A 114,856-nucleotide genomic window follows, 5' to 3' on the forward strand; every position below is an offset into this window, starting at 1 on the left:
CCAGGAAACCATCTCGAAGCCGCTGACGCCCGCTTCGGCCATGGTCGGCACCTTGGGCAGCAGCGCGGAGCGCTTGGGCGAAGTCACCGCCAGCGGACGCAGCTTGCCGGCCTTGATCATCGCCTCGCCCGCGGTCAGCTGGTCGAACAGGAAAGGCACGAGCCCGGCAGCCACGTCCTGCACGGCTTGCGGGCTACCCTTGTATGGCACGTGCGTCATCGGGACTTGGATCAAGTCCGCAAACAGTTCGCCGGCCAGGTGGGTCGACGTGCCCGCACCGGATGAGGCGAAACTGAGGCCGTTCTTCTTCTTCGCGTAGGCGATCAGTTCCTGCACGTTGTTGACCGGCAGCTCCGCATTCACCATCAGCACGTTCGGCACATAGCCGACCAGGCTGACCGGCTCGAAATCCTTGACCGGGTCGTATGACAGGTTCTTGTACAGGCTGGCGTTGATGGCGTGGGTGCTGATGGTGCCGCCGAAGAGCGTATAGCCATCGGGCTTGGCGCGCGCCACATAGCCCGCGCCCACGGCGCCGGCCGCGCCGGGCCGGTTCTCCACCACCACCGGCTGCCCAAGGGCGCGCGAGACTTCCTGGCCGATGGTGCGCGCGACGATGTCGGTCGAGCCCCCGGCCGCGAACGGCACCACCCAGGTGATCGGGCGCGACGGCCATTTGTCCTCGGCATGTGCCGGTGCGCACACGGCGCCGATGCTGAGTGCCAGGCACGCGGCCACGGTGCGGGCGCCGCGCGTCGCGAGCGCAATACGTTGCTTCATTCCTTGTCTCCTGCCATGGCCGGTCATCGCCGGCCAGTCTGTGTAGTCGTTGGCGTGGACCGGCGTCAGTACCGGCTTAGCGGCCCGTGGCCTTGCGCCAGGCCGCGAAATCTTCGCGGGCCTGTTCGGTGGTGGGCGGATACAGCCCGATGATGGAGCGGCCCTTGTTCACTTCCTCGGTGACGAAATCCTCGAACGCGGTCATCTCCACCGCCTCGGCGGCGATCTCTTCGGCGAGGTGAGCCGGGATGATGATCACGCCCTCGCCGTCGCCAACCACCACGTCTCTGGGGAACACGGCCACGTCACCGCAGCCGATCGGCACATTGAATTCCAGCGCCTGGTGCAGCGTGAGGTTGGTCGGCGCCGACGGGCGGTTGTGATAGGCGGGCATGGCCAGCCGGGCGATCTCGGGCGAATCGCGGAAGCCGCCGTCGGTGACGATGCCCGCGCCACCACGCTGCATCAGGCGCGTGACCAGGATCGAGCCTGCCGAGGCCGCGCGTGCGTCCTTGCGGCTGTCGATCACCAGCACCGCGCCCGGCGGGCATTGCTCGATGGCCTGCCGCTGCGGATGCGCGGGATCCTGGAACACGGTAATGGGGTTGAGGTCCTCGCGCGCCGGGATGTAGCGCAACGTGAAGGCCTCGCCCACCATGTTGCCGCCCTCGGGATTGAGCGGGCGCACGTCCTGGATGAACTGGTTGCGCAGGCCGCGCTTGAACAACGCGGTGCACAGCGTGGCGGTGCTGACGGTCTTGAGCTGCTCACGTACGGAGGGGCTGAGTTGGGTCATGGTGGTCCTTGCCGGGCGGCCGCGCGGGCCGGGTCAGTAGATGCTCGGCTCGCCGGTGGGCGCGCCGAAGTCGGTTTGCAGGAAGTCGAAATCGCAGCCTTCGTTGGCCTGGCGGATATGCTGGGAGAACATCCAGCCATAGCCGCGCTCGAAACGCGGCGGCGGCGGCGTCCATTGCGCACGGCGGCGCGCCAGCTCTTCGTCGGACACTTCCAGGTGGATGCTGCGCTGCTCGATGTCGACCGAGATCAGGTCGCCGGTTTGCACCAGGGCGAACGGCCCGCCGACATACGATTCCGGCGAGACGTGCAGGATGCAGGCGCCGTAGCTGGTGCCGCTCATGCGCGCATCGGACATGCGCAGCATGTCGCGCACGCCCTGCTTCACCAACTTCTTCGGGATCGGCAGCATGCCCCACTCCGGCATGCCGGGGCCGCCTTGCGGGCCGGCGTTGCGCAGGATCAGCACATGGTCGGCGGTGACGTCGAGGTCGTCGCGCTCCACCGCTTCCTTCATCGACGGATAGTCATCGAACACCAGCGCCGGCCCGGTGTGCTTGAAAAACCGTTTCTCGCAGGCGCTGGGCTTGATCACGCAGCCGTCCGGCGCGATGTTGCCCTTGAGCACGGCCAGCGCGCCTTCCTGGTAGAGCGCGTTCTCCGGCGTGCGGATGACGTCGTCGTTGTAGACCTCGGCCCCGGCGATGGACTCGCCCAGCGTGCGGCCGGTGATGGTCAGCGCGTCGAGGTGCAGGCGGTCGCTGATGCGGTTCATCAGCGCCGGCAGGCCGCCCGCGTAGAAGAAGTCTTCCATCAGGTATTTGTCGCCGCTGGGCCGGATGTTGGCGATCACCGGCACGCGCCGGCTGGCGGCATCGAAGTCCTCCAGGCCGATGTCATGGCCGGCGCGCCGCGCCATGGCAATGACATGGATGATCGCGTTGGTGGAACAGCCCATCGCCATGGCCACGGCGATGGCGTTCTCGTACGACTGCCGCGACTGGATGCGCTGCGGCGTCAGGTCCTCCCACACCATGTCGACGATGCGGCGGCCGGCCTCGGAACACATGCGGATGTGATTGGCATCGGCGGCCGGGATCGAGGACGCGCCGGGCAGTGTCATGCCGATCGATTCGGCGATGGCCGTCATGGTGCTGGCCGTGCCCATCGTCATGCAGGTGCCGTGGCTGCGCGCGATGCCGCCTTCGATGCCGATCCACGCCGCCTCGCTGATATTGCCGGCGCGGCGCTCGTCCCAGTACTTCCAGGCGTCCGAGCCGGAGCCCAGCACCTTGCCCTTGTAGTTGCCGCGCAGCATCGGGCCGGCCGGCACGAAGATGGCCGGCACGCCCGCGCTGGTGGCGCCCATTAGCAGGCCCGGCGTGGTCTTGTCGCAGCCGCCCATCAGCACCGCACCGTCGATGGGATGGGAGCGGATCAGCTCTTCGGTCTCCATCGCCAGGAAGTTGCGATAGAGCATGGTGGTCGGCTTGACCGAGCTTTCCGACAGCGAGATGGCCGGCAGTTCGATGGGGAAGCCACCCGCCTGCAGGACGCCGCGCTTGACGTCGTCGACGCGCTGCTTGAAGTGGGCGTGGCAGGGATTGATATCCGACCACGTATTGATGATGGCGATGAGCGGCTTGCCCATCCACTCGCCCGGCGAGTAGCCCATCTGCATGATGCGGGACCGATGGCCCGATGAGCGGAGGTCATCGGGGGCGAACCAGCGCGCGCTGCGCAGCGCGTCCGGTGTCTTCTTGCGAGCCGTCATGTGTCTCTTCCACCTTTGTCATATGGCCTGCCGCACACGGCCGGGCCTTGATGAAAAACATTAAAGCACTAATATATTAGTACGTCAATGTGAGTGGATTCCCTTAGAATCCCACCATTCGGGACGTCCCAGGACCGTCAGTGTGACGGTTCAGGCGCCCCATCTCAGTTTCCTGCCATGCGAGCCGCACTCCCTTCATCGCCCGCCCAGTTCCAGTTCGACCGCACACGCCATGCTGCCCCGCAGGTGTTCGAGCACCTGCGCGACCAGATCCTCTCGATGGCCCTGCCACCCGGCACCATCCTGTCGCGCCCGGAACTGGCCGAGCAATACGGGACCAGCCAGACCCCGGTCCGCGACGCGCTGATCCGCCTCGGCGAAGAAGGCCTGGTCGACATCTTTCCGCAGCACGCCACGGTGGTCAGCCCGATCAACGTCGCCCTGGCCACGCAGGCGCATTTCCTTCGCCGCTCGGTCGAGCTCGAAATCGTGCGCACGCTGGCGCTGCAGGCCGATCCGGTGCTGGTCGAACGCCTGCGCGCCACGGTCGCGCGGCAGCGCATGATGCTGGAGCTGCAGGACCTCGACGAATTCAGCGTCACCGACCAGGCCTTCCATCGCGAACTCTATGACGCGGCGAAGGTGCCGGACCTGTGGGGCCTGGTGCGCCGCCAAAGCGGCCACCTGGACCGGCTGCGCCGCCTGCACCTGCCCATTCCCGGCAAGGCGCTGGCCGTGCTGCGCGACCACGACGCCATCGTCGACGCGATCGCATCCGCCGATCCGGCGCGCGCCGAGGCCGCGCTGCGCGCGCACCTGTCCGGCACGCTGGCCAACATCGACGACATCCGCGCGCGGTTTTCTGACTATTTCCGCTGAGGCAGCCTCGACGCCGGGCCGCGTCACTGATCCACCCACATCGCCGGCGTGATCTGGCGCGGATCAGTCACCAGTTCGATCAGCGCCGGCGTGCCGGCGGCGTTGGCACGCTCGAAGGCCCCGGCAAACGCATCGGCATGCTCGACACGCTCGGCCCAGGCGCCGCAGGCCCGCGCCATGGCCACGAAATCGGGATTGCGGATGCCGGTGCCGCTGACGCGCCCCGGATAGCGCTTCTCCTGGTGCATGCGGATGGTGCCGTACATGCCGTTGTTGACCAGCACGACGATGACGTTGGCCCCCGCCTCCGCCGCGGTCGCCAGTTCCTGCGGATACATCAGGAAGCAGCCGTCGCCGGCAAAGCAGACCACGGTCTGCTCCGGATTTCTCAGCTTGGCCGCGATGGCTGCCGGCAGGCCGTAGCCCATGGCGCCACAGGTGGAGGCCAGCTCGGTGCGCGGCTGCCGGTAGGCGAAGAAGCGGTGCAGCCAGACGGTGTAGTTGCCGGCGCCGTTGCTCAGGATGGCGTCGTCGGGCAGCGTTTGGTCGAGGTGCTGCATCACCTTGTTCAGGTTGACACCGCGCAGTTGCGCGTTCGGCGCCACCGGCGTCGCAAAGGCGACGTGGTCGGCGCGCGCGGCGCGGGTCCATTGCGCCCAGCGCGGCGATTCCGGCGCGCCCAGCGCGGCGAGCATGCGCGTGCCGGGCACGATGCCGGCCTGGATCGCCAGCTCGGCCTGGTACACGCGGCCCAGCTCGGCGCTGTCGGCATGGACATGCACCAGGCGCTGGCGCGGGCGCGGCGGCTCCAGCAACTGGTAGCCGTCGGTCGCGATGTCGCCCAGGCGGGTGCCGAACGCGAGGATCAGGTCGGCATCGCGCACGCGCTGGGCCAGGCGCGGGTTGACGCCCAGGCTCAGGTGGCCGGCATAGTGTTCATCGCGGTTGTCGAAGACGTCCTGACGGCGGAAGGCGCAGGCCACCGGCAAGTTCCATGCCTTGATGAAGGCGGCAAAGTCCTCGGCCGCTTGAGCGGTCCAGCCCGCGCCGCCGGCGATCACCAGCGGGCGTTCGGCGCCGGCCAGCGCGGCGCGCAGCGACTGGGCATCTTCCTGCGACGGCGAGGCCGTGACCGGCTGGTACGGTGCCGCATCGGCGCATTCGCACAGGCCGTCGAGCACGTCCTCGGGCAGCGCCAGCACCACCGGGCCAGGCCGGCCCGAGGTCGCGCACTGGAAGGCCCTGGCGACCAGTTCCGGGATGCGTGCGGGATCGTCGATCTGCGCCACCCACTTGGCCATGCCGCCGAACATCCCTACGTAATCCACTTCCTGGAACGCCTCGCGCCCCACGTGCTGGCGCGCGATCTGGCCGACGAACAGGATCATCGGCGTCGAATCCTGCGCGGCAATATGCACCCCGATGCTGGCGTGGGTGGCGCCCGGGCCTCGGGTCACGAAGCAGATGCCGGGGCGGCCGGTCAGCTTGCCGTCGGCCTCGGCCATGTTTGCCGCCGCACCCTCATGCTTGCAGACCACCAGGTCGATGGCGGGCTGGTCGTGCAGTGCATCCAGCACGTCGAGGAAGCTCTCGCCCGGCACGCAGTAGATGCGATCGGCGCCATGCAGGCGCAACGCGTCCACCAGCACGCGGCCGCCGGTGCGCTGGATTGGCGTCTGGGGTACGGATGAATGGGCGGGGGAAAAGGCGGATTGAGGCGTCATGGCGGGTCAGCAGATTCGGGTGGGGATGCACAGGGCAGATTGTTGCCTTGCCCCCGCCGCCACTGCCCGCGTCTTCCTGCATGCCTGCTATGCAGAAAACGCAAGGCTCGACCCGCTGCCAGCCAGTAGATTGCTGGCAGGCCGCAAGGCGGCCCCCACAAGAAAATCAGGAGACAACCCCATGCCAGACCTCACCTGCCGGCAGGACGCCTACCTTACGCGACGGATTGCCCCGCGCCTGGCCCCGCATCTGGCCTTAGCATCGCTCGCCGCGCTGGCCATCGCCGCCCTGCCCGCCAAGCCGGCGCGGGCGCAGGACGGCTGGCCGGCCAAGCCCATCACCTATATCGTGCCGTTCGCGGCCGGCGGCTCCACCGACGTGCTCGGCCGCCTGATCGGTCAGCGGCTGTCGCAAGCGCTCGGCCAGCCCGTGGTGATCGAGAACCGTGCCGGCGCCGGCGGCAATATCGGCACCGACTATGTCGCCAAGGCGGCGCCGGATGGATACACGCTGGTCGGCGGGACCATCAGTTCCCATGCGATCAACGTCAGCCTGTACTCGAAGATGCCGTATGACCCGGTGAAGAACTTCCAGCCGGTGGCGCTGATCGGCACCCTGCCCAACGTGCTGGTGGTCAATGCCAGCAGCCCGTGGAAATCGGTGCAGGACGTGATCGCCGCGGCCAAGGCGCGCCCGGCCGGGGTCAGCTTTGGCTCCTCCGGCAACGGCACCTCGCAGCACCTGTCCGGCGAGCTGTTTGCCTCGATGGCCGGCCTGAAGCTGCTGCATGTGCCGTTCAAGGGCAGCAGCCCCGCCGTCCAGGCCCTGCTCGGCAACCAGGTCGACATGGTGTTCGAGAACAGCATCGCGGCCATGCCGCTGATCCAGGCCGGCAAGCTGCGCGCGCTGGCCAGCACCGGGCCGCGCCGTGCCCCGGAGCTGCCCGATGTGCCGACCGTGGCCGAGAGCGGCCTGAAGGGCTATGAGATAGTGTCGTGGCAGGCGATCTTCGCGCCGGCCGGCACGCCGATGCCGATCGTCAACCGGCTCTCCGCCGAGATCGGCAAGATCATCCACGAGCCCGAGGTGCGCAACCGCCTGGTGAACATGGGCATCGAGCCGTCCGGCGCGGGCCCCGCCGAGCTGTCCGCGTTCCAGAAGGCCGAGGTGGCCAAATGGGGCAAGCTGGTCAAGAGCGCCGGCATCCGCGTGGAGTAGGCACCCGATCCCTTCATGCCAGACCATCACTGAACACATGAGCGAACACCATATCCCTACCGCAGCGCTGCACCGCTGGGTCAACGATCTCTGGCTCGCGGCCGGTTCGGACGCCCGGGAAGCGCGCCTCACGGCCGACCATCTGGTCGGCGCCAACCTGAGTGGCCACGATTCCCACGGCGTGGGCATGATCCCCAAGTACGTGCTGTCGTGGCAGGCCGACGAGCTGCAGCTGAACCGCAACGTCAGCGTGCTGCACGATGCCGGCAGCATGCTCAGCCTCGACGCTAACCGCGGCATGGGCCAGGCTGTCACCGAGGAAGCCATGGCGCTGGCCATCGAGCGCGCCAGGGCGCACGGGGTTTGCGTGATGGGGTTGCGGCAGTCGCACCATCTCGGGCGGGTCGGGCATTGGGCCGAACAGGCGTGCGCGGCCGGCATGATCTCGATCCACTTCGTCAACGTGCTGTCCAAGCCCATCGTCGCCCCGCACGGTGGTAGTGAGGCGCGCTTCGGCACCAACCCCTTCACGGTCGGCGTGCCGGTGGCCGGCGCGCCGCCGCTGGTGCTCGACTTCGCCACCAGTGCGATCGCGCTGGGCAAGGTGCGGGTGGCCAACAACAAGGGCGTCGACGTGCCGGCCGGCTGCCTGCTCGATGCGGATGGCGTGCCGACCACGAGGCCCGGGGTGATGTTTCCCGGCGAGGGCGAGGCGCAGGGCGCGCTGCAGGCGTTCGGCGGCGAGTCCGGCGGCCATAAGGGCTACGCGCTGGCGGTCATGTGCGAACTGCTCGGCGCCGCCGTCACGGGCGGCCACACCATCCGCCCCGAGACGCTGACCCATCGCCACGCGGTGTGGAACAACATGCTGGCGATCGTGTTCGACCCTGGGCGGCTGGGCACCAGCACCAGCTTCGGCGATGAGGTCCAGGCCTTCGCCGACTGGGTGCGGTCATCGCGTCGGCTGGCAGGCCATGACGGCATCGCCCTGCCCGGTGAGCCCGAACGGCAGCGCCGGCGCGAACGTGCCGAGACCATCCCGGTGGACAGCGGCACGCTCGCCCAGCTCGATGACGCCGCGGCACGCGTGCAATCCGCACGCGGCACCTCGCCCGGGCCGCTGTCGCGCCTGGCTGCCTAGTTCACCCGACTATCAATCCTCTCCTTGCCTGTCCCGACAAAAGGAAAAGACTCCATGCCCACGGCCTCCCAACCTCGCCCGCCGTACTCGCCGCTGCCCAATGCCTTCCGCGCCGCCGTGCTGTCACAGCAGCGCCAGATCGGCTTCTGGTGCTCGCTGGCCAGCCCGGTCACCGCCGAGATCATCGGCCTGGCCGGCTTCGACTGGCTGCTGCTCGATACCGAGCATGCCCCCAACGATCCGCTGACGCTGCTACCGCAGCTGATGGCGCTGAAGGACAGCGCCAGCGCTCCCGTGGTCAGGCCGCCCTGGAACGACCCCATACTGCTCAAGCGCCTGCTCGACCTGGGCTTCTATAACTTCCTGATTCCGTTCGTGGAGAGCGCCGAACAGGCGCGCCAGGCGGTGTCCGCAACGCGCTATCCGCCGCTGGGCACGCGCGGCGTCTCGATGACGCAGCGAAGCAACCGCTATGGCACCGTGCCCGGCTACTTCGACCAGATCAATGACAACCTCTGCGTGCTGGTCCAGATCGAGAGCCGCAAGGGCGTTGATGCCGCCGAGGAGATCTGCGCGGTCGAAGGCGTCGATGGCATCTTCATCGGGCCGAACGACCTGGCCGCGGCATGCGGCCACCTGGGTAATCCCAACCACCCCGAGGTGCAGGCCGAGATCGCACGCATCTTCGCGGCCGCGCGGCGGGCTGGCAAGGCGGTCGGCACGCTGACGCCCGTGGAAGCCGACGCACGGCGCTACCTGGACATGGGGGCCAGCTTCGTCGCCGTGGGGCTGGACCACGTGCTGCTGCGCCAGGCCACGCAGGCGCTGCGCGAGCGCTTCACTGACTGACGAGCGGAAAGCGCGCTCAGACCAGCCGCGCGCCCGGCCACGCCCCCGACATCACGGTATTGCGGACCGACTGGCGCACGGTCTGCATGATGTCCCACAGCTCCGGCAGCGGCGGCCGGTTGCGGGCGGTGGCCAGCGCCACCTGCCGCGTCACCACCGGCTCGACCAGCCTGGCGCAGCGCAGCCGCCCCTGGGCCACGCGGTCCGCCACCGCGGCAAAGGGCAGCAGCGTGGCGCCGCAGCCGTCTTCCACCAGCCGCATCGAGACGGTATTCGACGCATCGCACTCCATCGCCAGCTGCAACGACTTGCCCGCGCGCGCAACTAGGTTCTCGGCCAGCACGCGCAGGCCGTGGCCGGTGCTCGGCAGGATCAGCGGCACCTCGTCCAGGCTGGCGCAGCGGAAGCTCGGCCCGATATGGCCCCATGACGTCGGCGTGACCAGCGTCAGGTCTTCCTCCAGCAGCACGTCGACCTTGAGCGCGCCGTGCTGGTCCGGCAGGTAGATCAGCGCGACGTCGATTTCGCCGGCGGCCAGCCATCCCAGCAGCGGGCTGGCGAGCCCTTCGACAAAGCGCACGCGGGTCGCGGGAAAGCGCTGCTTGACGGCGGTGCCGATGCTGGCGAACGCGGTATTGGCGATGGTCGGCTGCGCCGCGATGATCAGCTGCGCCGGGCCTTGCGCGGTCGACGCCCGGATCGCCTCGCGCGCCTCGGCGAGGGTGGCCGAGACTTGCCGCGCATAGCCGAGCAGGGTCTGGCCCGACTCGGTCAGGATCATGCCGCGGCCGGTGCGATGGAACAGCCGGGTATCGAGATTGGCCTCCAGCCGGGCGATCTGCCGGCTGACGGTGGACTGGTCGGCGCCCTGCTCGAGCGCGGCGCGGGAGATGCTGCCCGTGCTGGCTACGCACACAAAGCAGGCCAGGTCTTCAGAATTCAATGGAGCAGGAGCATTCGCGCTCATGGGTTGCGCATTCCGGGCAGCGTGTTGGTGAGGGACCGGATTGTGTCAGGCGTCCGCACGCGCGGACGCACGCCCTCGTACCGGCTGTCGTGCCAGGCCGATTTTAACCGTGCGGCGCGGGTGAGTGCGCTGAGGCAGCAACCGTGCGCCGGCTTGAACACGACTTGGTTTGGCACTAACTTGGATTCACATCCGGGGGGATCCGCGTTGCCGAAGCAGGAGCAGACATGGTCACCGCACTTTCCGTCGTCAAGGCCGCCTACGACGCCTTCGGGCGCGGCGATGTCGCGGCTATTCTCGATCTTGTTGCCGACAAGGTCGACTGGAAGTTGTTGGGGCCGCCCGCCATTCCCTACGCCGGGCAGCGCAATAACAAGGATGAGGTGGCGCGTTTCTTCGCCGAGGTTCAGCAAGCGGACGACACGCAACTCTTCGAGCCGCGCGAGTTTATCGAGGCTGGCGAACACGTGACCGTCCTGGGCTTCGAACGGGCCATGGCACGCCAGGAAGGGAAGCTGGTGGAAACCGAGTGGATCCACGTCTTCACGGTGCGCGAGGGCAAGATTACCCGCTGGCGTGGCTGCTACGATACCGCTGCGCGCTTTCTGTGAGTTCGATCACCCGCTGCCCAGACCTGCCCACCTCGCCCGAATCAGCGGATCTCCTCCGCTCGCAGCCCTCGCGCCGGAGCGGACGATGCATCGTTGCGGACAGTGCTATTCGACGTCCTCAGCGTAAACCCCAATGACATAGCCGGCACTTTGACAGTTTGCTGACAGCCTTCCCCGCCTAGAATCGGGCCCCTGGTTAGCCGGCCCGGCGACGCATGTCGGAATCCGAAGCCGGCGGCCTCCCCAAGCACGAGAAACAGGGCCTTGCTGCCCCGGCCCATTGGCTGGCCAGCGAAACGCTCACTTCACGACAGGAAAGCAAATGGAAAACGGTGCACGCGAACAGATCCCCGCCACGCTGATCCCCGGCGACGGTATCGGTCCCGAAGTGGTGGACGCCACCGTCAGGGTGCTGGATGCACTTGGCGCCCCGTTTGCCTGGGATGTCCGGCAGGCGGGCATGGCAGGCGTCGAATACAGCGGCGATCCCATGCCGGAAGACACGCTGGACAGCATCCGCCGCACCGGCCTCGCCCTCAAGGGGCCCCTGACAACGCCGGTGGGCGGCGGCTTCCGCTCGGTCAATGTGCGCCTGCGCGAGGCGTTCAACCTCTATGCCAATGTGCGCCCCGCCCGCACGCTGGTGCCGGGCCGCTTCGAGAATATCGACCTGGTGCTGGTGCGCGAGAACGTCGGCGGCTTCTATGTCGCGCATGACTACTACATCCCGGTTGGCGACGACCCGCATGCGGTGGCAGTGTCCACGGGCACCAATACGCGCGACGCCTGCCGGCGCATTGCGCGCTTCGCCTTCGAGTACGCCGTCAGGAACGGCCGCAAGAAGATTACGGTGGTGCACAAGGCCAATATCCTGAAGGCGCTCACTGGCATCTTCCTGGAAGCGGCGCGTGAAGTCGCCGGGGACTACGCCGGCCGCGTGGACATGGACGACATCATTGTCGACGCCTGCGCCATGCAGCTGGTGCTCAACCCGTGGCGCTTCGACATGCTGCTCTGTACCAACCTGTTCGGCGACATCCTGTCGGACCAGATCGCCGGCCTGGTGGGCGGGCTTGGCATGGCACCGGGCGCCAACATCGGCGACGACGCTGCGATCTTCGAGGCGGTGCACGGCTCGGCGCCCGACATCGCCGGCAAGGGCATTGCGAACCCGATCTCGCTGATGCTGGCCGCCGGCCTGATGCTCGACCACGTGGGCCGCCAGGACCTGGCCGCGCGGCTGCGCTCGGCCATCGAGCTGACGCTCAGCCAGGACCAGGTCAAGACCGGCGACCTCCACGGCACGGCCTCCACGCTGCAGTTTGCCGACGCGGTAGCGAAACGCATCGTTTCCGGCAGCTGACCCCCGCCGGGCAGCAGGCGACGCCCGCTGCCCGGCGCCGCAGTCTTGTCGGCGCGGCCCGCACGGGCAGGCGCGCAAGACTGCCACACCTCCGCGGTCTTTCTGTACCGCTGGCACGCCCTGCCGTGCCGGCGGGACCGACCACGCCCCTGACCCCGTGCGCCAGACCGACGCACGCACCCGCCCGCAAGCGCCCCCACGTGGACTGAGCGGCAAGAGAGATACAGAAGAAGATGTTGACCCTGCTCGCCTACTCGATGGTGATCGTGTTCATGGCACTGATCATGACCAAGCGACTTTCCGCCATGGTGGCGCTGATACTCGTTCCCATTGCGTTCGGCGCGATCGGCGGCTTCGGGCCGGAACTGGGGCCGATGATGCTGGACGGCGTCAAGAAGCTGGCGCCGACCGGCGTGATGCTGATGTTCGCCATCCTGTATTTCGGCCTGATGATCGATGCCGGCCTGTTCGATCCGGTGGTGCGCGTGATCCTGAAGGTGGTGGGCGGCGATCCGGTCAAGATCATCGTCGGCACCTTCGTGCTAGCCGTGCTCGTGTCGCTCGACGGCGACGGCTCGACGACCTACATGATCACCTGCGCCGCCATGCTCCCGCTCTACAAGCGGCTGGGCATCAGCCGGCTGGTACTCGCCTGCGTGATCATGATGGCGGGCGGGCTGATGAACATCCTGCCCTGGGGCGGCCCGACCGCACGTGCGGCCAGCGCACTGGGCGTCGACGTGGGCTCGATCTTCGTGCCGATGATCCTGCCGATGGTCGTCACCGGCATGTGGGGCCTGTTCGTGGCATTCCTGCTGGGCCGCCGCGAACGCAACCGGCTCGGCACCGTCGCGCTGATGAGCGCCGGGTCTGGCCATGCCGGTCATTCGGACCATGCCGCGCCGGAGATCGCTGTCGGCGATCCCCAGATCGCCCGGCCCAGGCTGCTGTGGTTCAACTTCCTGCTGACCATCGGCCTGATGGCGCTGCTGATCCTCGGCACATTCCCGCTGCCTGCGCTGTTCATCGTGGCTTGCGCGATCGCGCTGATGGTCAACTACCCGAGCCTGCACGAGCAGAAGGAGCGGATCGGCGCGCATGCGGCCAACGTCGTGCCGGTCGTATCGCTGATCTTTGCCGCCGGCATCTTCGTCGGCATCCTGTCGGGCACCAAGATGGTCGACGCGATCGCAAACAGCGTCATCAGCGCCGTGCCCGACTGGATGGGTCCCTACATGGCCCTCGTGACCGGTGTGCTGAGCATTCCGTTCACGTTCTTTATCTCGAACGACGCGTTCTACTTCGGCATCCTGCCGATCCTTGCCAAGGCCGCCGCCGTCTATGGCATCGGGGCCGCCGAGATCGGACGTGCCTCGCTGATCGGCCAGCAGGTTCACCTGCTGAGCCCGTTGGTCGCGTCGACCTATTTGCTGGTCGGCCTCGCCGAAGTCGAGTTTGGCGACCACCAACGCTATACCCTGCTCTGGGCCCTGTCGGCGGCGTTTGTGATGATGCTGGCCACCGTTGCCTTCGGCGTGATCCCCGTCATCGGGCATGCGGCCTGAGCGACACCTTGCATGCACAACACCATCCGAACCTGCATTCGACCTGGACAACTGGGGGAGCTACGATGGTGGTCTGGGCAGCTATAGTCTGTCGGTGACCAGTGGCGTGCTGACTTCCACCCAACCGGGCGGCGCGATCTCTTGATCGCAACAGGGTTCGGCACGTCAAGCTGATCCAATCGTCCCCGACGCCGGCGAGCATGGCAGGCCCCCATGTGGGCCAAAGGAGAGTGCGATGTCAGACGACCTTGTCATTCGGAAAATGACGCGTGCCGAGTTGGACCAACTGGTCGGCTGGGCGGCAAGCGAAGGGTGGAATCCCGGTCTGCACGACGCGGAACTGTTCTGGGCCACGGACCCCGATGCTTTTATCGCGGCGGACCTTGATGGAGAACTGATTGGCGGCGGGGCCATCACGTCTTACGACGGGGAATTCGGCTTCATGGGTTTCTTTATCGTCCGCCCGGAGTTTCGCGGTCGGGGGCTAGGCAACGAGCTGTGGCATGCCCGCCGGGACCGACTCATTGCCCGCCTGCGGCCCGGCGCAAGCATCGGACTGGATGGCGTATTCGCGATGCAGGATTACTATGCCAAGGGAGGCTTCGTCTTCTCACATCGCAATCTGCGCTTTCGTGCCGAGATCCCGGATACCCTGGCCCGGCCACCCGAGCCGCCGTCAGAGCATGAAGGCATCGTCCCGCTGGGTGAGGTGGCGTTCGAGCAGTTGCTTGAATACGATCGGACCTGCTTTCCCGCTGCACGCGCCGCTTTCCTGCGAGGCTGGATCCGGCAGGCCGATGCGCTTGCGCTGGGGTTCATGCGCCATGGCAAGCTGAGCGGATATGGTGTGGTGCGTCGCTGTGGAGACGGCTGCAAGGTAGGACCGTTGTTTGCCGATGATGCCGAGGCAGCGGAAGTACTCTACGCGCGCCTGGCAGCTTTCGCGGCGGGTGGTCCCCTGTTTCTCGATGTACCGGAGAATCACCCGGCCGCCATGGCGCTTGCGCATCGGCACGGCATGACGGAAGTCTTCGGCTGCGCGCGCATGTATCTTGGGCCGGAGCCGGGCCTCGTGCTCGCGCGGATCTTCGGCATCACGACCTTCGAGCTCGGATGATGCCAGGACGCGACCTGACCGGCTATGGAAGCTCCCCGCCCCATCCGCACTGGCCTGATGCCGCGCGTGTGGCGCTACAGTTTGCGCTGAACATCGAGGAAGGGGCGGAATCCTGCATTCTCAACGGCGATGCCCGCTCCGAATCGTACCTGCACGAACTGCCCGGCCGGCCGTCGCGCGAGGCAGAGCGCGACTGGAGTGTCGAGAGCATGTATGAGTACGGTGCGCGCGCGGGCGTCTGGCGCCTGCTGGACCTGTTCGGCGAGCGTGGCCTGCCACTGACCGCTTTTGCTGTGGGTCGCGCGCTCGAGCTCAATCCGCAGATCGGGCAAGCGCTCAGCGCCGCGGGACACGAAGTGGCTGGGCATGGCTACCGCTGGTTTGACTATCGGGACGTGCCGGAAGACGAGGAGCGTCACCATATCCGCCTGACGATCGAGGCAATCGAGCGGATCTGCGGCAGGCGCCCGGTGGGGTGGTACACGGGCCGCGTCAGCCACAATACGCGGCGCCTGATCCATGAAGAAGGCGGTTTCCTATACAGCTCTGATGCCTACAATGATGACCTGCCCTACTGGCTGTGCGGATCGCCGCCGCAGCTCGTGATTCCGTATACGCTCGTCAACAACGACGCACGCTATCTGCTGCCTGATGGCTTTGCATCAGGGGAGGATTTCTACCGTACGCTTCGGGACGCGTTCGACCAGCTCTGGCACGAGGGTGCGCAAAGACCAAAGATGATGAGCGTCGGACTGCATGCCCGCATCAGCGGCCATCCCGCGCGTGCCACGGCGCTTGCGCGTTTTCTTGACTACGTGCGGGGTCATGATGCCGTGTGGATCTGCCGGCGGGAAGACATCGCCAGGCACTGGATTGCGGAGCACCCTGCCTAGAGTCCAGGGGGAAAGCGCGTTGGCCGATCGCCGCGGCACGTCGGCCGCTGCGCCGGGGCGCACCAGTCCTTACACAGTGTCACGTCGGAAGGTGCCCTGGAAATGGCCCAGGGAGCAATGTGGAAGGACCCTAACCTGCCCTACTATCATCGAGCGCGCCACGCGCGGCCGTTTGAAGGTGCTGTCGATTTCAACTATCCTGATCTGTTCCTGGTGCCAGCGTTCACCGCCGTCGCGGCTGCCCCGGCTTCGAGGCTGTGTGGCTCCAACCATTCCTTCAAGGAGGAAGACGATGCGTGTCATGGTGATGGTGAAGGCTACGAGCGATTCAGAAGCTGGCAAGATGCCAGGCACGGAGTTGCTCGCGGCCATGGGCAACTTCAATGAAGAGCTCGTCAAGGCCGGCGTGATGCTCGCTGGCGAGGGCTTGCACCCGAGCGTGAAGGGAAAACGCGTACGCTTCTCGGGCGAACAGCGGACCGTGATCGACGGGCCGTTCCCGCAGACCAACGAACTCGTCGCGGGGTTCTGGCTATGGCAAGTCAAGTCAATGGACGAGGCTGTCGAATGGGTCAGGCGCTGCCCCAACCCCATGGAAGGCGAATCCGAAATCGAAATCCGCCCGCTGTTCGAAACCGAGGACTTCGGCGCTGAACTCACGCCCGAACTGCGTGCGCAGGAAGAGCGACTGCGCGCTGAGGTCGAAGGCACGAACAAACCGCGCTGACGCGAGCTCCCTGCCGCAACAGCAGTGGATTCCCCTATCGCACGAAAGTACGCGAAGAGCGGTACCCGCTTCGGCAGCGGGTGCCCTCGATATGCGCTTGCCGGACCCATCGCCGCGTCGCCGGCCGTCATCAAATTCACATAAAACGGGCGGATAGTCGTCTCGATCACCGGGCAATGCCGACGGTCAACATGCGAGAGAGACTATGGTGGGCGATATCCATTCCGAAGTCGTACAACTGGGCGCGTACAAGGTCGAGAAAGGCAGGAGTTCCGTCTCCGGCCTGTCGTCCGGCGCCTTCATGACGGTGCAGCTGCATCTGGCGCATTCGTCGAGCTTTGCCGGGGCCGGCGTGATCGCCGGCGGCCCCTACCGCTGCGCCGAGTCGTTCCGCGCCGCCGCACCGGTGCCGGAGGACGCCTACGAACTGAACGCCCTGCATCTGTGCATGAATCCGCTGGTGCCGCAGACCACCCCGGATGCGCAGCACCTGGCGCGGCTGGCGCGCCAGACCGCCGAGGCCGGCGAGATCGATGCCATTTCCCATCTTGGCGGGCACCGCGTCTATATCTTCACCGGCAGCAAGGACAGCGTGGTGTATTCCTCCGTGGTCGCGCGCACCCGGGAATTCTACGAATTGCTCGGCGTCGGATCCGGCGACATCGCCTACGACGACAGCGTGCCGGCGGGCCATTCCATCATCACCGACAACGCCGAGGATTCTCCGCTCGGCACCAATCAGCCGCCCTATATCAATAACGGCGGGTTCATCCAGTCCCACAGCATCCTGCGCCATATCTACGGCGACCTGAACCCGCCCTCGGAGCGCCTGGGCGGGCGTCTGCTGCGCTTCGACCAGACCGAATTCTTCGGCAACGAGCCGCGGGCCAGCATGAGCCGCTTCGGCTATGCCTACGTGCCCAAGGCGGTGGAAGAAGGCGCCCAGGCGCGCGTCCATATCGCCTTGCACGGCTGCAAGCAGGGCTACAACTATATCGACTTCACCTTCGGCCAGTCCGACTTCGCCAGCCAGCCGCCTTATGGCAACCGGTATATCACCACGACCGGCTACAACGAGATCGCGGACAGCAACAACATCATCGTGCTCTATCCGCAGGCCGAGGGCACCGACAACAGCACGACGCAGAACCCGGACGGCTGCTGGGACTGGTGGGGCTATTCCAACCCGCATCCCACGCGGCCCGACTACTATTCGCGCAATGCCATCCAGATCAAGGCCATCCACGGCATGCTGAGCCGTCTCGGCGGCTGATCCCTTTCACGGAGGATGACCATGAACGACACCACGCAGATGCTCCCGGCCACGCTACAGCTGGACGTTTCGACGCTGGAGGGTGCGAAAGCCGTACAGCACGCCATGGCGGCAGCCCATCCGGCTGCCTTGCAGCAGGCGCTGACACTGCATGCCCTGCTGGGCGGATGGGCCACGCGCGCCGTCGGCAACGGCGTTGCTGCCGCTAGCCTAGGCCCGTTCGCCGTCAGCCCGCAGACCTGGACCGAACTCTTCCAGCTGCAGGCGGCGGTGGTCAGGCGCCTGCACGAGCAGCAACAGCAGAACCTGCTGGGCTGGGCCGGCTGGCTGCAGGAGCGTGCCCGGATCAGGCGGGCCAACACGATGTCCAAGCTGATGGAGCAGGAATTCGACCTGCTGGCCCGCTTCGTTCTGCTGCTGAGCGACCAGGCAGTGGATTTCGTGACGCTGCAGGAGAACGTCGAGGTCAACACCGGCTACTGGCTCGGCCAGAAGGCCGCCGCGGCCGCGGCGTAGGGCGGGGGCAAATGAGATCTGCACGATCTTTACTTCAGTACAAGGGATAGACGGAAAAGCAACAGCCGGCCGCACGAAGCCTGCCCGACGCACTATAACTAACTGGGGTTCGATCGCATGCCCCTGTCCGTCGCGCAAGCGCTATTCGTCCGAACAGGAGCACTGGCATGGCCAAGCAGCTCGCTATCCTGATCGATGCCTCCGGCTCGATGTTTCACTCCGCCGGCAACGGCTCGTCCAAGGACAAGATTGTCGAAGCCTCGGAATCGGTGCAGTACATCATCGATGAGATCAACAACAAGACATCAACCTCCGGCGAGACCTGGGCGGTTTCGTTCTGGTACTTCGCCACGCAGACCAACGGGCTGATCGGGCAAGGGAATTTCCCGGTGGGAGACACCACGATCTGGAAGGACCTGGTCAGCGCCATCGAAAACCAGCCATCGGTCCAGGGCGCAGTCGGCAGCATGACGGATATCTTCCATGCCGTGCGGACCGTCGCCGACTTCATGGTCGCCAATCCGCCGCCGCTGTTTCCCGCCGTGTACAAGAAGAAGATCGTGTTGTTCACCGACGGCAACCAGACGATCGAGCATGACGACCGGCTGACCAAGGGCGGCTATGAATTCGAACAGGGCATCGACTTTGCCGTGCTGCTGGCCGGCAACGGCATCGCCCTCAATGCGCAGGGTATCGGTTCGGATCTGCTCAACGCGACGCTGACCGACCTGGTCGCGGAGGCGGAGCCTTTCGGCAGTACCACCAAGACGATCAGCACCACGCCGGCGTATGCGGCAGACACTTCGGCGGCGCTGATGACCAACTCGATGAAGGTCGTCAACAACAACGGCATCCTGCCGTTGCGTCCGCTGACGCGGCCGGCATCGAAACTGCTGTGGGAACAGTTCAGCCTGCCGACACTGGCGCCCGAAGGCAGCGACGAACGGGCGCGCCGGCGCGTCAACGAGGAGCATTTCGAAGTCGATGTCGATGACATCTCGCAGGAGCTGCTGCTGGGCCTGACCTGGCATCATCCCGGACGGCCCTCGATCGAAACCACCTCACCCTCCGGCACATTGTTCCGCCATGGCCTGAACGGCGCCTTTGAAATCGGCGTGGGATGGATGACCGCGCTGCACGTCCCTACCCCCGAGCCCGGCACGTGGCGCGTGCGCGTTGCCGGAGATCCGCAGTTCCGGCCGTTGCGCATGAACCTGATGGCCCGCTCGGTCAGCCCGGAGTTCGATATCCTGCTGCGGGTCGATCCCTTCCAGCTCAATCCGCAGGACACCAGCGTGGTGACCGCGACACCGATGTTCAACGGCAAGACCGCGGCCGGCAAGTTCGAAGCCGTGCTGAGCGACTTCACGGGCCGCTCGTGGCCGATGGAGCCGCAACAGGATGGCACCCTTGCCGCCAAGGCGGACTTCCCGGTGCCCGGCGTGGCGCCGCTGCGCGTCGAGCTGAAGGGAATGCTCGAGGGCAAGCGCAAGGTTTCACGCCTGGAGTTCACTTCGGTCCAGGTGGGGCGCCCGCGCGACCCGCGCCTCACCGTCGAGCCCGACCGCTACCGGCCGGGCCGGCGCTACAAGATCATGGTCACGATCAGCGATGCGGCCTTCACCGCAGCGACCCAGATCGCCTTCGGCGCGGGCATCGAGGTCCGTCGCTTCACGGTGCTGAGCCCGATCGAAGCGGTCGCCGAGATCACCGTCGCCAGCGATGCCTTCCCCGGCGCGCGCGAGGTGCTGACCTACCAGCCCGACGCCGAGACCCTGGGCGGGATCGTGGTCGAGAAGCTGCCGGGGACTGGGCTGCCCTTGCTGACGGGCTTCGTCAAGGCCTTGCGCTTCGACGCCCGCGGGCGGCTGGTCGCCGCCGTGCTGGACGAGGATCGCGAGGTTCCGGTGCAGCGCCACGACGAACGCCTGCGGCGTCTGCTCGAGAAGGCGCGCGACCAAAACCTGGCGGTCTCGATCGCACTCGATGACCATGGCGGCCTTGGCAAAGTCACGGTAGGCGAATGAGCGCCCTGCTCGATCCGGTGCCTCCGGCGGACGGCGCGGAAGTCCTCGCGCGCTTCGATGCCATCCTCGCCTGGGCGCGGCAGCACCGCAGCCGGCTCGGCTATTTCGCCGCCCTCTACCGCGGCGTCACGCTGCGCGCCCGCAGCGCGCTGGCGGCCGGGGCCTTCGAGCAACCGCAGGCGGCCGAGCGGCTGGTGGTGCTGTTCGCCAACCGCTACTTCGAAGCGCTGGCGGGACACCTGGGCGGCGCGCCGGTCAGCCGCTCATGGCAGATTGCCTTCGACGCCGCCGGGCGCTGGCGGCCGACCGTATCGCAACACCTGTTGCTCGGCATCAATGCGCATATCAACCTGGATCTGGGCATTGCGGCGGCCCGCACGCTGGACGAGTACCCGCTGCCGCGGGCGGATTTCGACGGGGTCAATGACCTGCTGCTGCAGATGGTCGACGAGGTCCAGGACCGGCTCGCCGGCGTCTGGCCGCTGCTGCGACTGGTCGACAGGCTGGCCGGCAGCCTGGACGAACGACTGATCGGCGCGGCGCTGGTGCAGACGCGGTCCGCGGCCTGGGACTTTGCCCAGGCATTGCGCGCAAGCGGCAGCAGCGAAAGCGCGCTGATCGAACGGCAGGACCGCCAAGTGGCGGAGATCGGGCGCCACATCGCCGCGCCCGGACCGCAGCTAGGGCTGGCGCTGGCTGCCGTGCGGATGGGCGAATTGCGCGGCATTGTCACCATCATCGATTTGCTGGATACCGAGATTGCGCGCGCCCGCGCCGCCGTCGAAGCCAGGGTCGCCGGGCAGCCGACTACCTAGCCAGTAGCGATCAGCCGAGACCCAGCAGGATCATCGCGAGACGATATCCTTCCGCATTGGCCCCAGCATGTCGAGCAACTCCTTTTGCTCCTGTGCTGGCACCTTGAACTTGTTGAGCGACTTCACCAGGTCTTCCACCAGCGCATCAAACTCGCCATTGGTGATGCCCATGCCGGCATGGGCGGTCCGCATGTCACGCCCCTTGTAAGTGCATGGCCCCCCTGCGCCAGCGCAAATCTGCTCAACCAGCCTCGTCTTGAGACGCGGAATATTGGCATTGGCGAACTTCGGACTGATACGCGTGTCGGCGGCAACATTCCCAACGAAGTCGTCGACTACGGCCGTAATCGCTGGGCTACCGCCAAGCCGTTCGTATAACGAAGACATGGCCGGCTTCGACACATCCGATGGCGCGGCCCGCTTCGACGTGTCCGGCATCGCGCAACCGCCGAGTCCCATCAAGCCCACCACCAGGACACCGGACAGAAAAGGTGAAATGCGCATGGTCGACTCCTCTCGTGCGATTCGGGTAGCGGACGAATTGCCGTTACGGTCTGGAACCGCGGATCCCCCGCGCGGTGAATCCAACTTAGTGCCAAACCAGGGCGCGATCAAGCCAGCGCAGGGCATGCCTCCGTGGAAGTTCTAACCCAATGGGGTTACCGCGGTGCCGCAAGGATCAATGGCTGGCTGATCTGCTGCGAGCATCCCCGGCCCGCTTGCCGGTACCGTGTACCCTGAAGTGACTCCAACGAAGTGCCGAAAACAACGCTTGCGAAAGCACATTCTTGGCTTCACATCGCGCCCGATGGCCACACAAAACCACTCTTTAATCACCTGTAATTCCTCATTGCGGCTCGACGAAAGCGCGCATCGGCAGCAATGGCTGTAAAATACGCGCCCCGATTCAAATGGCTGCGGTGCCCGATTTCGGCCCCGCGCCACACCGATACCCCTCACGGACCTTGACAGCAGGTCGGATAGCGCACGCAATCGTGCGCACTGCTGTCGAAACGCGATTCAAGAAGGAAATAGCTGTAAATGACAAGCGGCGCACAACGAACGGCAGCCAAATCAGGCGATGCAGGAGCAGTCAAGGTCCCTGGCGACACTAGCGCAGGGGCCTCGGCGCAGCCTGATCCCTCGACCGAGGCCACCGAGCGCAGTCAGCAATTGCGCGCCCTGATCCAGCTGGGCAGGCAGCGCGGGTATCTGACTCACGCGGATATCAGCGACCATCTGCCGGAGAACTTCACGGACACGGCTGCGATGGAGAGCATCATCAGCACGTTCGCCGAGATGGGCGTGAAGATCTATGAGCAGACGCCGGATGCCGAGACGCTGCTCCTGAGCGATGGCGCGGTGGTGGCCTCCGACGAACAAGCCGATGAAGAGGCCGAGGTAGCGCTTTCTACCGTGGACTCCGAGTTCGGCCGGACTACCGACCCTGTCCGTATGTACATGCGCGAAATGAGCTCGGCAACGCTGCTCACGCGCAAGCAGGAAGTCGAGCTCGCCAAGCGGATCGAAGACGGCCTGAACAATATGGTCCATGCCATCTCGGCCTGCCCGTCCACCATCGAGACGATTCTCGAGCTGTCGGGCCGGGTCGCCAGCAATGAAATCGGCATCGACGAGCTGGTCGATGGCTTGAGCGACGAGAGTATTCCCGAACCAGCCGCGGCGGCGGGAGCTGACGATACGGACGACAGCGGCGATAGCTCCGACGAGGACGATGATGGCGCTGAAGACAGCACCGACGAAGCGTCGACCCAGCAGAGCGCCGAAGCCGACCTCGCCCAGCTTCGCGACGAATGCTTGAAGCGGTTTGCGCGCGTTACCGAGCAATTTGAGCTGATGCGCAAGGAAGCCGCAAATGGCACGAGTTCGGCAGCGTTCGTGTCGGCAAGGGATGCGGTGCGCGATGAATTGCGCACGATTCGCTTCACCGCGAAGACCATCGAGCGCCTGTGCGCCAGCGTCCAGGCGATGGTCGACGAGGTTCGCACGGTCGAGCGCCAGGTGGTTCAGCTGCTGGTCGAGCGGTGCGGAATGGAGCGTGAGGAGGTCGTTGCCCGCTTCCCGGGCAATGAAACCAACCTCGACTGGGGGAAGGATCTTGCCGCGCAATCCCGTCCGTACAGTGCGGCGGTCGCGCGGGCTCTGCCAGACCTCGAGGCGCATCAGCAAAAGCTGATCGACATTCAGGCCCGGGCTGCACTGCCGCTGCCCGAACTGAAGACGGTCAACCGCAAGATGCTGGCTGCCGAACGGCAGATGCGGCAAGCCAAGCATGAGATGACGCAGGCCAACCTGCGGCTGGTGATCTCGATTGCCAAGAAGTACACCAACCGCGGGATGCAGTTCCTGGATCTTATCCAGGAAGGCAACATCGGCCTGATGAAGGCGGTGGACAAGTTCGAATATCGCCGCGGCTGGAAATTCTCCACCTATGCGACGTGGTGGGTCCGCCAGGCTGTCACGCGGGCGATCGCCGATCAGGCCCGGACCATCCGCGTCCCGGTGCATATGATCGAGCAGATCAACAAGCTCAATCGCCTGTCGCGCGAGATCATGCAGCAGACCGGCAAGGAAGCCGATCCTGCCGTGCTTGCCGAGCGCATGGAAATCCCGGAAGAGAAGGTCCGCGCGATCATGAAGATTGCGAAAGAGCCGGTTTCGATGGAAACGCCGGTTGGCGAGGACGGCGATACCAGCCTGGGCGACATGATTGCCGACTCGGACACGGCCACCCCCGCCGACGCCGCATTGCAGGCGGGTCTGCGTGCCGTCGTGCGCGAGATGCTCGATGAGCTCACGCCCCGTGAAGCCAAGGTGCTGCGGATGCGCTTTGGCATCGATATGTCTACCGACTACACGCTGGAAGAAGTCGGCAAGCAGTTCGATGTCACACGGGAGCGGATTCGACAGATCGAAAGCAAGGCGATGAAAAAGCTGCGGCATCCCAGCCGCGCGGATCAGTTGATCACCTACCTGCGGGACGCTTGATTCTTGCTGGTCGCGCCCCCCGGGCGCGACCGCCCTCGGCATGCGCTCGTGCCAGCCAGTCGCAAGTTGTCGGGCTGACACATTTGTTAGTGCAAAATCCGAAGCTGACAGGCCCGACCGGCCAGGAACAAAGCGGCCGACGCCCGGTTTGCGCCCCGGATTCCGCATCGCATGGCCCTGCGGGCCCCATCTGTTATCCGGCATAGCAAGGGGACAGCTCGTCCTGCAACAATGCACACAGGAGCTCTTCCATGACTGACTCGAACCTATCTTTTTTCGGCAGGGTCTCGCTTGCCGTGGGCACCTTCTTCACCATCCTGGGCAACCGCGAAATCGCAGCCGGCGTAAAGCGCCTCCGTGACGGCGAGGGATTTGCCCCGGCGGCACCGGTATCGGCACCCGCACCGGCCCCAGCCCCCGTAGCGGAAGCTGTCGCACCCGCGCTGAAAGAAGCGAGCCCGGTGGCGGCCCTGCAGCTGCTGGGACTGCTCCAGCGCGACGCACGTTTCGTCGACTTCGTCGAGGAAGACATCGCGGGCTATTCCGACACGGAGATCGGTGCCGCCGCCCGCCTGGTGCACGATGGCTGCCGCGCAGTGCTGCGCGAGCATTTCACCATCCGGCCGGTGCGCGAGGAAAGCGAGGGCAGCCGGGTGACGCTGGCCGACGGCTTCGACCCGAGCGCCATCCGCCTGACCGGCAACGTGGTAGGCAGCGCGCCGTTCCATGGCAGCATCAGCCACCGCGGCTGGAAGGTCGAGGAAGTCCGCCTGCCCCGTCTGGCCGAACGCCATGACGCCACCGTGATTGCCCCCGCCGAGGTAGAGCTATGAGCGAAGCACGTTATTCCATCGGCATTGACCTGGGTACCACCCACAGCGCCGTTTCCTATGTGGACCTGACCGCCAGCGATGGCGAGAAGACCAGCCAGCGCGTCCTGCCCATCGCGCAGTTGACCGCGCCGGGGGCCATCGAAGATCTCGACCTGCTGCCCTCCTTCCTGTACCTGCCGCACGCCAGCGAACTCGCCCCGGGCGACCTTGGGCTGCCGTGGAACGCCGAGCGCGACTTCGCGGTGGGCGAGCTGGCGCGCAGCCGCGGCGCGGCCACGCCGATCCGCCTGGTGTCGAGCGCGAAGAGCTGGCTTTGCCATCCCGGCGTCGACCGCCGCTCGCCGATCCTGCCCAACGACGCGCCGCCTGAAGTCCCGCGCGTTTCGCCGCTCGAGGCTTCCGTGCGCTATCTCACGCATCTGCGTGAAGCCTGGGACCAGGCCCACCCCGAAGCGCCGTTTGGCGAGCAGGACGTCACCGTGACGATTCCCGCCTCCTTCGACCCGGCTGCACGGGAACTGACGGCCGAGGCGGCCGCCGCGGCCGGGTATGCCCGCATGACCCTGCTCGAGGAACCCCAGGCCGCGCTATACAGCTGGATCCAGAAAAGCGATGGCCACTGGCGCAAGCAGGTAAAGGTCGGCGACATCATTCTGGTCGTGGATGTCGGGGGCGGCACCACCGACCTTTCGCTGATCGCCGTCATCGAACGCGAAGGCAATCTTGAACTGCACCGTGTCGCCGTGGGCGACCATATCCTGCTCGGCGGCGACAACATGGACCTGGCGCTTGCCCACGTGGTGGCGCGCAAGCTGGCGGCCCAGGGCACGCAGGCGGATCCGTGGCAACTGCGCGCGCTGACCTATGCCTGCCGCGCGGCCAAGGAAACGCTGCTCACCGACCCGGAGACCGATACCGTGCCCCTGGTTGTGCCGAGCCGGGGCTCCAAGCTCATCGGCGGCTCGATCCGCACGGACCTGACCCGCACCGAACTGACCCAGACCATCCTGGAAGGGTTTTTCCCGCAAGTGGAGGCCTCGGCCCGTCCGGTGAGCCGGGCACGCGCCGGCCTGACGCAGCTCGGCCTGCCCTATGCGCAGGACGCGGCCATCACGCGGCATCTGGCCGCGTTCCTGGGCCGCCAGGTGGCGGCGCTGGCCGAACTTGAAGGCTTTCAAGGCACGCAGCCGGAAGCCGCGACCTTCCTCCACCCGACCGCAGTCCTCTTCAATGGCGGCGTGTTCAAGTCGGGCCTGCTGGTGGACCGCATCCTGCAGGCACTCAATGGCTGGCTCGCCGCGGAAGGCGCCGCACCGGCACGCCTGCTTGACGGCGCCGAGCTGGACCTGGCGGTGGCACGCGGCGCCGCCTATTACGGCTACGTTCGGCGCGGCCAGGGGGTGCGGATTCGTGGCGGCACAGCGCGGTCCTACTATATTGCCGTGGAGTCGTCGATGCCTGCCGTGCCTGGCTTCGAGCCACCGATACAAGCCTTGTGTGTGGCGCCGTTCGGCATGGAGGAAGGGACCGAGGCCGCGCTGCCGCCACAGGAATTCGGCCTGGTAGTGGGCGAGCCCGTGCACTTCCGCTTCTTCGGCTCGTCGGTGCGCCGCCAGGACCAGGTCGGCACCCTGCTCGATTTCTGGGGGCCGGAGGAATTGCAGGAGCTCGAGGAAATCCAGGCGACCCTGCCAGCCGAAGGGCGAACGGCAGGCGAAGTGGTACCGGTCAGGCTGCATGCGCGCGTGACCGAGGCCGGCACGCTGGAACTCGAGGCCGTGCCCCGCGGCAACGGCGAGCGCTGGAAGGTCGAGTTCGATGTGCGCGGCAACGCCGATGCCTGAACCAGCGACCCGGCCGACGATGAAGCAATATGTCGTCGGCATCGACCTCGGCACCAGCAATACGGTGGTCGCCTATGCAAAGGCCGGGTCCGACGATATCCGCGTCTTCGATATCGATCAGCTGGTCAGCCCGGGTGAGGTCGCAGCCCGTCCCCTGCTGCCCTCGGTGCGTTACCATGCGGCGCCGGGCGAGCTCAGCGGCGATGACCTGCAGTTGCCCTGGCAATCCGCCGCCAGCGCCGCCGCGCGCCGGACCGTGTTCGGCCGCCTTGCGGCCACGCTCGGCGCGCAGGTGCCCGGCAGGCTCGTGGCCAGCGCAAAAAGCTGGCTGTCGCACGCTTCGGTCGACCGGACCGCGGCCATCCTGCCCTGGGGCGGACACGACGAGGTCGACAAGATCTCGCCAGTCGTCGCCAGCGCCAGCTACCTGGGCTACGTGTGTGCGGCATGGAACCACCGGTTTCCCGATGCGCCGCTCGAAGCGCAAGACGTGGTGCTCACCGTGCCCGCCTCCTTTGACGAAGGCGCGCGCGCGCTGACGCTGGAGGCGGCGCGCCTGGCCGGGCTGCCCGCCCTGCGCCTGCTCGAAGAGCCGCAAGCCGCGCTCTACGACTGGCTGTTCCATCATCGCCGGACGCTGGACGCGGACCTGGCGCAAACACGCCTGGTGCTGATCTGCGACGTGGGCGGCGGCACCACTGACCTCACCCTGATCCGGGTGGAAATGCAGGACGGGCAGCCGCAGCTGACCCGCATCGGCGTGGGCAACCACCTGATGCTCGGCGGCGACAACATGGATCTGGCACTGGCGCATCTTGTCGAAGCGCGTCTCGGGCCAGGGGGCGCCGCACAGGCGCGGCTGTCGGCGGCCAGCCTGTCCCAACTCGTCGCGCGCTGCCGCGCCGCCAAGGAACAACTGCTCAGCGCGCAGGCACCGGACTCGGTCACGGTGACGCTGCTGGGCGCGGGCTCCAGGCTGATCGGCGGCGCACGCTCGGTGGAAGTGACGCGGCAGGAGGTTGAACAGCTCGTCGTCGACGGCTTCTTCCCCAAGGTGCCGTCCGGCGAGAGGCCGGGGCGCGCACGGGGCGCCATTGTCGAGTTTGGCCTGCCGTATGCGGCCGACCCGGGCGTTACCCGGCACGTTGCGGCCTTCCTGGGCCAGCACGCCGCGCAGTCGCGAGCGGCGCTGGATGCACAGCAGGCGCAGGCCGGTTCCCTGCCGATGCCCGACACGCTGCTCCTCAACGGCGGCGTGTTCCGGGCCGAAGCCCTGGCGGATCGCATCGCTGACACGCTAGGCACGTGGCGCGGAGCGCCGCTGCATGTCCTGCACAACGACGATCCCGACGTCGCCGTTGCGCGCGGCGCGGTGGCGTATGCGCGGGCGCGTACCGGCCAGGCCCCGCGCATCGGCGGCGGCTCGCCGCGCAGCTACTTTCTGGTTCTCGACGATGGCGCATCGGCGCAGCAAGGAATCTGCCTGCTGCCACGGGGCACTGAAGAAGGCCACGAGATCCACCTCAGCGATCGTACCTTCGCCTTGCGGCTCGGGCATCCGGTGCAATTCCACCTGGTTTCCTCCGTCGCCGACACGGCCTATCAACCGGGTCAACTGACCGATCTGTCGACGGGCGATTTCATTCGCCTGCCGCCGATCGCGACCGTGGTGCAGCCGCGCGGCGCCAGCGGCCCCCGGGAAACGCCGGTGCAGATCACCACCTCGCTGACCGAGGTCGGTACGCTCGAGGTCCACTGCATCAACATTGCGGATGCCTCGCAACGATGGCGCCTCGAATTCCAGCTGCGCGGCAACGACGCCCAGGCGGCGGCGCCCGCGACGGATACGGCACACCCTTCCCTGCGACAAGCTCTCGAGGCGATCGACCGCACCTTTGGCGCCCGCTCGCAGGACGTCGGTCCCAAGGAGGTCAAGCGGCTGCGTGCGCAACTTGAGCAGCTGCTGGGCGCGCGCGAGCAGTGGGACAGCGCCCTGCTGCGCGAGCTGTTCGGCGCATTCTGGGAGCGCTCGAAGCGGCGGCGCCGCACTGCCGACCATGAACGCCTGTGGCTGAACCTGGCCGGCTATTGCGTGCGCCCGGGATTCGGCTACCCGCTCGACGAATGGCGCGTCGAGCAACTCTGGTCGCTGTACGACCAGGGCATCCAGTATGTCAACGAAAGCCAGAACTGGTCGGAGTGGTGGACGCTGTGGCGGCGCGCGGCAGGCGGCCTGGACGAGAGCGCGCAACTGCGCCTGCTGGAAGAGATGGCCTTCTACCTGCAGCCACCCGGCAGCACCCGCTACAAGAAGCCCGCCGGGCCCGCCAGGTCTGGATATGCCGATATGGTGCGCCTTGCCGGCTCCCTGGAGCGCATCACCACCGAATCCAAGATCGAGCTCGCCGAATGGCTGCTGGCACGTCTGCGCAAGCCTTCGGAGAACAGTCAGGGCTGGTGGGCCGTGGGCCGCATCGGGGCGCGCCGGCCATTCTATGGCAGCGCGCACAGCGTTGTGCCAGCCGATATCGCCGCGCAATGGGTGGAGACGATTCTTGCGCTCGACTGGAAAAAGGTCGAGCCGGCCGCGTTCGCCGCCGTGCAGATCGCGCGCATGACCGGCGATCGCAGCAGGGACCTGCCTGACGAGATTCGGTCGGCTGTCGTGCGACGGCTCGAAGCCGCCAACGCGCCGCAGAGCTGGATCGCCATGGTGCGCGAGGCCGTGGAACTCGATGCAGCCGACGAAGGCCGGGTATTTGGGGAGGCGCTGCCCGCCGGCCTCAAACTGATCGCGGTGTAAAACCAGAACGGATTACTGACAGCGGCGTTCTGAGTCTTGGCGACTCAGGCCCGTCTGGATTGAACCGCCAAAGACAAAACCCCTCGCAGCATCAGCTGTCGAGGGGTTTTGCGGTATAAGAGCCTGGCGATGACCTACTTTCACACGGGTAATCCGCACTATCATCGGCGCGGAGTCGTTTCACGGACCTGTTCGGGATGGGAAGGGGTGGTTCCAACTCGCTATGGTCACCAGGCATAAGGGGTTGCAACGCTGGGGTTGAGGCCAACGCTGCGAATAGGGATGTAGTTGGGGTTGTGCGTCTTGTGTCAACTGTTTCGGCACAGTCGCGATCACACATACCAGGTAAAACACACTGGTTATAGGATCAAGCCTTACGGGCAATTAGTACTGGTTAGCTTAACGCATTACTGCGCTTCCACACCCAGCCTATCAACGTCCTGGTCTCGAACGACCCTTCAAGGAGGTCAAGCCTCCAGGGAATCCTCATCTTCAGGCGAGTTTCCCGCTTAGATGCTTTCAGCGGTTATCTCTTCCGTACATAGCTACCCTGCGATGCCTCTGGCGAGACAACAGGTACACCAGCGGTACGTCCACTCCGGTCCTCTCGTACTAGGAGCAGCCCCCGTCAAGATTCCAACGCCCACGGCAGATAGGGACCAAACTGTCTCACGACGTTTTAAACCCAGCTCACGTACCTCTTTAAATGGCGAACAGCCATACCCTTGGGACCGGCTACAGCCCCAGGATGAGATGAGCCGACATCGAGGTGCCAAACACCGCCGTCGATATGAACTCTTGGGCGGTATCAGCCTGTTATCCCCAGAGTACCTTTTATCCGTTGAGCGATGGCCCTTCCATTCAGAACCACCGGATCACTATGTCCTGCTTTCGCACCTGCTCGACTTGTCGGTCTCGCAGTTAAGCACGCTTTTGCCATTGCACTTTAGGTACGATGTCCGACCGTACCAAGCGTACCTTCGAACTCCTCCGTTACACTTTGGGAGGAGACCGCCCCAGTCAAACTGCCTACCATGCACTGTCCCCGACCCGGATTCACGGGCCAAGGTTAGAACCTCAAACAAACCAGGGTGGTATTTCAAGGACGGCTCCACGTGAACTAGCGTCCACGCTTCAAAGCCTCCCACCTATCCTACACAGATCGGTTCAAAGTCCAATGCAAAGCTACAGTAAAGGTTCATGGGGTCTTTCCGTCTAGCCGCGGGGAGATTGCATCATCACAAACACTTCAACTTCGCTGAGTCTCGGGAGGAGACAGTGTGGCCATCGTTACGCCATTCGTGCAGGTCGGAACTTACCCGACAAGGAATTTCGCTACCTTAGGACCGTTATAGTTACGGCCGCCGTTTACCGGGACTTCAATCAAGAGCTTGCACCCCATCATTTAATCTTCCGGCACCGGGCAGGCGTCACACCCTATACGTCCACTTTCGTGTTTGCAGAGTGCTGTGTTTTTATTAAACAGTCGCAGCCACCATTTTATTGCAACCCCGTCACCCTTCTGGCGCAGGCCAGTCAAGCTACCAGGGCGTACCTTATCCCGAAGTTACGGTACCAATTTGCCGAGTTCCTTCTCCCGAGTTCTCTCAAGCGCCTTAGAATACTCATCTCGCCCACCTGTGTCGGTTTGCGGTACGGTCTCGTATGACTGAAGCTTAGAGGCTTTTCTTGGAACCACTTCCAATTGCTTCGCAGCACTAGGCCGCTCGCCCCACATCCTTGAATTCCGCGCCCGGATTTGCCTGAGCGCCTTCTCCAATGCAGGGACCGGGACTTCCAACACCCGGACAACCTTCCGCGATCCGTCCCCCCATCGCATCATACGACGGTGCAGGAATATTAACCTGCTTCCCATCAGCTACGCATCTCTGCCTCGCCTTAGGGGCCGACTCACCCTACGCCGATGAACGTTGCGTAGGAAACCTTGGGCTTACGGCGAGGGGGCCTTTCACCCCCTTTATCGCTACTCATGTCAGCATTCGCACTTCTGATACCTCCAGCATCCTTTACAAGACACCTTCACAGGCTTACAGAACGCTCTCCTACCACGCACTTGCGTGCGTCCGCAGCTTCGGTGACTGGCTTAGCCCCGTTACATCTTCCGCGCAGGACGACTCGATCAGTGAGCTATTACGCTTTCTTTAAAGGGTGGCTGCTTCTAAGCCAACCTCCTGACTGTTTTAGCCTTCCCACTTCGTTTCCCACTTAGCCAATCTTGGGGACCTTAGCTGGCGGTCTGGGTTGTTTCCCTCTTGACACCGGACGTTAGCACCCGATGTCTGTCTCCCGTGATTGCACTCTTCGGTATTCGGAGTTTGCTATGGCGGGGTAATCAGCAATAGACCCCCCAACCATGACAGTGCTCTACCCCCGAAGGTGAGACACGAGGCACTACCTAAATAGTTTTCGGAGAGAACCAGCTATTTCCAGATTTGTTTAGCCTTTCACCCCTATCCACAGCTCATCCCCTAACTTTTCAACGTTAGTGGGTTCGGTCCTCCAGTACGTGTTACCGCACCTTCAACCTGGCCATGGATAGATCATCTGGTTTCGGGTCTACACCCAGCGACTCAACGCCCTGTTCGGACTCGCTTTCGCTACGCCTTCCCTAATCGGTTAAGCTTGCCACTGAATGTAAGTCGCTGACCCATTATACAAAAGGTACGCCGTCACCCGTTGCCAGGCTCCGACTGTTTGTATGCATGCGGTTTCAGGATCTATTTCACTCCCCTCCCGGGGTTCTTTTCGCCTTTCCCTCACGGTACTGGTTCACTATCGGTCGATCACGAGTATTTAGCCTTGGAGGATGGTCCCCCCATCTTCAGACAGGATTTCACGTGTCCCGCCCTACTTGTCGTACACCTAGTTCCACAACGCTGTTTTCGCATACAGGGCTATCACCTGCTAGGGCCGGGCTTTCCATCCCGTTCTGCTAACAATGCTGCTAAAGAGTACAAGGCTGTTCCCATTTCGTTCGCCACTACTCTGGGAATCTCGGTTGATTTCTGTTCCTGCAGCTACTTAGATGTTTCAGTTCGCCGCGTTCGCTTCCCACACCTATGAATTCAGTGTGGGATGACCCATACGGGCCGGGTTTCCCCATTCGGACATCTCCGGATCAAAGCTTGTTTGCCAGCTCCCCGAAGCTTTTCGCAGGCTACCGCGTCCTTCATCGCCTGTGATCGCCAAGGCATCCACCACATGCACTTGTTCGCTTGACCCTATAACGAGTGTGTCTCGATCGCTCGAAGACCTCGCTACAGGATGAGTTCTCGCATTTGTGCCGTATTCCAAGTCATCTTTCGATCACTTAAATACATTTTGGTTGATACAATCACAACCCGGTATCGCGTTGGTACTGCAGCGTCTCATCAACGCTCGCGCGACACCTTTACTACATCCCATATTGTTAAAGAACAGCCGATCGTTAGATCGCTTGGCAATGCCAAATGGAAGCACTCGTTCGCCGAGTGCTTCCATTTGGCCAACCAGCCTGGCCTTAACCACAAACTACCGATAAGTGTGAACGCTCAACTTCGGATGCACGCTCTGAAAGGAGGTGATCCAGCCGCACCTTCCGATACGGCTACCTTGTTACGACTTCACCCCAGTCATGAACCCTGCCGTGGTAATCGCCCTCCTTGCGGTTAGGCTAACTACTTCTGGCAAAACCCACTCCCATGGTGTGACGGGCGGTGTGTACAAGACCCGGGAACGTATTCACCGCGGCATGCTGATCCGCGATTACTAGCGATTCCAGCTTCACGTAGTCGAGTTGCAGACTACGATCCGGACTACGATGCGTTTTCTGGGATTGGCTCCCCCTCGCGGGTTGGCAACCCTCTGTACGCACCATTGTATGACGTGTGAAGCCCTACCCATAAGGGCCATGAGGACTTGACGTCATCCCCACCTTCCTCCGGTTTGTCACCGGCAGTCTCTCTAGAGTGCTCTTGCGTAGCAACTAAAGACAAGGGTTGCGCTCGTTGCGGGACTTAACCCAACATCTCACGACACGAGCTGACGACAGCCATGCAGCACCTGTGTCCACTTTCCCTTTCGGGCACCTAATGCATCTCTGCTTCGTTAGTGGCATGTCAAGGGTAGGTAAGGTTTTTCGCGTTGCATCGAATTAATCCACATCATCCACCGCTTGTGCGGGTCCCCGTCAATTCCTTTGAGTTTTAATCTTGCGACCGTACTCCCCAGGCGGTCAACTTCACGCGTTAGCTACGTTACTGAAGAAATGAATCCCCAACAACTAGTTGACATCGTTTAGGGCGTGGACTACCAGGGTATCTAATCCTGTTTGCTCCCCACGCTTTCGTGCATGAGCGTCAGTGACGTCCCAGGGGGCTGCCTTCGCCATCGGTATTCCTCCACATCTCTACGCATTTCACTGCTACACGTGGAATTCTACCCCCCTCTGACATACTCTAGCCTTGCAGTCACAAGCGCCATTCCCAAGTTAAGCTCGGGGATTTCACGCCTGTCTTACAAAACCGCCTGCGCACGCTTTACGCCCAGTAATTCCGATTAACGCTCGCACCCTACGTATTACCGCGGCTGCTGGCACGTAGTTAGCCGGTGCTTATTCTTCCGGTACCGTCATCGACCCGGGGTATTATCCCAGGCCATTTCTTTCCGGACAAAAGTGCTTTACAACCCGAAGGCCTTCTTCACACACGCGGCATTGCTGGATCAGGGTTGCCCCCATTGTCCAAAATTCCCCACTGCTGCCTCCCGTAGGAGTCTGGGCCGTGTCTCAGTCCCAGTGTGGCTGATCGTCCTCTCAGACCAGCTACTGATCGTCGCCTTGGTAGGCTCTTACCCCACCAACTAGCTAATCAGACATCGGCCGCTCCTGTAGCGCGAGGCCTTGCGGTCCCCCGCTTTCACCCTCAGGTCGTATGCGGTATTAGCTAATCTTTCGACTAGTTATCCCCCACTACAGGGCACGTTCCGATGTATTACTCACCCGTTCGCCACTCGCCACCAGGCCGAAGCCCGTGCTGCCGTTCGACTTGCATGTGTAAGGCATGCCGCCAGCGTTCAATCTGAGCCAGGATCAAACTCTTCAGTTCAATCTCTGTGTGGACCCTCGCGGGCCCTCGCTCTTTCGAGCGGTCGCTCACTCTCAGAAAACTGACTGACCAGATCCGAAGATCCAGTCACGTTTTGCTGTGCGAGCACTTTATAACTTGCAAGCTAAAAGACCGAAGTCTTCCGCATCCGTTATCAAGCGCCCACACTTATCGGTGTTTGTTTGTTAAAGAGCCTGTCGCGATTCGCTTTGCTTGTCGCGTCGCTGCTTTGTCAGCAGCGAAGAAGAGAGATCTTAAAGAGTTTTCTGCGATAAAGCAACTGTTTTCGAGAAACTTCTTTTTCTTCGGTAAGGGCTGCTTACCCAAGTAAATCCCTGCAACCATTTTCCCCCACCTGACTTGCAGCTCTGCTTGTGCGGCGGGAGGGGGCGAATACTAATGCCTTGATGCCGGACTTGCAAGTTTTTTTCTGAACGGGCTTGCAAGAGCCTCTTTTGTCACTTAGGTGCGCAAGGCCTTGCCGCGGGAATCGAATGGGCGGAGTCGGCGTGTTACGTGGGGTGCTTTCGTGACCTACGATGACGGTAAGCACTTGGCCTGCCCCACCCGTGACGCAGTCAGCACCCCTTCTCCTTATCCCGATCGCCAGCCTGGCCCTTGCCTGGCTCTGCTCGACCGCTGCCGCCGCCGACGCCCTGGCCCCACAGCGCGCCGAGATGGTCAAGGAGATCGCCGTGGTCGCTGCAGCCGCCGGGGCCCAGAGCGGCAGGCATGCGCTCGACCCGCGCGTGATGGCGGTGATGGGGCAAGTGCCTCGCCACGAGTTTGTGCCGGACCAGCAGAAGTTGTACGCCTATGAGAACCGGCCGCTGCCCATCGGCCATGGCCAGACGATTTCGCAGCCCTATATCGTTGCCCTGATGACAGACCTGATGATGGTCAAGCCTGGCGACGCCGTGCTCGAGATCGGCACCGGCTCGGGCTATCAGGCGGCGGTGCTGGCGGGGCTGGCGCGCGCGGTGTACACGATCGAGATCATCGAACCGCTGGGGCGGCAGGCCTGCGACCGCCTGAAGCGGCTGGCCTACCGGCAGGTAGCCTGCAAGGTGGGCGACGGCTACTACGGCTGGGACGAGCACGCGCCCTATGACGCCATCATCGTCACCGCGGCGGCCAGCCATGTGCCGCCACCGCTGATCCGGCAACTGAAGCCGGGCGGCCGGATGGTGATCCCGGTGGGCGCGCAGTTCCTGACGCAGTATTTGCTGCTGGTCGAGAAGTCCGGGGACGGCAGCGTTTCCACCAGGCAGATCCTGCCGGTCAGGTTCGTGCCGCTGGTTGGCAAGCATTAAGGCATCGCGGCACATCGGCCGTGCCAGCCTGCGCCATGCCACGACCGCCACTACTCGCCCTGGCCTTGCTCTCTGCCGCCGCGCTTGGCTATGAAATCCTGCTGATGCGGCTGCTCTCCATCATCCAGTGGCATCACTTCGCTTACATGATGATCAGCGTGGCGCTGCTGGGCTACGGGGCGGCGGGTGCGCTGGTGGCACTGGCGCAGCGAACGCTGATCCGCCATTTCATGCCGGCTTTCGCTGGCGGCGCCCTGCTGTTCGGCGTTGGCGCGATGGCCTGCTTCGCGCTCGCCCAGCACGTAGCGTTCAATCCTTTGGAAATCCTGTGGGAGTCGTCACAGCCGCTGCGCTTGCTGCTGCTCTACCTGCTGCTGTTCGTGCCGTTCTTTTGCGCCGCCACGAGTGTCTGCCTGTGTTTTTCCCGCTTCAACGAGCAGGTTCACCGCATCTACAGCTTTGACATCCTTGGCGCCGGGCTGGGCTGCCTGGGCATCATCGTGGCGCTGTTCGTGCTGAGCCCGGTCGATGCACTGCGGCTGGTCAGCACGGCGGGCATGGCGGCGGCCGCACTGGCAAGCGTTGAATGCCGCTGGCATCGGCCCTGGCTGCCGGCGCTGCTGCTGTCGGTGGCAATCGTGCCGGCCGGCGTGCCAGGCGACTGGATTGCGCTGCGGCCGTCCGAGTACAAGGAGCTGAGCCAGACCCTGCGCATCGGCAACGCGCGCGTGGTGGCGGAACGGTCGAGTCCCCTCGGCTTGGTCACGGTGGTGGAGAGCCCCTCGATCCCGTTGCGGCACGCGCCCGGGCTGAGCCTCAATGCAAGCCTGGAGCCGCCGCCGCAACTGGCCGTGTTTACCGATGGCGACGGGCTCAGCGCGCTCAGCCGCTATGACGGCCGGCGTGAACCGCTTGCCTACCTGGGCGACCTCACCTCTGCCCTGCCCTATCACCTCCTGCGAGGCCCCAAGGTGCTGGTCCTGGGCAGCGGTGCGGGGGCGGACGTCTTGCAGGCAATCTATCACCGGGCCAGCGCGGTCGATGCCGTGGAGCTGAATCCGCAGGTGATCGAACTGGTGCAGGGCCGCTTCGCTGCGTTCTCCGGCAAGCCGTACAGTGCGCCCGGCGTGCGTGTCTTTGCCGGCGAGGCGCGCGGATTCCTGGCGGCCAGCACGGAACGCTACGACCTCATCCAGGTGGCCCTGCTGGATTCCTTCAGCACTTCGTCGGCGGGACTGTATGCGCTCTCCGAGAGCTATCTCTACACCGTGGAAGCCTTCCAGGGCTACCTGCGCCATCTTCGGCCCGGCGGCCTGCTGGCGATCACGCGCTGGGTCACGCTGCCACCCCGTGACATGCCCAAACTGCTCGCTACCGCCGTGGCGGCCATGGAAGGCGCGGGCGTGCCGGAGCCGTCGCGGCGGCTGGCGCTGGTCCGTGGCTGGAAGACGGCCACGCTGGTCGTCAAGAACGGGGAGTTCGATGCGGCGGACCTTGCCGCCCTGCGCGACTTCTGCCGCACGCGCTCGTTCGACGTCGAATACTATCCCGGCATCCAGCCCGATCAGGCGAATCGCTACAACGTGCTCGACAAGCCCTACTTCTACGACGCCACACAGGCCTTGCTCGGCCCCAATCGCGACCAGTTCCTGTCCCGCTATAAATTCGACGTGCGGCCAGCTACCGATGACAGGCCGTACTTCTTCCATTTCTTCAAATGGCGCACGCTGCCTGAACTGCTGTCGCTGAAGGCGCAGGGCGGCCTGCCCTTGCTGGAATGGGGCTATCCGGTGCTGGTGGCAACGCTGCTGCAAGCCACCGCCGCGGCATTGCTGCTGATCGTGGTCCCGCTCCGGATCCTGCGGCGCCGCCCTGGCCCGCAGCCCGCCAGGGGGCCTGGCGGCAATGGCGCAGCGGTGCACCAGCCGCCCGAATGGCGATTCGGCTTCTACTTCCTGGCGGTCGGCCTTGGCTTCATGTTCGTGGAGATCGCCTTCGTCCAGAAATTCATCCTGTTCCTGAGCCACCCGCTCTATGCGGTCGCGGTTGTGCTGTGCGCCTTTCTCTGCTTTGCGGGATTGGGGAGCCGGTATTCCCAGCGCATGCCTGCCCGCGGCGGCGATCACCGCGGCAGGCGGCAGGCGGCGCTGGCCGTCAGCGGCATCTGCGTGGCCTCGCTGGTCTACCTTGTGGCGCTGCCGACGGTCTTCCGGCTGCTGATCGCGTTACCGGATCCGGCCAGGATTGCCATCTCGGTGCTGCTGATCGCCCCGCTGGCGTTCCTGATGGGAATGCCGTTCCCGCTCGGTCTGGCGCGTGTGGCAGCCCACGACGAAACGCTGGTGCCCTGGGCATGGGGCATCAACGCCTGCGCCTCGGTGGTGGCGGCGGTGCTTGCCACGCTGGTCGCGATCCATGTCGGATTCACCGCGGTGGTACTGGTGGCCCTGCTCCTGTACGCTGCCGCCGCGCTTGCCTGCCCATGAATCGCGGGCCGAGGTGAGGCGCCATCCCAATGACGCTACAGGCGAATGATCACGGATTTCAGCTGCGTGTAGTGCGCGAGCGCCTCCACGCCCTGCTCGCGCCCGTAGCCGCTTTGCTTGAAGCCGCCGCATGGCGTTTGCACAAAACCGCCGCTGTACTCGTTCACGACAATGCGACCGGCCTCCAGCGCGCCGGCGACGCGATGGACACGACCGATATCGCGGCTCCAGATGCCGGCCGCCAGCCCATAGTCGGAGTCGTTGGCGATGCGGATGGCGTCCGCCTCGTCCTCGAACTTGATGACACAAAGCACCGGCCCGAAGATCTCCTCGCGCGCGATCTCCATGTCATGGCTCACGCCCAGGTAGACGGTCGGTTCGATGAACCAGCCCTTCCCCATCTCCGGGCCCTGTGCCACACGCCCCCCAATGGCCGGTACGAGCCCGACACGGCGGGCCGAGTCGAAGCTTTCCTGGACCTTCTCAAACTGGGCCCGGGTCGTCATCGGGCAATAGTTGATGACTTCGCCGCGTCATGGCCGAGCAGTTCCCCTCGGAGGTGCGCGCGACCGGCGTGGCGCTGCCCTATGCTATCTCGGTGACATTGTTCGGTGGCACGTTGCCGTACATCATGACCTCGATGTCGAAGGCGGGATTGTCGGAGTACAGCTGGGTCTATGTCGCCGCGGTCTGCGCGGTGGGGTTCCTGGTGTATGCCTTCATGCCGGAAACGAAGGGGAAAGCCCTGGACTAGACCAGACAATGCCGCGGCGCCGGACCGGACCGCGGCTAGCGTGCCCCGTCGCGGACCCCGGGAAGCGCATCGCAAGTCTATGGTCGGGCCCTCGCTACTACGGCTAATCCCTGGTCAGGTTTTCCAGCCACAGGCTCATTAGCCCGGCACGGCCCCTGACGCCGAACTTCCGGAAGATGCCGGTCACATAAGAATGGGTCGTGGAAACGGCCAGGCCGAGGCGCTGGGCAATCTGCTTTTCCGAGGCGTCGGTCAACAGCAGCCGCAAGACTTTCTGCTCGTGGGGCGCCAACGGAACGGAAGACAGCGCCAGCCCGAGGTCAAGCACGCTTTTTTTCCTCAGCGCCGTGATATCGCGCGCCACCCCGACGCGCAGCCGCTCCGACTGGAGCCATCCGGCCGACCACATGATATGGACGGCGCTGCCGTCCTTGTGGCGATAGCGGTTTTCAAAACCGACCCGCTTCTTCCCGGACATGACCTGCTTGGCCTCGATGATGGTCCTGTCCCGGTCCGCCGCCATGACCAGATCGATGATGAATTCGCCCGTCATATCCCTCGGCACATAGCCAAATATGCCTTCGCAGGCGGCGCTGACATACTGGATGCGGCCGCTCGTATCGACCAGGAACACGGCGTCCAGCAAATGGTCCGCGACTTCAGTGATGTCTTTTCCGATCTCGATACTCATGGCAGGCCGAGAAAATCCCGATGCTGGTGAATTGAATGGACACGTCGACCGGATGCAACCGAACGCGACCGGGGCAAAGTGAAGACTAGACCACTCTCCAGCGCATGTACAGCAATGGCATCGGTAGCACTGTTTCCGGCTTGCAACGCCGCAAAACCATCCCCAGTCGCCGCCAATGCCCGCGCGCCTTCAAGAGCACCCTGCTGATTAGCAGGGTATTACCTTTTGCGCCATTTCGATAGGATCTTGGCCATCATTTGCCCGCTGCTTCGATCACACAACAAAGGCCCCGCCCGGGGCTTCCAAATCCGTAGCCAACGCGAGTTGGGGCAAATGATCGAAATGCCTCCACATTGCCTGCCTCTCGCAAGGGAGGGGTCGTCGAGGTCAGGAAGGGGAGCGGCCCGGCCCGCTGACAGAGGTGGCAGTGCGGCCTCTGTCAGCGGGGACCGCGCAACGCCGCCGCGAGACCCAGTGGCCAGCACCTTCGACGCACGCCTGGTCCTCCCACTTTTTCCGTAACGGCTCTTCGCCGCTGCTCAAGACGCGCAAATCAGTGCGAGAATTTCCGGAGGCCGCAATACCCGGCAATCCAGGCCCCTCAGATCCAACACACTGCCAATGCCAGCCTTGCAGCTGAAGGAAGCATGAGCGCCGCTGAGAATGCTTCGCGAAGCGCCGACTGTCCCGCTATCCTGTTCGGCGCCTTTGACCGCCATAACTTTGGCGACCTGCTGCTGCCTCATGTCATCGCACGCCTGATCGCCCGGCCCGGCCTCCGTTACGGCGGCCTGGCCGAACGCAATCTGACAGCCCTGGGGGGCCATCGCGTGCATGCAATGGAGCGACTGGCGGCCAGCCTCGGCAACACCGCCGTCGATATCATTCATGTCGGAGGCGAGACCCTGACCTGCAATGCGTGGGAAGCGGCCGTGATGCTGCTGTCACCCGAGCGGGCTCGCGACGTCGTGGCGCAGCTCGATGCACGGCCGCTGGAGCGGGCCGCCTGGGCGCGCGAGGTGCTGGGGATGCCGGACCTCGCCCCCTATCTGCTGCAGGCCGGCATCTTTGCCAAGGCGGGGCGAGTGATTTACCACGGCGTAGGCGGCATCGCGCTTGAACAGGTTGAGCCAGCCATGCGCGACGAGGTGGTGGCCAAGCTCAAATCGGGCACTTGCGTTGGCGTCAGGGAGCAGCAGACCCGGGCCATGCTGGCGGCCAATGGCATTGACTGCCGCCTGGAACCCGACCCGGCCGTGATGGTGGCCGAGCTGTTCGGCGATCGCATCCGGCAACGCGCCCGCCATGGCGAGCTCGCGGGGGTGGTCTCGCGCTTTCCGCGTGGATATCTCGCGGTGCAGTTCAGTGCCGACTTTGGCGATGATGAAACGCTTGCGCAGCTTGCCTCCCAGCTTGAACGTGTGTCCCGGGCCAGAGACCTCGGCGTGGTGCTGTTCCGCGCCGGCGCGGCGCCCTGGCACGATGACCTTGGCTGCTACCGGCGCCTCGCGGCACGACTGCGAGACACCCCCATCGCAGTGTTTGGCTCGCTCAACCTGTGGGATATCTGCGCGCTGATCGCGCACAGCCGCGGTTTCGCCGGCAGCAGCCTGCATGGCAGCATCGTTGCGGGCGCGTTCGCCCTGCCCCGGTTGGGCGTGCTGCGGCCCGGGCAGGCGCTTGCGCAGAGCAAGCAGGCTGCCTTTGCCGCGACCTGGGGCTCGGCCGGAGCGCCGGCGGCGGTGCCCGTGCAGGAGCTTGCCGCCGGCATGGACATCGCCTTGGCAACCGGGACTGCGCAGCGCGAAGACCTGGCCCGGGGATTGGCCAAGGCCTTTCGGGACAGCTTCAGCGCGGTCCGCGACAGCTAAGCCACCAGGAAACGCTCGCATAAAAGGGCCCAATATGCCGCGCCCACAGGAATGTTTCCGTCATTGAAGTCGTAAGCAGGATTGTGCACGCTGCAGCCTCCTGCCTTGCCTGCTTCGCCATTGCCAATCCACAGATAGCAGCCAGGCACCGACTCCAGCATGAACGCAAAATCCTCACTGGCGGCAATGGGCGACGCTTGGCCATTGACATGTTCTGGACCCAGCAGTTCTAGCGCGACCTGATGCGCAAATTCCGTCTCAGCCCTTGTGTTCACAAGTACCGGGTAGCCACGCTGATAATCGACCTGCGCTTTCACGCCATAGCTTTGCGCCTGTGCGGATACCAGGTCTTTGATGCGCTGTTCGAGCAGTTCACGCACGCTGCGGTCCAATGCGCGCACACTCAGCCTCAGCACGGCGTGCGCGGGAATGATATTGGCGACGGTACCGGCCTGGAACGCCCCTACGGTAATGACAGCCGTTTTCAACGGATCGACATTGCGCGCCACAATCGTCTGCAAGCCCATCACGATCGCTGCGCCTGCCACGACAGGGTCGACGGCGTCGTGGGGAATCGCCCCATGTCCGCCGACGCCTTCCAGCGTGATGGTCACGTTGTCAGCGGAAGCCTGGGCGGGTCCGTCGCGCAGCAGCAATCGGCCCGCGCGCGTGCCGGGTACGTTGTGCATGGCAAAGACGGCATCGCAAGGATACTTTTCGAACAGCCCGCCCTCCATCATCTTCTTTGCGCCGCCCAGCCCTTCCTCGGCCGGCTGGAAGATGAGGTTCAAGGTGCCGCTGAAACTACCGTGCCGGGCCAGGTACCTTGCCGCGCAAAGGAGCATGGCCGTATGGCCATCATGCCCGCAGGCGTGCATCACACCCGGATGGCAGCTTGCATAGGGCAGCCCCGTGACCTCGCTCATCGGCAGGGCATCCATGTCGGCCCGGATGCCGAGGCGCCGCTTGCCTGTGCCGCGCCGCAGGCGGCCGACGACACCCGTCGTGCCCAGTCCACGCTCGACCTCATAGCCCCATTCGCCAAGCAGGCTAGCCACGATTTCGCTGGTGCGATGCTCTTCGAAGCCGAGTTCAGGATGCCGGTGCAGGTCGTGCCGGACTGCGACGAATTCGTCTGCGCTGTGCTTCAGCGCGGCCAGGATGGGATGCATGCGCGTCCTTACTGCGGTTGCAGGCCAATGGCACGGGCAATGCCGCGGTACTGTTCGATGCTTTGCTGATACGCCTTCTGGCTCTCCGCCAGCGACACTGGCCTGGATGCCGGCAGGTTCGCCGCGTCAAGGCTGGCGCGCACGGCGGGATCCGCCAGCGTCTGCACAATGGCTTTGTGCAGCGCTTGCACGACCGGCTCTGCGGTGTCCTTTTTCACGAATACGCCGGCCCAGGTCGCGTAATTGAAGCCCCGCAGTGCCTTGCTCTCATTCACGCTGGGCACCGATTTCACGGCATCCAGGCGCGTCGGAGATAGCACGGCCAGCATCCTGACCTGACCGCTACGCATGCGTTCAATGTCGGGCTTGCCAAACGGCGAGATAAAAATGTCGATGATCCCGCCCACGAGGTCCTGGATGACCGGCGCACCGCCCTTGTAGGGGACGTGTGTCATCGGTACGCCGATGGTCTGGGACATATGTGCCCCGAGCAGGTGATACAGCGAGCCGACACCCACGCTCGCATACGTCAGCGGCTTGCCAGCCTTGGCTGCCTGCGCGGCATAGGCGGCCAGTTCGTCGACATCCTTTACCGGCAGATCCCTGCGCACCAGGATCGCAAGATCGACAGCGCCGACCATATGCACCAGCCGGAAATCCTCGCTCCTGAATTTGATTGCCGCATTGGCCAGCGGGGTAGTAATGAGCTCGCCAGGCCCTGCCTGCAATAGCAAATGGCCGTCGGCCGGTGCGTGCAGGACCTTCTGGGCGGCAATTGCTCCACCAGCTCCCCCAAGGTTCTCGACAATGACCGGCTGCCCGAACTGCCGGGAGAGCGGCGCGTTCAGGTTCCGCGCAACCACGTCGGAGAGGCCGCCCGCCGGGAAAGGCACCATCAGCGTTACCGGCCTGTCAGGAAAGCCGTGGGCCGGCGCCAGGCCGGTAAAAAGCAGTCCTGCAACCATGCCGCCCAGCCAGCGGCGGCCAACGTTCTTGAATCGGGTCATGGCTGTCTCCTCAGTGCGTGTTTTTGTGGAATCGGATCGTAAAACGCCATCGACGATGTGTCCAATGCATTATTAGTCTAAAATTTATTCAAAAATCTCATACCAAAGTGCGTAATGCATCTCAAACATCTTAAGCATCTGCTGATGGTGGCGGATATGGCGTCCTTCAGCCAGGCGGCGCAACGCCTGCACCTGACCCAGTCCGCGCTGAGCCGGAGCATCCAGACGCTGGAGGACGAACTGGGAGGCCGTCTGATCGACCGGCACGGCAAGCGCAATGTGCTGACGCCATTGGGGGAGCTGATTGCAAACCGGGCCCGGCGTATCGTGTTCGAGGAAGCCGAGCTGCACCGCAGCGTCGAACTATTCCACCATCACAACCTGGGAGCCATCCGCGTCGGCCTGGGCGCGGGGCCGGGCGCCGTGCTGGCGACGCCGTTTCTCCGATACATGGCCAGGCACCATCCCGGCATACAGGTCAGCGTGTCGCTTGGCACTTCCGATGCGCTGATGATCCAGCTGCGTCAGCGTTCGCTTGATGCCGTCATCGTGGAGGTGAGCAGCGTGGCGCCAGCCACGGACCTTCGCCACGAACTGCTTAACGCGTTGCAAGGTCGTTTTATCTGCCGCACAGGACATCCGCTTCTGCAACAGGCCGCCGGCGGCAACGCCATAACGTTCGACGATGTCATGCGATATCCGCTGGCTTCCGCCCCACTCAGCACGGAAGTCGCACGCAGCCTGGTGAAGCGCTTCGGGCCGCGAGCCGATCCGGAGCATTGCCTGAGCCTCAGGTGCGAGAATGTCCGGAGCCTGGTCGAAGCTGTGCTGGATTCCGACGCGATCCTGTTCAGCATCGTCGCGGCGGTGCGTGCGGAATTTGCCGAAGGGAAACTATGCGAGCTGGTCACCACGCCGGCGGTCGACGACGGGCCACGCTATGCCTTTTTCACGCTTGCAGGGCGCACTGAGGCGCCAAGCATGGAGTTGTTCCGCAGATTCGTGGATGAGCATTTGCGGGACTAGTGCCACCTTTCGCCGGCTCCGGAATAGAGGTTGGAAACTGGTGGCACAAGTCCCTCGAAAGGAAGGGCTATCGCCCTTCCTCTCACCGCCCGGTCTTCTCCTGCGACACATCCATGATCATCCGCGTCAACAGGTACAGCCTCGGCGTGACCGAGTTCAGGTCGACATACTCGGCATCGTTGGAGTGGGCGCCGAACCCGCGCAGCCCGAAGCGTTCGATCACCGGCGCTTTGGTGGCCGCAGCGGCAAAGGCCGCGTCAGTGCCACCGCCCTCCGCGGTGTCATGGACCTGGAGCGTTTCGCCGATCTCGGCATAGACGCCCTGCGCATGCGCGGCGAGCTTGCGTGCCGCGTCGGTTACCTCGAGCGGCGGACGGCGGCGCTCGAATTTCACTTCCACCTTGGTGTCGGGAATCAGCTGCTTGCGGATGCGTTCCTGCAGCGTTTTCTCAAGGCTATCGTAGTCAGCGGTGCGCAGCACGCGTACGTCTGCCTGCGCGCTAGCGGTGGCCGGGATCACGTTGCGATTGGTGCCGGACGAGGAGACGGTCCAGTTGACCTTGAGGCCGGTGGCCGGATTGGACAGGTCGCGCATCTGCAGGACCTGGTGCGACAGTTCATAGAGCGCATTGCGGCCCTGCTCCGGCGCACTGCCCGCGTGCGACGCCTTGCCCTGCACCGTGAGATAGATCGAGCCGATGCCGCTGGTCGCCAGCGACAGGCGGTCGCCGTTGACGCGGCTGGCCTCGCACGAGAACACGGCATCCTGCTGCGCGCCCAGCCGGCTCAGCACGGCGCGCGCACCGGGCGAGCTGATTTCCTCGTCGCCGTTGATCAGCACCGTCAGCGTGCCGTAGTCCTTGAACTTCATCTTCTGCAGGATGGCGATGGTGTGCAGGATCACGGCCACGCCGTTCTTGTCGTCGGCGATGCCCAGCCCGTAGGCGCGGTCACCCTCGATGCGGAAGGGCTGCTGGGCCAGCATGCCACGCAGGTACACGGTGTCCATATGGGCGATCAGCATGACGTTGCGCTTGCCGCTGCCCTTGAACTGCGCCATCACCATCTTGCCCACCTGCTTGGGCGTGTCTTCCATCCGGTAGATTTCGGCGGGCTCGACCAGCTTGGCTTCGGTGGCGCCCAGTGCCGCCAGCCGGTCGCGGATCAGCGTGGCGATGCGGTCCAGCCCTTCGATGTCCTTGCTGCCGGACTCGATCGACACCAGGTCTTTCAGGGTCGCGATGAGTGCAGGCTTCTCCTGTTGCGCGAGCTGGTGAACCGGTTCGACCGGGGCGGCAGCCGCGGTACCGGCAAGCGTGGCGCAGGCGATGAACAGACTGGTGGCGCTAAGGGAGATACGGCGAGGCATGGACAAGGTCTCCGGGGGTTGCGGGTTGTGGAGGGGGAATGCCGGGGCTTTGAACAATGCCCCCAACGCGGCTGATGCTGCACTCCGCGAGCATAGCGCGTCGGCGGGTGACGCGCTATGGCAGGCGCCGCAGCCAAGGGGACGCCTGTTGCTCCCCCGCGTCGAACAGCCTTACCTCACAACGGCCCCGGAAGCGCCTTCAGACCGACCCACAGCACACCGATGACGACATTGACCGGCACGCTGAGCGCGCAGGGCACGTAGAACAGCGCAGACAGCCCTGGCGCGCATAGCATCAGTTCGACCGCGCCACCCAGTGCGTAGAAGAACAGGCCGCACCAGAGCCACCGTCGCATATAAGTCAGCAGCCAGTGCGCGTGCGCCTGGTTGAAACGCCAGGCAACCGAGCGCTCGAGCAGGTTGCCGCGGCTGGCGTCCCGGAACAGCCAGCCGAAAAAGAAGTAGCGATACAGCATGGTGCGAAAGGCAAGCTCTTGCATGATGACTCCTTCAGCCGCGCCAGCCTGCAGTACTCCAGGCCTATGTCAGAAGCGTTGCCGGAACTTGCTGTGCCAGAAGCGTCACCGTGGGGCGCTGCAGGCAAGATACCGGCTCAACAAGCTCCAGCGTATCAAGGAATCGCCCTGTCCGAAGCCCCTCCGCGCCATCTGCGCCCTCTGCGCTCGTCATCCTGTCCGCTTGCATGCAACAACCAATGCCAGGCGACGGCCTGATCCCGTCTCAGCCCCCGAAGCGGATCGGGTCGTACGGCAAAGCATCGATATAGGGCACCTCCTCGTCTATCAGTTCGGCGAGCAGTCGCGCCGTGGCCGGGCCCAGCGTGAAGCCCTGGTGCGCATGCCCGAAGTTGAACCACAAACCGGGATGGCGCGGCGCCCTGCCCACGATGGGGCGCATGTCCGCGACGCAAGGTCTGGCCCCCAGCCACGGCGTAGCTTCGACCGGTTCGCCAAGCCGCACCAGTTCGCTGGCGTAGCGTTCGGCCCGCAGCAACTGGACGGGCGTCGCCGGCGCTTCGTGGTGCGCGAATTCGGCACCCGTGGTCAGGCGCAGGCCGCGCTTCATGGGCGCCAGCATCAGGCCGTTCTCGGCATCGAGCAGCGGCAGTTTCGGCATCGGATCGGCTGCGTAGTGGCGGTGGTATCCGCGCTTCACGAACAGCGGAAAACGGTAGCCGAGCGGCCGGGTCAAAGCCGGAGCCCAAGGCCCGAGCGCGATCACCGCATGGGCCGCCGTGAGCGGCCCGTCGTCGGTGGCCACGGTCCAGCCGGTGCCCGTTTGCTTCAGCGTGGTGGCATCGCCCCGGCGGATGGTGCCGCCCTCGTTTTCGAAGTACGTGGCGTAGCGGTTCACCAACTCGCCGGGGTCGGCGATGGTCCAGGGGTCGCGCCAGTGGATCGCGCCGGCCATGGACCCGTGCAGCGCCGGCTCGGTGGCGGCAAGCCCTGCGCTGTCGAGAATCCGGCAATCGAGTCCGTGCAGCCGCGCCACCTCGGTGGCATTGCGCGCCGCCTGCTCGAACGGCAAGTTGCGACGATAACCCTGCAGCCATCCCGACCGGCTCACGAGGTCCTGGGCGCCGGCCAGCGTGAGCAGGCGTTCATGCTCGGTGAGGCAGTGGCGGATCAGTGCGCTATAGGCCGTCACCGTCCCGGCATACCGCGCGGGCGCCGATTCGCGCCAGTAGCGCGCCAGCGTCGGCAGCAGGCTCGCCAGCGCCAGCGGGTGGTAGTGGACATCGTTGCCCTGGCGGGTAATCACGCGCAGCACGGCCATCCACTCGCGCGGAAAGGCATAGGGCTGCACCGCTTCGCGCTGGATGATGCCGGCGTTGCCATACGAGGTTTCCCTGCCGGGTGCCTGCCGGTCGACCAGCACGACCGCGTGGCCGCGCTGGCGCAGCGCCAGCGCCGTGCAGACGCCGACCATGCCGGCGCCGAGTACCAGGATCTCCTTGGTCATGCCTGTATTCTGCCTTTTAAGAGAGGGTCGAAGCGACGACCGGGATTTCAAGTCAAGCCGGCATGCGGGTTTGCGGGAGCGGCACGTGTGCGGTCGGGTCATGGCAAGCAACAGGTCGGGGAAGGCAACGGCATCCCATGCCTGATTCTGCATTGCCGGATGGGCCGGACGGAACATGCGGTGCGAGCAATTAATTGAACGCATGATTGCCGATCTGGCAATCATGCCTCGCCAATCTGCGTAATGGCCGCGGCCAGGTGCTGGACGAAAGCCCGCCCCGCGGGTGGCAGGTTGCGCCGGGCCAGGGTCTGGATCTCGACATAGCGCTCGTTCATCTCCCGGTCGCGCAAGGGCACGGCGGCGATGGTGCCCGCCTTCAGCTGGCTCCGTACCGAAAGCTCCCCGTAGAAGGTAATCACGCCGCCCCCTGCTGCCGCGAATCCGAGCAAGGAATTCAGCTGGTTGCTGGAAAACACGGTCTGGTAGCTCAATCCCTGGCGGCTGCAACCTGTGTCGAGCAACTGCCGCAGCGAACTGTCCTTGGGCGGCAACGCCAGCGGATGGGCGACGACCTGGGACAAGGAAAGCTGGCGCTGGCCCGCCAGCGGATGATCCGGGGACATGACCGCCAGCACGGGCGCCGGATGGCGCAGCTCCACCTCGATATCCAGTTCCGGAAGCCCGCTCAGCGTGATGCCGACGTCAGCTTCACCGTCGCGGATGCGCTTGGCAATGTCGCCCTGCGGGCAGACGTCCAGGTCGAAGCGGATGCCGCCGTACTTCTCGCGGAAGCTCGCCGCCAGCGTCGGAATGAAATCGTGCGCCAGGCCCTCCACGCTCGCCAGTCGGACCTGCCCCACGCGCAGGCCGCGCAGCGCCTGGATATCCCCCGTGACGCGCTCGATGTCCTGCTGCGCCCGCTTGGCATGGGCAGCCAGCAACTCTCCCGCCGCATTGGGGACGAGGCCCCGCGCCCGCCTGTCGAACAACAAGGTGTCGAGCTCGCTTTCCAGCTTGGCGATCTGCCGGCTGACCGCCGACGGCGCCACATTGAGCTTCTGGGCGGCGTCCTTGACCGAGCCGGTGCGCACGACCTCGAGGAAGTAGCGGACAGCGGTTTCCTGCAGGATGCGGTAGGACATGGTGGCTTGGGCAGGGACAAGGGGCGACAAGGTCGATTCTATTGATTGCCGATTCGGCAATCAAGACTTCGAAACATTGCTACGATCTCACTCCGGATCGGTCGTACGATGGTGTCACGCGCCCTGCTATGCAACGCGTCGTCCTGCCACCTGCCGGAGCACCAATATGCGATCCCCCACCCACCGCGTCTTGTTCGTCCTGACGGCCTGCGGCCTCGCCGCCGGAACTGCTCTGGCGCCGGCCGTTACCGCCGCGCAAGGCAGCTATCCATCCAAGCCGATCCAGCTGATCCTGCCGTTTCCGCCAGGCGGCGCCACCGATGTGGTCGGCCGCGTGATCGCCAGGAAAATGGGCGAACGCCTTGGCCAGACCGTGGTGGTTGAGAACCGTCCCGGCGCCGGCACCGTCGTCGCGGCCAGCTATGTGGCCAAGTCGGCACCGGACGGCTACACCCTGATGGCGACGTCGGGCACCACGTTCACGGTCAATCCCGCGGTCTACGCGCGGCTGCCCTATGACCCGCAGAAGAACTTCGATCCGATCGGCCAGATCGGCTCGACCGGCCTGATCCTGCTGGCGAACCGCGATGTGCCCGTGAACAACCTCAAGGAGTTTGTCACCGCGGCCAAGGCCGAGCCTGGCAAATACTCGTACGGCTCGTTCGGCGCCGGCACCACGGCCCATTTCGCCGCGGAGCAGTTGCTGAACCTCACCGGCACCAAGCTGCTGCATGTGCCCTATAAGGGTAGCGCCCCCGCCATGACCGACCTGATCGGCGGCCAGATCCCGTTCAGCGTGGACACCGTGGCCGCGGCCCTCCCGCAGCTCAAGGCCGGCAAGATCAAGGCCATCGCGGTCACCACAGCGAAGCGCTCGTCGCTGTTGCCCAATGTGCCGACCGTCGCCGAAAGCGGCTATCCCGGCATGGACGCCAGCACCTGGATCGCGCTGGTCGCGCCGCATGGCGTGCCGCCGGAAGTCAAGGCGAAGCTGGAAAAGGCGCTGGCCGAATCCGTCGCCGATCCGGCCACGCGCAAGCAGCTGACCGACAACGGCATCGAGCCCTCCTACGCGCCCGGCAAGCAAGTCAGCACCATGATCGAAAAGGAAATCCCGCAGATGCGGGCCATTGCGCAACGCGCAAATATCAAGCTCGACTGACCTTCAGACGCGGGCCATTGGCGCCGGGACGGCGCGGCTCCGGAGACACCAATTTCATGAACGCCCAAGACAACCTGACCTCGGCTTCCGCGGTCGAACTCCGCCGCCTGATCGGCACCGGGGAGATCTCGCCGGTTGAACTGCTCGACGCCTGCATCGCCCGCATCGAGACCTACAACCCGCTCATCAACGCGATCACCGCCACCTGCTTCGAGCGCGCACGCGAAGAAGCGCGGCGCGCCGAGCAGGCGGTGCTGCGCCGCGAACCGCTGGGCCTGCTGCATGGCCTGCCGCTGGGGGTCAAGGACCTGGAGGCCACCGAGGGCCTGCTGACCACCTATGGCTCGCCGCTGTACCGCGGCCATGTACCCACCCAGGACAACGTGCTGGTGTCGCGGCTGCGGGCGGCCGGCGCCATCGTGGTCGGCAAGACCAATATCCCGGAAATGGGCGCCGGCGCGAACTCCCGCAATGCCGTCTGGGGCGCGACCGGCAACCCCTTCAACCCGAACCTCAACGCCGGCGGGTCCTCCGGCGGCTCGGCCGCCGCACTGGCCGCGGATTTCCTGCCGGTTTGCACGGGTTCTGATACCGGTGGCTCGCTGCGCATTCCCGCGGCCAAATGTGGCGTGGTCGGCTTCCGGCCCTCGCCCGGCGTGGTCCCGAACTCGCGCAAGCTGTTGGGATGGACGCCGATCTCGGTGGTCGGCCCGATGGGCCGCACAGTCGCCGATGCCTGCCTGCAGCTCGCGGCTTCGGCGGGTGTATCGGTCACCGATCCCTTGAGCTATGCGGTGGATGCCGCCGCCTTCGCCTCCCCGGCGCCCTTGGACCTGTCATCGTTGCGGGTCGGCTGGACCGAGGACTTCGGCTGCTGCGCCGTGGACGAAGGCATCCGCCGGGTGTTCCGCGGCAAGATCGCCGCGATGCAGCATCTGTTCAAGCGTTGCGACGAGGTGAGCTTCGATCTTGGCGATGTGCATCGCTGCTTCGACGTGCTGCGCGCGGAGAGCTTTGTCGCCGGCATGCACGAGGCCTACCAGCGCGACCCCGCCAGCCTGGGGCCGAACACGCGCGCCAATTACGAGATGGGCGCGAAGATGTCGCTGGTGGACAGCGCATGGGCGCAGGCGGAGCAGAACCGCATCCTGCAGCGCTTCCAGCAGGCCTACCAGGATTACGACCTGATCCTGTCGCCGACCACGCCGGTCTCGCCGTTCCCGTGGACGCGCCTGTTCGCGGAGACCATCAACGGGGAAAAGCAGGAGAACTACTACCGCTGGCTGGCATTGACCTATGTCGTGACTTTGACCACGCACCCGGCCATCTCGCTCCCGTGCGGCACCGATGAGCTCGGCATGCCGTTCGGCCTGCAGGTGACCGGCCGCTTCCGCGCCGACGCGCAAACGCTGGGCGCGGCGCAAGCGATGGAAACGGCCTTTGCCGGCTCGGCGGCGTTGCGCCGTCCGGTGCCTGACCTGGCCTCGCTCAAGCCGGCCACGCCGGCGCTACGTTCCATTGTCACGGCGCCGCCGGTCTTCAACGCAGGGGCGCATCGGGAGGGCGTTTCCGCGGTATAGCCTGGCTCGGGGGCCGCAACGCAGTCCTACCATCGTGGTTCGCGATGGCAGGCTCTCGAACCACTGTTTTTCAGCCGGCTTGCCGCCGGTCATCATTTGGCCGTCCCCCAGTACCGCCCGCGTTCGCGCGGCAAAGCACAAAGGAATGCCAAATGGAGACTGTCGAACAGAGGCCCGGTCGTTACCGGTTCACGGGCCACGAGCGTGTGCTGCACAACGTATCGGCCCCAGCCGCCCTGCCCGGCGTCCTGTCGCTGCTTGGCTACAGCCGCGTGTTCATCGTGTGCTCCCGGTCGATACACACGAAGACCACCTTCATTGACCAGCTGAAGGCCCGCCTGGGCGGCCAGATCGTCGGCCTGACCGACGACGTCGGCGAGCATTCGCCATTGTCCAATGTGCTGAAGGCGGCCCGCGCCGCCCGCGATGCGCGCGCGGATGTCCTGCTCTCTGTGGGCGGTGGCTCCGTCATGGACATGTGCAAGGCGATGCAGCTTTGCATCTCAGAGGGCGCCTACGACCGGGAAAGCATGCTGGCGCTGCAATTCGTGTTGTCCGAGGACGGCACGGAAATGCTGACCACATCGCACGCACCGGCGGCGATTCGCCAGATCGCGATTCCGACGACGCTGGCCACCTCGGAATGGACACCGGTCAGTACGCCTGTCGATGACGAAACCCGGCTCAAGGCACGCTTCGTGGTGCCGGATGGCTCGCCACAGGCGATCCTCTACGACCCTGTCCTGCTCCAGCAGACCCCAACGCGCCTGCTCATGTCGACCGGCATCCGCGGGCTCGATCACGCTATCAATACGGCCTGCTCTTCCGCCACCCATCCGTTTGCCAGCCTGCTTGCGGAGAAGGCGATCCAGCTCTATATGCAGAACCTGCCGAAACTGCGCGACACGACGCAGCGGGATCCCTTCACGCAGTGCCAGCTCGCCACCTGGTACACGGGCATGGGCCAGATGTCCGTGCCCCACGGATTCAGCCATTGGATGGTCCATATCATCGGGCCTTATGGCGGCATCGCGCACAGCGATGCGGCATGCGTGCTGATGCTGGCACAGGCGAAATGGCTCGAAGGCACGGCCACGTCGCAGCATGACCGCCTGCGCGCTGCCCTCGGACAACCCGGGCGGCCGTTCCATGACATCCTGCGCGATTTGCTCGTGGAACTGGGCATGCCGACCACGCTCGGAGACCTTGGACTCGCCAGGGCCAAGGTCGAGAGCATGATCGGCCCGGCGCTGGAGCATCCGATGGTGACGCGCAACAACCTTCGGCCGATCACGACCGAGGCTGACCTGAGGGCTGTCCTTGAGCTGGCCTGGCAATGACAATTGTCGCGCAGCACGGATTGTGCCGTCGCATCGGACGATGGCACAATCCGCTTGCCCCCATGCCTGGGGCCGGGATGCCGGCTCCGGTCCTGATTTCTTCCTGCCATGAGGATCGATCCGGTTTCGCTCAGGCTGTTCCTTGCGGTGTCCGAGCTCGGCACGATCGCGGCCGCCGCTGAGCGCGAGCACATCGCCGCCTCCGCCGTCAGCAAGCGCATCAGCGATCTCGAGGCGCTGCTGCGCACGCAATTGCTGGAGCGCAGCAACAAGGGCATCTTCCCCACGCCGGCGGGCATCGCGCTGCAGAACCTGTCGCGCGGCATCGTCAACGACCTCGACAATGTCGCGACGAAGATGCAAGAGTACGCCAGCGGCACGCGCGGCCTGGTCCGCATCTATGCCAACGTTTCCTCCATCGCCCAGTTTCTGCCAGCCGACCTGCAGGGCTTTATCGAGAAGTATCCCGACGTACAGCTGCAACTCGAGGAGCGGATCAGCACCGCGATCCTGCGCGGCGTGGCAGAGAACGCCGCCGACATCGGCTGCTATGCCGAGGTGGGCGGGCACCAGCATGACGTCATCACCCTGCCGTACCGGGAGGACCAGCTCGTCGTGGTCGTGCCAAAGGGAAGCCCGCTCGGTCGGCGCAAGAAGCTGAACACAGCGGAACTGCTGGGGCACCACCTGATCGGCTTGCAGACCGGCAGCTATATCAATCTGCAGCTGCAGCGCATCGCCGGCGAGCTCGGGGTGCCGGTGAAGTTCCGCATGCAGGTCAACAGCTATGACGCGGTATGCCTGATGGTGGAGTCCAATATGGGCATCGGCATTCTGCCCGTCAGCCTTGCCAGGCGCTATGCCAGGACACTGGGCATTCGCGCCATCGGCCTCGATGCACCATGGGCACAGCGCAGGCTCAACCTGTGCATTCGCTCCTACGATGGTCTTCCCGTGGCGGCCCGGTTGCTGGTGGACCACCTGTGCCCGGCGGCGCGGTCGATCGCCGCCGCCACGCGATCCACCGCCTAGTCGACTGTCGCCCTGGCGGTCAGGCGCCCGGGTACCGCCAACGCCGCAAACAGGCGCACCCCGCCTTGCCGCCGCCGCACTGCCGGAATCCTTGCCACCCCAGCCGATTGTGCATCTAATAGGTGAGAGTAACGCCGACGTGACCAATGCTCGCCAGGAGCCGAAATGCGCTGCACAAGTTGCGGTTTCGCGAACCTCGCAGGCGCCAACTTCTGTGAGGAATGCGGGGCCCGGCTTGTCCGCGTCTGCCCGCAGTGCGGCGAGGAGGCCACTCACGCCGCCAAGTTCTGCCGTGCGTGCGGCTTTGCACTGGCCGACGCGCCTGCCGCTGCTCCATCCTCGAAACCGCCCGCCCCCCCAGTCCCGGCACCCGTTCACTACACGCCACCCCACCTCGCCGAACGCATCCTGGCCGAGAAGGCGGCCATGGAAGCCCGCGGCGAAGCCGCCGGCGAACGCAAGACCATCACCGCGCTGTTCGCCGACATGGCCGGCTCGACCGCACTCACCCAGGACCTGGACCCCGAGGACACGCGCCGCCTGATCGACCCCGTTGTCACGCTGATGATGGAGGCCGTCCACCACTATGAAGGCTACGTGGCCAAGTTCCTGGGCGACGGCATCCTGGCGCTGTTCGGCGCCCCCATCGCCCACGAAGACCATGCCTTGCGCGCGCTGTACGCGGCGCTGCGGATGCAGGATGCGATGCATCGGCACAGCGACCGGGTGCGGCTCGAGCAAGGCATCCCGCTGCAGATCCGGATCGGCATCCATACCGGCGAGGTGGTGGTGCGCTCGATCCGCAAGGATGACCTGCATACCGATTACGATCCGGTCGGGCACACCATCCATATCGCCTCGCGCATGGAAGGGATCGCCACGCCCGCGTCGATCCTGGTGAGCGAATCGACCCACAAGCTGACCGAAGGCTACTTCGAGTTCACGGCGCTGGGCACCACGCATGTCAAGGGCGTGCGGGAGCCGCTGGCGGTGTATGAGGTGGTCGGCCTCGGGGCCTTGCGCACGCGCCTCCAGGTGGCGGCGCATCGTGGCCTGGCCCGTTTCGTCGGGCGCCTCGCGGAACTGGAGCATCTGCACGATGCGCTCGAGCAAGCCAAGGCGGGCAACGGACGCATCGTCGCGGTGGTCGGCGAGGCCGGCGTGGGCAAGTCCCGCCTGTTCCACGAGTTCAAGGTCAGGTCACAGCAAGGCTGCCTGGCGCTGGAGACCTTCTCGGTGTCGCACGGCAAGGCCTTTGCCTACCTGCCGCTGATCGAGCTGCTGAAGAACTATTTCCAGATCACGGCCCAGGACGGCGACCGCAGCTGCCGCGAGAAGGTGACCGGCAGGCTGCTGACGCTCGATCGTTCGCTGGAAGACCACCTGCCCTACCTGCTCTACCTGATGGGGACGGTAGAGTCCGGCTCGCCATTGCCGACCATGGACCCGGCCATCCGGCGCCAGCGGACCTTCGATGCCATCGCCCGCCTGCTGGTCCGGGAGAGCCTCAACCAGCCGCTGCAGGTGATCTTTGAAGACCTGCAATGGCTGGACGGTGAGACCGAAGCCTTCCTCAACATGCTGATCGAGCATGTGCCGGGCGCGCGCATCGTGCTGCTGGTCAATTACCGGCCGGAGTATGTCCATCACTGGGACGGTGGCGAGCACTACTCGCAATTGCAGTTGCAACCGCTGGGACCGGCCGAGGCACAGGGACTGCTGACCGCGCTGCTCGGCGACGACCACAGCCTGGTGCCGCTGAAGCGGCTGATCCTCGACAAGACCGAAGGCAACCCGTTCTTCATGGAAGAAGTGGTGCAGACCCTGGTCGAGGAAGGGGCGCTGCTCGGCCCGCCCGGTTGCTACCGCATCGAGGAGGCACCCGCCCTGCTCCATATCCCGACCACCGTGCAGGGTGTGCTGGCCGCGCGTATCGACCGGCTGCCGCTGGCCCAGAAGGAACTGCTGCAGACGCTGGCCGTGATCGGCAAGGAATTCCCGCTGAGCCTGATCCTGCGCGTCAGCAGCCTGGAGGAAGCCAGGCTGCGCCCGCTGCTGGCCGACCTGCAGGCGGCGGATTTCATCTACGAGCGCCCGGCGTTCCCGGAGGTCGAGTACGCGTTCAAGCATGCCCTGACCCAGGAGGTCGCCGGCAACTCGCTGCTCAGCGAGCAGCGCAGCGCGCTGCATGAAAGCACCGCGCAGGCCATCGAGACCATCTTCCACGGCCGCCTCAAGGACTACTGCAGCGAGCTGGCGCACCACTACAGCCACAGCGGCAATATCCCCAAGGCGGTCGAATACCTGCACTGCGCCGGCCAGCAGGCGCTGCAGCGCTCGGCGCAGGCTGAGGCAATCCTGCACCTGAGCACGGCGGTCGAACTGCTCAAGCGGCAGCCCGACAATGCCGAACGCGCGCGCCTGGAGCTGACGCTGCTGCTCGCGCTCGGGCCGGCGCTGATGGCCTCGCGCGGCCAGGCCTCGGCGGAAGTGGAAGCCAATTACCGGCGCGCGCTGGCATTGTGCGAGCAAGGCAAGCAGACGCCGTATATGTTCTCGGCGCAGTTGGGCCTGTGGGCGTTCTACCAGCTGCGCGCGCAGTACCAGGTCTCGCTGCCCCTGGGCAAGCGGTTGCTCGGCCTGGCGCTGAAGTCGCAGAAGCCCAAGCAGCTTGCCGAGGGCCATCGCGTGCTGGGCGCCACGCTGTTCCGCCTCGGCAAGCTCGATGCCGCGCGCATGCATATGGAGCAGGTGCTCGCCGTGCAGCACCCTGACGAGCAAGGGTACGACTTCCTGATGGGCTACGGCCGCGACCCGGCCGTCCACGCGACCAGCACGCTGAGCTGGATCCTGTGGTACCTCGGCCATCCGGACCAGTCCCACGAGACCAGCCAGCGGGCGCTGGTCATGGCCCGCGCGCGCCCGGATGTCTACAACCTTGCGCTCTGCCTGGTGTTTGCCGCTGAGTTGCACCAGTGCCGGCGCGAGCCGCAACTGACCCGCGAGTACGCCGAGGCGGCCATCGCGATTTCCGGGGAGCAGGGATTCCCGATCTACCTGGCGTGGGGCCACGTGCTGCAGGGCTGGGCGCTGGCCCGGTTGGGAAGCCACCAGGAGGGCATCGCACTGATTCACCAGGGCCTTGCCGCCTACGAGGCCACCGGTGCGGCACTGGGCGTGCCGAACCTGCTGGCGCTGCTTGCCGATGCCTGTGGCAATGCGTGCCAGACCGCGGCCGCGCTGGACGCGCTTGCCCGGGCACAAGCGCTGGTGCAAGAGACTGGCGAGCGGCTCGATGAAGCCACCCTGCACCGACTCAGGGGAGACATGCTGCTGCAGCAGCAGGCCAAACGCCCCGGCCAGGCCGCCTCTTGCGATGAGGCCGAAGCCTGCTTCCACCGGGCCATCGCGGTCGCCCGCGAACAGGGTGCCAGGCCGCTGGAGCTGCAGGCTACGCTGAGCCTGGCCCGCCTGTGGCAGCAACAAGGCAAGGCCGACGCGGCGCGCCAGGTGCTGGCACAGATCTACGCCAGCTTCAGTGAGGGCACCGATACCGCGGACTGGCAACAGGCGCAGGCGCTGCTCGCAGCGCTTGCCGGCAAGGACGCCAATGCCCCAGGGCCTGCGCGCGCATGACACCCATCCAAGCCCGCCACCTGGAAGACCGCTTTCTCGCCCTGTGGACGCGTTCGGGAGGCGCGCGCGCGCGCGCAGCCTTTGCCGACCTGGCCCGCTACTACGCCGAGCCGACCCGCCACTACCACACCCTCGACCACGTGCGCCGCTGCCTGCGCGACTTCGACTGGGCGCACAGCGCGATCCCCGCTGCCGACGTCGACGCCGTCGAGCTGGCGCTGTGGTGCCACGATGTCATCTATGTGCCCGGCGCGACCGACAACGAGCAACGCAGCGCCGAGTGGATCCGTCACTGGTCGGCGAGCGGCATTGCGGCCGCGGAGCGTATCGCCGGCCTGATCCTGGAAACCACGCACGCCGATATCCCGGCGAGCGTGGCCGGCCGCTTCACCGCTGATATCGACCTGGCGGCACTGGGAAGCAGTCGCGCCCGCTTCCGCCAGAACGGCATCTGCCTGCGGGCCGAGCGCACCGACCTGGATGACGCGGCTTACGACGCCGCCGAGCGGACCTTCCTGCGCGCGTTGCTGGACAGCCCCCGCATCTACCATACCGACCTGTTCCACGCGCGCTACGAAGACCCGGCGCGCGACAACCTGGCGTGGCGGCTGGCGCAGCCGGGTCCGCCGCAGGCAGCGGCCCCGTTTACAGGAATTCCCCGCTGATATCGATGCTGGAGCGCTGGCCGACGCTGTCGTAGTGCTGCTCCAGCCACCTGCCTGCCTCCGCCCTCCCCTGGTCGCGCAGGTAGCAAAGGAAGTTCCAGTCGGCGTTGTACTTGGTCGAGACGCCCAGCGCCGCCATGGTCTCGTCGGACCGGATCGAGTGGATCCACATCTCCTTCATCTCTTTGCCATCGAGCTTGCCCTGCCGGATCAGCGAGGTCACGAAGGCAATGGCGCGCATCTCCCGCATCAGCGATGAGTTGAAGCTGACCTCGTTGACACGGTTGAGGATTTCCGCGGCCGTGCGCGGCACGCCGCGACGCACGATCGGGTTGATATGGACGATCACGACATCGCGGGTCTGGCAGTGGTAGATCAGCGGATAGATCGCCGGGTTGCCGACGTAGCCGCCGTCCCAGTAGTGCTGGCCATCGATGCTGACCGCCTGGAACAGCGTCGGCACGCAGGCCGACGCCAGTACTGCGTCGATGCTCAGCTCTTCCGGCGGAAAGATGCGTATCCGCCCCGTCTCGATATTGGTGGCGCACAGGTACAGCTGGATCGGGCAATGCTCGCGCAGGGCCGCGAAGTCGACGTGGCTGCCCAGCACATCGCGCAGCGGATTCAGGTTGTTGGGATTGAACTGATATGGCGACAGGATGCGCAGCGCGATGTCGGCCATTGCATACAACGGGGAATGATTCAGGCCCAGGGTATGGCTGCCCCTCATCCATGGCATCCAGCGCAACGGGCTGTACCGCAGCGCGGAGCGCGCGATGGCGAGCCAGAAGTCATGCAGGGCCTCGCGCGCGCCGTCGCTGCCGCCCTGCAACAGCCCGTACGCGAGCACGGTACCGTTCATGGCACCGGCGCTGGTCGCGCTCACGCCCTCGATTGCCAGCCGGCCATCCTCCAGCAGCCGGTCGAGCACGCCCCAGGTAAAGGCGCCATGCATGCCGCCGCCCTGCAGGGCAAGCGCCACGGCTTTCTGTTCTGCGGGCTCCCGCTCCATACGATTTCCCTTCTCTTGCCATTGCCAGGCCCAGGTATCTTATGGATCGCTGGCAGGTACGCATTGGCCTGCGGCGGCACCGCGTGCGCTGTTCCGCCTTGATCAAGTGTAGGGAAAGAACCCGCTCGTGGTCAGCACGGCAATGGCCGCATAGACAGCTGCCGCACGTCCCTGGCAACGCTTCAGCTGGTGGAGGCGGCCACAACGACCACATGCGCCTGCATCGGACCGGCCACGATCCCGGTGCCGTAGGCCTGGATCAGCGCCTGTTCGCAGTGATCGGTGGCGCGCGATACAGCGTCCGGCCCGCGCGCTTCCAGGTCAGCGCGTAGCGGCGTGCCCTGGCAGAACGCCACCGCGGTGATGCGGGCCGAAGCGGCCTGGCTGGTGGCGGTGACCGTCTCGAACACCGGCGGCGCCTTAAAGCCGCCCTGGCGCAGGTCCTGCTCGATGGTGGCCTGGCTGTGGTAGCCGTGGGGCACGCGCACCATGAATTCGGGCGGCGACTCGGGAAACAGCGCGGCGAGTGCCGCCGTGATATCGCGGGCGAAGGCGTTGCACTCGATCCGGTCCCAGACATTGAAGACCAGCGTCCCGCCCGGCACCAGCACGCGGCGGGCCTCGGCAAAGGCCCTGGCCTTGTCCGGGAAGAACATCACGCCGAACTGGCAGGCCACCAGGTCGAAGCTGGCATCGTCGAACGGCAGCGCCATGGCGTCGGCTTCGCGCCAGATCACAGGGTGGCCGGTGCCAACCGCTTGCGCGCGGGCCAGCATCGGCGGGTTCACGTCGGTGGCGACGATCAAGGCATCCGCCGGCAGCCGCCGCGCCAGTTCCCGCGTCACCACGCCGGTGCCCGCGGCCAGTTCCAGCACGCGGCGCGGTTCCAGCGCGGCAATGCGCGCCGCCAGGTCGGCAGCATATGGCGCAAAGATCATGGGCACCATCAAGGTCTCATAGATGTCCGGGATCGGCCCCGCGAAGACCTTGTCGGATTGCTGCATGCCCATGGGATCCCCTTGCCACGGCGTGAAATGCCGGTGTCGCGTGATTGGGTGTAGGACAGATTGCGATGAATGTAAACGGAAGGCCCGGCCGGCATTGGTTATGGCCGGGGGGCGGTTCCCTGCAGCTGTTCGCTCGCCAGAGTCAGTATGCGCAGCGTCTCGTCGAACACCGGCAGCGATTCATCGCGCCCCGGCGCGTCCGCCGGCAAGGCGTCGCGGTCGGCGGTGACGCCGCGGATCATCTGGTCGATAAAGCCGGGGCGCGTTGCCTCGGTGCGCTGCAGCAGCATATGCAGCAGGTAGACGCAGGCGCCAAGGCGCGGATCTTGCGAGGATGGCATGGGTTCGTCTCCTGTGGATGGCTTCCAGGTAGCCGGGATGCAGTATGGCGCCGGCGCTTGCAGAAAGTACAGGACCAAGGCAGTGCGATGATCCGTATCGGCATCTCCGGCCGCTGACCGGCTGACCAAGAATCATCCTGCTACTCCTTGATCCGCGGCAGCCAGCCGCTGCCCCGCGTACGCGGATCCACCGGCAACTGGCGCTGCAGCGCGGCCTTGGCCAGCAAATGCGCGCTGATCGGCGCGGTCAGGAACAGGAACGCAATCACCAGCAGCTCATGCAGGCTGGCATCGCCGCGAAAGCTGAAATACGCCACCGAGGCCAGCACCACGCCGCCCACACCGAGCGTGGTCGACTTGGTCGGCCCGTGCAGCCGCATAAAGAAGTCCGGCAGCCGGAACAGCCCGATGGCCCCGACCAGCATGAACCCGCTGCCAACCAGCAGCAGCGCGCAAACAATGAATTCCGCAACGGGGTGCAGCATCTCCCGGCCCTCCTAGTATTCGATGATGTCGCCGCGCTGCAGGTACTTGGACAGCGCCACGGTGCCGACAAAGCCCATCACCGCGATCAGCAGCGCCGCCTCGAAGAACATCGCCGACTCCAGGCGGATGCCGAGCAGCACGATCAGCGCGATCGCGTTGATATTGAGCGTATCCAGCGCCACGATGCGGTCCGGCAGGCTGGGCCCGCGCAGCAGGCGCGCCAGCGTCAGCAGGAAGGCCAGGCCCAGGAGCACCAGGCACACCGGGATCACGATGGCAAGCATTGGAAGATCTCCTTCAACGGGGTTTCATAGCGCGACTTGATGCGTTCGACCAGTGCGGCCTCTTCTTCCAGGTCGAGCACGTGGACCAGCAGCGCGCGGCGATCGTCACTCAGTTCCGCGCAAAGCGTGCCGGGGCTCAGCGAGACGATGCTGATCAGCGCGGTGGTGGCAAGCTCATGCTCGTCGTCCAGCGGCACCACGATGAAGGCCGGCCGCAGGCGCGCGGTGCGGCCCAGCACCAGGATCGCCACTTCCACGTTGGCCATCACGATATCGATCAGCACATGGATGCTGAGCCGCAGGATCAGGTCGGGACGCGACAGGCGGAACGCACCCAGCACCAGCCAGCGGTCGGCCAGCCGGCCGATGGCCCAGCCCAGCAACGCGCCCAGCAGCCAGTGCCCGGGGGCGATGCTGTTGGACAGCATCAGCCAGATGACCAGCAGGATCAGGCTCAGCCAGGGATGGGGCAGCAGGCGGCGCAGCATGGCCTACCTCCCCTGCCCGGGCAGCACCGCCCGCAGGTAGGCGCTACGGTCCAGCAGCTGCGCGGCGGCATCCGCCACGTACTCGCTGGCCGGCCGCGCCCCTACCGTCAGCACCACGTTGCCCGCCAGCAGCAGCGCGCAGCAGGCGAGCTTGCGCGGATCCGGCCGCACCCGGCCACGCGTCGCGGCGGGATGGTCTTCATCGAGATACTCGTCGCCTTCCGGCACGCCTCTGGCCTCATGCGGCAACCGCCACAGCAGCCGCGTGCCGGTGCGCGACACGGCGATCAGCAGCAGCAGGCTCGATACCAGCACCGCGGGCCACAGCGCCGGCATCCACGGCGTCGGTGTGGCACGCAGGATCATGGCCTTGCCGAGAAAGCCCGACAGCGGCGGCAGCCCCACCGCCGCCACCACGCCGACCATGTACAGCAGCCCAGCCAGCCGCGAGGCGCTGACGAGCGCGCCGTCCTCGCGCGGCTGCTCCGGCTCCAGCGCATCGGCCAGCAGGAACAAGCCGGCGGTGCACAGCGTGGTGCTGAGCAGGTAGTACATCGCCCCCGCCCAGCCGGCCTGGGTCTGCATCGCCACGCAGGCCGACAGCAGGCCGACCGACGCCACCACCAGGTAGCTGGTCATCGCGCGCAGCGACCTGGCGGCCAACGCCCCGATCGCGCCGATGGCCAGCGTCACTAGCGCCAGCGGGAAGACCCAGTCATGCAGGAACGGCCCCAGCAGCCCCTGTGGCCCGCCAAAGATCAGCGCGTCGCAGCGCAGCATGGCGTAGATGCCGACCTTGGTCATGATGGCGAACAGCGCCGCCACCGGACCGGTGGCGCTGGCATACGCGCGCGGCAGCCAGAAATACAGCGGGAACAGCGCGGCCTTGAGCGCGAACACCAGCATCAGCATCGCGCCTGCCGCCACCGCCAGCGGCAGGTCCTGCGGCGGCAGGCCCGCCAGGCGCAGGCCAAGGTGCGCCATGTTGAGCGTGCCGGACAACCCGTACAACACGCCGATGGCCACCAGGAAGAACGAGGACGCCACCAGGTTCAGGATCACGTAATGCAAGCCGGCACCGATGCGCGCGCGTCCCGCGCCGTGCACCAGCAGCGCGTAGGACGCGATCAGCAGGATTTCAAAGAAAACGAACAGGTTGAACAGGTCGCCGGCGAGGAAGGCGCCGTTCAGCCCCATCAGCTGGAACTGGAACAGCGCATGAAAATGCCGGCCCCGGCGCGCCGTGCCGTCCCCTGCGGCCGCGAGCGCGACGACGGCCAGCACCGCGGTCAGCAACAGCATCATCGCGCCGGTGCGGTCGAGCTGCAGCACGATGCCGAACGGCGCGGGCCAGTTGCCGGCCTCATAGACCGCGATCTCACCGGTGGCCGCCTGGCGCACCAGCGTGACCGCCAGCGGCACCAGCAGCAGCGTCGCCAGCCCGCACACGATCCGCTGCGCGCGCGGGTGCTGGGCCGGCATCGCGGTCAGCAACGCGCCGGCCAGCATGGGCACCACGATGGGCAGCAGCACGGCGTGGTTCATGGCCGCGGCTCCTGCTTGTCGCCCACCTCGTCCTGTGATTCCGGCCGGCTGGCAGCGTCGACGTGATCGCTGCCGGTCAGTCCCAGCGAGCGCAGCGCCAGCACCACGGCAAACGCCGTCATGCCGAAGGCGATCACGATGGCGGTCAGCACCAGCGCCTGCGGCAGCGGATCGGCATAGCTGGCGCCAGGCACGATCACCGGCGGCCGCCCGATCGACAAGCGCCCCATGCCGAGCAGAAACAGGCTGACCGCATACGACAGTAGCGTCAGCCCCAGCACCACGGGGAATACGCGCTCGCGCAGCAGCAGGTAGATGCCGCAGGCGGTCAGGATGCCGATCGTGATGGCGTAGAGGGCGGCCATCAGGCGTCCTCCTCGGCCCGCGCCGGCGGCAGGTTGCGCACGCCCAGGTGCGAGACGATTACCAGCGTGGTGCCGGTCACGGTGCAGAAGACGCCGAGGTCGAAAATCATCGCGGTCGCCAGCTCCACCTCGCCGATGCCTGGTATGTGGAAATGCCCGAACGCCGTGGTCAGGAACGGATAGCCGAAGGCCAGGCTGCCCAGCCCGGTCAGCCCCGCCAGCAGGATGCCGCCGCCGGCGATGGCGCGATAGTCCGGTGCGATGCGCGCCTCGGTCCAGCGCACCCCGTTGGCCACGTATTGCAGCAACAGCGCCACCGACGTGATCAGCGCGGCGACAAAGCCGCCGCCCGGCAGGTTGTGGCCGCGCAGCAGGATAAAGACCGCCACCAGCAAAGTCAGCGGCAGCATCAGCCGCGCCAGCATCGCCAGCAGCAGCGGATGCGCCTGGCTGGTCCATGGCAGGCCGTCGGGCGCGGCCGACGGCGTGGGCAGCCGCATGCCCCTGAGCAGCGCCTGCACCGCCAGCCCGGCGATCAGCAGCACGCAGATCTCGCCCATGGTGTCAAAGCCGCGGAAATCGACCAGCAGCACGTTGACCACGTTGTGCCCGCCGCCGCCGGGCACGGCTTGCTCGATATAGAAGGCGGAAACCGGGTCGTACGGCCGCGTCATCACGGCATAGGCGGCCACCGCCAGCAAGGTGCCGCCACCCAGCGCCAGCACCACGTCGCGCACGCGGCGGGGATGGTCCTGGCGCTCCGGCGTTTCGCGCGGCAGGTAGAAAAGTGCCAGCACCAGCAGCAGGACGGTCACCACCTCCACGGAGATCTGCGTCAGCGCCAGGTCCGGCGCCGAGAAACGCAGGAACACCAGCGACACCATCAGCCCACACCCGCTCACCAGCACCAGCGCCAGCATGCGCTGCCCGTGCGCGGCCACTACCGCCACGGCCAGCAAGGCAAGCAGCGCCAGCGCGGCGGCGCCCATCGGGTCCAGCGCGCCGGCGGGGACGCTGCCGGCCAGGGCCTCCAGGTCGGCCAGGAAATACGCCGGCACGGCCAGCAGCGCCAGCAGCATCCAGCCGATATAAGCCTGCAGCGAGCCGCTTTCCAGCCAGCGCGTGACGGCCCTGGCAAAGCGTTCCAGCCTGCGCATGCCGCTTTCAAAGGTGCGGCGCGCGTTCAGGTGCTCGATGCCCTGCTGCCAGCGGCGCAGCGCATCGCGGCGCAGGAAGAACAGCGCCGCGCCGCCCGCCATCGACATCAGGCTCATCGCCAGCGGCAGGTTGACGCCGTGCCACAGGTTCAGGCTGTACGGCGGCAACGGCGCGCGCAGCGTGGCCAGCGAGGCCGCCGCAAGCAGGTTGCCCACGGTATGGGCCGGCACCAGCCCCACCACCAGGCAGATCACCACCAGCAGTTCCACCGGCACTTTCATGAAGCGCGGCGGTTCGTGCGGCGGGTAGTTGGGCACGTCGGGGCGCAGGCCGCCGAAGAACACGCCGTAGATAAAGCGCAGCGAATACGCCATCGTCAGCGCGCCGGCCAGCGTGGCGGCAGCGGGGATGACCCAGTTGAATTCGCCCAGCAGGCCCTGCGCCAGCGTTTCGCCGAAGAACATTTCCTTGCTCAGGAAGCCATTGAACAGCGGCACGCCCGCCATCGACAGCGATGCCACGATGGCCAGCACCGCGGTATGCGGCATGTAGCGCGCCAGCCCGTGCAGCCGGTCTAGGTCGCGCGTGCCGGTTTCATGGTCGATGATGCCCGCGGCCATGAACAGCGACGCCTTGAACACCGCGTGGTTGATGATGTGGAAGATCGCCGCCACCGTGCTGAGCTGGGTATCGAGCCCGAACAGCAGCGTGATCAGCCCCAGGTGGCTGATGGTGGAATATGCCAGCAACCCCTTCAGGTCGCGCTGCAGCAACGCCATGCCGGCGCCGAAGATCAGCGTGGCGAGGCCGGTCATGCTGACCAGGTAGAACCAACCGTTGGTGCCGTCCAGCACCGGGTACAGCCGCGCCAGCAGGAACACCCCGGCCTTGACCATGGTGGCCGAGTGCAGGTAGGCCGAGACCGGGGTGGGCGCGGCCATCGCCTGCGGCAGCCAGAAGCTGAACGGGAACTGCGCGGACTTGGTGAACACCGCCAGCAGGATCAGCACCAGCATCGGCGTGTAGAGGGGATGGCGCTGCACCTTGCCCGCCTGCGCCAGCACCTCGGACAGCTCGAAGCTGCCGCAGATATGGCCCAGCAGCAGCACCCCGGCCAGCAGCGCAAGCCCGCCGCCGCCAGTGACGGCCAGCGACATGCGCGCGCCCTGGCGGGCATCGGCGCGCCATGACCAGAAGCCGATCAGCAGGAACGACATGATGCTGGTCAGCTCCCAGAACACCACCAGCAACAGCAGGTTGGCGGCCAGCACCACGCCCAGCATCGCTGCCATGAACACCAGCAGCAGGCAGAAGAAGCGCACCGCGGATTCATTGCGCGCCAGGTAGTAGCGCGCGTAGAGGATCACCAGCAGCCCGACGCCGATGACCAGCAGCGCGAACAGGTAGGCCAGGCCGTCCAGGCGCAGCGACAGGTCCAGCCCCAGCGCGGGCAGCCATTCCATGCGCCAGCCCAGCGCATGGCCGGGATTGTCGAAGACCGCGCCGCGCAGGCGCAGCAACAGCACCAGCGCGGCCAGCGGAAATCCCACGATCACCGGCGCTATCAGCCGCGGCGCGCGCACGCCGATCGCCCACGTCAGCGCCGCGGCAACGACAGGCAGCGCGATCAGCAGCACCAGCACCATCGCCGCGGCCTCAAGGGCGACCGGGGGCGGGCCCGGCCGGCGCACGCATGGCGGCGCCCCGGCGGGCCGGCGTTTCTTTCCAGGCAACAACAGCGACGGCAACGGCGGTCATCGGCAAAGTCCTGTGGGGGCGAGCGTACCCCCTACTGTCCGGATTCTGGGGGCATCGCGCAAGTCGTGTGTGAAATTTTGCCTGCAGCGCGAAAAAAATCATCGCCCTGCAAAAGAAACTGAAGACGCGCCGCTCCCCATGCTGCGCAGCAGTGTCGACGCGTACTACGCTTCGGGGACGATGGTTCCCGGGAAGAAGATGAAGCGGCCGTGGTTCCCTGCAATCGCAGCTTCCAGGCGCTGTCGCACCAGACCGCGGACCACCGCGAAGCGGAGCAGGCGTTCCTCGAGAAGCGCGCCCCGGTGTTCACCGGCCACTGAGGGCCGTCAGGCGAACTTCAGGCGGACTGGGCCTCCGCCGACTTGAGCTGGTTGACCAGCGCCACGTAGTCGCGCATGGCCTGCTCGCGCGCAAGCCCGCGGCGCGCGGCCCAGGCGTCGTACTTGGCGCGGCCGACCACGTCCATCATGCCAGGCCGCTCGCCGCTGACGTCGCCGACGCTGCCCTGCTTGTAGAGCGCGTACAGCGCCAGCAGCGTGTCGTTGTCGGGGGCCTGGCGCAGCGTCTTCGACAGCGCCACGGCGGCCTCGAAGGCCTTTTCGGCAGGGCTCGGGCCCTGCACCGCCGGCGCGCCGCCGAAATGCGCGTCTTCGAGCGCGATCTCGTCCGGGAACCAGCGCCCTTCCAGCAGCTTGCCGTCGCGCAGCGCAAATGCCAGCACGCCCTGCGAGGCCAGCGCGCCGCTGCGCAGCGTTGCCGGCACCACCGCCATGCCGGTATTGAGCACCGGCGCGCCGAAGGCCGTGAACGCGAGCCCGCCATCGGCCCATGCCCGCAGCCGCGCCAGGCCGCGCTCGCCACGATAAACGCCGGTGGTGCGGTTGGCGCCCGGCTGGAACCACGCGAAATCGCCCTTGCCGCGCGCATACAGCGACGTGAAATCGCCCTGCTCCAGGTCGGAGCGCGCGGCGCCGAGCAGTTCGCCCATCTGTGCCGGGCTCATGCGCGCATCGTCGCTGGCCATGCCCAGCGACGTGCCGACGCTGGCCTCGAAGAACTCCAGCACGTGCCTCGCCACCAGCTCGCGGTCGTTGTCGACGCACACCATGTGGTAGCTGTCTTCCAGCACCAGCATGCGCGCCTGCCCGGCCCGCTTGCCCTGCCCGATCTGCTCGACCAGGTAGTTGGCCGAGCGCAGGCTGGTCAGCTCGTCCAGCCGCGCATGCACCACCAGCGTCGGGCAGGTGATGCGCTGCAGGCCCTTGCGCACGAAGCCGCGCAGCCGGTCCACCTCGCGGATGCAGGCGAGCGGCACCCACTGGTAGTGGAAGTTCTCGCCGCGCGCGAACTTGGCCTTGACGATCTCGCGCAACTGCTCGTTCTTGATGCCGTAGGGTTCTTCCTCTTCCACCTTCATCCGGTTCGGCACGCCCGGCACCTGGTAGAGCAGCGCGCGCAGGCCGCGATACCACGGCGTGGCCCAGCCGTCGATATAGACCGGCGGCGCCAGCGCCACCAGCCGGCCCTTGCTGTGCTGCTCGCGCTTGACGGTTTCCACCGCCAGCAGCGCGCCCATGCACATGCCCATCACATGCAGGGTCTCATGCTGGTCGACGATCTCGCGGTATTTGGTGCGCACCGCTTCAAGCCAGTCTTCGGCGCGCACGCCGCACAGGTCTTCCGGCCGCGAGCCATGGCCGGGCAGCGTCAGCGAATGCGTGACGAAGCCGGCGCGCTTCAGGCGCTTGTGCATCGAGCCCAGGTCATACTGCGTGCCGCCCAGGCCGTGGATCAGGAACACGCCCGGCTCAGCCATGCGCGGGCTCCGGCGTGGCCCGCCGCAGCAGTGCGGCCACCTGCTCGACCTTGCCGTCGGCGCCGCGGATGCCGGCCAGGCGTTCGTGCACGCGCAGCCGGCCGCTGTCGGGCAGCGTCACCGCGTATTCCTGCACGCTGTCGGGCGCGTCACCGCGCGCCACCGCCGACCAGGTGGCCTGCACCAGCCCGCGCTCGGCGGCATCGACGCGGTCCAGCCATTCATCGACGCTGTTGACGTGGCGGATGGTGGCGCCGAGCAACTCGGCCGCGCCTTCACTCCAGGTGGCGCGCCCGGTCACGGCATCATACTCGACGCTGGCCACGCCCACGGCCTGCAGCGTGCGTGCATAGCGCAGGCGCCAGGCGCGGGCTTCCTCCAGCGCCGCGCGGCGTCCTTCGGACAGCGCCCGTCCCAGCAGCATCACCAGCGCCCAGACGATGACGAAGCCCTGCACCTCGACCACGGCCTCGCCGGGAAAGCCTTCGATAATATTGAACGGGCCCGCGCCGCGCGCGGTGCGGTAGATGATAAGCAGGCAGCCCAGCAGCGTGGCGATGGCACCGCCGCGCGGGCCCCACAGCAGCGCGGTGGCCAGCAGGAACGGCATCGGCACGTAGGCCAGCGTGGGCGCGAGCCCGCCGAAGCGCTGCGTGGCATGGTCCGAGAACACCGCCAGCACCGCCACGATAAAGATGATGAAGGCCAGCCCGCCGGCCAGGAACTGCTGCATCGGCATGCCGCCAGAGCGGCGCACGCGAAAACCGCGGAAGGCCACGGCCACGGGCGCGACCAGCAGCAGCCCCGCCGCCGTGGAGAAGAACCAGGCGCGCCACTCGACCGGCAGGTCCAGCCCCGGCCGCTGCCAGCGCCACAACTCCACCGCCAGCGTCGCGCCCAGCGCCGACCCCACCAGCGCGCCGGCGATCAGCAGGGTGGCCCCGAGCGGGCTCTGCGGGTCGCGCCGGCCATAGGTGGCGATCCATGCCGCCGTGCCCAGGCTGACCACTTCGATCAGGCCGAAGGCCACGGCGCCGGGCAGTTTCAGCGCATGCGCAGCCATGCCCCAACCCGCCAGCGTGATGCCCGCCCCCACCAGCACCGCCGGCCACGACCAGCGCGCGCAAACCAGCAACGCGGCAAGCGTGACGCCGCTGCCCAGCCACACCGGCACGGCCTCGGTCGCGGCCTGCGCCAGCATCTGTGACACGATCCCGGCGGCCAGCACCAGCACGCCGACCGTCACTGCCAAGCGGATCTGCTGCATGGATTCCCCTCCCATGGCACGTGTGACTCAGGATAGTTGCCGCGCCATGGAGGGACAAGGTAAGTCACCCGGCGCCATCCGGCGCCAGGGGAGATCCGAGGGCGCCCTAGCCTGCCACGCCCAGCGCGCCCTCGACATTGCGCACCAGGCTGACCAGGCGCGGACCGACGTCGTCTTCCATCTGCTTGCTCTGCTGGCTGAACACCGGCACCGAAGCGGCAAAGATCCACGCCTCGCCGTCTCGGCGCGTGCGCATCGGCACCGCAATGGATTCCACCTCGCGGTGCAGGTCGCGGTGACCGCGGCAGAAGCCGAGCTGGTCCAGGTCGAGCGCAGCGTCGGCCAGCCGCTCGCGCAGCCAGTCGCCGCGCTGCGGCTCGGTGGCCGCCAGTTGCTCGACATAGGCCTCGCGCTCGGCCTCGCTCATCATCAGCAGGTAGCTGCGACCGGACGCGGTGCGCGAGACCGACACCCGCGTGCCCGCCTCCGGCCGGAACACATGGCTGCCCACGCCCTGGGCGATTTCCACATAGGTCAGCGTGTTGCCATAGCCGACGATCAGCTCGACCTGCCCGGCGATATGGTCGGCCAGTTCCTGCATCTGCGGGCGCGCCAGCTGGCGCACGGTCATCCGCGCCAGCGCCGGCGCGGCCAGGTTGACCAGGCCCACCCCCGCCACGTAGCGCGACAGTCGCTCGGAATAGCGCAGCAGGCCCAGCTCGCACAGCGTGTCCAGCAGTCGGAACAGCGTTGGCTTGGCCAGGCCGGTGCGCTCCATCAGCTCGCGGCTGCTGAGCTCCTGCACCGTCGGCGAGAAGCAGTTGAGGATGGAGATGCCGCGCGCCAGTGCGCTGACGAGGCGTGCCTCGCCGTCGGAATCGGCGGGCGTCGGGGTCACGGAAGCTTGTGGTGCATTAGCCATATTAGAGCCTTCGGCCTGAATTTTTTGATACCAGCGTCTCAAAACCCGGATGTTGCCCTTCGTTTTTTCCGAAGTCAAATGCTGTTTTTTGAGTTTACATGGCAGCTTTCCGAAGCCAGAATTCCGATTCATCGTATTGGACGATCACTTTTCGGTACGGACGTCTCAATATCCCAGCAACGACTCGCAACGCTCAGCTTTTTCAGGAGACACCTCATGCAACAAGCCGTCATCGTCGACGCCATCCGCAGCCCGATGGGCCGTTCCAAGCCGGGATCGGCCTTTACCGAACTGCATGCCACCGAGCTTCTGGCGCAGGTGCTCAAGGGTCTGGTCGAGCGCAACAACCTGGATCCGGGTCTGGTCGATGACGTGATCACCGGTTGCGTCACCCAGGCCGGCGAACAGTCGGCTGGCCCGGGCCGGGTGGCCTGGCTGGCAGCCGGCTTCCCCGACCACGTGCCCGCCACCACCATCGACCGCAAGTGCGGCTCCAGCCAGCAGGCGGTGCACTTCGCCGCGCAGGGCATCATGGCGGGCGCCTATGACATCGTCATTGCCTGCGGCATCGAGTCTATGAGCCGCGTGCCGATGGGCTCGGCACGCATCGGCCAGAATCCCTACGGGCCGTCGATGGAGGCACGCTACGCGCCCGGCCTCGTGTCGCAGGGCGTGGCGGCCGAACTGGTGGCGGCCAAATATGAGCTGTCGCGCCAGCAGATGGACAGCTATTCGGCGCGCTCGCACGAGCTGGCCGCGGCCGCGCGAGAAAGCGGCGCCTTCCGCCGTGAAATCCTGCCGATCAGCACGCCGAACGGGATCATCGACCAGGACGAGACCATCCGTCCGGGCACCTCGGTGGAGAAGCTCGGCACGCTGCAGGCCTCGTTCCGCAGCGAGGAACTGGGCGCGCGCTTCCCGCAGATCGGCTGGAACGTGACCGCGGGCAATGCCTCGCAGATCAGTGACGGCGCCGCGGCGATGCTGCTGATGAGCGAATCGGCCGCGCAGCGCCTGGGCCTGAAGCCGCGCGCGCGCTTTGTCGCGTTCGACGTCTGCGGCGACGATCCGGTGATGATGCTCACGGCACCGATCCCCGCCAGCCAGCGCGCGATCAAGAAGAGCGGCCTCAAGCTCGACCAGATCGACCACTACGAGATCAACGAAGCCTTTGCCTGCGTGCCGCTGGCCTGGCAGCGCGCGCTCGGCGCCGATCCGGCGCGCCTGAACCCGCGCGGCGGCGCGATCGCGCTGGGGCATCCGCTGGGCGCCTCGGGCGTGCGGCTGATGACCACCATGCTGCATGCGCTGGAAGACAGCGGCCAGCGCTACGGCCTGCAGTCGATGTGCGAAGCCGGCGGCATGGCCAACGCCACCATCATCGAGCGCCTGTAAGCGCCCCCTCGTCTTGCAGATTCCCGCGCGATTGACGCCGCGGGAATCGCCCATTTCTCAGCAAAGCATCCGTTCAAGGAGACACACCATGAAACTCGAAAACATGTCCGCCGTCGTGACCGGCGGCGCTTCCGGCCTGGGCCTGGCCTGCGCGCGACGCCTGGTGGAACGCGGCGTCGGCGTGGTCATCGCCGACCTGAACGAAGAGCGTGGCAACGCGGTGGTGGACGAGTTCGGCGGCAAGGTCCGCTTCGTCAAGGCCGACGTCTGTGACACCGACCAGATGAACGCGGTCTACGACGCCGCCGAAGCCATCGCCCCGCTGCGCGCGCTGATCCACTGCGCCGGCCTGGGCGCGCCGGTGCGCGTGGTCGAGAAGGACGGCCAGCCGGGATCGCTGGAGAAGTACGAAGCGGTGGTGCGAATCAACCTGATCGGCACCTTCAACGCGCTGCGCCTGGGTGCCGCGCGCATGGCAAAGAACGAACTGGTCGACGGCGAACGCGGCGCGTGCGTGCTGACCGCTTCGGTGGCCGCCTATGAAGGGCAGATCGGCCAGATCCCTTACAGCTCGGCCAAGGCCGGCATCGTCGGCATGACGCTGGTAGCCGCGCGCGACCTGGCGCAGCGCGCGATCCGCGTGTGCACGATCGCTCCGGGGCTGTTCGACACGCCCCTTCTGGCGAAGCTGCCGGAGAACGTGCGCGCCTCGCTCGGCGCCATGGTGCCGCATCCGCCGCGGCTGGGCGCGCCGGATGAGTACGCCTCCACCGCGCTGCACATCCTGGAGAACCCGATGCTCAACGGCGAGACCATCCGCCTGGACGGCGCCATCCGCATGGCGCCGCGCTGATCCGGCACGCGCATCGATTTCGCATCCGCATACAAGGAACGAAAAATGAGCGACACGCTGCAACTTGAAACCCGTGGCAATACGCTGCTGATCACGATGAACCGGCCCCAGGCGCGCAATGCCATGGACTTCGAGACCGCGACCGCGCTGGCGGCCGCGATCGACCAGCTGGAAAGCCGTGACGACCTGAGCGTGGCCATCCTGACCGGCGCGGGCGGCACCTTCTGCTCCGGCATGGACCTGAAGGGCTTTCTCGAAGGCAAGCGCCCCAGCCTGCCCGGCCGCGGCTTTGGCGGCCTGACCGAGAAACCGCCGCGCAAGGTGCTGATCGCCGCAGTGGAAGGCTATGCACTGGCCGGCGGCTTCGAGCTGGCACTGGCGTGCGACCTGATCGTGTCGTCGAAGGCGGCCAGGTTCGGCCTGCCTGAAGTCAAGCGCGGGCTGGTGGCCGGCGCCGGCGGGCTGATGCGCCTGCCGCGCCGCGTGCCGTACCACATCGCCATGGAATACGCGCTGACCGGCAATATGCTGGGCGCCGAGCAGGCCCACGCCTACGGCCTGGTCAACCGCCTGACCGAACCGGGCCTGGCACTGGCAGGCGCGCTGGCGCTGGCCGACGAGATCGGCGCCAACGGCCCGCTGGCGGTCGCGGTCAGCAAGCAGATCGTGGCCGAGTCCGCCGACTGGAGCGCGGAGGAAATGTTCGAGCGCCAGCGCCCGCTGCTGGCGCCGGTATTCACCTCGGCCGATGCCCGCGAAGGTGCGGCCGCGTTCGCCGAGAAGCGCAAGCCGGTGTGGACGGGCAAGTAATGCGCCCGCACGACATCGCTTGACCGAAGGCACGGATGTAGCGCCCTCCGCCTCCGGACGGCCGGCCGCAAGCCGGCCGTTTGCATTGGGTCCGGCCGACGGCCAGGCCCGCGGGGGCCTGTCGTGGCGCTGCACGCCCCCACGGCTTCAGCAAAGCGGAAGGCGGCCCGGCGCAAAGCCAAATTGACACGGCGCGGCCCGCGGCATACCCTCGCCCTACTCTTCGGTATATTCAGCACTCGCTTAATACGGCGCGAGTGGCCGGGGGTTCACAAGAAGAACAACAACGATAACAACGACAACACCGAGACGAAGCATCTTGTCCTCCTCCATTCCAACCTCCCGCCTCGACAGCCTGCGCCCGGCCCTGCCCATCCTGCTCGGCGCCTCCGTGATGCTCAGCCTGGCCATGGGCCTGCGCCAGAGCCTGGGCATCTTCATGCCGCCGCTGACGCGCGACATCGGCATCTCGGTCTCGGATTTCACCGTGGCCATTGCCGTGCAGAACCTGGCCTGGGGACTGCTGCAGCCGCTGGCCGGGGCGTGGGCCACGCGCATCGGCTTCCGGCCGCTGATGCTGGCGGGATCGGTGCTGTATGTGATCGGGCTGGTGCTGCTGGCGACCGCGCACGGCATGGTCGGCGTGACGCTGGGTGCGGGCGTGGCGATCGGCGCGTCGATGGCCTGCACCGGCAGCGCGCTGGCGATGGCGGTGGCGGCACGGCCGGTGCCGGCGGCACTGCGCAGCACGGTGCTGGGGCTGGTGTCCGGGGCCGGATCGCTGGGGGCGCTGCTGGCCGCGCCGATCGGGCAGATGGTGACGCAGTCGTATGGATGGCGCGCCGGGCTGGCGGCTTTCGTGCTGCTGGCGCTGGTGATGCTGCCGGCCGCATGGTTTGCCGGGCGCGTTGACCGGCTGACGCTGAACCTACCGACCGGCGTCGGCCAGGACAACGCGCGCCAGGCGCTGGGCACCGCGCTGCGGCATGCGCCGTTTGTGGTGATGGCCCTGGCGTATTTTGTCTGCGGCATGCAGCTAGTGTTCCTGACCACGCATCTGCCGTCGTATCTCGATATCTGCGGCATGGACCCGATGCTCAGCGCCAAGGCGCTGGGCGTGATCGGCGGCTTCAACGTGCTGGGCAGCATCTTCTTCGGCTGGGCCGGCGGGCGCTTCAACAAGCTGATGCTGCTGGGCGGCATCTATACCATCCGCTCGCTGGCGCTGACGTGGTACTTCTCGTCGGCGCCCACGCCGGAAAGCACGCTGGTGTTCGCCGCCGTGATGGGCTTCCTGTGGCTGGGCGTGGCGCCGCTGGTATCGGGCTGGATCGCCGAGACCTTCGGCCTGCGCTGGCAGGCCATGCTGGGCGGCGTGGCGTTCTTCAGCCATCAGATCGGCAGCTTTATCGGCGCCTTTGGCGGCGGGCTCGTCTATGACGCGCTCGGCTCGTACACGGTCGCATGGCAGGCCGGCGTGGCGCTGGGGCTGGCGGCGGGGCTGGCGCAGATCGCCTTTGCCGTGGCCACGCAACGGCGCCCGCCGCTGATGGCCACGTCCTGAACGCGCGGCGCCATGTCAGAATCGGGGTTCCCGCACTGGAGCCCCTTTTTCATTCCGCCACCATCACGACTTGGAACTGCTTCGCATCGCCCTGCTTTTTGCCGTGACGGCCGTTGCCGAGATCGTCGGCTGCTACCTGCCGTGGCTGGTCCTGCGGCAAGGCAAGAGCCTGTGGCTGCTGGTGCCGGCGGCGCTGTCGCTCGGGCTGTTTGCATGGCTATTGACACTGCATCCGGCCGCGGCGGGCCGCACCTATGCCGCCTATGGCGGCATGTATATCGCGGTGGCGCTGCTGTGGCTGCGTTTTGTCGACGGCGTGGTGCTGACGCGCTGGGACGTGGCCGGTGCCGCCATCGCGCTAGCCGGCATGGCGGTGATCGCGCTACAGCCGGCAGGCCGCTGAGCACGGCCAGCGATCAGTGCCAGGCGCTGCCGACCCGGATGTATAACGTGTTCCGGCCCTTGCTGTGGGCCACGCCGAGATAAGCGTCTTGCACAAAAACACCCCGGCCGCGGCCTGAAAGTGGCCTCGCACCCGAATGAGGGATGCCTGCCTGCCGGACGCCGCCTAGCATGGATAACGAGTGGTCCTTGGATCCTCAGGCCTTTTCCCGCCCGCGCTCGCGCGGGCGCTTTCTTGGTTGCCGGTTCGCTGTGGCGAAGGGCGCCGCGGCATTGCCGGCGGGCGGTAAGAAACTCCCTGCTTTGTAAATCTGGCGGCACGTGCCGGTCAGTGCTCCCCCTTGCGCCAGTGCCACAGCGCCAGCCCCGCCAGCGCACCCGCCACAAGCGCGCCGGCGATACACCACTGCCGCGTGTGTCGCGGCGATCCCCATTCTCCGCCGATGGACATGTGCCCCAGCGAGGCATGGAACAGGTTGCCGTCCGACACCGGCGTATCGTGCGCGCCGCTGAAATGCCGGTGCGCGACCTGGCCGGAAACGCGCTGCACCAGGCCCGGCGCCACCAGGTTGGCCGCTCGGGCCAGCCTGGCTACCATCCCGACTGTAGTGGAATGCGAGCCGGGGGCCGCCACGGCGCGCAGCACCGCCCGCGCCACCGAGTTGGCATCGACCAGGGGCCGCGGCGGACGCAGCGCCTTGCCGGTGTAGTTGGCGCTGTGGCGCATGCCCGGCGTGTCGGCGGTGGACGGGAAGATGTCGCAGATGCGGATCCGCGGCCATCCCACCAGTTCGGCGCGCAAGGCCTCGGAGAAGCCGCGCAGTCCGAACTTGCTTGCGGTATACGACACGCCGTAGGGCGATGGCGCCCAGGCGCCCAACGACACGATATTCACCAGCACGCCCTCGCCGGCCGCCTTGAAGAACGGCAGCACCGCATGCGCGCCATGCAGGTAGCCCAGCAGGTTGATGCGCACAACCTGTTCGTGCGCAGACACGGGCGTTTCCTCGAACAGACCGAATGCGCCGACGCCGGCATTGTTGACCCAGACATCGATGCCGCCATCGCCGAACTCCGCCGCACGCTCGGCCAAGCGGTGCATGGCCGCCGGCTGCGTGACATCACCGGGAACCGCCAGCGCTTTCGCGCCCAGTTCGCGGCAGGCCGCGGCGGCGCGCGCCAGCGGCGCTTCACCGCGGGCGCACAGGACCACGCGTGCATGGCATTTGGCAAAGGCGAGTGCAGTGGCCAGGCCGATGCCGCTGGAAGCGCCGGTGATGACAACGGTAAGCGGTCGGGTCGGGGGCATGGCGGGCCTCTCACGGAAGTGGAACAGAGGTGGGATGCAGGCTGAAGGTATCGCCGGCTGCGCAGCATGTTCCGTTCCAGCGCCGCGGCGCTGGAACACAACTTGCCTGTTGCCATGCAATACCGCGCGAGCCCCGGCACCCCTGGCGCCAGAGGCGCGCGCTTCGACCATGCAACCAAGCTTAGACCCAAGGAGGCCCCGTCATGCCCTCGACCGAACAGGAAATCCTGGTCTGCGGCCCGGACGACGGCCGCTGGCACCTGGAGATACGCATTGGCAGAGGCGCGCCGCAGCGGCTCGCCGGCGACTTCGATTCGCCCGAGATGGCCATCGCCGGTGCGCACCAGGTCTATCCGTCGCTCCCCGTGCGCATTGCCGATACCTCCGGCGCGCCGGCGCCATCGGCGCGCCAGCACCAGGGCTCACTGACCGACTACCACTACGGCGGCCACAGCGTGACGCAGGACGAAAAAGTGGCCGGACGCGCCCATCCCTCCAGCGAGACGTCGCAGCCGCCGCCGGGCCCCCATCCGTACCAGCCGACGGACCTGGGCAACCTGCCGCCCGGCACGCCTCGCCACGGCATGTACGGGGTCGCCTCCACCCCTGAAGAGGCCCAAGCCGCAGACGAGAAAGACGCCGCGGCGCGGCGCGCCACGCCCGCCGCCCCCGACCCCAACGGCAAGCGCTGATCCGGGCGCCCTCCCCGGCGGCGCCACGGGCGGCGGGCAACACGTACAATCTCGGTTTTCCCTACCGCCCCACCGCCCGCCGCCATGACCACCCTCGGAACCCCGCTCTCCCCCTCCGCCACCAAAGTGATGCTGCTCGGCTCCGGCGAACTGGGCAAGGAAGTGCTGATCGCACTGCAGCGCCTGGGCGTGGAAACCATCGCCGTCGACCGCTATGACAACGCGCCCGGCCAGCAGGTGGCGCACCACGCGCGCACCATCGCCATGAGCGACCCCGACCAGCTCAAGGCGCTGATCGAGGCCGAGAAGCCCCACCTGGTCGTGCCCGAGATCGAGGCCATCGCCACACCCATGCTGGAGACGCTGGAAGCCGCCGGTACCGTGCGGGTGATCCCCACCGCCCGCGCCGCGCGCCTGACCATGGACCGCGAAGGCATCCGCCGCCTGGCCGCGGAATCGCTCGGCCTGCCGACCAGCCCGTACAAGTTCTGCGACTCGCTGGACGAACTGCAGGCCGCCATCGACGGCGGCATCGGCTACCCGTGCGTGGTCAAGCCGGTGATGAGCAGCTCCGGCAAAGGCCAGAGCAAGATCGACTCCCCCGACTGCGTCAAGGCCGCGTGGGACTACGCCATGGCCGGCGGCCGCGTCAGCCACGGCCGCGTGATCGTGGAAGGCTTTATCGATTTCGATTACGAGATCACGCTGCTGACCGTGCGCGCGATGGGCGCCAGCGGCCAGGTGGAAACGCAGTTCTGCGCACCGATCGGCCACGTGCAGGTCAGCGGGGACTATGTCGAAAGCTGGCAGCCGCAGCCGATGCATCCCGCCGCGCTGGAAACGGCGCAGCGCATCGCGCAGGCCGTCACGTCAGACCTCGGCGGCATGGGCCTGTTCGGCGTGGAGCTGTTCGTCAAGGGCGAGCAGGTCTGGTTCAGCGAAGTCAGCCCGCGCCCCCACGACACCGGCATGGTGACCATGGCCACGCAATGGCAGAACGAGTTCGAGCTGCACGCGCGCGCCATACTGGGCCTGCCGGTCGACACCACGCTGCGCAGCCCCGGCGCCAGCGCCGTGATCTACGGCGGCGTGGATGCCCAGGGCGTGGTCTTCGATGGCGTGGACCAGGCGCTGAGCGTGCCGCAGACCGAGGTGCGCCTGTTCGGCAAGCCGGAGAGCTTCATCAAGCGGCGCATGGGCGTGGCGCTGGCGTATGCGGACGATGTCGACACCGCCCGCACCCGTGCCAAGGAAGCCGCCAGCCGCGTGCGTCCGCGCGCGGTCGGCTGAAAATCAGGCGGGATGGTTGCCAGCGGCGGCATGACCCGGCGCATGCTGCACCGCGGCCTGCGCTGCCACCAATTGCGCCGCGGCCAGCACCGGCGCCACGCGTGCGCCGCTCAGGTCCGCCCCTGACGGCGCCTGGTACAGCCGCAGCCCCAGCTCGGGCAGGATTGCGAGCAGGTGGTCGAACACATCGCCCTGGATGCGTTCATAGTCCATCCACGCAGTGAGCGCGGTAAAGCAGTAGATCTCCACCGGGATACCCTGCGAGTCGGGCTCCATCATGCGCACGTTCAGCAGCAGGTCGTGGTGGATCTCAGGATGCGCCTTCAGGTAGGCAATGCCGTAGGCGCGGAAGGTGCCGATATTGGTCAGCCGGCGCCGGTTGACGGGGTCGCTGCCCGCGGCGATCAGCAGGCGGTTGGCCTCGTCGACCTCGGCCTGCTTTTCCTCCAGGTAGTCGTGCAGCAGCCGGAAGCGCATCAGCGCGTGCACCTCCTGGTCCTCCAGGAAACGCACGCTGCCGGCATCCAGCCGCAGCGTACGCTTGATGCGCCGGGCGCCGGACTCGAACATCTGGCGGTAGTTGCGGTAGCTCTCGGAGAACAGCTTGTAGGTCGGCACGGTGGTCACGGTGTTGTCCCAGTTCTGCACCTTGACCGTATGCAGCGCGATGTCCTTGACGTAGCCGTCGGCATTGCACTGCGGCATCTCGATCCAGTCGCCGATGCGCAGCATGTCGTTCGACGTCAGCTGCGTACTCGCCACCAGCGACAGCAGCGTGTCCTTGAACACCAGCAGCAGCACGGCGGACAACGCACCCAGGCCTGACAGCATCCATAGCGGCGAGCGGTTGATCAGGATCGACAGCACCAGCACCGCGCATACCAGCCCCAGGCCCAGCCGGCCCACCTGGATATAGCCCTTGATCGAGCGCGTCTGCGCCTCCCGCGTGTTGGCGTAGACATCCTGCCACGCCCCCAGCATCCCGCTCAGCATCAGGAAGAAGCTGATCCACAGGCCGGCGTGCGCCAGGCGCTCGATCGCCACCGCATAGCGGCCCATGTACGGCACTTCGCCGATGCCGATGGTGATGACCGCGAACCCCACAGCGTAGCCAAAGCGCCGGTTGGCGCGATGGCGCGTCAGCGCCTTGCTCCAGGGCGCCTTGCCCCATACCGCCAGCATGTGATGCCCCACGCGCGAGATCACATGGCCGAATAGCCATTGCGCCAGCACTGCAATCAGCACCAGTACCAGCAGGGATAGCGCAAGCTGGGCCCACGGATGGGCCGGAATACGTTGCTGGAACAGCTCCAGCGGGGCATCGAAATTCATAAAGGGGGCGACGGAGGCTGGTCAACCGGCCGGATAGCAAAGTGTAAGTGTACAAAACGTGTCCGACACACCGTGAATCCGGGTAGTGCCTGGCCATTTTCCTACGTCGCCCCGTCCCGTTGGCTCACGCCGGCAGCAACTTCAGACCACCGATCCCGATGAAGATCAGCGCGATCAGCAGAAGCCGCATCGGCGCAGCGCTCTCGCCCAGGAACAGGATGCCCACCAGCGTCACCCCGATCGCCCCGATCCCCGTCCACACCGCGTAGGCCGTCCCCACCGGCAAGTGCCGCAGCGCCGCGCTGAGCAGGAAAATGCTGGCCAGCGCCGCCCCGATCCCCAACGCCGTCGGACCGGGCCGCGTCCCCCCGTCGGTATGTTTAAGGGCCAGCGCCATCACGATCTCGATCAGGCCCGCCAGGCCCAGCAGCATCCACGCCATCGTCATTTCCTTTCGTCCGGTTCGCCGCCCGCCGCGCCTATTGCCTGGGCTGCCCTGGGCACTGTAGGCTGTGCGAATCGGCACAGAAACTGGCGGTTTTTGCAAAGGAGTTATGCAAACATGCAGGAAGCAGACTGGGACGACCTCAAGTATTTCCTCGCCGTTGGCCAGTCCGGTTCCCTCGCCGGGGCGGCGCGGGCGCTGCATGTCAATCATTCCACCGTGCTGCGCCGCCTGGCGCGGCTGGAAGAGGTCCTCGGAACCCTGCTGTTCGAGCGCCATCCCACCGGCTATGCGATGACTGCAGCCGGCGAAGCGCTGGCACATCGGCTTGCGGGAGTCGGCGAACAGATCGATGCTGCGCAAAGGCAGTTGTCGGGGCTTGATAGCCAGTTGAGCGGACCGTTGCGGGTGACGACCACTGACACGCTGCTGAGTGGGTTACTGATGCCGCTGTTTGCCGAGTTTCGGGCCATGCATCCGCGGATCCAGTTGCAGATCGTGGTCAATAACAGTTTCTTGAGCCTGAGCCGGCGGGAAGCAGACGTGGCGATACGGCCGGCGAATGCGGTGCCGGAGTTTCTGGTTGGCAGGCAGGTTGGTTTGCTCCAGACCGCGCCATACGCTTCACGTGAATACCTGAAGCAAACGCAGCAGAAGCCGGCGCGACGGGGAACGGTAGCGTCGGACTGGGGACGCTACGACTGGGTAGTGCCAGACGATGCACTGGCACACCTGGCGCAGGCACGCTGGACCATGGAACACGTGCCGGAATCGCGCCGCCTGGTCAGCGCCGACAGCCTCATGGCAATGGCCCAGGCGGTACGGCACGGTATGGGAGCCGGCATGCTGCTATGCCTGCTGGCCGAGGGCGATACGCAACTGGTCCGGCTGGCTCCGCCGGAGCCGGCACTCGACACGACCCTGTGGATCCTGACCCACCCGGACCTGCGCCACAGCGCCCGGGTGCGGGCCTTCAACGATTTCCTCTACGAAAGACTGCGCGCCTCGCCGTGGCTGCAGCGATGAGAACCTAAAACGCTACGACAGCGTGGTGTACATCGCCATCAACTGCTCATCCGAATACCCCCACTCCGCCGCATTCTCAAACGCCACCACTGTCTCATCGCTGTGGCGCAGGTCGATCAGTTCGGTAGGCACCGGCCTGGACTGCGACACCGAATAAAACGCCATCACCCGCGGCCGCAACGGGTCCGCCTCGTTCTGCGCGCACACCACGGCCAGCCGGTTGGAGCGCAGCCGCAGCACGGTGCCAAGCGGATAGATGCCAACAGTGCGGCTAAAGGCCTTGAATACGCGCCGGTCGAACAGCGTGTCGACGCGCACGGCCATGTATTCCATCGCGCGCGCCGGCGACCATTCCTTGTGGCCCGGGCGCGCGGAGGTCAGCGAATCGTAGGCGTCGCAGATCGCCGCGATCTTGGCGTGCACGCTGAGCTCGTGCCCGACCAGTCCGAAGGGATAGCCACGGCCATCCACGCGCTCGTGGTGGTGGACGCAGACATCGAGCGGGATGTTGGAATACAGGCGCGCCTCGTTCAGGATGCGGTAGCCGGCTGACGGGTGGCGGCGGTAGGCCTCCTCCTCCTCGGCCGTGCGAGCGGTGGCCTTGAGCAGCACGGCTTCGGGCAGCGTCAGCTTGCCGATGTCGTGCACCAGCCCGGCCAGGCCGAGTTCGCGCACTTCTTCGTCGGGCAGGCCGAGCGTGCGGCCGACGGCGATCATCAGTGCACAGACGGCAAAGGCGTGCAGGTAGTTGTAGTCGTCGCGGGCCTTGAGACGCGCCAGCGCCAGCAGTGCCTGCCCGTGACGGGACAGTGAGCGCGAGGCGGAATCGACCAGCAGCAGCGCGCCGTCGACCTCCAGCGCCCGGCCCATGCGCACGGCGGCGAACATCGAACCGACCACGCTCTTGCCGGATTGCAGCAGCTCGCGCGCGCGGCCGATTTCCCCTTCCAGCGACGCGGCGGGCTGTGGCGGGGTTGCGGGCAAGGGCTCAGGAATGGTGCCCCCGACCGGCGCGACCGGCGCGTCGGCCGCCTCGGGCGGCGGCAGGCTGCGGCCCTTCAGGATATCGATCCAGACTTCCTGGACGCCGGCGGACCGGATCTGCCGGATCTGGTCTTCATGGCTGACCAGGAATTTTGCCCGCCAGAACGGATGGTTGATCCATGGGCCGCCGAGCCTGGCGACAAACATTCCCACCTGCAATTGTTCCGACCGGATGCGCCTGAGCATGCTAGACCCCCTCGAAAATTGGTTTTCTTCTTGTCGGAACGGATTAACGGCAGCCCTGGGCGCGCCTTGAGCCCCTCTTTTGGGGGGGGAGAACTGTGCCGCGGGGCCTTGTCAAGCGGCGCGCGAATGTCCGGACGGTGTTCTCGGGCATTGCAGGCGCCAGCAATGCCCGCGCTACAATGGCTGGCCCAGTGCTCACCAGACGCCCCAGCCAGTCGCCCCCGTTCACCCATGTCCGGAACGTACACGCTAGTCGGCATCGCCCGCGCCAAGTCCCATCGCCGTGAGGCGCTGGTGTCCCAGCTCACCTCGCTGCGCTCGCGCGGGCTGACCGAGCCCGGCTGCCTGGACTACCACGTCGGGCAGGACGCCGAAGACGCGCAGGTCTTCGTGATCTACATGGTCTGGGATTCCAAGCGCGCGCTCGAATCGCACCTGAACCGGCCGTATATGCGCGATTTCCACGCCTCGCGCCGGGATTTCGTCGAGGGCGACTTCAGTTTTCGCTGGCTCAACGCCGCCTGACGGCGCTCCGCCCTTTCCCCAGGCGCCATGCGCGCCACCCCGGCCGGCCCGGCTGGCCCGGATTTCGCTCCTCCGGCCGCTTGTCATTCGCGCCGCCCCGGTCTATCACACAGATTGACGCCCGGAAGGGCCCCGGCGGGAGTGCATCATGGAAGTCAGGGATGGATTTGCCGGCACCATCGGCCACACGCCGTTGATCCGACTGGCCGGGGTGAGCGAGGAAACCGGCTGCGACATCTACGGCAAGGCGGAATTCCTGAATCCCGGCGGCTCGGTCAAGGATCGCGCGGCGCTGTATATCATCCGCGACGCCGAGCGGCGCGGACTACTGAAGCCGGGCGGCACGGTGATCGAAGGCACCGCCGGCAATACCGGCATCGGCCTGGCCCACCTGTGCGCGGCGCGCGGCTACCGTTGCATCGTGGTGATCCCCGACACCCAGTCGCCCGAGAAAATGGAGCGGCTGCGCATGCTGGGCGCCGAGGTCCGCCCGGTCCCGGCCAAGCCCTATGCCGACCCCGGCAACTACCAGAAGATCGCCGGCCGGCTGGCCGAGGAGACCGACAACGCAATCTGGGCCAACCAGTTCGACAACCTGGCCAACCGCCAGGCCCACTACGAAACCACCGGCCCCGAGATCTGGCACGCCACCACCGGGCGCATCGACGCCTTTACCTGCTCCACCGGCACCGGCGGCTCGCTCGCCGGCATTGCCCGTTACCTGAAGGAACACAAGCCCGGCGTGCGCATCGTGCTGGCCGACCCGCAAGGCAGCGCCCTCTATCACTTCGTCAAGCACCGCGAACTCAAGGCCGAGGGCAGTTCGATCACCGAGGGCATCGGCACCAGCCGCGTCACCGCCAACCTGCAGGACACGCCCATCGACGATGCGGTGCGGATCGACGACCAGACCTGCGTTGACATGGTCTATCGGATGCTGCGCGAGGAAGGCTTGTTCCTGGGCGGGTCGTCAGGGATCAACGTGGGCGCCGCAGTGGCGCTGGCGCGCGAGATGGGGCCCGGGCATACCATCGTCACGCTGTTGTGCGACCGGGGCGACTTGTATATCGGCCGCTTGTTCAACGAAGCCTGGCTGGCCAGCAAGGGGTTGCAGCCGATCCCGTTCCGGCGCGTCGGTCCTGTGGTGTAGCCGCGCTAGGCGGCCTTGAGCCGCCGCCACAGCGTGGTCGGGCTGATGCCGAGGATATGGCAGGCGGCGGTGCGGTCGCCGCCGCACTCGGCCAGCACGCGACGGATATGATCGACCTCGCTGGATTGCTTGACGCCGGCCAGCGAGCGGCCCGGGGTGCGGGCGGGACCGGTTCGGGCGGCAGGCCCGGCTGGCGCATCCGGCAGCTCCTGCCCGCCGTCCCCGCCGAACAGCTCCGGCGCCGCAGCCTGCAACTCACGCAGCAGCGCATCGGCTTCCAGCTTGCGCCCGGCCACCAGCACGGCAATCCGTTCGGTCACGTTCTCCAGCTCGCGGATATTGCCGGGCCAGCCGTAGCGCGCCAGCCGGGCGCGGGCCGCGGCGGGCAGGCGCTGGGGACGCTCCATCCCCAAGCGGTCCTGTGCGCGCCGATACAGCAGTTCGGCCAGCTCGGGCAGGTCTTCGGTGCGCTCGCGCAGCGGCGGCATTTCGATGCGCAGGATATTGAGGCGGTAGTACAGGTCCTGGCGGAAGGTGCCGTCGCGCACCAGCGCCACCAGGTCGCGGTGGGTGGCGGCGATCACGCGTACGTTGACCGGCACCGCATCCAGGCCGCCGATCGGGAGTACCTGCTTTTCCTGCAGCACGCGCAACAGGCGCGTCTGCAGCGCGGAGGGCATGTCGCCAACTTCATCGAGGAACAGCGTGCCGTTGTGGGCCGATTCGAACAGGCCGGCCTTGCCGCCACGGCGCGCGCCGGTGAAGGCGCCCTCTTCGTAGCCGAACAGTTCGCTTTCCAGCAGCGCTTCCGGGAAGGCCGCGCAATTGACCGCGACGAACGGGAAGGCGCGGCGCGGGCTGGCATCGTGCATGCCCTGCGCCAGCACTTCCTTGCCGGTGCCGCTCTCGCCGCCGATCAGCACGGTCGAGTCCACCGCGGCATAGCGCCGCGCCAGCTCGCGCAACTCGGTCATGGCATCGGAGGTGCCGGCCAGGTCGTCCAGGCTGTAGCGCACGCCCGCCGGCCGCGCGCGGCTGCGCGAGCGCAGGTTGCGGTCCACGCGCTGGATCGCGCTGGCGTCCTGGATGGTCAGCACCGCGCCGGTGGTGCCGGCCTCGCTCACGATAGGGATGCGGTTGACCACCACCATCTTGTCGCCGAGCTTGTGGATCGCTTCCAGCTCCTTGTCGCCGCTCTGCATCACGCCTTCTAGCGCCAGGCTGGGGGCCAGCGTCTGCAGCTTGCGGCCCACCGCAGCAGCGGCCGAGGTGCCGAGGAAGCGCTCCATCGCCGGGTTGAACGACTGGATCCGTCCTTCCGCGTCGACCGCCGCCACGCCCTCGTTCAGGTGCACCAGGATGGTGTTGACGTAGTCGCGCCGGGTGGCCTCGATGCGACGCAGGCGCGCGGCCTCGATCGCGTCCTCCAGCGCCATGCGCACCGAGTTGCCCGAGTACAGGAACACGCCGGTGAGGCCGTACCGATCCGCCAGGTCGGTCACCAGGCCGGGGCCGACCACGACCTGGATGCCCTCCTGCTTCAGCGCCTTGACGCGCGCCACCGCGTCATCCTCGGTCAGGTAGGTGTAGGCCGGGATCGACAGGGAGAAGGCGCGCACGAACTCGTCGACCTCCGCATACGTCGAGGCATGCGTCACCAGCGCGACCCGCGGGGAGATGCGCCGCGCGGTGGCCAGCGCACTCATTACGTCGAAGCCGGTCACCTTGACCAGCACCACCGGCACGTCCACGTGCTGGCGCAGGTAGGCGCCGTTGGAGCCACCGGCCACCACCACGTCGAGGCGCCCTTCGCGGGCTTCGCGCGCTACCGCGCTGGCGGCAGCTTCGTAGCCCTTGCCGAGGATGCGGAATTCCGCGCGGGCGGCATAGGACGGGATCAGGTCGGCGAAGGCGCGCGCCAGGCGGCTGATGCCGATGGCCCAGATGCGCGGGCGGGCGGATGTGGAGGCGGGAGGGCTCATGGTGCGATGCGGCGTGTGAAGCGTGGTGAAACGCGTGGCGAACAGGCGTACAGTGCTGGCACATTGTCCGCCACCCCGGGCCGGATTTCAACTTTGAAATCCACATTTGCGGCCGTGAAATGCAAATGTGGCTAAATCATGGCATGCGACAATGCGGCAAGTTTGGCACCATGCCCGCCAGCCCAGTACTGGCAAGGGCTGGAGAGATTTCATGGCAGCCGGCGCAAAGGCTGGCACACCCCTTGCGATATTGGCTCGTCCTGTTCACCCAACGCATACGCCAATGACCTACTCCGCTTCCGACCTCGCGCGCTCCGCTGGCGCCCGTTTCCGCCAGGCGCTTGCCGACGAGCATCCGCTGCAGGTGGTCGGCACCATCAACGCCAACCACGCCCTGCTGGCCAAGCGTGCCGGCTACCGTGCCATCTACCTGTCGGGTGGCGGCGTCGCCGCCGGCTCGCTGGGGCTGCCCGACCTGGGCATCTCCAACCTGGACGACGTGCTGACCGACATCCGCCGCATCACCGACGTGTGCGACACGCCGCTGCTGGTGGACGTTGATACCGGCTTCGGCGCCTCGGCTTTCAACGTGGCCCGCACCACCAAGTCGCTGATCAAGTTCGGCGCCGCGGCCATGCATATCGAGGACCAGGTCGGCGCCAAGCGCTGCGGCCACCGCCCGAACAAGGAAATCGTCACGCAGGGTGAAATGGTCGACCGCATCAAGGCCGCCGTCGACGCCCGCACCGACGAGAACTTTGTCATCATGGCCCGCACCGACGCGCTCGCCGTGGAAGGCCTGGACAAGGCCATCGAGCGCGCCGTGGCGTGCGTGGAAGCCGGCGCCGACGCCATCTTCCCGGAAGCCATGACCGACCTCGGCATGTACCGCAAGTTTGTCGACGCGGTGAAGGTGCCGGTGCTGGCCAATATCACTGAATTCGGCGCCACGCCACTGTTCACCACAGATGAACTCGGCGGCGCCGGGGTGTCGATGGTGCTGTACCCGCTGTCGGCCTTCCGCGCCATGAACAAGGCGGCAGAAAATGTGTACGCGGCCATCCGCCGCGACGGCACGCAGAAGAACGTGGTCGATACCATGCAGACCCGCTCGGAGCTCTACGAGAGCATCGGCTACCACGACTTCGAGCAAAAGCTCGACGCCCTGTTCGCGCAAGGCAAGGGCAAGTAAGACAAGACAGACACAGGCACGGCCGGGCATGCTCCGGCCGTTTGGCCGGAACCGGCCAACAACATACAGGCATCACACAAGGAGACCCAGATGTCCGAAGCGCAACCGCTCGCCGCTCCCAAGCCCAAGAAATCCGTCGCCCTGTCGGGCGTGACCGCCGGCAATACCGCGCTGTGCACGGTCGGCCGTACCGGCAACGACCTGCACTACCGCGGCTACGACATCCTCGATATCGCCGACACCTGCGAGTTCGAGGAAATCGCCCACCTGCTGGTGCACGGCAAGCTGCCGACCAAGGCTGAACTGGCCGCCTACAAGGCCAAGCTCAAGTCCCTGCGCGGCCTGCCCGCCAACGTCAAGGCCGCGCTGGAATGGGTCCCCGCCAGCGCCCACCCGATGGACGTGATGCGCACCGGCGTGTCGGTGCTCGGCACCGTGCTGCCGGAGAAGGAAGACCACAACACCCCGGGCGCGCGCGATATCGCCGACCGCCTGATGGCCAGCTTCGGCTCGATGCTGCTGTACTGGTACCACTACAGCCACAACGGCCGCCGCATCGAGGTGGAAACCGACGATGACTCCATCGGCGCACACTTCCTGCACCTGCTGCACGGCGAGAAGCCGTCGGAGCTGTGGGAGCGCGCCATGCACACGTCGATGATCCTGTACGCGGAGCACGAGTTCAACGCCTCGACCTTCGCCGCGCGCGTGGTCGCCGGCACGGGCTCGGACATGTACTCGGCCATCTGCGGTGCGATCGGCGCGCTGCGCGGGCCCAAGCATGGCGGCGCCAACGAAGTGGCTTTCGAGATCCAGAAGCGCTACGACAACCCGGATGAAGCGCAGGCCGACATCACCCGCCGCGTCGAGAACAAGGAAGTCGTGATCGGCTTCGGCCACCCGGTGTACACCATCAGCGACCCGCGCAACCAGGTGATCAAGGAAGTGGCCCGGAAGCTGTCGAAGGATGCCGGCTCGATGAAGATGTTCGATATTGCCGAGCGCCTGGAAACGGTGATGGGGGACATCAAGAAGATGTTCCCGAACCTGGACTGGTTCAGCGCGGTGAGCTACCACATGATGGGCGTGCCGACGGCGATGTTCACGCCGCTGTTCGTGATTGCGCGTACCTCGGGCTGGGCCGCGCACATCATCGAGCAGCGCATCGACAACAAGATCATTCGTCCGAGCGCCAACTACACCGGTCCGGAGGACCTGAAGTTCGTGCCGATCAAGGATCGCAAGTAAGACCGGCTGCCGGTTTGCTCCGCGTCGGGTTGCATTGATCCGAGCCTGCGGGCAAGGGGGTAGTTGGTCGCTGACACCGGGCCACTACCCCTTTTTCATACCAATATTGATTCCCTACACCATGAATTCTGCAAACCGCAAACCGCTACCGGGCACCAAGCTGGATTACTTCGACGCGCGCGCCGCGGTCGAGGCCATCCAGCCGGGTGCCTACGACAAGCTGCCGTACACGTCGCGCGTGCTGGCAGAAAACCTGGTGCGCCGCTGCGACCCGGCCACGCTGACCGATTCGCTGAAGCAACTGATCGAGCGCAAGCGCGAGCTGGACTTCCCGTGGTTCCCCGCGCGCGTGGTCTGCCACGACATCCTGGGCCAGACCGCGCTGGTCGACCTGGCCGGCCTGCGCGACGCCATTGCCGACCAGGGCGGCGACCCCGCCAAGGTCAATCCCGTGGTGCCGGTGCAGCTGATCGTCGACCACTCGCTGGCGGTGGAATGCGGCGGCTTCGATCCCGATGCCTTCGCCAAGAACCGAGCCATCGAAGACCGGCGCAACGAAGACCGTTTCCATTTCATCGACTGGACCAAGAAGGCGTTCAAGAACGTCGATGTGATCCCGCCGGGCAATGGCATCATGCACCAGATCAACCTGGAGAAGATGTCGCCGGTGATCCACGCCGAAGTGAATGGTAACGGCCGCGGCGTGGCCTACCCCGATACCTGCGTCGGCACCGACAGCCACACCCCGCACGTGGATGCGCTGGGCGTCATCGCCATCGGCGTGGGCGGCCTGGAAGCCGAAAACGTGATGCTCGGCCGCGCCTCGTGGATGCGCCTGCCGGATATCGTCGGCGTGGAGCTGACCGGCAAGCGCCAGCCCGGCATCACCGCCACCGACATCGTGCTGGCCCTGACCGAATTCCTGCGCAAGGAAAAAGTGGTCGGCGCCTACCTGGAGTTCCGCGGCGAAGGCGCCTCGAGCCTGACGCTCGGCGACCGCGCCACCATCTCCAACATGGCCCCCGAATACGGCGCCACCGCGGCGATGTTCTTTATCGACGAGCAGACCATCGAATACCTGCGCCTGACCGGCCGAACCGACGAGCAGCTCAAGCTGGTCGAGACGTATGCCAAGACTGCAGGGCTGTGGGCGGATTCGCTGAAGAACGCCGAGTACGAGCGCGTGCTGAAGTTCGACCTGTCGAGCGTGGTGCGCAACATGGCCGGCCCGTCCAACCCGCACAAGCGCCTGCCGACCTCCGCCCTGGCCGAGCGCGGCATCGCCGTGGACCTGGACAAGGCCCGCGCGCAGGAAGCCGAAGGTCTGATGCCGGACGGCGCGGTGATCATCGCCGCCATCACCAGCTGCACCAACACCAGCAACCCGCGCAACGTGATCGCCGCCGCCCTACTGGCGCGCAACGCCAATGCGCGTGGCCTGGCGCGCAAGCCGTGGGTCAAGTCGTCGCTGGCGCCCGGCTCCAAGGCCGTCGAGCTGTACCTGGAAGAAGCCAGGCTGCTGCCGGACCTGGAAAAGCTCGGCTTCGGCATCGTGGCCTTTGCCTGCACCACGTGCAACGGCATGTCCGGCGCGCTGGATCCCAAGATCCAGCAAGAGATCATCGACCGCGACCTGTACGCCACGGCTGTGCTGTCCGGCAACCGCAACTTCGACGGCCGCATCCACCCGTACGCCAAGCAGGCCTTCCTGGCCTCGCCGCCGCTGGTGGTCGCCTACGCCATCGCCGGCACCATCCGCTTCGACATCGAGAAGGACGTGCTGGGCACGGACCAGGACGGCAAGCCGGTGTACCTGAAGGACATCTGGCCGACTGACGAAGAGATCGACGCGATCGTCAAGCAAAGCGTGAAGCCCGAGCAGTTCCGCAAGGTCTACGAACCGATGTTCGCGCTGACCGCGGAAACCGGCGAGAGCGCCGCGCCGCTGTACGACTGGCGCCCGCAGAGCACCTACATCCGCCGCCCGCCCTACTGGGAAGGCGCGCTGGCCGGCGAGCGCACGCTCCAGGGCCTGCGTCCGCTGGCGGTGCTGGGCGACAACATCACCACCGACCACCTGTCGCCGTCCAACGCGATCCTGCTCGACAGCGCTGCCGGCGAATACCTGGCCAAGATGGGCCTGCCGGAAGAGGACTTCAACTCGTACGCGACTCACCGCGGCGACCACCTGACCGCGCAGCGCGCCACCTTCGCCAACCCGACGCTGATCAATGAAATGGCCGTGATCGACGGCCAGGTCAAGAAGGGTTCGCTGGCGCGCATCGAGCCGGAAGGCAAGGTCGTGCGCATGTGGGAAGCGATCGAGACCTACATGGACCGCAAGCAGCCACTGATCATCATCGCCGGCGCGGACTATGGCCAGGGCTCGTCGCGCGACTGGGCCGCCAAGGGCGTGCGCCTGGCCGGCGTGGAAGTCATCGTCGCCGAGGGCTTCGAGCGCATCCACCGCACCAACCTGATCGGCATGGGTGTTCTGCCGCTGGAGTTCAAGGCGGGCGTGAACCGGCTGACGCTGGGGCTGGATGGCACGGAGACCTATGACGTGATCGGCGAACGCCAGCCGCGTGCGACGCTGACGCTGGTGGTCCATCGCAAGAACGGCGAGCGTGTGGAAGTGCCGGTGACGTGCCGCCTGGACAGCGATGAGGAAGTGTCGATTTACGAGGCCGGTGGCGTGCTGCAGAGGTTTGCGCAAGACTTCCTGGAGTCGACGAAGGCTGCCGCGTAAGCAGAAGCCGATGGTTTTCTCCCCTCTCCCGCTTGCGGGAGAGGGGAGAAAACAAGCGCCGCGCTTTGCTTCTCCCAGGATTGATTCCTAAGCTGTGACAAGGCCCCCTGGCCTAACCCGGACAAAGATTCCCATGGCCCACGTACCCCAGATCAAAATCCCCGCCACCTACATCCGTGGCGGCACCAGCAAAGGCGTGTTCTTCCGTCTGCAGGACCTGCCCGAGACCGCGCAGGTCCCCGGCCCGGCCCGCGACGCGCTGCTGATGCGCGTGATCGGCAGCCCCGACCCCTACGGCAAGCAGATCGACGGCATGGGCGGTGCCACCTCCAGCACCAGCAAGACCGTGATCGTGTCGAAGAGCACGCGCCCCGACCACGATGTCGACTACCTGTTCGGCCAGGTTTCGATCGACCAGTCCTTTGTCGACTGGAGCGGCAACTGCGGCAACCTGTCTGCCGCGGTCGGCCCGTTCGCCATCAGCGCGGGCCTGGTCGATCCCGGCCGCGTGCCGCAGAACGGCGTCGCGATCGTACGCATCTGGCAGGCCAATATCGGCAAGACCATCGTCGGCCATGTGCCCATCATCAATGGCGAAGTCCAGGAAACTGGTGATTTCGAGCTGGACGGCGTGACCTTCCCGGCCGCCGAAGTGCAGCTCGAATTCATGGACCCGGCCGCCGAGGAAGAAGGTGCCGGCGGCGCGATGTTCCCGACCGGCAACGTGGTCGACGACCTGGAAGTGCCGGGCGTGGGCACACTCAAGGCAACGATGATCAACGCCGGCATCCCGACCATTTTCGTCAACGCGGAGAGCATCGGCTACACCGGCACCGAGCTGCAGGACGCCATCAACAGCGACACCAAGGCGCTGGCGATGTTCGAGACGATCCGTGCCTACGGTGCGCTGCGCATGGGCCTGATCAAGGACGTGGACGAGGCCGCCAAGCGCCAGCACACGCCCAAGGTCGCCTTTGTGGCCAAGCCGGTGGACTACGTCGCTTCCAGCGGCAAGAAGGTCGCTGCGGCTGATGTCGACCTGCTGGTGCGCGCGCTGTCGATGGGCAAGCTGCACCACGCCATGATGGGCACGGCAGCGGTGGCGATCGGCACCGCTGCGGCGATCCCCGGCACGCTGGTCAACCTGGCCGCCGGCGGTGGCGAGCGCAGCGCGGTGCGTTTCGGGCATCCGTCCGGTACGCTGCGCGTGGGCGCCGAGGCGCAGCAGGTGGATGGCGAATGGGTGGTGAAGAAGGCCATCATGAGCCGCAGCGCGCGCGTACTGATGGAAGGCTGGGTGCGTGTGCCCGGCGACGCGTTCTGATCTAAGCCACCTCGCGAGGCTGCTCATGTCTGCTACTGACACGCCGTCCGCCAAACGCCCCGATCCGGACCAGGTACTGGTCGACATCGTCGACTATGTCACGCGCTACGAGATCAAGAGCGGCCTCGCCTACGATACCGCCCGCAACTGTTTGATCGACACGCTCGGTTGCGGGCTCGAAGCCCTGTCCTATCCGGCCTGCACCAAGCTGCTCGGCCCCATCGTCCCCGGCACGATCGTGCCCAACGGTGCGCGCGTGCCCGGCACCCAGTTCCAGCTCGATCCGGTCCAGGCCGCGTTCAACATCGGCACGATAATCCGCTGGCTGGATTTCAACGACACCTGGCTGGCGGCCGAATGGGGCCATCCATCGGACAATCTCGGCGGCATCCTCGCCACCGCCGACTGGATCTCGCGCAACAACATCGCCGCCGGCCGCAAGCCGCTGACGATGAAGGCGGTGCTGACGGCCATGATCAAGGCGCATGAGATCCAGGGCTGCATCGCGCTGGAGAACTCGTTTAACAAGGTCGGGCTCGACCATGTGGTGCTGGTCAAGGTGGCCTCGACTGCCGTGGTCGCGCAGATGCTGGGGCTGACGCGCGACGAGATCATCAACGCCGTATCGCTGGCATGGGTGGACGGGCAAAGCTTGCGAACCTATCGCCATGCGCCCAACACCGGCAGCCGCAAGAGCTGGGCCGCCGGCGACGCCACCAGCCGCGCGGTGCGTCTGGCGCTGATCGCGCGCACCGGCGAGATGGGCTATCCGTCGGTGCTGACGGCGAAGACCTGGGGCTTCTATGACGTGCTGTTCAAGGGGCAGCCGTTCAAGTTCCAGCGGCCTTACGGCTCGTACGTGATGGAGAACATTCTGTTCAAGATCTCGTTCCCGGCCGAGTTCCATGCGCAGACCGCGGTGGAAGCCGCCATGCGCCTGCATGGCTCGCTGGCGCTGGCGGGGCGCAGTGCCGCCGATATCGCCGCGATCACCATCCGCACCCATGAGGCGTGCCTGCGCATCATCGACAAGAAAGGTCCCCTCAATAATCCCGCCGACCGCGACCACTGCATCCAGTACATGGTGGCGGTGCCACTGCTGTTCGGCCGGCTGACTGCCGCCGATTACGAGGACAACGTCGCCGCCGACCCGCGCATCGACGTGTTGCGCGACAAGATCACGTGCGTCGAGGACCCGGCGCTGACGCGCGACTATCACGATCCCGACAAGCGCTCGATCGCCAATGCGCTGACCGTGACGCTGAACGACGGCACCGTGCTTGACGAGGTGCTGGTCGAATACCCGCTCGGCCACAAGCGCCGTCGCGCGGAAGGTATCCCGCTGCTGGTGGGGAAATTCCGCAGCAACCTGGCGCGGCGTTTTCCGCCGAAGCAGCAAGAGGCCATCCTGGCCGTATCGCTCGACCAGGCCAGGCTGGAAGGGGTGACGGTCAATGAGTACCTCGATATGTATGCAATTTGAGTTATCACTCAGGCACCTTCATGCCGAATTGGCATAACCATTCCGCCGAGCCTCCCGCGCCAAATTCTCCTAACGTATAGTCTCAGCCGCTGCCCGTCCGAGGCCTGGAACACAGGCCCGTCGCGAGTTGCCATCGACTGAACACGGACGACACCGTTCCACCCAAAAGGTATGTCGTGTCGCTCCTATACGTGCCTACACGTTCGTATATATATACCGAGGAGAATCATGAGACATTTCGCCCGCGCCACCACGCTGGCCGCTGCCCTGCTGTCGGCCAGCTTGTTCACCGGCACCGCCCACGCGCAGCTCGCCCCCGCCGCACAGCCCGCCCCAGCCCCCGCTACGGCACCGGCTGAAGCCCGCAAGGCCAATATCGTCATCATCGGCACCGGCGGCACCATCGCCGGCGCCGGTGCCGCAGCCACCAACACCGCGGCCTACCAGTCGGCCGTGGTGCCGGTCGACAAGATCATCGCCTCGGTGCCGGAGATCTCGAAGGTCGCCAACGTCAAGGGCGAGCAGATCTTCCAGATCGGCTCGGAGAGCTTCAACAACGAACGCCTGCTCAAGCTGGGCAAGCGCGTGTCGGAACTGCTCAAGCAGCCCGACGTGGACGCCATCGTCATCACGCACGGCACCGACACCATCGAGGAAACCGCGTACTTCCTGAACCTGACGCTTAAGAGCGACAAGCCGGTAGTAGTGGTGGGCTCGATGCGCCCGGGCACCGCGCTGGGCGCCGACGGTGCGCTCAACCTGTATGACGCCGTGCTGGTCGCTTCCAACCCGACTTCCAAGGGCAAGGGCACGCTGGTGGTGCTGAATGACGAAATCCACACCGGCCGCGACGTCACCAAGAGCAACACCTTCAAGACCGAGACTTTCCGCTCGCCGTTCGGCCCGCTGGGCTATGTGGTGGAAGGCCGCTCGCAGTACTACCGCCTGCCTGCGCGTCCGCACACCGTGCAGACCGAGTGGGACATCGACAAGATCGACAAGCTGCCGGAAGTGGCCGTGGTCTATGCCTACGGCAACGTCAACCCGGCCAGCATCGACGCCGCCGTGAAGAGCGGCGCCAAGGCCATCATCTACGCCGCCACCGGCAACGGCAGCGTCGGCGAGTACATGGTCGAGCCGCTCAAGGCCGCACGTGCCAAGGGCGTGCAGATCGTGCGCGCGTCGCGTGCCGGCAGCGGCGTGGTGATCCGCAACGCCGAGCAGCCGGACGACAAGTACGACTGGATCGTCACCGACGACCAGCTGCCGCAGAAGGCCCGTATCCTGATGGCGCTGGCGCTGACCAAGACCAACGACAGCAAGGCGCTACAGCAGGTCTTCTGGAAGTACTGATGATGTCGTGGAGCGGGCGGTCTCGCCGCTAAACGCTCCTGCCCTCTCCCCCGGCCCCTCTCCCGCTTGCGGGAGAGGGAAGCAAACCGGCGGCTGTATCGGCCAGCGGCAGTTCCCTGGCCTGCCCTGCTTCTGTCCCCTCCTCCTCCCGCTCCAGCCATTGCCGCGGCGATTCGCCCAGCCGTGCGCTGAACGCCCGCGACAGCGCCGACGCATTGGCATAGCCCAGCTCCAGCGCCACCGACTTGACCGGCCGCCCGAGCCGCAATTGGGCCTGCGCCAGTGACAGCCGCCAGTCGGTCAGGTAATCGGCCGGCGGCTGGCCCACGATGCGCCGGAACGCGGCGGCAAACGCGCTGCGCGACATGCCCGCGCGCTCGGCCATGCGGGGCAGGTCCCACGCCGCGCCCGGATCCTCATGCAGCGCCACCAGCGCGCGCGCCAGGCGCGGGTCCGACAGCCCGGCGATCAGGCCGGCCTGGATGCCGGCTTCTTCGTGATAGTCGATCAGCCAGCGCAGCAGCTGGATCAGCACGACTTCGAACAGCCGGTCGGCCAGCAGGCGGTGGCCGCAGCGCACCTGGCCGGCTTCTGCGAACAGTAGCGACAGCGCCTGCTCCAGGCCCGCCACGCGTGCCAGCGGCAAGGCGATCAGGGGCGGCAGCGCGCGCACCACGGGGTTGCGCGCGCCACCGTCGAAATCGAGCGCAGCGCAAATGAAATCCGATCCTTCCTCTGGCGGGTTGTGGAACATGTGGTGGATCGGGCGCGGATAGAACAGCAGCGTCGGCTCATCGAATCGCAGTGTCGCGGGGAGTCCGGAACCAGGCGTGTGCCGCAGTTCCAGCTCGCCGCGCCGAAGGACGTGCAGGAAACCGCGGCCCGGCTGTGCCGCGAACTGCGTCAGGCCGCACAGCGGGCCCTGGTGGAACAGGTGGGCGCGGGCGCGGAAGCGCTCCAGCAAGGCGGAAAGGCGGTCTACCGGCTGAGGCATGGCGATTGGGTCACTTTAACTAGCTGGACGAATCGATATGTTTTCAGGATGAAACGTATCTCATAGTACGCCATGGACGACCATACTGAATTCCAAGGCGATCGCAACGCCTTTTCCCTTCCACCAAGACCAAGGAGTCCACCATGTCCCGCGTTCCTCTCGTCAATCCCGCCAATGCCTCGGGCGACAGCAAGGCCCTGCTGAGCGAGATCCACGGCGCGTTTGGCGCCACCCCCAATATGTTCCGTGCCGTGGCCAATTCCCCCGCCGCGCTGCGCAGCATGTGGGGCGCCTTCGGCGCGCTCGGCGGCGGCGTACTGGGCGCGGCCCTGGGCGAAAAGATCGCCGTGGCCGTGGCCGACCGCAACCATTGCGAATACTGCCTGGCGGCCCACACCGCGCTCGGCCAGAAGGCCGGCGCGACCGCCCAGGAAATGTCGGAGGCGCAGGCCGGCCGAGCGCAGGATCCGCAGACGGCCGCGGCACTGTCGTTCGCGCTCAAGCTGGTCAACGACCGCGGCCAGGTCAGCGATGCCGATGTGGCGCAACTGCGCGAGGCCGGCTTCAACGACGAGCAGATCGTCGAGATTCTGGCGCACGTGGCGCTGAACCTGTTCACCAACTACGTGAACGTGGCCTTCGCCGTGCCAGTCGATTTCCCGAGAATCAAGCTGCGCACAGCTGCCTGACGGTTTGGATCAAGCCTCACGCCCGGCAGCCTGCAGGCCGGGGCCCGCGAGCGTCCGTCATCAGCCTGGCCTAAAGTTACGGCGGTTAATTGCGTTTTCATATTAGGAAACGGGCGCGCCGCCGCGCCCGCCACCACAATCAGAACATCGCGCTGCTCATCAACGCCTTGGCGACCAGGACGCCCTCATCGGGCGCTTCTGCGTACACCGATACATCGGTCACCACCTGGCGTCGGCCTCGCCGCACCACGGTCGCCACGGCGCGCAACGCCGCTCCTTGCGCCGGCGCCAGGTACTGGATCGACAGCGAACTGGTGGCCATGCCCTTCATTTCATCGCCATTGGCGCCCGATGCCGCCGCAGCCGCCCCGGCGATGTCGATCAGCGTGGCGATCACCCCGCCGTGAACGATGCTGCCGTAGGTCACGTTGGTCGGCAGGAACGGCATCTCCAGCTCGACATGCTCCGGCGCCAGGCTGGCCAGCCGTACGCCCAGCGCGCGGGCGACTGGCGAGCCCATCAGCACGGTGTCGACCATGGTGCGCATGCGCGGATCGACGCTCGCGTCGCGCTCTTGCTGGCGGGAAAGGCTGGCGATGGTTTGCGGCATGGATGTCTCCTGGTTGGAATGGGCAGGCAATGACCGCAGCATATCGAGCGACGAAGATCGGCTCAATTACGTCGCACGTAGTCGAGCGGCGATCGCATCGGCCTAAGCGCGGCGAGCGCCACATCGTCGAGGGTGGACGCAGCGCACCAATATCCCCGATGACACCAAGCGGCGAGACCGGGAACATGGATTCCCCTACACGGGGACAGCCCCCTATTCACACGCCATGGCACGGATGCTATCGTGCTCCGGCCTGCCGATGAGACCACACCAAGCATGCCGGCAAGGCGTCCACAGGAATGCGAGTGAAACGTTGCCACTCTGCGGTAACCCCCCAATATGTCGAGACAGATTCCTCCACTTAACCCGCTGAGGGCCTTCGAAGTGGCGGCCCGGCATCTGAGCTTTACGCGGGCTGCCGAGGAATTGTTCGTCACGCCATCGGCAGTCAGCCACCAGATCAAGGCGCTGGAAGAAAGCCTGGGCGTACAGCTATTCATCCGCGAGGCCAAGGCGCTGGTGCTGACGCCGGCCGGCACGGCCTACCTGCCCAGCGTCCAGCTGGCGTTCAAGCAGCTCGCCGATGCCACGCACCGTCTGCACAGCAAGGATCGCCCGGCGCTGAAGGTCAATATGCCGCCCACGTTCGCGGTCAAATGGCTGATCCCGCGCATGGACCGCTTCATGAAGGCGCACCCGGATATCGACCTGAAGGTGTCGACGTCGAACCACCGCATCGATTTCGAGCGCGATGATTTCGATATGGCGATCCGCTACGGCCGCGGCGACTATCCCGGGCTGCATAGCGAGCTGTGCCTGGCGGTGGAAGTGATCCCGGTCTGCAGCCCGGCGCTGCTGCAGGGCCCACAGCCGCTCGAAACGCCGTCGGACCTGAAGCACCATACGCTGCTGCACGACGACAGCACTTACACGGACGTCAGCAACCCGGACTGGGCGATGTGGCTGGAGCACGCCGGCGTCACCGATGTCGATGCCAGCCGCGGCCCGTCGTTCTGGCCGAGCCATCTGGTCATCAACGCCGCGCTCAGCGGCCTGGGGGTGGCGCTGGTCAAGAAGAACTGGATCGAGCAGGACCTGGCCGAAGGCCGGCTAGTGCGCCTGTTCGAATCGATCCGGCTGCCGGTGGAGTTCTCTTACTTCGTGGTGTTCCCGAAGGAGCGGCTGGAAGACCGCCGCATCCGCAGCTTCACCGACTGGATCCGCGCGGAAGTGGCGGCGGACCAGCAGCAGCCGACCCCCGCCTGAAGACAGCGCGGGCGCAGCCCGCGTGTCACACCTCCCTGCCCCACTCGGCAGGCATGCCGCGCAACGTTATGCGGCGCCCTGCATCGATGCCGTCTTCTTCTGCACGCGTGCGCGCAGCCGCTCGATATCGACCACGAAGCGGCGATGCGTGCCGCTGCATACCGTCTCCGCCGCATCTTCGGCAGTCACGCTGAACGTGACACTGCGCCCGTCGATGGCAGTCACCTCCGCGCTGATGCGCACTTCCCCGCCAAGCGGCGTGGCCCCGCTGTGCTGCACCGAGACCTCCGCGCCGACCGAGCTTTCGCCATCTTCGAGATAGCCTTGCAGGAAGTCCAGGCAGGTCTGCTCGATATCGCGCACCAGTTCCGGCGTGGCGTAGATGCGCAGGCTTTCGCCGAGAAAATCGATGGTGCGCTGGCGGTCGACCGTCAGCGTGCGCGAGCAGGTCGCGCCGGGTTGCAATCCGTTCTTCATCAGGGATTCCTTTGATGGTTGCGGACGAAGCCATCCAACCCGGCGCGATGTGCGCGGGCCGGTGGCATATCCATGTGTTGTGTGACTACAGGCGATAGATGCGCTGGGCGTTGTCGTGCCACAGCGCGCGCTGCTGTTCCGGCGAACAGTTAGCGATGGCGGCGCGGAAGCCGGCCACGATGGTGTCGTAGCTGGCCACCAGGCTGTCCACCGGATAGTTGCTGGCGAACATGCAGCGCCCGGCGCCAAAGATGGCGATGGCGTCGCGGATCACGGGTACGTTGTCGGCCTGCCTCCACGGCTTGCCCGGCAAACCCAGGCCCGAGATCTTCAAGGCGACATTGGGTTGTTCGGCCAGCTCGGCCATCGCGGCGCGCCAGCCGGCCAGCCCCGCCTCGCTGCGATCAGCCGGCAGCCCAGTATGGTTCAGGATCAGCTGCGTGTCCGGAAAATCCCGCGCCAGCGCCGCCGCCTGGCCCAGGTTCCACCACGGCGCCTGCAGGTCGAAGGACATGCCATGGCCCGCCAGCAAGGCGTAGCCGCGCCGCCAGCGCTCGTCGTCCATCGAGCCCGGCAGCCCGCGCCGCGCGTCCTCGCGCCGCGCCGCGGTCACTGGCTTGTTGCGGATGCCGCGCATCCTGGCGTAGGCGGCATGGCCGGCCAACACTTCCCCGACATCGCCGCGGTCAAGCTGGGCGTGGCCGACGATCACCGTTGGCCTCCCCGTCCGCGCGGCGAGCTGCGTCAGCCATGCAGTCTCATCGACAGGATTGGCGCGCGCCCACTCTGCCTCGATGTGCACCGTCTTGACCGGCGCACAACCGGCCGTGTCGCGGGCGAGGTCCTCCGGCAGGTAATTCCGGCGCAGCGCCGAGTAGTCGCCATAGCGGAAGTTCGGCACCGTTTCGTCCTGCAGCCACGGATACGGATTGCCGCCGAGGTCCCAGAAATGCTGGTGCGCATCGATAAAGGGCTCGACGGGCGCCGCTTGTTCGTCGCGCATGGGCCTACTCCTTGACGGAGATGCGGGTAGCGAGCTGCTTGAACTGCGCCGACTCCTTCACCATGGCGGCCTGCAGTGTCACATCGTCGGCATAGGTATCGGTGCTGAAATGCAGCTTCTCCAGCGTCTGGCGCATCACCGGCTCCTGCACGGACTTTGCAATGGCGGTCTTCAGTACCGCGATCACCTCGGGCGGCGTGCCCTTGGGCGCCGAGATGCCGCGCCAGATCCCCATCGACAGGTCGATATTGCGCTCCTTCAGCGTCGGCACGTTCTCGAAGCCGCTGACGCGCTTGTCGGCCATCACGGCCAGCACCTTGAGCTTGCCCGCGGCCACGTGCGTGAAGACCTCTGCCGTGCTGACCGTGACTGCATCGATATGTCCGCCCAACAGCGCAAGCGTGGCGGGAGCGCCGCCGGCATAGGGGATATGGTTGAACTTCGCGCCGGTCTTGTCCGCCAGCGCGGCGGCAGCCATATGCCACGCCGAACCCTGCCCTGCATTCCCCACGCGGATGTTGGCATCCGGCTTGCGCGCATCAGCAACGAACTGCTCGATCGTGGTCCACGGCGCGTCGGCGCGCACCGCTACAGCAGCGGGATCGGCGTTCAGGCGTGCGATGGGGATCAGGTCCTGGTAGGTGAACTTGGCCAGCCCAAGGTAATTGAGGAAGGTCAACTCGCTGGACGACAGCACCAGCTTGTAGCCGTCTGGCTTGGCGTGGACCACTTCGCCCAACCCCACTGCACCAGTGGCGCCCGGCTTGTTGATCACCACGATCGGCTGCGGCAGGTGCTTGGCCGCCGCCGCGGACAGCGCGCGCGCCACCACGTCGGCGCCGCCGCCGGCCTGCCACGGCACGATCAGTTCGATGCGCCGGCTGGGGTAGGTTTCCGCACTCGCTGTGGCCGTACCGCCCAGCAGCCCTAGCACCACGGCCGCCGGCATCGCCCAGCGCCGCAATAGCGAACGTGACATCTGCATGGTTGTCTCCTGTCTCTTATCGGTATAGATGATCCCGCGGTGCGCTCAGGCGGCGCCGCGTTCCAGTTCTTGCGAGCGCACCGGGGCGCCGAACGCACCCTGCGCACGCAGCCGCACGACGGTGGCCGGATCGAAGCCGAACTCGCCCAGCACCTCGTCGGTATGCTGCCCCAGCAACGGCGCCGGATAGCGCACCTGCTGCGGCGTGCCGCTCAGCTTGACGGGGAACCCCAGCGCCTTGACCCGTCCTTCCACCGGGTGGTCGATCTCCAGCACCATGTCGCGCGCGACCGCTTGTTCGCTGGACAGCGCTTCGTCGTAGGTGAAGATCGGTGCCGCCGGCACGCCGGCCGCGAGCAACGCGTCGACCCATTCCGCCGCCGGCTTGCGCGCGAATTCTGCCTCAATTTCAGGGATCAGCGCGGCGCGGTTGCGGATGCGCGCCGCATTGTCGGTAAAGCGCGGATCGGCGAGCAGGTCCGGCCGCTCGATCACATCGCACAGCGCGGCCCACAGCTTGGGATTGGCCGCGCCGATGACAAAGTGCCGGTCCGCCGCTTGCACCGCCTGGTACGGCGCGCTCATCCGGTTGGCGCTGCCGATCGGCACCGGCACTTCGCCCGTGCCCCAGTACTCCGCCGACTCCCACACCGACAGGCCGAGCGCCGTCTCGAACAGCGAGGCATCCACATACTGCCCCTGGCCGGTGTGCTCGCGCCCCATCAGCGCGCTGAGGACGCCATAGGCGGTGAACAGCCCCGCGCCCAGGTCGGCGATCGGCACGCTGGCCTTGACCGGCGGCGCGTCCGGATGGCCCATCACGCTCATCACGCCCGACATGGCCTGGGCGATCAGGTCCAGCCCCGGGCGCCGCGACCACGGCCCGGTCTGGCCGAAGCCGGAGATGCTGGCATAGACCAGGCGGGGATTGATCTCGCGCAGCACCGCGTAGTCGATCTTCAGGCGCGCGGCCACGCCAGGCCGGTTGTTCTCCACCAGCACGTCGGCGCCGCGCACCAGTTCATAGAACGCTTCCAGCCCGGCGGGGTTCTTCAGGTCGATCTCGACGCTGCGCTTATTGCGGTTCAGCGCCAGGAAGCCGCCACTGTCATCGCCCTTGAGCCGGAAGCCCATCGACTTGCGGGTCTGGTCGCCGGCACCGGGGGTCTCGACCTTGATGACGTCGGCGCCCATGTCGCCCAGCAGCATGCAGCAGAACGGACCCGCCATGATCTGGCTGACGTCCAGGACCTTGATTTTCGATAACGGCAAATTCATGGATACCACCTGAAGTTCGGGCGGCCGCACAGGGTGGCGCCGCCGCGGTATTAGAAAAAACGGGAGTCGGGTGCTTTCAGCGGCCCACGAACTGCGGCCTGGTCTTGTCGATAAAGGCGCGGTGGCCGATGCGGAAGTCCTCGGTGTCGAAGCACGCATAGGACTCGGCATGCTCTTCCGGACGCAGCGGCGTGGGGTCCAGCAGCCGGCGCACGAACTGCTTGTGCCAGCGCGCTACCAGCGGCGCCCCCGCTGCAATGCGGCGTGCCGCCGCGTAGGCTTCGTCGGGCACCGCCTCATCCGCCACCACGCGGTTGACGAGGCGCTTTTCCAGTGCCTCCGCGGCATCGAACACCCGTCCCTCCAGCACGATCTCCAGCGCCGTCGCCGGCCCCGCCAGCGCCACCAGCCCGCCCAGCTCGCCATACGACATCACCAGCCCGAGCCGGTTGACCGGCACGCCAAAGCGGCTCGACTTGCCGCAGATGCGCAGGTCGCACATCGATGCGATTTCCAGGCCGCCGCCAACGCACGCCCCCTGGATCAGCGCAACGGTCGGGTGCCGGCATTCGGCGATGGCGCGCATGGTGGCATTGGTGATCTCGCCGTACTGCTGCGCCTGCGCGGCGTTGGCGCGCATGGTGTCGAACTCGGCGATATCGGCGCCCGCGGCAAAGGCCTTGTCGCCGGCGCCGCGCAGCACCACGCAGCGCAGCGTGTCGTCGGCGGACAGGCTCTGGATGGCCCCGGTCAGCCCCTGCCACATGGACAGGTCCATGGCGTTGAGCTTGTCCGGGTTGTTCAGCGTGATGGTGGCGACCTGGGCGTCGCGCTCGATCAGGATCGGTTGTCTCATGGTTGTCGTTGGTTTGGTGGAGGCCCGGCAACTCCGGGCTGGGTCCGGAATCCGGCTGGTCAGCGCAAGTCTAGGGCCGGCGCCGCGCGCGTCAAAACGAGAAAATCTCAGCGGCGCTTCAAGAAAAACTAGGCGCACGGTGCTGTGAGATTTTCTTGGGCTGCCTTCAAGTAAATCCACGTTGTGACTGACGGGGCTTGTTCCTAGACTTCGTCACCAATGCAGCCGGCAGGACCGCCAGTCAGCACCTCGGGCAGTCGGGCAGGCAGCGCACCCCACATGCATGGAGACAAGATGGCCCTCATCAATTACATCACCCAGATCCAGATCGACTTCGGCGCCATCGGGCTGCTGGCGCAGGAATGCGAACGCATCGGCATCACGCGCCCGCTGGTGGTCACCGACGCCGGCGTCAAGGCGGCGGGCATCGTCCAGCGCGTGCTGGAGCAGCTGCGCCCTGGCTGCGAAGCCGTGATCTACGACGGCACGCCGTCCAACCCGACCGAAGCCGCCATGCGCGACGCCGTGCGTCTTTATGGCGAGTACCGCTGCGACGGCATCATTGCGGTGGGCGGCGGCTCGCCCATCGACCTGGCCAAGGGCGTGGCGGTGTGCGCCACGCACGAGGGCCCGCTGCGCCAGTTCGCCGCGATCGAAGGCGGCGTGGCGCGCATCACGGCCGCCACCGCGCCGGTGATCGCCATCCCTACCACCGCTGGCACCGGCAGCGAGGTCGGCCGCGGCGCGGTGCTGATCCTCGACGATGGCCGCAAGGTGGGCGTGCTTTCGCCTTACCTGGTGCCGCGCGTGGCGATCTGCGATCCCGAGCTGACCATCGGCCTGCCGCCGATGCTGACCGCGGCCACCGGCATGGATGCCATCGCGCATTGCCTGGAGACCTTCATGGCGCCCGCCTTCAACCCGCCCGCCGACGGCATCGCGCTGGATGGCCTGCGCCGCGCCTGGCTGCATATCGAGCGCGCCCGCCGCGATCCGCAGGACCGTGACGCACGGCTGGCAATGATGAGCGCGTCGATGCAGGGCGCGCTGGCGTTCCAGAAGGGCCTGGGCTGCGTGCACAGCCTGAGCCACGCGCTCGGCGGACTGATGCCGACGCTGCACCACGGCACCCTGAACGCGGTCCTGCTGCCGGCGGTGATCCGCTTCAACGCGGACGCGCCGTCGATGCAGGCAGACGACAAGCTGGCGCGCATCGCGCAGGCGATGGGGCTGCCCGATGCCGACGCCATCGGGCCGGCGATCAGCGACATGAGCCGCCGCCTGGGCCTGCCGTCGGGGCTGCGCGAGATGGGCGTGGATCCGGCGCTGTTCCCGCGCGCGATCGACTATGCGCTGGCGGACCACTGCCACAAGACCAACCCGCGCGAGGCCAGCGCCGAAGACTACCTGGCGATGCTGCAGGATTCGCTGTAAGCCAAGCCGACCTCACGAGCAAGACAGCAAAACAAAATAACAAAGGAGACCAAGCATGCAACGTCGCACCTTCCTGTGCGCGGGCGCGGCCGCGCTGGCCGCCCCGCTGGCGCGGGCAGCCTCGCCGCTGCCGGCCGGACCGATCCGGATCATCGTGGGCTTCCCGCCCGGCGGCGGCACCGATGTGATGGCCCGCGTGATCGCGCAGCATCTGTCGACGCTGTGGCAGGTGTCGGTGATCGTCGAGAACCGCCCCGGCGCCGCCGGCGTGGTCGCGGCGGAATACACCGCGCGGCAGGCGCCCGACGGCACCGCGCTGCTGATGACCAATATCAGCAACCACGCCATCGCGCCCAGCCTGTATCCCAAGCTCGGCTATTCGGTCGAGAAGGACTTCACGCCGATCATGCTGGTCGGGGTCACGCCCAACCTGTTGATCTGCAACACCGGCGGGCGGGCGCGTTCGGTTGCCGACGTGGTCGCGCTGTGCCGCAGCCAGCCCGGCAAGATCACCTTCGGCTCGTCCGGCGCGGGCGCGGCACAGCATCTGGCGCTGGAGATGTTCAAGCTGCGTGCCGGCGTGGATGCGCTGCACGTGCCCTATCGCGGCTCGGCGCCGATGCTGACGGACTTGATCGGCGGCCAGATCGATTTCAGCTTCGAGACCATGACCTCGGCCACGCCGCAGATCCAGGGCGGCAAGGTGGTGGCGATCGCGCAGACGCGCCCGCGCCGCGCGGCCAGCTATCCCAAGGTGCCGACGCTGGCCGAGTCCGGCTTCCCCGGTTTCGATGCCGGCACGTGGTACGGGTTGGTCGGCCCCGCCGGCCTGCCGGCGCCAATGGTCGAGCGCATGAATGCGGACATGAACAAGGTGCTGGCGATGCCGGATGTCGCCAGCAAGCTGGCCGGCTTCGGCGCCGAGGACGGCGGCGGCACGGCGGCGCGCTTTGCGCAGTTCATCGCCACGGAGCGCGTCAAGTGGGCGCGCGTGGTCAAGGACGCCAACGTCAAGGTGTGACATGAATCGACGCATCACGATTGAGGAAACCCTGCCCCGCGACGCGGAGCGCACCCTGCTGGTCGGGCGTGCCTGGCTGCCTGGCCCGAACGGCGGCCCCGCCACGGTTGTCGTGCGCGGCGCGGAGCTGTTCGACATCAGCACCACCGCGCCCACCATCGCCGGACTGCTCGCGCTGCCAGACTGCGCCGAACGCGTGCGCAATGCCACCGGGCCTTCGCTGGGGCCGCTGCAGGACTGGCTCGACGCGACTTGTGCGCATGGCCCGGACCCTGCGCACCGCCACCTGCTGGCGCCGAACGACCTGCAGGTGGTCAAGGCCGCCGGCGTGACCTTCGCCGCCAGCCTGGTCGAGCGCGTGATCGAGGAGCGGGCACGCGGCGATGCGGCCAGCGCCGCGGCCGTGCGCGAGAGCGTCAGCGCCATCGTCGGCCCGGGCTTTGCGTCGGTGCGCCCGGGTTCGCCCGAAGCCATGCGCATCAAGGAAGTGCTGGTCGCGCAGGGGCTGTGGTCGCAATACCTGGAAGTCGGCATCGGCCCGGACGCCGAGATCTTTACCAAGGCGGCGCCGCTGTCGTCGGTGGGGACCGGCGTCGACGTCGGCCTGCACCCGCAATCAACCTGGAACAACCCCGAGCCGGAGGTCGTGCTGGCGGTATCCCCGCGCGGTGAGACCGTCGGCGCGGCGCTCGGCAACGATGTCAACCTGCGCGACTTCGAGGGCCGCAGCGCGCTGCTGCTGGGCAAGGCCAAGGACAACAACGCGTCGTGCGGCATCGGCCCGTGGATCCGGCTGTGCGATGCACATTTCGGCATCGACGAGATCGCCCGCACCGAGATCGCCCTGACCATCGAAGGCGAGGATGGCTTCGTGCTGCACGGCGCCAGCGCCATGACCCAGATCAGCCGCTCGCCGCAGGAGCTGGTGGCGCACGCGATGGGCGCGCACCACCAGTACCCCGACGGCATGATGCTGTTCTGCGGCACGCTGTTCGCGCCGGTGCAGGATCGCGACGCGCCGGGCGCCGGCTTCACCCACCATCCGGGCGACCGCGTCAGCATTTCCGCGGCACACCTCGGCGGGCTGGTCAACTGGGTCGGCAACAGCAACGAACTGCCGCCGTGGACCTTCGGCATCGGCGCATTGATGGCCAACCTGGCCCGGCGTGGCCTGCTGCATCCCCCTCCCTGATCCTTACTTGCCCCGCACGGGGCAGCACAGAGCCCGGCACACCCGACCGGGCCGCATGACAACCCAGGAGACACCATGAAACACGTTATCCCGCATATCGTGCTGGCAGCGCTATTGTCCGTCGCCGGCGTGGCCGCCGCGCAGGCACCCGTCAAGCTGCGCTTTGCCCATACCGTTCCGGAATCCGATTCGCAGCACCAGGCCGCGCTCGCCTTCAGCAAGAAGGTCAAGGAGCGCACCCAGGGCGGCGTCGAGATCCAGGTTTTCGCCAACAGCCAGCTCGGCAACGACACCACGCTGGTCACAGGCGTGCGCAGCGGCACCATCGACATCGGTGCTACCGGCAATCCCTTTGTCACCGGGCTGGCGCCGCGCCTGAACGTGCTGGACCTGCCCTACCAGTTCGAGGATGGTCCGTCGGCCTACAAGGTACTGGACGGCCCGGTCGGCCGCTCGCTGCTGGATGAGCTGGGCGCGCACCGCATCAAGGGCCTGGCCTTCTGGGAGATCGGCTTCCGCAGCCTCGGCAACAACAAGCGGCCGATCAACAAGGCCGAGGACATCCGCGGCCTGAAGATCCGCACCACGCCCAACCCGTCGCATATCAAGGCCTTCCAGCTGCTGGGCGCGAGCCCGCAGCCGATGCCGTTCGCCGAGGTTTTCGGCGCACTGGAATCCGGCGCGGTCGACGGCCAGGAGAACCCGCCCACGCTGATGGTGTCATCCAAGATGTACGAGGTGCAGAAGTACGTCTCGATGACGCGCCACGCCTATACCGCGCTGGTGGTGCTGATGAACAAGGCGAAATTCGATTCACTCAAGCCTGAGTACCAGAAGGTGCTGCTGGAAGAAGCCGCGGCCGCTGCCACCTACCAGCGCAAGCTCAATGCCGACAACGAAGCCGCCGCGATCGCTACGTTGCGCGCCAAGGGCGTGCAGGTCAACGAGCATCCCGACAACGCCGGCATCCGCAAGGTGGTGCGCGAGGAAACGCGCCAGCTGTTCGTGCAGAAGAACGGCGACGCCGTGCTGCGCGCCATGGACGCCCAGCGGTAGGAGAACCACGCCATGCCCGCCATGCCCACCGCCATCATCGATGCCCACCACCACCTGTGGCGGCTCGGCCCGGCGCGCCATCCCTGGCTGCAGGAAGGGTACGACCCTGCCGCCTTCTTTCTCGGCGACTACGCCACGCTGCGGCAGGACTTCAATCCGCGAGACTACCTGCGGCAGTGGGATGGGCTGCACCTGGCCGCCAGCGTGCATGTCGAAGCCGAACGGCACGCCGACGAGTCGGTGGCCGAGACCGCGTGGCTGCATCAGGTCCACGCTCGCCACGGCTTTCCCAATGCGGTCGTGGCGCATGCCGATTTCAACAGCGACACGCTGGCGGCGCAGCTGCGCGCGCACCAGGCTTTTCCTCTGGTGCGGGGCGTAAGGTGCAAGCCGCGCACCAGCCGCACCCCCGATGGCAGCGTGCACGGGCAGCCCGGCACGCTCCAGGACCCGCGCTGGCTGGCCGGCCTGCAGCGGCTGGCCGAGCATGGCCTGGCGTGGGACCTGCGCGTGCCGTGGTGGCACCTTGAGGAAGCCGCGGAGGCGATCGCGGCCGTGCCGGGGCTCGCCGTGGTGGTCGAGCACACCGGCCTGCCGTGGGACCGCTCGGAAGCGGGCCTGGCCGCCTGGCGCCGCGGACTTGCGGCGCTGGCCAGCCTGCCCGGCGTGCACCTGAAGCTGTCCGAGTTCGGCCTGCCCGGCACCGGGTGGGACCGCGCCGGCAATGTCGGCGTGATCCGCCAGGCGCTGGAGATCTTCGGCTGGCAGCGCTGCATGTTCGCCAGCAACCTGCCGGTCTCCGGCCTGCGCGCGTCGCTGCACGAAATCGTCAATACCGTGGCCGCCGGGCTGGAAGGCCTGCCCGACGCCGCCGCACAAGCGGTGTGGCACGACAACGCCATGCGCTTTTACCGGATCGAGGCGCCCGCAGCCAGCCTGCGCTGACGCCCCCGTCCAACCAGGAGTTCCCAATCATGAACCGCATTACGCTCCGCCTGGCCCAGGGCGCCATGGTTGCCATGATGGCCACCATGATCGTGCTGGTCTTCGGCAACGTGGTCCTGCGCTACGTCTTCAATTCCGGCATTGCCTTCTCCGAAGAAGCCTCGCGCTTTGTCTTCATGTGGCTGACGCTGACCGGCGCGCTGCTGGTGATGCACGACAAGGCCCACCTCGGCATGTCCACCGTGGTCTCGCGCCTGGGCGAAAACGGCCAGCGCGCCTGCCGCCTGCTAGCCGATGCCGGCGCGCTGGGCTGCTGCCTGCTGCTGGCGCACGGCGCCTGGCAACTGGTAACGATCGGCATGGACGACCGTGCCCCCGTCACCGGCGTGCCGCTGGGCGTGGTCTACGCCTGCCTGCTGGTATGCAGCGTCGGCATGGCGGCGATGCTGCTGCACGGGTTGTGGCGGCTGGTCAGCGGCCGCATGCCGCAGCACGAACTGGTGCCGCAGTCCGGCGCCACCGGCGAATAAGCGCAAGGAATCCATCATGACCATCTTTGTCTTTGTCGGCTCGCTGCTGGGCGCGATGTCGCTCGGCATGCCCATCGCCTTTGCGCTGCTCGCTTCCGGTGTCGCGCTGATGCTGCACCTGGGCAATTTCGATACGCAGATCCTCGCGCAGAACATGCTGGAGGGCGTCAACAACTATCCGCTGATGGCGGTGCCGTTCTTCATGCTCGCCGGCGAGCTGATGAACGCCGGCGGGCTGTCGCAACGCATCGTGCGCGTGGCCGACGCGGCGGTCGGGCATGTGCGCGGCGGGCTGGGCTACGTGGCGATCATCGCGGCCACGGTGGTGGCCAGCATCTCCGGCTCGGCCGTTGCCGATACCGCCGCCGTCGCCGCGCTGCTGATCCCGATGATGCGCAACGCCGGCTACAACGTGCCGCGCGCCGCGGGGCTGATCGCAGCGGGCGGCATTATCGCGCCGGTGATCCCGCCGTCGATCGCCATCGTCGTGTTCGGCGTGGTGGCGCAGGTGTCGATCACCAAGCTGTTCCTGGCCGGCATCGCGCCCGGCGCGATGATGGCGCTGACGCTCGCCGTGACCTGGCACTTCTGCGCGCGCAAGGAGAAGCTGGCGCCGGTGGAGCCGTTCAGTGCGCGCCGCCTCGCCAAGGCCGCGCTCGATGGCGTGTGGGCGCTGGTGCTGCCGGTGGTGATCATCGGCGGCATGAAGATCGGCGCCTTCACGCCGACCGAGGCCGCCGTGGTGGCGGTGGTCTACGCCATCGTCGTCGGCCGCTTCGTCTACGGCGAGCTGAAGCTGCGTGCCCTGCCCGGGCTGATCGTCACCGCGGCCAAGACCTCCAGCACGGTGCTGTTCCTGGTGGCGTGCGCGCTGGTCTCGGCATGGCTGATCACCATCGCCAATATCCCGGCGCAGGTAACCGACCTGCTCGAGCCCTTCATCGACAACAAGATCCTGCTGATGTTCGTCATCATGATCCTGGTGATCGTGGTGGGCACCGCGCTCGACCTGATGCCGACGGTGCTGATCATGACGCCGATCCTGATGCCCGTGATCACCAAGGCCGGCATCGATCCAGTGTACTTCGGCGTGATGTTCGTGCTCAACAACGCCATCGGCCTGCTGACGCCGCCAGTCGGCACGGTCCTCAACGTGGTGGCCGGCACTTCGCGCTGCAGCCTGGACAGCGTGATCGGAGGGGTCTGGCCCTTCCTGCTGAGCCTGACAGCGCTGATGTTCCTGTTCGTGCTGTTCCCGCAGTTGATCCTCGTGCCGGCCGCGTGGCTGCACTGAGCCGCCACGCCGTTCCATATCCACACAACACACCATGTCGTCCATCAACGAGATCGAGGACCTGCGCCGGCTCGCCCGGCAGCGCGTGCCGCGCATGTTCTATGAGTACGCCGACTCCGGTTCGTGGACCGAATCCACCTACCGCGCCAACCAGCATGCGTTCGGCCGCATCCTGCTGCGCCAGCGCGTGGCCGTGGATATCGGCGAGCGCCGCATTGCCACGCAGATGCTGGGCCAGGAGGTGGCCATGCCGGTGGCGATCGCCCCCACCGGGCTGGCCGGCATGCAGCATGCCGACGGCGAGATCCTGGCCGCCCGCGCCGCGCGCGATTTCGGGGTGCCGTTCACGCTGTCGACCGTCAGCATCTGCTCGATCGAAGACGTGGCCGAGGCCACCGGCGGGCATCCGTTCTGGTTCCAGCTCTACGTGATGCGCGACCGCGCCTTCGTCGAGCGGCTGATGGACCGCGCCCGCGCCGCCGGCTGCCCGGCGCTGGTACTGACGCTGGACCTGCCGGTCAGCGCGCAGCGCCACAAGGACCTGCGCAACGGCCTGTCGGCGCCGCCGCGGCTGACGCCGTGGAACCTGCTCAACATGATGGGCAAGCCGCGCTGGTGCCTGGGCATGCTGGGCACGCGCCGGCGCACCTTCGGCAACATCATCGGGCATGTGCAGGGCGTCGACGACATGAGCTCGCTGGCCGACTGGTCCAGCCGCCAGTATGACCCGACGCTGAACTGGGACGACGTGGCATGGATCCGCCGCCGCTGGCCCGGCAAGCTGGTGCTCAAGGGCATCCAGGACGTCGCGGATGCGCGCCTGGCGTGCCAGTCGGGAGCGGATGCGCTGATCGTGTCCAACCACGGCGGGCGCCAGCTCGACGGCGCGCCGGCATCGATCCGCGCGCTGCCCGCCATCGCCGAGGCCGTGGGCGACCGCATCGAAGTCCATATGGACGGCGGCATCCGCTCCGGGCAGGACGTGCTCAAGGCGGTCGCGCTCGGCGCCAGGGGCGTCTATATCGGCCGCTCGATGCTGTATGGCCTGGGCGCCATGGGCCAGGCTGGCGTGACGCGCGCGCTGGAGATCATCCGCAAGGAACTGGATCTGACCATGGCCTTCTGCGGCCACACCGACATCCGCGCGGTCGGCAAGGACATCCTGCTGTCGCCACATCCGCCCGCTTCGTAATCCTCGTAGTCCGCTTGTCGTAGCCACAAACCCAACCACAAACAAACCCGTCAGGAGACAACCAATGATCTTTCGCACAACCCTGCGCGCCCGCCAGGCGCTCGCCATGCTCGCAGCCGGCACCGCCTTCGGCGCCGCCGCCCTGATGCCCGCGCCCGCCGCGGCGCAGCAGGCCCCGTCCGCCGAATGCAAGGCGGCACTGGACGCCCGCGCCCAGAACACCAACTATCCGCGCGACAGCGTGCCGCGCTACATCAAGACGCCCACCGGCTACCTGCTGGTGCTGCGCATGGGCGACAACGTCTTCGAGCAGATCGAAGCCTTCGCCATCTGCGAGAAGGTGCCAAGCGCCAGCCTGTCCGCCATCGGCTTCGCCAATGTCACATTCGGCTTCTGGGATGCGGGGAAGAAGCAGTTCAACCCGCGCACCTTCCGCAATGTCGAGATGGCCAGCATCGTCGGCAGCCTGGCATGGAAGGAAGGCAAACCCTCGATCCATGCGCATGGCGTTGCGGGAGACAGCAGCTTCGATACCTACGGCGGCCATATCCTGTCGATGGAAGTCGGCACGGGATCGCTGGAAGTGACGGTGACGACATATCCGCAGCAACTGGAACGCGGCATCGACCCGAAGATCGGCGCCAACGTGCTGGGATTGCGCGATAGCCACTAAGAGGAGACGGGATTGAGGGGTGGGCCGATGGCGGTCGGCCCCACCCCGTATAATGAGCCCCCGTTTCACCCCGACCTCATCCGCCACCATGCCGCAGTTCCCCGAATCCGCCCCGTTCCGCCCTGAACCGGACACCGGCTCCACGGATTCCACGCTGTCCGAGGGCCCGGACAGCCCCTGCATCGGCATCTGCTCGACGCTGTTCGACGAAATCTGCCAGGGCTGCGGCCGCACCGCGGCCGAGGTCAGCAACTGGGTGTTCTTCAGCGATGAAGAGAAGCAGGTGGTGTGGGAGCGCATCACCCGCGAAGGCACTGCCAAGCGGTTCCGGCAGGGCTGATACGCCTGGCGGCGGTCAGCCGCCCGCGAGCCGCTTTTCCATGTCTTCGACTTCGCGCCGTTCCAGGCGCTGCCGGGCCAGCTTGCGCCAGCTTTCCGCCAGCACGGTGAGGTCCGCCATCTGCGCAAGCGCTGTGTAGTCCAGCCGGTCGACATACAGCATCTGCAGCAGCCGCAGCAGTGGCCATTGCGGATGCGGGCGCGCCACCAGTGCAAGCGTATCGCCCGCCGCGACTTCACCCTCTTCGAGCACGCGGTAGTACCAGCCCGTGCGCAGGCTCTGCTGCACCGCGCGCGACATGCCCGGGTAGCCGAAGCGATGGTTGAGCTTGAAGCAAGGCTGGCGTGCCTGCGAGACCTC

General features: G+C 66.3%; 96 protein-coding genes and 3 rRNA genes (2 of these 99 cut by a window edge). 57 read left to right on the top strand and 42 right to left on the bottom strand.

Annotated elements, in window-relative coordinates:
- The 3 genes from ABNX08_RS10540 to araD form a co-directional block, all read right to left on the bottom strand.
- On the bottom strand, positions 1-780 hold the 5' portion of the coding sequence (locus tag ABNX08_RS10540; RefSeq protein ID WP_022535182.1) for a tripartite tricarboxylate transporter substrate binding protein. It extends 222 nt beyond the left edge of the window; only the first 780 of its 1,002 coding nucleotides appear in the window; the start codon lies at positions 778-780; its stop codon lies beyond the left edge, outside the window.
- Positions 781-856: 76 nt separating this feature from the next.
- Positions 857-1,576 (bottom strand): ribonuclease activity regulator RraA, encoded by a 720-nt coding sequence (locus tag ABNX08_RS10545; RefSeq protein WP_022535183.1) that lies wholly within the window; start codon positions 1,574-1,576, stop codon positions 857-859.
- Between the two features lie 33 nt (positions 1,577-1,609).
- Positions 1,610-3,349 (bottom strand): L-arabinonate dehydratase, encoded by a 1,740-nt coding sequence (gene araD, locus ABNX08_RS10550; protein WP_349607195.1) that lies wholly within the window; start codon positions 3,347-3,349, stop codon positions 1,610-1,612.
- 177 nt (positions 3,350-3,526) lie between these two features.
- On the opposite strand from araD, the gene ABNX08_RS10555 reads away from it, so the two are divergent.
- Positions 3,527-4,228 carry a GntR family transcriptional regulator gene (locus tag ABNX08_RS10555; RefSeq protein ID WP_349607194.1) on the top strand — a complete coding sequence of 234 codons (702 nt, stop codon included), beginning with the start codon at positions 3,527-3,529 and terminating at the stop codon, positions 4,226-4,228.
- Between the two features lie 23 nt (positions 4,229-4,251).
- Here ABNX08_RS10555 and ABNX08_RS10560 read toward each other — a convergent pair whose 3' ends face one another.
- Positions 4,252-5,952: a thiamine pyrophosphate-binding protein gene (locus ABNX08_RS10560; RefSeq protein WP_349607193.1), complete on the bottom strand. Its 1,701-nt coding sequence runs from the start codon at positions 5,950-5,952 to the stop codon at positions 4,252-4,254.
- A gap of 181 nt (positions 5,953-6,133) precedes the next feature.
- Between ABNX08_RS10560 and ABNX08_RS10565 the strand changes: the two genes are divergently transcribed.
- Genes ABNX08_RS10565 through garL form a run of 3 tightly spaced genes read left to right on the top strand, consistent with a single transcriptional unit; the run spans position 6,134 to position 9,161 of the window.
- The gene (locus ABNX08_RS10565; RefSeq protein ID WP_349607192.1) at positions 6,134-7,171 is read left to right on the top strand and encodes a tripartite tricarboxylate transporter substrate binding protein; all 1,038 of its coding nucleotides are present in this window, start codon (positions 6,134-6,136) and stop codon (positions 7,169-7,171) included.
- 37 nt (positions 7,172-7,208) lie between these two features.
- Complete coding sequence (locus ABNX08_RS10570) at positions 7,209-8,312, top strand: malate/lactate/ureidoglycolate dehydrogenase (RefSeq protein ID WP_349607191.1); 1,104 nt, start codon at positions 7,209-7,211, stop codon at positions 8,310-8,312.
- Between the two features lie 54 nt (positions 8,313-8,366).
- Positions 8,367-9,161: a 2-dehydro-3-deoxyglucarate aldolase gene (gene garL / locus ABNX08_RS10575; RefSeq protein ID WP_022535189.1), complete on the top strand. Its 795-nt coding sequence runs from the start codon at positions 8,367-8,369 to the stop codon at positions 9,159-9,161.
- Between the two features lie 16 nt (positions 9,162-9,177).
- On the opposite strand, the gene ABNX08_RS10580 is transcribed toward garL, so the two are convergent.
- A complete protein-coding gene (locus ABNX08_RS10580; RefSeq protein ID WP_041681056.1) occupies positions 9,178-10,128 on the bottom strand; it encodes a LysR family transcriptional regulator in 951 nt (316 codons plus the stop codon).
- Positions 10,129-10,355: 227 nt separating this feature from the next.
- On the opposite strand from ABNX08_RS10580, the gene ABNX08_RS10585 reads away from it, so the two are divergent.
- The 10 genes from ABNX08_RS10585 to ABNX08_RS10630 all read left to right on the top strand — a co-directional run bounded on the left by ABNX08_RS10585 (position 10,356) and on the right by ABNX08_RS10630 (position 21,035).
- A complete protein-coding gene (locus tag ABNX08_RS10585; protein WP_022535191.1) occupies positions 10,356-10,739 on the top strand; it encodes a nuclear transport factor 2 family protein in 384 nt (127 codons plus the stop codon).
- Between the two features lie 322 nt (positions 10,740-11,061).
- Positions 11,062-12,102 carry an isocitrate/isopropylmalate dehydrogenase family protein gene (locus tag ABNX08_RS10590; protein WP_022535192.1) on the top strand — a complete coding sequence of 347 codons (1,041 nt, stop codon included), beginning with the start codon at positions 11,062-11,064 and terminating at the stop codon, positions 12,100-12,102.
- 233 nt (positions 12,103-12,335) lie between these two features.
- On the top strand, positions 12,336-13,667 hold the full coding sequence (locus ABNX08_RS10595) for a CitMHS family transporter (protein ID WP_022535193.1): 1,332 nt from the start codon (positions 12,336-12,338) through the stop codon (positions 13,665-13,667).
- A gap of 235 nt (positions 13,668-13,902) precedes the next feature.
- Positions 13,903-14,784, top strand: a complete 882-nt coding sequence (locus tag ABNX08_RS10600) for a GNAT family N-acetyltransferase (RefSeq protein WP_022535194.1) — start codon at positions 13,903-13,905, stop codon at positions 14,782-14,784.
- Positions 14,781-15,677 carry an allantoinase PuuE gene (gene puuE / locus ABNX08_RS10605; protein WP_022535195.1) on the top strand — a complete coding sequence of 299 codons (897 nt, stop codon included), beginning with the start codon at positions 14,781-14,783 and terminating at the stop codon, positions 15,675-15,677. The genes ABNX08_RS10600 and puuE overlap by 4 nt, the downstream gene beginning before the upstream one ends.
- Positions 15,678-15,969: 292 nt before the next feature.
- The gene (locus tag ABNX08_RS10610; RefSeq protein WP_022535196.1) at positions 15,970-16,404 is read left to right on the top strand and encodes a YciI family protein; all 435 of its coding nucleotides are present in this window, start codon (positions 15,970-15,972) and stop codon (positions 16,402-16,404) included.
- Positions 16,405-16,609: 205 nt separating this feature from the next.
- Positions 16,610-17,677, top strand: coding sequence for a poly(3-hydroxybutyrate) depolymerase (locus ABNX08_RS10615; RefSeq protein ID WP_022535197.1), 1,068 nt, complete (start codon positions 16,610-16,612; stop codon positions 17,675-17,677).
- Positions 17,678-17,698: 21 nt separating this feature from the next.
- Positions 17,699-18,193: a hypothetical protein gene (locus ABNX08_RS10620; RefSeq protein ID WP_022535198.1), complete on the top strand. Its 495-nt coding sequence runs from the start codon at positions 17,699-17,701 to the stop codon at positions 18,191-18,193.
- 167 nt (positions 18,194-18,360) lie between these two features.
- A complete protein-coding gene (locus tag ABNX08_RS10625) occupies positions 18,361-20,220 on the top strand; it encodes a vWA domain-containing protein (RefSeq protein ID WP_022535199.1) in 1,860 nt (619 codons plus the stop codon).
- Positions 20,217-21,035: a DUF5995 family protein gene (locus ABNX08_RS10630; protein ID WP_022535200.1), complete on the top strand. Its 819-nt coding sequence runs from the start codon at positions 20,217-20,219 to the stop codon at positions 21,033-21,035. The genes ABNX08_RS10625 and ABNX08_RS10630 overlap by 4 nt, the downstream gene beginning before the upstream one ends.
- 30 nt (positions 21,036-21,065) lie before the next feature.
- On the opposite strand, the gene ABNX08_RS10635 is transcribed toward ABNX08_RS10630, so the two are convergent.
- Positions 21,066-21,539, bottom strand: coding sequence for a group 1 truncated hemoglobin (locus tag ABNX08_RS10635; protein WP_041681057.1), 474 nt, complete (start codon positions 21,537-21,539; stop codon positions 21,066-21,068).
- A gap of 537 nt (positions 21,540-22,076) precedes the next feature.
- Between ABNX08_RS10635 and rpoD the strand changes: the two genes are divergently transcribed.
- From rpoD to ABNX08_RS10655, 4 genes are all read left to right on the top strand, one after another.
- The gene (gene rpoD / locus ABNX08_RS10640; RefSeq protein WP_022535202.1) at positions 22,077-24,044 is read left to right on the top strand and encodes an RNA polymerase sigma factor RpoD; all 1,968 of its coding nucleotides are present in this window, start codon (positions 22,077-22,079) and stop codon (positions 24,042-24,044) included.
- Positions 24,045-24,295: 251 nt separating this feature from the next.
- Positions 24,296-24,877, top strand: coding sequence for a DUF2760 domain-containing protein (locus ABNX08_RS10645; protein ID WP_022535203.1), 582 nt, complete (start codon positions 24,296-24,298; stop codon positions 24,875-24,877).
- Positions 24,874-26,721 (top strand): Hsp70 family protein, encoded by a 1,848-nt coding sequence (locus ABNX08_RS10650; RefSeq protein ID WP_022535204.1) that lies wholly within the window; start codon positions 24,874-24,876, stop codon positions 26,719-26,721. The genes ABNX08_RS10645 and ABNX08_RS10650 overlap by 4 nt, the downstream gene beginning before the upstream one ends.
- Positions 26,696-29,524: an Hsp70 family protein gene (locus ABNX08_RS10655; RefSeq protein ID WP_349607190.1), complete on the top strand. Its 2,829-nt coding sequence runs from the start codon at positions 26,696-26,698 to the stop codon at positions 29,522-29,524. The genes ABNX08_RS10650 and ABNX08_RS10655 overlap by 26 nt, the downstream gene beginning before the upstream one ends.
- A 121-nt stretch (positions 29,525-29,645) precedes the next feature.
- On the opposite strand, the gene rrf is transcribed toward ABNX08_RS10655, so the two are convergent.
- The 3 genes from rrf to ABNX08_RS10670 form a co-directional block, all read right to left on the bottom strand.
- Positions 29,646-29,759: ribosomal RNA gene (gene rrf, locus ABNX08_RS10660) — 5S ribosomal RNA — on the bottom strand.
- Positions 29,760-29,887: 128 nt separating this feature from the next.
- Positions 29,888-32,766 (bottom strand): 23S ribosomal RNA (locus ABNX08_RS10665).
- A 331-nt stretch (positions 32,767-33,097) separates the two neighbouring features.
- Positions 33,098-34,629: ribosomal RNA gene (locus ABNX08_RS10670) — 16S ribosomal RNA — on the bottom strand.
- The 16S, 23S and 5S rRNA genes sit together here, the layout of an rRNA operon.
- 539 nt (positions 34,630-35,168) lie before the next feature.
- On the opposite strand from ABNX08_RS10670, the gene ABNX08_RS10675 reads away from it, so the two are divergent.
- Together ABNX08_RS10675 and ABNX08_RS10680 are read left to right on the top strand one after the other, a co-directional pair.
- Complete coding sequence (locus ABNX08_RS10675; RefSeq protein WP_022535206.1) at positions 35,169-35,942, top strand: protein-L-isoaspartate(D-aspartate) O-methyltransferase; 774 nt, start codon at positions 35,169-35,171, stop codon at positions 35,940-35,942.
- 35 nt (positions 35,943-35,977) lie between these two features.
- Complete coding sequence (locus ABNX08_RS10680; RefSeq protein ID WP_349606025.1) at positions 35,978-38,428, top strand: SAM-dependent methyltransferase; 2,451 nt, start codon at positions 35,978-35,980, stop codon at positions 38,426-38,428.
- Positions 38,429-38,463: 35 nt separating this feature from the next.
- Here ABNX08_RS10680 and ABNX08_RS10685 read toward each other — a convergent pair whose 3' ends face one another.
- A complete protein-coding gene (locus ABNX08_RS10685) occupies positions 38,464-38,934 on the bottom strand; it encodes an aldehyde dehydrogenase family protein (RefSeq protein WP_022535208.1) in 471 nt (156 codons plus the stop codon).
- A 29-nt stretch (positions 38,935-38,963) separates the two neighbouring features.
- Between ABNX08_RS10685 and ABNX08_RS10690 the strand changes: the two genes are divergently transcribed.
- A complete protein-coding gene (locus ABNX08_RS10690; RefSeq protein ID WP_022535209.1) occupies positions 38,964-39,182 on the top strand; it encodes an MFS transporter in 219 nt (72 codons plus the stop codon).
- A gap of 103 nt (positions 39,183-39,285) precedes the next feature.
- Here the strand turns inward: ABNX08_RS10690 and ABNX08_RS10695 are convergent, their stop codons facing one another.
- Positions 39,286-39,873, bottom strand: a complete 588-nt coding sequence (locus ABNX08_RS10695) for a helix-turn-helix transcriptional regulator (protein WP_022535210.1) — start codon at positions 39,871-39,873, stop codon at positions 39,286-39,288.
- Between the two features lie 647 nt (positions 39,874-40,520).
- On the opposite strand from ABNX08_RS10695, the gene ABNX08_RS10700 reads away from it, so the two are divergent.
- On the top strand, positions 40,521-41,744 hold the full coding sequence (locus ABNX08_RS10700; RefSeq protein WP_022535211.1) for a polysaccharide pyruvyl transferase family protein: 1,224 nt from the start codon (positions 40,521-40,523) through the stop codon (positions 41,742-41,744).
- On the opposite strand, the gene ABNX08_RS10705 is transcribed toward ABNX08_RS10700, so the two are convergent.
- Positions 41,741-42,916: a M20 aminoacylase family protein gene (locus ABNX08_RS10705; RefSeq protein ID WP_022535212.1), complete on the bottom strand. Its 1,176-nt coding sequence runs from the start codon at positions 42,914-42,916 to the stop codon at positions 41,741-41,743. The genes ABNX08_RS10700 and ABNX08_RS10705 overlap by 4 nt on opposite strands.
- 8 nt (positions 42,917-42,924) lie before the next feature.
- Positions 42,925-43,881, bottom strand: coding sequence for a tripartite tricarboxylate transporter substrate binding protein (locus ABNX08_RS10710; RefSeq protein WP_374063598.1), 957 nt, complete (start codon positions 43,879-43,881; stop codon positions 42,925-42,927).
- A gap of 156 nt (positions 43,882-44,037) precedes the next feature.
- On the opposite strand from ABNX08_RS10710, the gene ABNX08_RS10715 reads away from it, so the two are divergent.
- Positions 44,038-44,949 carry a LysR family transcriptional regulator gene (locus ABNX08_RS10715; protein WP_022535214.1) on the top strand — a complete coding sequence of 304 codons (912 nt, stop codon included), beginning with the start codon at positions 44,038-44,040 and terminating at the stop codon, positions 44,947-44,949.
- 82 nt (positions 44,950-45,031) lie between these two features.
- Here ABNX08_RS10715 and ABNX08_RS10720 read toward each other — a convergent pair whose 3' ends face one another.
- The 4 genes from ABNX08_RS10720 to ABNX08_RS10735 all read right to left on the bottom strand — a co-directional run bounded on the left by ABNX08_RS10720 (position 45,032) and on the right by ABNX08_RS10735 (position 49,443).
- The gene (locus ABNX08_RS10720; RefSeq protein ID WP_022535215.1) at positions 45,032-46,318 is read right to left on the bottom strand and encodes a M20/M25/M40 family metallo-hydrolase; all 1,287 of its coding nucleotides are present in this window, start codon (positions 46,316-46,318) and stop codon (positions 45,032-45,034) included.
- A gap of 176 nt (positions 46,319-46,494) precedes the next feature.
- Positions 46,495-46,818, bottom strand: coding sequence for a hypothetical protein (locus ABNX08_RS10725; protein WP_022535216.1), 324 nt, complete (start codon positions 46,816-46,818; stop codon positions 46,495-46,497).
- A 241-nt stretch (positions 46,819-47,059) separates the two neighbouring features.
- Positions 47,060-48,301 (bottom strand): FAD-binding oxidoreductase, encoded by a 1,242-nt coding sequence (locus ABNX08_RS10730; protein ID WP_022535217.1) that lies wholly within the window; start codon positions 48,299-48,301, stop codon positions 47,060-47,062.
- Between the two features lie 221 nt (positions 48,302-48,522).
- A complete protein-coding gene (locus ABNX08_RS10735; protein WP_041681058.1) occupies positions 48,523-49,443 on the bottom strand; it encodes a LysR substrate-binding domain-containing protein in 921 nt (306 codons plus the stop codon).
- Between the two features lie 166 nt (positions 49,444-49,609).
- On the opposite strand from ABNX08_RS10735, the gene ABNX08_RS10740 reads away from it, so the two are divergent.
- The 6 genes from ABNX08_RS10740 to ABNX08_RS10765 all read left to right on the top strand — a co-directional run bounded on the left by ABNX08_RS10740 (position 49,610) and on the right by ABNX08_RS10765 (position 58,858).
- Complete coding sequence (locus tag ABNX08_RS10740; RefSeq protein ID WP_022535219.1) at positions 49,610-50,605, top strand: tripartite tricarboxylate transporter substrate binding protein; 996 nt, start codon at positions 49,610-49,612, stop codon at positions 50,603-50,605.
- Positions 50,606-50,661: 56 nt separating this feature from the next.
- On the top strand, positions 50,662-52,185 hold the full coding sequence (locus ABNX08_RS10745; protein ID WP_022535220.1) for an amidase: 1,524 nt from the start codon (positions 50,662-50,664) through the stop codon (positions 52,183-52,185).
- Between the two features lie 152 nt (positions 52,186-52,337).
- Positions 52,338-53,525, top strand: a complete 1,188-nt coding sequence (locus tag ABNX08_RS10750; RefSeq protein WP_022535221.1) for an iron-containing alcohol dehydrogenase — start codon at positions 52,338-52,340, stop codon at positions 53,523-53,525.
- Positions 53,526-53,633: 108 nt separating this feature from the next.
- Positions 53,634-54,557: a LysR family transcriptional regulator gene (locus ABNX08_RS10755; RefSeq protein ID WP_022535222.1), complete on the top strand. Its 924-nt coding sequence runs from the start codon at positions 53,634-53,636 to the stop codon at positions 54,555-54,557.
- Positions 54,558-54,722: 165 nt separating this feature from the next.
- Positions 54,723-58,193 carry an adenylate/guanylate cyclase domain-containing protein gene (locus ABNX08_RS10760; RefSeq protein ID WP_022535223.1) on the top strand — a complete coding sequence of 1,157 codons (3,471 nt, stop codon included), beginning with the start codon at positions 54,723-54,725 and terminating at the stop codon, positions 58,191-58,193.
- Positions 58,190-58,858 carry a hypothetical protein gene (locus ABNX08_RS10765; protein WP_022535224.1) on the top strand — a complete coding sequence of 223 codons (669 nt, stop codon included), beginning with the start codon at positions 58,190-58,192 and terminating at the stop codon, positions 58,856-58,858. The genes ABNX08_RS10760 and ABNX08_RS10765 overlap by 4 nt, the downstream gene beginning before the upstream one ends.
- Here the strand turns inward: ABNX08_RS10765 and ABNX08_RS10770 are convergent.
- The 12 genes from ABNX08_RS10770 to ABNX08_RS10825 form a co-directional block, all read right to left on the bottom strand.
- Positions 58,839-59,870, bottom strand: coding sequence for a patatin-like phospholipase family protein (locus ABNX08_RS10770; RefSeq protein ID WP_022535225.1), 1,032 nt, complete (start codon positions 59,868-59,870; stop codon positions 58,839-58,841). The two genes, ABNX08_RS10765 and ABNX08_RS10770, sit on opposite strands and share 20 nt — an antisense overlap.
- Positions 59,871-60,052: 182 nt before the next feature.
- Complete coding sequence (locus ABNX08_RS10775; RefSeq protein WP_022535226.1) at positions 60,053-60,880, bottom strand: class I SAM-dependent methyltransferase; 828 nt, start codon at positions 60,878-60,880, stop codon at positions 60,053-60,055.
- A gap of 95 nt (positions 60,881-60,975) precedes the next feature.
- Entirely contained in the window at positions 60,976-61,218 is a 243-nt protein-coding gene (locus tag ABNX08_RS10780; RefSeq protein ID WP_022535227.1) for a hypothetical protein, read from the bottom strand.
- A gap of 140 nt (positions 61,219-61,358) precedes the next feature.
- Entirely contained in the window at positions 61,359-61,703 is a 345-nt protein-coding gene (locus tag ABNX08_RS10785) for a Na+/H+ antiporter subunit G (protein WP_022535228.1), read from the bottom strand.
- 12 nt (positions 61,704-61,715) lie between these two features.
- Positions 61,716-61,988 carry a K+/H+ antiporter subunit F gene (locus ABNX08_RS10790; protein ID WP_022535229.1) on the bottom strand — a complete coding sequence of 91 codons (273 nt, stop codon included), beginning with the start codon at positions 61,986-61,988 and terminating at the stop codon, positions 61,716-61,718.
- Positions 61,973-62,476, bottom strand: coding sequence for a Na+/H+ antiporter subunit E (locus ABNX08_RS10795; protein ID WP_022535230.1), 504 nt, complete (start codon positions 62,474-62,476; stop codon positions 61,973-61,975). Before ABNX08_RS10795 ends, ABNX08_RS10790 begins: the two co-directional genes overlap by 16 nt.
- A gap of 3 nt (positions 62,477-62,479) precedes the next feature.
- Entirely contained in the window at positions 62,480-64,021 is a 1,542-nt protein-coding gene (locus ABNX08_RS10800; protein ID WP_022535231.1) for a monovalent cation/H+ antiporter subunit D, read from the bottom strand.
- The gene (locus tag ABNX08_RS10805) at positions 64,018-64,386 is read right to left on the bottom strand and encodes a Na+/H+ antiporter subunit C (RefSeq protein ID WP_022535232.1); all 369 of its coding nucleotides are present in this window, start codon (positions 64,384-64,386) and stop codon (positions 64,018-64,020) included. Before ABNX08_RS10805 ends, ABNX08_RS10800 begins: the two co-directional genes overlap by 4 nt.
- The gene (locus ABNX08_RS10810; protein ID WP_022535233.1) at positions 64,386-67,190 is read right to left on the bottom strand and encodes a monovalent cation/H+ antiporter subunit A; all 2,805 of its coding nucleotides are present in this window, start codon (positions 67,188-67,190) and stop codon (positions 64,386-64,388) included. The genes ABNX08_RS10805 and ABNX08_RS10810 overlap by 1 nt, the downstream gene beginning before the upstream one ends.
- Before the next feature lie 449 nt (positions 67,191-67,639).
- On the bottom strand, positions 67,640-69,118 hold the full coding sequence (locus ABNX08_RS10815; protein WP_022535235.1) for an acyl-CoA-binding protein: 1,479 nt from the start codon (positions 69,116-69,118) through the stop codon (positions 67,640-67,642).
- Entirely contained in the window at positions 69,111-70,385 is a 1,275-nt protein-coding gene (locus ABNX08_RS10820) for an MASE1 domain-containing protein (RefSeq protein WP_022535236.1), read from the bottom strand. The genes ABNX08_RS10815 and ABNX08_RS10820 overlap by 8 nt, the downstream gene beginning before the upstream one ends.
- A gap of 106 nt (positions 70,386-70,491) precedes the next feature.
- Entirely contained in the window at positions 70,492-71,307 is an 816-nt protein-coding gene (locus ABNX08_RS10825) for an IclR family transcriptional regulator (RefSeq protein WP_022535237.1), read from the bottom strand.
- Between the two features lie 216 nt (positions 71,308-71,523).
- Here ABNX08_RS10825 and ABNX08_RS10830 point away from each other — a divergent pair, with 216 nt between their 5' ends.
- The 5 genes from ABNX08_RS10830 to ABNX08_RS10850 all read left to right on the top strand — a co-directional run bounded on the left by ABNX08_RS10830 (position 71,524) and on the right by ABNX08_RS10850 (position 76,332).
- Positions 71,524-72,702, top strand: coding sequence for a thiolase family protein (locus tag ABNX08_RS10830; protein WP_022535238.1), 1,179 nt, complete (start codon positions 71,524-71,526; stop codon positions 72,700-72,702).
- 88 nt (positions 72,703-72,790) lie between these two features.
- Entirely contained in the window at positions 72,791-73,555 is a 765-nt protein-coding gene (locus ABNX08_RS10835) for an SDR family NAD(P)-dependent oxidoreductase (protein ID WP_022535239.1), read from the top strand.
- 45 nt (positions 73,556-73,600) lie between these two features.
- Positions 73,601-74,365, top strand: a complete 765-nt coding sequence (locus ABNX08_RS10840; protein WP_022535240.1) for a crotonase/enoyl-CoA hydratase family protein — start codon at positions 73,601-73,603, stop codon at positions 74,363-74,365.
- A 394-nt stretch (positions 74,366-74,759) separates the two neighbouring features.
- On the top strand, positions 74,760-75,929 hold the full coding sequence (locus ABNX08_RS10845; protein ID WP_022535242.1) for an MFS transporter: 1,170 nt from the start codon (positions 74,760-74,762) through the stop codon (positions 75,927-75,929).
- Positions 75,930-75,999: 70 nt separating this feature from the next.
- Positions 76,000-76,332, top strand: coding sequence for a YnfA family protein (locus tag ABNX08_RS10850; protein ID WP_022535243.1), 333 nt, complete (start codon positions 76,000-76,002; stop codon positions 76,330-76,332).
- Between the two features lie 327 nt (positions 76,333-76,659).
- Here ABNX08_RS10850 and ABNX08_RS10855 read toward each other — a convergent pair whose 3' ends face one another.
- The gene (locus tag ABNX08_RS10855) at positions 76,660-77,640 is read right to left on the bottom strand and encodes an SDR family oxidoreductase (RefSeq protein ID WP_022535244.1); all 981 of its coding nucleotides are present in this window, start codon (positions 77,638-77,640) and stop codon (positions 76,660-76,662) included.
- Positions 77,641-77,843: 203 nt separating this feature from the next.
- Between ABNX08_RS10855 and ABNX08_RS10860 the strand changes: the two genes are divergently transcribed.
- Both ABNX08_RS10860 and purT read left to right on the top strand, forming a co-directional pair.
- Positions 77,844-78,332 (top strand): hypothetical protein, encoded by a 489-nt coding sequence (locus ABNX08_RS10860; protein ID WP_022535245.1) that lies wholly within the window; start codon positions 77,844-77,846, stop codon positions 78,330-78,332.
- 84 nt (positions 78,333-78,416) lie between these two features.
- Positions 78,417-79,622 carry a formate-dependent phosphoribosylglycinamide formyltransferase gene (gene purT / locus ABNX08_RS10865; protein WP_022535246.1) on the top strand — a complete coding sequence of 402 codons (1,206 nt, stop codon included), beginning with the start codon at positions 78,417-78,419 and terminating at the stop codon, positions 79,620-79,622.
- A 3-nt stretch (positions 79,623-79,625) separates the two neighbouring features.
- Here purT and ABNX08_RS10870 read toward each other — a convergent pair whose 3' ends face one another.
- Positions 79,626-80,954: a mechanosensitive ion channel family protein gene (locus ABNX08_RS10870; protein ID WP_022535247.1), complete on the bottom strand. Its 1,329-nt coding sequence runs from the start codon at positions 80,952-80,954 to the stop codon at positions 79,626-79,628.
- Between the two features lie 124 nt (positions 80,955-81,078).
- Positions 81,079-81,396 (bottom strand): multidrug efflux SMR transporter, encoded by a 318-nt coding sequence (locus ABNX08_RS10875; RefSeq protein WP_022535248.1) that lies wholly within the window; start codon positions 81,394-81,396, stop codon positions 81,079-81,081.
- A gap of 120 nt (positions 81,397-81,516) precedes the next feature.
- Here ABNX08_RS10875 and ABNX08_RS10880 point away from each other — a divergent pair, with 120 nt between their 5' ends.
- Positions 81,517-82,425 (top strand): LysR family transcriptional regulator, encoded by a 909-nt coding sequence (locus ABNX08_RS10880; protein ID WP_022535249.1) that lies wholly within the window; start codon positions 81,517-81,519, stop codon positions 82,423-82,425.
- Between the two features lie 12 nt (positions 82,426-82,437).
- Here ABNX08_RS10880 and ABNX08_RS10885 read toward each other — a convergent pair whose 3' ends face one another.
- Positions 82,438-83,655, bottom strand: coding sequence for an HD-GYP domain-containing protein (locus tag ABNX08_RS10885; protein ID WP_022535250.1), 1,218 nt, complete (start codon positions 83,653-83,655; stop codon positions 82,438-82,440).
- A gap of 231 nt (positions 83,656-83,886) precedes the next feature.
- Here ABNX08_RS10885 and ABNX08_RS10890 point away from each other — a divergent pair, with 231 nt between their 5' ends.
- Together ABNX08_RS10890 and ABNX08_RS10895 are read left to right on the top strand one after the other, a co-directional pair.
- The gene (locus tag ABNX08_RS10890; protein WP_022535251.1) at positions 83,887-84,180 is read left to right on the top strand and encodes a putative quinol monooxygenase; all 294 of its coding nucleotides are present in this window, start codon (positions 83,887-83,889) and stop codon (positions 84,178-84,180) included.
- Positions 84,181-84,328: 148 nt separating this feature from the next.
- On the top strand, positions 84,329-85,330 hold the full coding sequence (locus ABNX08_RS10895) for a cysteine synthase A (protein ID WP_022535252.1): 1,002 nt from the start codon (positions 84,329-84,331) through the stop codon (positions 85,328-85,330).
- A 5-nt stretch (positions 85,331-85,335) separates the two neighbouring features.
- On the opposite strand, the gene prpR is transcribed toward ABNX08_RS10895, so the two are convergent.
- Positions 85,336-87,312 (bottom strand): propionate catabolism operon regulatory protein PrpR, encoded by a 1,977-nt coding sequence (prpR, locus tag ABNX08_RS10900; RefSeq protein WP_022535253.1) that lies wholly within the window; start codon positions 87,310-87,312, stop codon positions 85,336-85,338.
- Positions 87,313-87,595: 283 nt separating this feature from the next.
- Here prpR and prpB point away from each other — a divergent pair, with 283 nt between their 5' ends.
- From prpB to ABNX08_RS10930, 6 genes are all read left to right on the top strand, one after another.
- Positions 87,596-88,504 (top strand): methylisocitrate lyase, encoded by a 909-nt coding sequence (gene prpB / locus ABNX08_RS10905; protein WP_022535254.1) that lies wholly within the window; start codon positions 87,596-87,598, stop codon positions 88,502-88,504.
- Positions 88,505-88,594: 90 nt separating this feature from the next.
- The gene (gene prpC, locus ABNX08_RS10910) at positions 88,595-89,752 is read left to right on the top strand and encodes a 2-methylcitrate synthase (protein WP_022535255.1); all 1,158 of its coding nucleotides are present in this window, start codon (positions 88,595-88,597) and stop codon (positions 89,750-89,752) included.
- Between the two features lie 121 nt (positions 89,753-89,873).
- Positions 89,874-92,501 carry a Fe/S-dependent 2-methylisocitrate dehydratase AcnD gene (gene acnD / locus ABNX08_RS10915; protein ID WP_022535256.1) on the top strand — a complete coding sequence of 876 codons (2,628 nt, stop codon included), beginning with the start codon at positions 89,874-89,876 and terminating at the stop codon, positions 92,499-92,501.
- Between the two features lie 133 nt (positions 92,502-92,634).
- Positions 92,635-93,825, top strand: coding sequence for a 2-methylaconitate cis-trans isomerase PrpF (prpF, locus tag ABNX08_RS10920; RefSeq protein WP_022535257.1), 1,191 nt, complete (start codon positions 92,635-92,637; stop codon positions 93,823-93,825).
- Between the two features lie 25 nt (positions 93,826-93,850).
- Entirely contained in the window at positions 93,851-95,308 is a 1,458-nt protein-coding gene (locus ABNX08_RS10925; protein ID WP_022535258.1) for a bifunctional 2-methylcitrate dehydratase/aconitate hydratase, read from the top strand.
- A 228-nt stretch (positions 95,309-95,536) separates the two neighbouring features.
- On the top strand, positions 95,537-96,661 hold the full coding sequence (locus ABNX08_RS10930; protein WP_022535259.1) for an asparaginase: 1,125 nt from the start codon (positions 95,537-95,539) through the stop codon (positions 96,659-96,661).
- A gap of 28 nt (positions 96,662-96,689) precedes the next feature.
- On the opposite strand, the gene ABNX08_RS10935 is transcribed toward ABNX08_RS10930, so the two are convergent.
- The gene (locus ABNX08_RS10935; protein ID WP_022535260.1) at positions 96,690-97,655 is read right to left on the bottom strand and encodes an AraC family transcriptional regulator; all 966 of its coding nucleotides are present in this window, start codon (positions 97,653-97,655) and stop codon (positions 96,690-96,692) included.
- A gap of 143 nt (positions 97,656-97,798) precedes the next feature.
- Between ABNX08_RS10935 and ABNX08_RS10940 the strand changes: the two genes are divergently transcribed.
- Positions 97,799-98,344, top strand: a complete 546-nt coding sequence (locus ABNX08_RS10940; RefSeq protein ID WP_022535261.1) for a carboxymuconolactone decarboxylase family protein — start codon at positions 97,799-97,801, stop codon at positions 98,342-98,344.
- Between the two features lie 139 nt (positions 98,345-98,483).
- Here the strand turns inward: ABNX08_RS10940 and ABNX08_RS10945 are convergent, their stop codons facing one another.
- Positions 98,484-98,954 carry a PaaI family thioesterase gene (locus ABNX08_RS10945; protein WP_022535262.1) on the bottom strand — a complete coding sequence of 157 codons (471 nt, stop codon included), beginning with the start codon at positions 98,952-98,954 and terminating at the stop codon, positions 98,484-98,486.
- A gap of 339 nt (positions 98,955-99,293) precedes the next feature.
- On the opposite strand from ABNX08_RS10945, the gene ABNX08_RS10950 reads away from it, so the two are divergent.
- Positions 99,294-100,220: a transcriptional regulator GcvA gene (locus tag ABNX08_RS10950; RefSeq protein WP_022535263.1), complete on the top strand. Its 927-nt coding sequence runs from the start codon at positions 99,294-99,296 to the stop codon at positions 100,218-100,220.
- Positions 100,221-100,286: 66 nt separating this feature from the next.
- On the opposite strand, the gene ABNX08_RS10955 is transcribed toward ABNX08_RS10950, so the two are convergent.
- The 5 genes from ABNX08_RS10955 to ABNX08_RS10975 form a co-directional block, all read right to left on the bottom strand.
- Positions 100,287-100,697: a thioesterase family protein gene (locus ABNX08_RS10955; RefSeq protein ID WP_022535264.1), complete on the bottom strand. Its 411-nt coding sequence runs from the start codon at positions 100,695-100,697 to the stop codon at positions 100,287-100,289.
- An 85-nt stretch (positions 100,698-100,782) separates the two neighbouring features.
- Positions 100,783-101,700 carry an amidohydrolase family protein gene (locus ABNX08_RS10960; RefSeq protein ID WP_349607382.1) on the bottom strand — a complete coding sequence of 306 codons (918 nt, stop codon included), beginning with the start codon at positions 101,698-101,700 and terminating at the stop codon, positions 100,783-100,785.
- Positions 101,701-101,704: 4 nt separating this feature from the next.
- Entirely contained in the window at positions 101,705-102,685 is a 981-nt protein-coding gene (locus tag ABNX08_RS10965) for a tripartite tricarboxylate transporter substrate binding protein (RefSeq protein WP_022535266.1), read from the bottom strand.
- Between the two features lie 45 nt (positions 102,686-102,730).
- Positions 102,731-103,963: a CoA transferase gene (locus tag ABNX08_RS10970; RefSeq protein WP_041681061.1), complete on the bottom strand. Its 1,233-nt coding sequence runs from the start codon at positions 103,961-103,963 to the stop codon at positions 102,731-102,733.
- A gap of 76 nt (positions 103,964-104,039) precedes the next feature.
- Complete coding sequence (locus tag ABNX08_RS10975) at positions 104,040-104,819, bottom strand: enoyl-CoA hydratase-related protein (protein ID WP_022535268.1); 780 nt, start codon at positions 104,817-104,819, stop codon at positions 104,040-104,042.
- 294 nt (positions 104,820-105,113) lie between these two features.
- Here ABNX08_RS10975 and ABNX08_RS10980 point away from each other — a divergent pair, with 294 nt between their 5' ends.
- The 10 genes from ABNX08_RS10980 to ABNX08_RS11025 all read left to right on the top strand — a co-directional run bounded on the left by ABNX08_RS10980 (position 105,114) and on the right by ABNX08_RS11025 (position 114,496).
- Positions 105,114-106,253, top strand: a complete 1,140-nt coding sequence (locus ABNX08_RS10980; protein ID WP_022535269.1) for an iron-containing alcohol dehydrogenase — start codon at positions 105,114-105,116, stop codon at positions 106,251-106,253.
- A 55-nt stretch (positions 106,254-106,308) separates the two neighbouring features.
- On the top strand, positions 106,309-107,274 hold the full coding sequence (locus ABNX08_RS10985) for a tripartite tricarboxylate transporter substrate binding protein (RefSeq protein ID WP_349607379.1): 966 nt from the start codon (positions 106,309-106,311) through the stop codon (positions 107,272-107,274).
- 1 nt (position 107,275) lies between these two features.
- Positions 107,276-108,466 (top strand): fumarylacetoacetate hydrolase family protein, encoded by a 1,191-nt coding sequence (locus tag ABNX08_RS10990; protein ID WP_349607377.1) that lies wholly within the window; start codon positions 107,276-107,278, stop codon positions 108,464-108,466.
- A 75-nt stretch (positions 108,467-108,541) separates the two neighbouring features.
- Positions 108,542-109,522 carry a DctP family TRAP transporter solute-binding subunit gene (locus ABNX08_RS10995; protein WP_022535272.1) on the top strand — a complete coding sequence of 327 codons (981 nt, stop codon included), beginning with the start codon at positions 108,542-108,544 and terminating at the stop codon, positions 109,520-109,522.
- A gap of 12 nt (positions 109,523-109,534) precedes the next feature.
- The gene (locus ABNX08_RS11000) at positions 109,535-110,467 is read left to right on the top strand and encodes an amidohydrolase (protein ID WP_022535273.1); all 933 of its coding nucleotides are present in this window, start codon (positions 109,535-109,537) and stop codon (positions 110,465-110,467) included.
- 29 nt (positions 110,468-110,496) lie between these two features.
- The gene (locus ABNX08_RS11005; protein WP_022535274.1) at positions 110,497-110,997 is read left to right on the top strand and encodes a TRAP transporter small permease; all 501 of its coding nucleotides are present in this window, start codon (positions 110,497-110,499) and stop codon (positions 110,995-110,997) included.
- Positions 110,998-111,013: 16 nt separating this feature from the next.
- A complete protein-coding gene (locus ABNX08_RS11010) occupies positions 111,014-112,291 on the top strand; it encodes a TRAP transporter large permease subunit (protein ID WP_349607375.1) in 1,278 nt (425 codons plus the stop codon).
- Positions 112,292-112,325: 34 nt separating this feature from the next.
- Entirely contained in the window at positions 112,326-113,483 is a 1,158-nt protein-coding gene (locus ABNX08_RS11015; protein WP_022535276.1) for an alpha-hydroxy acid oxidase, read from the top strand.
- A 64-nt stretch (positions 113,484-113,547) separates the two neighbouring features.
- A complete protein-coding gene (locus ABNX08_RS11020) occupies positions 113,548-114,156 on the top strand; it encodes a PPC domain-containing DNA-binding protein (RefSeq protein WP_022535277.1) in 609 nt (202 codons plus the stop codon).
- A gap of 88 nt (positions 114,157-114,244) precedes the next feature.
- A complete protein-coding gene (locus ABNX08_RS11025) occupies positions 114,245-114,496 on the top strand; it encodes a DUF1289 domain-containing protein (RefSeq protein WP_022535278.1) in 252 nt (83 codons plus the stop codon).
- Between the two features lie 15 nt (positions 114,497-114,511).
- On the opposite strand, the gene ABNX08_RS11030 is transcribed toward ABNX08_RS11025, so the two are convergent.
- Positions 114,512-114,856: the end of an MOSC domain-containing protein gene (locus ABNX08_RS11030; protein ID WP_349607372.1), read on the bottom strand. Its footprint extends 375 nt past the window's final position; only the last 345 of its 720 coding nucleotides appear in the window; the start codon falls outside the window, past its right edge — the gene reads right to left on this strand; its stop codon occupies positions 114,512-114,514.

The sequence above is a fragment of the Cupriavidus sp. DF5525 genome, from assembly GCF_040149425.2.
In the GTDB taxonomy this organism is placed as follows: Bacteria; Pseudomonadota; Gammaproteobacteria; order Burkholderiales; family Burkholderiaceae; genus Cupriavidus; species Cupriavidus pickettii_A.

Coding starts and splice junctions, on each gene's coding strand:
- acnD (WP_022535256.1), top strand. CDS start 89,874: ATGAATTCTGCAAACCGCAAACCGCTACCGGGCACCAAGCTGGATTAC.
- ABNX08_RS10810 (WP_022535233.1), bottom strand. CDS start 67,190: ATGGTGCTGGTGCTGCTGATCGCGCTGCCTGTCGTTGCCGCGGCGCTG.
- ABNX08_RS11015 (WP_022535276.1), top strand. CDS start 112,326: ATGTCGTCCATCAACGAGATCGAGGACCTGCGCCGGCTCGCCCGGCAG.
- ABNX08_RS10615 (WP_022535197.1), top strand. CDS start 16,610: ATGGTGGGCGATATCCATTCCGAAGTCGTACAACTGGGCGCGTACAAG.
- ABNX08_RS10740 (WP_022535219.1), top strand. CDS start 49,610: ATGCGATCCCCCACCCACCGCGTCTTGTTCGTCCTGACGGCCTGCGGC.
- ABNX08_RS10650 (WP_022535204.1), top strand. CDS start 24,874: ATGAGCGAAGCACGTTATTCCATCGGCATTGACCTGGGTACCACCCAC.
- ABNX08_RS10565 (WP_349607192.1), top strand. CDS start 6,134: ATGCCAGACCTCACCTGCCGGCAGGACGCCTACCTTACGCGACGGATT.
- ABNX08_RS10975 (WP_022535268.1), bottom strand. CDS start 104,819: ATGAGACAACCGATCCTGATCGAGCGCGACGCCCAGGTCGCCACCATC.
- ABNX08_RS10690 (WP_022535209.1), top strand. CDS start 38,964: ATGGCCGAGCAGTTCCCCTCGGAGGTGCGCGCGACCGGCGTGGCGCTG.
- ABNX08_RS10560 (WP_349607193.1), bottom strand. CDS start 5,952: ATGACGCCTCAATCCGCCTTTTCCCCCGCCCATTCATCCGTACCCCAG.
- ABNX08_RS10845 (WP_022535242.1), top strand. CDS start 74,760: ATGCTCAGCCTGGCCATGGGCCTGCGCCAGAGCCTGGGCATCTTCATG.
- ABNX08_RS10960 (WP_349607382.1), bottom strand. CDS start 101,700: ATGCGCGACGAACAAGCGGCGCCCGTCGAGCCCTTTATCGATGCGCAC.
- ABNX08_RS10840 (WP_022535240.1), top strand. CDS start 73,601: ATGAGCGACACGCTGCAACTTGAAACCCGTGGCAATACGCTGCTGATC.
- ABNX08_RS10970 (WP_041681061.1), bottom strand. CDS start 103,963: ATGAATTTGCCGTTATCGAAAATCAAGGTCCTGGACGTCAGCCAGATC.
- ABNX08_RS10780 (WP_022535227.1), bottom strand. CDS start 61,218: ATGCCATCCTCGCAAGATCCGCGCCTTGGCGCCTGCGTCTACCTGCTG.
- ABNX08_RS10930 (WP_022535259.1), top strand. CDS start 95,537: ATGAGACATTTCGCCCGCGCCACCACGCTGGCCGCTGCCCTGCTGTCG.
- ABNX08_RS10760 (WP_022535223.1), top strand. CDS start 54,723: ATGCGCTGCACAAGTTGCGGTTTCGCGAACCTCGCAGGCGCCAACTTC.
- rpoD (WP_022535202.1), top strand. CDS start 22,077: ATGACAAGCGGCGCACAACGAACGGCAGCCAAATCAGGCGATGCAGGA.
- ABNX08_RS10935 (WP_022535260.1), bottom strand. CDS start 97,655: ATGCCTCAGCCGGTAGACCGCCTTTCCGCCTTGCTGGAGCGCTTCCGC.
- ABNX08_RS10835 (WP_022535239.1), top strand. CDS start 72,791: ATGAAACTCGAAAACATGTCCGCCGTCGTGACCGGCGGCGCTTCCGGC.
- ABNX08_RS10995 (WP_022535272.1), top strand. CDS start 108,542: ATGAAACACGTTATCCCGCATATCGTGCTGGCAGCGCTATTGTCCGTC.
- ABNX08_RS10885 (WP_022535250.1), bottom strand. CDS start 83,655: ATGCTCAGGCGCATCCGGTCGGAACAATTGCAGGTGGGAATGTTTGTC.
- ABNX08_RS10870 (WP_022535247.1), bottom strand. CDS start 80,954: ATGAATTTCGATGCCCCGCTGGAGCTGTTCCAGCAACGTATTCCGGCC.
- garL (WP_022535189.1), top strand. CDS start 8,367: ATGCCCACGGCCTCCCAACCTCGCCCGCCGTACTCGCCGCTGCCCAAT.
- ABNX08_RS10890 (WP_022535251.1), top strand. CDS start 83,887: ATGTCCGGAACGTACACGCTAGTCGGCATCGCCCGCGCCAAGTCCCAT.
- prpR (WP_022535253.1), bottom strand. CDS start 87,312: ATGAGCCCTCCCGCCTCCACATCCGCCCGCCCGCGCATCTGGGCCATC.
- ABNX08_RS11000 (WP_022535273.1), top strand. CDS start 109,535: ATGCCCGCCATGCCCACCGCCATCATCGATGCCCACCACCACCTGTGG.
- ABNX08_RS10655 (WP_349607190.1), top strand. CDS start 26,696: ATGTGCGCGGCAACGCCGATGCCTGAACCAGCGACCCGGCCGACGATG.
- ABNX08_RS10800 (WP_022535231.1), bottom strand. CDS start 64,021: ATGAACCACGCCGTGCTGCTGCCCATCGTGGTGCCCATGCTGGCCGGC.
- prpB (WP_022535254.1), top strand. CDS start 87,596: ATGACCTACTCCGCTTCCGACCTCGCGCGCTCCGCTGGCGCCCGTTTC.
- ABNX08_RS10785 (WP_022535228.1), bottom strand. CDS start 61,703: ATGCTGCACCCCGTTGCGGAATTCATTGTTTGCGCGCTGCTGCTGGTT.
- ABNX08_RS10745 (WP_022535220.1), top strand. CDS start 50,662: ATGAACGCCCAAGACAACCTGACCTCGGCTTCCGCGGTCGAACTCCGC.
- ABNX08_RS10610 (WP_022535196.1), top strand. CDS start 15,970: ATGCGTGTCATGGTGATGGTGAAGGCTACGAGCGATTCAGAAGCTGGC.
- prpF (WP_022535257.1), top strand. CDS start 92,635: ATGGCCCACGTACCCCAGATCAAAATCCCCGCCACCTACATCCGTGGC.
- ABNX08_RS10895 (WP_022535252.1), top strand. CDS start 84,329: ATGGAAGTCAGGGATGGATTTGCCGGCACCATCGGCCACACGCCGTTG.
- purT (WP_022535246.1), top strand. CDS start 78,417: ATGACCACCCTCGGAACCCCGCTCTCCCCCTCCGCCACCAAAGTGATG.
- ABNX08_RS11010 (WP_349607375.1), top strand. CDS start 111,014: ATGACCATCTTTGTCTTTGTCGGCTCGCTGCTGGGCGCGATGTCGCTC.
- ABNX08_RS10685 (WP_022535208.1), bottom strand. CDS start 38,934: ATGACGACCCGGGCCCAGTTTGAGAAGGTCCAGGAAAGCTTCGACTCG.
- ABNX08_RS11025 (WP_022535278.1), top strand. CDS start 114,245: ATGCCGCAGTTCCCCGAATCCGCCCCGTTCCGCCCTGAACCGGACACC.
- ABNX08_RS10950 (WP_022535263.1), top strand. CDS start 99,294: ATGTCGAGACAGATTCCTCCACTTAACCCGCTGAGGGCCTTCGAAGTG.
- ABNX08_RS10600 (WP_022535194.1), top strand. CDS start 13,903: ATGTCAGACGACCTTGTCATTCGGAAAATGACGCGTGCCGAGTTGGAC.
- ABNX08_RS11020 (WP_022535277.1), top strand. CDS start 113,548: ATGATCTTTCGCACAACCCTGCGCGCCCGCCAGGCGCTCGCCATGCTC.
- ABNX08_RS10765 (WP_022535224.1), top strand. CDS start 58,190: ATGACACCCATCCAAGCCCGCCACCTGGAAGACCGCTTTCTCGCCCTG.
- ABNX08_RS10855 (WP_022535244.1), bottom strand. CDS start 77,640: ATGCCCCCGACCCGACCGCTTACCGTTGTCATCACCGGCGCTTCCAGC.
- ABNX08_RS10990 (WP_349607377.1), top strand. CDS start 107,276: ATGAATCGACGCATCACGATTGAGGAAACCCTGCCCCGCGACGCGGAG.
- ABNX08_RS10945 (WP_022535262.1), bottom strand. CDS start 98,954: ATGCCGCAAACCATCGCCAGCCTTTCCCGCCAGCAAGAGCGCGACGCG.
- ABNX08_RS11005 (WP_022535274.1), top strand. CDS start 110,497: ATGAACCGCATTACGCTCCGCCTGGCCCAGGGCGCCATGGTTGCCATG.
- araD (WP_349607195.1), bottom strand. CDS start 3,349: ATGACGGCTCGCAAGAAGACACCGGACGCGCTGCGCAGCGCGCGCTGG.
- ABNX08_RS10770 (WP_022535225.1), bottom strand. CDS start 59,870: ATGGAGCGGGAGCCCGCAGAACAGAAAGCCGTGGCGCTTGCCCTGCAG.
- ABNX08_RS10940 (WP_022535261.1), top strand. CDS start 97,799: ATGTCCCGCGTTCCTCTCGTCAATCCCGCCAATGCCTCGGGCGACAGC.
- ABNX08_RS10880 (WP_022535249.1), top strand. CDS start 81,517: ATGCAGGAAGCAGACTGGGACGACCTCAAGTATTTCCTCGCCGTTGGC.
- ABNX08_RS10705 (WP_022535212.1), bottom strand. CDS start 42,916: ATGCATCCCATCCTGGCCGCGCTGAAGCACAGCGCAGACGAATTCGTC.
- ABNX08_RS10625 (WP_022535199.1), top strand. CDS start 18,361: ATGGCCAAGCAGCTCGCTATCCTGATCGATGCCTCCGGCTCGATGTTT.
- ABNX08_RS10645 (WP_022535203.1), top strand. CDS start 24,296: ATGACTGACTCGAACCTATCTTTTTTCGGCAGGGTCTCGCTTGCCGTG.
- ABNX08_RS10875 (WP_022535248.1), bottom strand. CDS start 81,396: ATGGCGTGGATGCTGCTGGGCCTGGCGGGCCTGATCGAGATCGTGATG.
- ABNX08_RS10720 (WP_022535215.1), bottom strand. CDS start 46,318: ATGCCTCGCCGTATCTCCCTTAGCGCCACCAGTCTGTTCATCGCCTGC.
- ABNX08_RS10825 (WP_022535237.1), bottom strand. CDS start 71,307: ATGGCTAATGCACCACAAGCTTCCGTGACCCCGACGCCCGCCGATTCC.
- ABNX08_RS10585 (WP_022535191.1), top strand. CDS start 10,356: ATGGTCACCGCACTTTCCGTCGTCAAGGCCGCCTACGACGCCTTCGGG.
- ABNX08_RS10965 (WP_022535266.1), bottom strand. CDS start 102,685: ATGCAGATGTCACGTTCGCTATTGCGGCGCTGGGCGATGCCGGCGGCC.
- ABNX08_RS10555 (WP_349607194.1), top strand. CDS start 3,527: ATGCGAGCCGCACTCCCTTCATCGCCCGCCCAGTTCCAGTTCGACCGC.
- puuE (WP_022535195.1), top strand. CDS start 14,781: ATGATGCCAGGACGCGACCTGACCGGCTATGGAAGCTCCCCGCCCCAT.
- ABNX08_RS10580 (WP_041681056.1), bottom strand. CDS start 10,128: ATGAGCGCGAATGCTCCTGCTCCATTGAATTCTGAAGACCTGGCCTGC.
- ABNX08_RS10590 (WP_022535192.1), top strand. CDS start 11,062: ATGGAAAACGGTGCACGCGAACAGATCCCCGCCACGCTGATCCCCGGC.
- ABNX08_RS10695 (WP_022535210.1), bottom strand. CDS start 39,873: ATGAGTATCGAGATCGGAAAAGACATCACTGAAGTCGCGGACCATTTG.
- ABNX08_RS10725 (WP_022535216.1), bottom strand. CDS start 46,818: ATGCAAGAGCTTGCCTTTCGCACCATGCTGTATCGCTACTTCTTTTTC.
- ABNX08_RS10710 (WP_374063598.1), bottom strand. CDS start 43,881: ATGGTTGCAGGACTGCTTTTTACCGGCCTGGCGCCGGCCCACGGCTTT.
- ABNX08_RS10680 (WP_349606025.1), top strand. CDS start 35,978: ATGCCACGACCGCCACTACTCGCCCTGGCCTTGCTCTCTGCCGCCGCG.
- ABNX08_RS10775 (WP_022535226.1), bottom strand. CDS start 60,880: ATGGGCATGCAGCAATCCGACAAGGTCTTCGCGGGGCCGATCCCGGAC.
- ABNX08_RS10820 (WP_022535236.1), bottom strand. CDS start 70,385: ATGCAGCAGATCCGCTTGGCAGTGACGGTCGGCGTGCTGGTGCTGGCC.
- ABNX08_RS10735 (WP_041681058.1), bottom strand. CDS start 49,443: ATGTCCTACCGCATCCTGCAGGAAACCGCTGTCCGCTACTTCCTCGAG.
- ABNX08_RS10980 (WP_022535269.1), top strand. CDS start 105,114: ATGGCCCTCATCAATTACATCACCCAGATCCAGATCGACTTCGGCGCC.
- ABNX08_RS10595 (WP_022535193.1), top strand. CDS start 12,336: ATGTTGACCCTGCTCGCCTACTCGATGGTGATCGTGTTCATGGCACTG.
- ABNX08_RS10790 (WP_022535229.1), bottom strand. CDS start 61,988: ATGCTTGCCATCGTGATCCCGGTGTGCCTGGTGCTCCTGGGCCTGGCC.
- ABNX08_RS10570 (WP_349607191.1), top strand. CDS start 7,209: ATGAGCGAACACCATATCCCTACCGCAGCGCTGCACCGCTGGGTCAAC.
- ABNX08_RS10545 (WP_022535183.1), bottom strand. CDS start 1,576: ATGACCCAACTCAGCCCCTCCGTACGTGAGCAGCTCAAGACCGTCAGC.
- ABNX08_RS10830 (WP_022535238.1), top strand. CDS start 71,524: ATGCAACAAGCCGTCATCGTCGACGCCATCCGCAGCCCGATGGGCCGT.
- ABNX08_RS10795 (WP_022535230.1), bottom strand. CDS start 62,476: ATGCTGCGCCGCCTGCTGCCCCATCCCTGGCTGAGCCTGATCCTGCTG.
- ABNX08_RS10675 (WP_022535206.1), top strand. CDS start 35,169: ATGACGGTAAGCACTTGGCCTGCCCCACCCGTGACGCAGTCAGCACCC.
- ABNX08_RS10925 (WP_022535258.1), top strand. CDS start 93,851: ATGTCTGCTACTGACACGCCGTCCGCCAAACGCCCCGATCCGGACCAG.
- ABNX08_RS10815 (WP_022535235.1), bottom strand. CDS start 69,118: ATGGCTGAGCCGGGCGTGTTCCTGATCCACGGCCTGGGCGGCACGCAG.
- ABNX08_RS10750 (WP_022535221.1), top strand. CDS start 52,338: ATGGAGACTGTCGAACAGAGGCCCGGTCGTTACCGGTTCACGGGCCAC.
- prpC (WP_022535255.1), top strand. CDS start 88,595: ATGTCCGAAGCGCAACCGCTCGCCGCTCCCAAGCCCAAGAAATCCGTC.
- ABNX08_RS10755 (WP_022535222.1), top strand. CDS start 53,634: ATGAGGATCGATCCGGTTTCGCTCAGGCTGTTCCTTGCGGTGTCCGAG.
- ABNX08_RS10730 (WP_022535217.1), bottom strand. CDS start 48,301: ATGACCAAGGAGATCCTGGTACTCGGCGCCGGCATGGTCGGCGTCTGC.
- ABNX08_RS10955 (WP_022535264.1), bottom strand. CDS start 100,697: ATGAAGAACGGATTGCAACCCGGCGCGACCTGCTCGCGCACGCTGACG.
- ABNX08_RS10805 (WP_022535232.1), bottom strand. CDS start 64,386: ATGGCCGCCCTCTACGCCATCACGATCGGCATCCTGACCGCCTGCGGC.
- ABNX08_RS10715 (WP_022535214.1), top strand. CDS start 44,038: ATGCATCTCAAACATCTTAAGCATCTGCTGATGGTGGCGGATATGGCG.
- ABNX08_RS10620 (WP_022535198.1), top strand. CDS start 17,699: ATGAACGACACCACGCAGATGCTCCCGGCCACGCTACAGCTGGACGTT.
- ABNX08_RS10700 (WP_022535211.1), top strand. CDS start 40,521: ATGAGCGCCGCTGAGAATGCTTCGCGAAGCGCCGACTGTCCCGCTATC.
- ABNX08_RS10630 (WP_022535200.1), top strand. CDS start 20,217: ATGAGCGCCCTGCTCGATCCGGTGCCTCCGGCGGACGGCGCGGAAGTC.
- ABNX08_RS10985 (WP_349607379.1), top strand. CDS start 106,309: ATGCAACGTCGCACCTTCCTGTGCGCGGGCGCGGCCGCGCTGGCCGCC.
- ABNX08_RS10635 (WP_041681057.1), bottom strand. CDS start 21,539: ATGCGCATTTCACCTTTTCTGTCCGGTGTCCTGGTGGTGGGCTTGATG.
- ABNX08_RS10860 (WP_022535245.1), top strand. CDS start 77,844: ATGCCCTCGACCGAACAGGAAATCCTGGTCTGCGGCCCGGACGACGGC.